Genomic DNA, 100,862 nt, shown 5'->3' with positions numbered 1-100,862 from the left:
CACAAGGACAACCGTCGGCGTCAATCGAAGTCAGAGTCAGACCGCCACCGCGAGCGACATCTGATCCTCTCTGTCGACGTCGCACAGATCGGCGGGGCGGTCGCAATTCGGGAATCGGCATGTGAGATCGCGACAGCGCACGAAATCGGCCAGGGCCTTGGACGGTCGGTAGTTCGGTTCGGGCGGGCTTTGCCCCGGATGGGTCAGCGGCCGCAATTCGACGGCGCCGCGGGCGGCGAGCTCGGCGAGTAGCGATGCGGGCACAATCGGACCGCCCAGCACGACACCGGGATTCGGCGCCAGGTCGGCGGGCGCATCGATTTGGTCGACAGGTCGCGGGCTGGTGGCCTCGCGGACGAGCTCGGCGAACCGTTCGGGATCGCATACGACCTCTGGTCCGCCATCTCCAGGCCGTTCGCCATTGAGGTCCCGGGTTTTCGCGGCTTCGAGCGCGGCTTCCTGCGCCACCACATGCACCACAACGGATGTTGGCGTGGCGGTTCTGGCTGCCGGGCAATCGGTTTCGCCGCAAGCGCACGCCAGCGTGGACTGTTCGGCGGCCAGGGCGCCCAAGGCGTCGGCGCGACGCTGATCGATGGTGCGCGGATCCTTGTCGCAGACTGTATGCGCTAACGCGGTGAGCCGGCGATCCAGAACTGTGGCGTCGGTGGAGTAGAGGTCGCCGGACAGCCAGGCGATGCCTCCGTGATGCTCGATGTCGACGTAGCGGGATCGCACCGCGGTCTCGGTGCGCCGGCGCGCTGCGGGATCGTGGCGCTCGACCAATGCGTCGATGGCCTGCTCGGTCTTTTTGTGCGAGAGCCCGCCCCACGCCGTGATTGCTTCGGCCAGCTCCGCATCGATGGCCGCTAGTACTGCGGGCTCGAGTGCCAGGTGGGTGCGGTTCACGATCGTGCGGACGGTCCAGTAGGAGATGGCGCCGGTGGCGAATACCGCGGCGACCTTGGGCAGCCGCTGGTGCAGGCAGATCGCGTGGTGCAGCGCCACGCTGGCCGCTGCGGCCGTAATTCCCTGCGCGGCAGCCACTTCAGCCGCGACGGATTCCCACGGGTCGATACGCCACAGCTCGCGACCGTGCCCGCCTTCGACCGGGATCTGACGGCGCTCATAGAGTTCGGCGATTGCAGCCAGCCGCCTCGCGCAGGCGATGTTCTCGGCACGGGCCGAGTCGCCAATGGTCGCCACGACAGCTGCGTCGGGAACTCCTTCGAACATGTGTTCGACACTACCGCCTCGGTCCGCCAAACGCTCGTCCGACAAGCGCCGCCTGTGGATGAATCCCGGACTGTGGATAACGCGCACGGTCTGGGGCGTGGCAGGAACCGGGAACCGGCAGCATCGGCAAGCGGGCGGCCAAGCTCTGCGGCACTGACAACGCGCCGATCGACGCCGCTCGGCTACTGCGTGCGAGCAGGCTCAGCGGGGCACACCAGCCCGTTCTGATCCACCTCGTACACATGGGCCGTCGAGATGTCGAAAAACATACCGACGACCTGTAAAGCACCGGAACCAACCGCCGGGGCCAAAATGTGATGACGTGTCAACCTGTCCACCTGCATGGCCACATTCACGATGCCCAACTGATCCACTTCGGTGAAGCCGTTGGACTCAGCGCTCGCGCGCGCCGGATGGCGATCCCGGTACGCGACGAGACTGTCGTGTGCATGTTCGAGCCACTGGCCCATGGGTGTTGTCGCCTGGTCGGTCGTGTCGTCCAGTAGCGCCGTCATGGCGCCGCAGGACGAATGTCCGCACACGACAGCCGAACTCACGCCCAGCCGATTGAGCGCGAAGTCGAGTGCGGCATCGACCGATCGGTCGGGGGGATCGATCGGTATCAGGTTGCCCACGTTGCGGATGGTGTACAGGTCACCGGGCCCGCTGGCGGTGATGACGTTGGGCAGTATCCGTGAGTCGGCACATGTGAGGAACACCGCATAGGGACACTGCGAATCGGTAAGCCCGGCGATATGCGGGTGCAGCATGGCCGCGCCATTGCGGTGGTATGCATCGATGCGGTCGAGGATCGAAGCGTTGCCATCGCCGCGGTGATTGCTGCGCGTCGACCGCCACGGGATCAGTCCGATCGGCTCGGGTGCGAAGTGGCGCTTCGGCGGACCGGCGTGCGCGTGGTGGAGCTTCGCAGGCGTCGACTCCACGATGGCCACCACTCCGCCTCTCGCCTCGTGGGCGCGTTGCCAATCGGAGATGGCCTCGGACACGGAGTCGTCGATGTAATCCGCGTTCAGGTTCAGTGTCACGTCCGACCCCTCCGGCACTGTCGACAGCACTGCGGTCAGGCGGGGCAAGAGTAAGAAGCTCAACGTGCCATCGATATCGACGCGCCATTGCTTCGACTCCTCGCCCCCAACCGGTTTGACCTCGACGGGCGCGCGTACCACCCTGACCAGGAGGAATGCGACCGCAACGGCAAGTCCGATGGCTACGCCTTCCAGCAAGTTGAGGAACACTACGCAGAGAATGGTGACGCTGTAGATCGCGAAATTGCCGGTGCGCCAGGCAAGTTGAATGTGGGCCAGCGTGACGAGACGAGCGCCGATCACGATGAGCAGGCCGGCTAGCGCGGCCTTGGGAATGAGTTCCACCAGCTCGGTGAACAGCGACGCAAACAGTAGGATCCACACGCCGTGTAACACCGCTGACATACGGGTGCGGGCACCGGCGGCCACGTTGGCCGAGCTGCGGACGATGACACCGGTGATTGGCAGCCCACCCAGTAATCCCGACACCACGTTTGCGCTACCTTGCCCGATTATCTCTCTGTTGAAGTTCGTGCGCGGGCCATGATGCAGCTTGTCGACACCGACCGCGCACAGCAACGATTCGACGCTGGCGATCATGGCGATCGTGAGGACGCCGACGGCTATGGCGCCGACCTCGTGAACCCACGGCTGACCTCCCGGAGACATTTCGGGCAGCTGGGGCAGGCTAAGGGACTCGAAGAAGCTGCCCGAGAGAGCGATTCGCTCGGTATTGAGGCCACCAACAATCGCCAGCGCGGTCGCCCCGACGACGGCCACGAGCGGGCCCGGAATGATGCGTACCTTCGGGGGCACCTTCGACCACAACAACAAAATGGCGATGACCGTCCCGCCGACGATCACTTCGTGCAACTCGTGATTGAGAATGCCGTCGGGCAACGCCACGATGTTCTGCCACGCCGAGCTACGCGACGAGCCACCCATCAGAACATGAACCTGCTGCAACACGATGGTGATACCGATGCCAGCCAGCATGGCGTGCACCACGACCGGGGCAATCGCCAACGCGGCGCGGGCCATCCTGCTCAAGCCGAATGCGATCTGCAGCACGCCGGCCCCAATGGTCATCAAGCACAACATCGGCCAACCGAGCTCATCGATCAACCCGGCGACCACCACGGTAAGACCCGCAGCCGGGCCGCTGACCTGAACCGACGACCCGCCGAGCATCCCGGCGACAATGCCACCCACCACCGCAGCGATCAAACCGGCGGCGAGCGGGGCCCCAGACGCAATCGCGATCCCCAGCGAAAGCGGCAGCGCGACAAGGAAAACGACGAGCGATGCGGGAAAATCCTGCCGCAAATTGTGCAGGATTGAATCAGATTTGCCCGCATTGTTGACGTTATTGACTGAGACGTTCAGAATTCCACTCCTCGAAGCCGATCAAGACGAAGTCGATGGTGCCTGACGCGGACGCTGCGGTGCCGATTCGCGTTGCGCCCGGCCATGATTTGTTGGTCATCCGCCTGCCGGCCACCGCGGAAGCATGTTGGGGCGTGGCAGGAACCGGGCACCGGCAGCATCGGCAAGACGGCCTGCGCCGTTGCCGGCCATGCCCGTGATCGGCATCACGGGCACACCTGCTGGCCCGGCTGGGCCACTTACCGGGACAGCATTCAAGCCGCCGGAAGCCGACAACGGTGCGGCGGTAGAACTCACGGCCGGGACCGTTGCGGCCCAGCTCTGCGGCACTGACAACGCACCGATCGACGCCGCCCGGCCCAGGCCCGCCGCGACCGTCGACCCACCCGAGCCGGCCGAGCCCGCTGCGCCTAGGCCCCCGCCGAGTGCCGAGCCGAGGCCTCCACCCAGCGCAGCGCCAGCTGCCTTTCCGGCGTCTTCGGCGGCCTTGGCCGCTGGCATCAGCGCTTTCCCGGTCGTAAGAATTGAGGTTATCGTCGAACCCCACCTCGCCCAGAGGTGCGGATCCGTAGTGATCGTCGTGAACATCTTCTGAAGCGCGTCTGGTACGGCCGGTGTCGATGGCGAAGGAGATGCCGCTTCTTGCAACGCGATTGGGACCGCTGATGTCAGTCGCGACAAGGTCGCCTGGGTCTCCGCCGACGTGCCGGCGGCTTGGGCGAGTGCGGTACCTTGACTGGCCAGTCCGGCCGGATTGCTGGTAGCCGGGGGCGGCGTAAACGGCGTCACCTTCGAGGCCGCCGCGGAGGTGGCCGCGTAGCCGTACATCGCGGCGGCGTCTTGAGCCCACATTTGGCCGTAGTGGAACTCGGTGGCCGCGATTGCTGGAGTGTTTTGACCCAGGATGTTGGTAGCGACCAGTGACATCAGCAGCATGCGGTTGGCGGCGATGACAGGCGGTGGCACCGTCATCGCACGTGCCGACTCGTAAGCAGCTGCGGCGGCTGTGGCCTGGATTGCGGTCTGTTCGGATTGGCTGGCGGTGGTGTGCAGCCACGCAACGTACCGTGCCGCCGCGGCCGCCATCGACGCCGACGCTGCGCCCAGCCACGACTCGGTGATCAGTTGCGAAGTCGTTGACTGATAGCCTGCCGCCGCCGTACGCAGCTCCGCGGCCAGCCCGCTCCAAGCTGTCGCGGCAGCCAACATCGGCCCCGAGCCGGGGCCGGAATACATTCGTGCGGAATTGATTTCCGGTGGTAGTGACCCAAAATCCATCGGTGAAGTCCTCCTTGAAAAGACATGCGTGTAGGAAAACCGACCCACCGGCGACGGGTATTGAGGCATGCCCCCCCGCAAGCCGATTCGGGCGGATTGGTGTGATTGGGGGCGCGAGCCGATCAGCGACGGGCGATACAGAACTGGGTCAAGAGTTCTTGACCCGCAAGGGAAGACGTAGGCACACCGGCTCCGGTTGTGCCGAATCTGACCGACAAAGTGGGTACGGAAACCTGTGACGACGACAGCCGCAACGAACGCATCCGCGGCGGTAAAGCGCGGTGTCGCTTTACGATGTTGAACGACTTGTGGACTGCGGGCGACGAATCGTGATCCGGATCCGCGTGCTCTATGTCATCGACGCCCAGGGACATCACTGGCGATGGAGGCGGGACAGACGTTGCGAGCTCGAATCGCACCAGCCCATATCCGATGACACAGACCACAACACAGACGGCGACGGCGATGGCGACGATCGACCGTAGCCATGGGGGCCTGCATCTGTCGGTGAACTTCACAGTGCCGCAAATGTAGCAGCGGTTCGGCAGCGTTTTGCTCGTCGCTGAGTTGGCGAGAAGGGATTCTTTGAATATTCATTGAAGATAGTCACCAGCCGGATACCGGCTGTTCACTGCGCGGCTTCCTGCAGGCTCGCTCGTTCGACGGTAAGCAGACTTTCGGTTCGATGCTCCTCTCGGTACGCCTTGGCGCCCCCGTTGAGCCCGAACAGCCGCTTGCTCCACAGCAGCCATATGACTGCAACAATGTTGATCAACAGTGCAATACACCGAAGGACCGTCAGCTTCTCGGTGAGCTCGTAGATTTCCAGCGGGAGGAACACGCTGGTCGCGATAACTGCGAAATACTCGCCCCACCGTCGCATCAACCACAACCCGATCGCCTCGACGAATTCGATCAACGCGTATGCGGCGAGGCCCACGGCGATCCACACCAATGTCGATGCCGACAGCGTGAATGCGTGCGCGATGTGGCGAACGATCTTGGAGTTGTCCGGATTCCACCCGAGCTGGTTCGCCAATGGCCTGAGCAGGGGAAGATCTTGCTCGAACGCACGATGCAACCGTTCGCGCGATCCCATGACCTTGAGCACGCCGGCCGCCAGCAGCAAGAGGATGACGCCTCGAACCGCGCGCTCGACGGCCAGTGCTCGCATCAACGTCCGATCGCGCAGCAACCGACCGCGGGGGATTTCCGGTGCGGTGTTCGCCGGGCCGCTGCGGCGCGGTGGGCCCACGACGAACGTCTCGCAACGCAAACAGCGCCAGGCTTCCCCGGCGGGAGTATCGACCCTTAAGCGGTCGCGGAGCTCCGGCTCGTCGGGGTCAAACGTCGCGTGCCCGCGCAACCCACACGAGCGCAGCGCAAAATCCACCATGAGGGCAGTCTTGCGTGTGACTGGGTGTCCTGTGTGCGGGCTTGCGCTATTGGCCTTAACATCGCCTGATGGCCAGCACCCAGCCGATCGGCACGTCGGCCGAATTACTTGACCATGCCTGCCCGTCCCTGACCAGGGACGGAAGCTGGCGGCGCAGTGCCAGGTGGGCGCGGCGGCTGGCCTGGGTCAGCATTACCGCGATGCTCGCAGAGGGTGTGGTGGGGCTGTGGCAGGGTCTTTCGGTCGGATCCATCGCGCTGACGGGTTGGGCGTTGGGCAGCCTGCCCGAGGCACTGGCCAGTGCGATGGTGGCGTGGCGGTTCTCCGGCTCGCGACTGCTGTCCGAGACGGCCGAACGGCGCGCCCAACGTGGTGTGGCCTTGTCGTTTTGGCTCACAGCCCCTTATATCGCTGCCGAATCCGTGCATCACCTGCTTGGCGAACACCACGCCGACACCTCGGTGATCGGTATCGTGCTGACGGCCTTCGCCTTGGCGCTGATGCCAACCCTCGGTCGGGCCAAGCACATCCTCGCCGAGCGTCTGGGTTCGGCGGCCACCGCGGGCGAAGGCACCCAGAACTACCTGTGCGGTGCGCAGGCCGCAGCCGTCCTGATCGGTCTTGCGGTCAACGCCGTCTGGTCCGGCGGATGGTGGCTCGATCCCATGATCGGGCTGGGCATCGCCGCCGCGGCCGTCTGGCAAGGCGTCAAGTCATGGCGCGGCCGGTACTGCGGTTGCTGACCCTATGAGCCCGCCGCCGCTATGTTCGGGTGATCCTCGTCGACGGCGAACCATTTGTTGAGCAGCACTTCAAGCTGGCCCTGTTGTTGAGCCTCGACCAACTCGGCTGCCACATGTCGAAGCTTGACGTTCTGCTGCTGGGACGCCCGTCGTAACAGATCGAATGCGGCGTCGCCGTCACACGAAAACTGCCGCATCAGCACGCCCTTGGCCGCGCCGATCAGGTCGCGCGTAACCAGCGCGGCGTGCAGGTGCTCGACCAGTTGTCGTGAATGGTCATACAGTGCGGCGTTGTCGAACGTGGTGCCCGCGTGCAACGCGAACAGCAGCACCAAGTCCATGACATGCTCGGTGAACTGATTGGGACGGCTCGAGAACAGCGTGCACCCCACGGCCGGTCGACGCGTCGCGGGTAGCGGCAGCGCCAGACAACTGCGAAAGCCGGCGCGGCGCATCCGCTCCCCGAATCCGGCCCACCGCTGCTCAGTTTGGGCGTCCTCGACTCGGCGCGGCTCGCGGTAGCGCACCGCCTCGAAAATCGGACCGTGCCACGGGCGGGGCTCATCGGGGTAATGGGCGACCTCGGCAATCTCAGCGCCGGCCACCGTCTCCAGCTTGTCTGGCGCCAGCTCCACGGTCACCGTGGCGTGTTCGCACGCCGGGATTGTGCGCACGGCACGTTTCACCAGCCGGTCGACCACACTGGTCACGTCATCGTCGTCAACGAGCCTGCCTACCTCGGCCAGCTCCCGCGACAACGACCGCAGCTGCTCATCCATTCGCCTCACGCTACGCCGGCAGCAGGTTTGGCATGCGGTGATACGGTTGGGGGCGCGGTTGGACCAGCAGCCATTGCGACGTCCGGTGGAGCGATCCCCGAGTTCATGCTTTGCGGCTGATTCAGCGTGTCTTGACCGCGGTGCCCCGGCGTCGGTCTCCCTTGTCACCGACGAACCGAGGAGTGCGCGACGACCCCATTCGCTGTACACCGAGAAGAACTCGACGACATGATCGTCCTGCATGTACGGGGCGAGCTGGACATATCCAACGTTGAGCTGCTGGAGCGGGCGCTGCAGCACGCCTGCGCCGGGGGCCAAGCCCGGGTAGTGGTCGACGCGACCGCCATCACGTTCCTCGCCGCTGCCGGTGTGATGGCGCTGGTCCGCGCGCAGGGGCGTTGCCTGGCCCGCGGTCTGGATTTCGCGGTGGTGGCCGCCGGGCGGGCTGTGCTTCGCCCGCTACAGGCGACCGGCATGGATCAGCTCGTCACGGTATTCCCCTCACTGGAAGCGGCGCGCCGGGCCGATCGCCACTAGTTCAAGCGGTAGCGGATCAGCCGGGAGCTGTTGGCCACCACTGCCACCGATGACGCGTTGTGCAGGATGGCCGCCAGCACCGGTGAGAGTGCGCCGCCCGCCCCGATCAAGAGCCCGGCGGCGTTGACCGCGATCGACATGCCGTAGTTCTCGCGGATGACGTCGACCGCCCGGGCGCCCAGGTCGCCCACGTCGAGCAGCCGCTGCAGGTCGTCGTTGGCCAACGCGACGTCGGCGGTCTCGACCGCGACGTCCGTGCCGGCCAGTCCCATGGCGATCCCGATGTCGGCGGCAGCCAGCGCCGGAGCGTCGTTGATGCCGTCGCCGACCATCCCGACGACGTGGCCCTCGTCCTGCAGCGCGCGCACCACCTCGAGCTTGTCCTCGGGCAGTACCTCGGCGCGCCATTCGTCGATGCCGAGCTCGGCGGCGACCACCTTCGCGATCTCCGGATGATCGCCGGTGAGCATGATGATCCGGCGGATTCCGTTGCCGCGCAGCTTCTTCAAGACGGCGGTAGCTTCTGGCCGTACTTCGTCGCGCAGGCTGATCAGGCCGACCAGTGTGCCGTCGACCGCGAGCAGCAGGGGGGTTTCCGCCTGGCGTCGCAGTTTGTCGACCCAGTCGGCGGCCTTCTTCGACACCTTGACGTTTTCGGAGCGCAGCAGCGACGGGCTGCCCAGCAGCAGGGTCCGCCCGTCGGCCCACGTGCGCATGCCAAGGCCGACCAGCACCTCGCATTCCTCGTGCGGCGGGATGATGATGCGACGTTCCTCGGTGGACCGGATCACCGCCTCGGCCAGCGGGTGGCGAGAGTGCAACTCCGAGCTGGCCGCATAGGCGAGCACCTGCTCGGGCTGCCAATCCTTATGTAGGGCAATTATATTCGTTACCACCGGACGACCCGCGGTGAGTGTGCCGGTCTTGTCGAAGACGATCGCGTCGACCCGGCCGGCCTGCTCCAAGTGCGAGCCGCCCTTGATCAGGATGCCCCGGCGCGCCCCGTTGCCGATCGCTGCGCTGATCGCGGTCGGCGTCGACAGTCCGACTGCGCAGGGGCAGGCGATCAGGAGCATGGTCATCGCCCGCCGCACATCGCCGGTGATCGCCAGGGTGATCGCGGAGACGACGAACGAGATTGGAACGAAGCGACGGGAGAAGTTCTCGCCGACGGTTTGAATCGGCGCCCGATCGTGTTGGGCCTCTTCGACGCGCGTGATGATGCGCCCGATCGCCGTGTCATTGCCGACGGCGCGTGCCCGCACCACCAGGCGTCCACGCAGCACCACCGACCCGGCGTGCACCACCGACCCGGTGACCATGCTGACCGGTAGGGTCTCGCCGGTTATCGCCGACTGGTCGACGATGGCATCGCCGTCAACGACCTCGCCGTCGACCGGGATGGCCACGTGGTCGTGGACCACCACGTCGTCGCCGATCTCCACGGTGTCGATCGGCACCTGTACCTCGTTACCGTCACCGAGACGAATCCACGCCGTGTCCGCCCTGCCGCGCAACAGATCCGAGATGGCCCGTCGGGTCCGCCGCAACGTCAGATCCTGAAGGTACTCACCGATATTGAGCAGCCACAGCACGGTCAGCGCGACCACGTTCTCCCGCAACACCAGACTGGCCACCGTCGCCGCGGTCACCAGCGCATCGGTGCCGGCACGTCCGGAGCGCAGCGATCGCAGTGCGCCGCGAAGGAACGGATAGCCCATGAACACCGTCGCGCCGGTCGCAACCAGCTGGCCGGTCGGGCCGAGCAGTGGCGGTCGGTTGAAGACATAGCGGCGCACGCCCAGCAGTGCCAGCGCCGCGCCGCCGATCACCATACGCAACACCTCGGCGTTGCGGACGTCGGACGAACGCGGTGTGCGCGCCGGGATCAGCTCTGCGGCAACATGTTCGGCCGAAGTGATCGCCGCCAATACCGCCGAGCGATCGCAACGCCTCGGCGAATACCACACGACCACAGAACCGGTATGCGGATAGGCGTGGACAGTGCGCACCCCGTTCTGCCGGTCCACCGCCTCCTCCACGGCGACCGCGCGTCGGGAGTTCGAGCGGACCCAGGGCACCTGCACCCGCATCCGTCCCGCCGCGTCGGAAACGACCACCAAGTCGGGGCAGATTGCAGCCGTCATCGCGGGCGAATCAGTGCTGGTGCTGATCGTGGTCGCCAATCGCCGGAGGCGCGGCCTCCTCGCCGATGCGCTCGCGGGCCTCCGCCACCACGTCGGCGAACTTGAGCCGGGCCGACTCCGCTGCTTCCTCGGCGCGCCGAGTACCGCGCAGGCCCCACTCCGTGGCGGTCACCGCGGCGTTGTGAGCCTGTGGTGTGCCCACGGCCTTTCGCAGCAATTCGTAGGCGCTCACCCCGACCAGGCCGGTGACCACCGTCCCCGCCGCCTTCCCCAATAGCCCGTGCACCAACATCGCTGCGCTCCTCCTATCAAGCTGATTCGCACCCGACGTTAACATCGAAATATTGCGATATCAATATGGATCGTCTTCGCCGTCCGCTTCGAGTGTGCGCTGGCGGCTTCGAGCGTGCGGTGGTGGCGGGATTCCGGCGGAATTCCCGCCCAGGACGCACAGTCAACGAGGCGGGCCGGGAACTTACTCGAGGACGCGGGTGACCTTCTCGGTCTCCATCCGCCGGGGCAGTGCGGCCGGATCGGCATTTGCGACCTGCACCAGCGAGGCGCCGACCGCGAGCACGGCCAACAGGCCCGCGATCAGCTCGTCGGGCTGATCCCAAGACGCCGTCGATAACACCCGATCGGTGGCCGTCAATCCTTTCTCCTGTGCCGAGTGTTGACAGGCGGCAAGCACCTCGTCGACCGATCGTCCGGCCAGCGCCGGGCCGGGATGGCGTTCGGCGACGATCTGGTCGCCGTGTACTCGCACCGCAGTCGCATAGTCGGTGACCCCGACCGGCACGTCGGGCGCTGGACGTCCGAACGGGTCCAGCGACAGCACCGCCACTTCACCTGTCCCGACCGCGGCGTCCGCCTCATCGAGCCGGTCGGCTGTACACAACGCGACATCGGCCGAAGTGCCGTCGAGGATCACCTCGGCGCCGATCCACCACACGCCGAACAACACCGCCGCCGTCTGCCAATGAGCCGGCAGCAACACCGCCACCCGGTTGGCCGGCCCGGCGCCCAGCTCGTCGCGTAATAGGTTGCCGGTCTTGGCCGCCCAGTTGGCCAGGGTGACGGCGGAAAGCTCGATGCGCTCGCCGGTGGCGTCGTCGTAGTAGGTGATCCGGGGTCCGACCGGATCGGCGCGCAGCATCGGGTCGAGAATCGCTTCGCTGAGCGTGGTCACCTCAGTTGACACACTCGGGGTGATCGGAGCCGGCGGTCAGGATCGGCGAGGGCGGGGGAGCGGTGCCGTCGTCCGAGCCTTGGCTCGACGAGCCCGCGGCCTTCGTGGTGGGGCTGTCGGCCAGCCCCGATCCGGGGCCGGTGTAGTCGTTGGCCAGCACCACCCGAACCGACCCCGGGGGCACCTTCGGGTTGGCGATGACGGGCAGCCCGCCGAGGTCCTTGGCGACGGCCTGCGCGCCCAAGTCGTCCGGTTTGGCGGCTTGCACCTGGCTGCCCGACACATGGCCGCCGTCATTGTTGCCGACGGTGCCGGCGGTAAACCCTTTGGCGGTCAACACTTCTGACACCGCGGCGGCCAGCCCGTTGATGTCGGTGTCGTTGAACACGTTGGCGGTGGTCTTGGCCGGCGTGTAGGCCAGCTCCTCGGTCTTGCCCTGGGCCTGATCGTGCAGCAGGCCTTCGACCCACTCTTGAACCTGGTGGGGATCCACCCGCACCACACTATGCATGCCGTCGTCGCTCCAGCCGGCCTCGTCGAGCACGGGGATGGTGGCGAAGGCGACGTGACCGGCGGCGAGCTTCTGCAGCTGCGTGACGAAATCCATGACGTCCCAGCCCGACGACAGCACCACCGAGCGCTGGATGGCCTGCTGCAGCCGGGTCATCGTCGCCGGGCTCGACAGCGTCTTGCCGGAGATCACCTGGTGAGCCAACGCGGCCATCACCGCCTGCTGGCGCACCACCCGGTCCAGGTCACCCCGCGGCAGGTCGTGGCGCTGGCGGACAAAGCTCAGTGCCTGCGGGCCGTTGAGCTTCTGCCAGCCGGCCGGAAAGTCGGCGCCCGAAAGGGGCTCGTACACAGGCTCTTTGAGGCATACGTCGACGCCACCGAGGGCATCGGTGATGAGTGCGAAGCCCAACAGTCCGATCTCGGCGTAATGGTCGACGGTGACACCAGTGAGGTCGGCGACCGTCTTGATCAGGGCCTCGCGGCCGGCCTCTGTGCCCTGCGCCTCGGCCTGCGCCGGGTCAACACCGGACTCGACCAGGCTGGCCCGCTTCTCTTCTTTGACCTGGCCGTAGACGCCGTTGATTTTCGTCTTGCCCAGCCCCGGCGCCGCCACGTAGGAGTCCCGTGGGATCGAGATCGCGGTCGCCGACTTCCCGTTGTTGGGGATACGCACCAGGATGATCGTGTCGGTGTTGGTGGCCACGTCGTCGCCTGCGCGCAGTGTTGCCAATTCCTTGGCGCTCAGCGGATTTCCGTGCGCGTCGGTGCGGCTGTCCATGCCGACCAGCAGGATGTCGATGGCCCCGTCGTCGCCGCCCTGGCCGAGCGACGGAGCGAACATGTGAAATATCCCGTCCTCGAATGAGCGGACGTTGTTCCAGGCCACCCCGGTGCCGAGAACGACCGCCACGGCCGCTACGGTGGCAATCACACGAACCACACGGTGCGCAGGCATCACTTCAGGCTACTTGTGTCACAGCGGTATCCCGAGTAGCCCCGTGCGTCGGCGTGCCAGACTCGGGGGATGTCCAGCAGAGTTGTTATCACCGGTGCCGGTGGCCAAGTCGGCAGCTTTTTGGCAGCCGAGGCCACCCGGCAGGGCCGCGATGTGTTCGCGCTGACCTCGTCGCAGTGGGACATCACCGACCCGAAGGCCGCCGAGAAGTTCGTCGAGCCCGGCGACGTGGTGGTCAACTGCGCGGCCTACACCAACGTCGACGGCGCCGAGGGTGACGAATCGACCGCTCATGCGGTCAACGCCGCCGGCCCGGAAAACATCGCGCAGGCATGCGCACGCGCCGGCGCGCGGCTGGTTCACATCTCCACCGACTACGTGTTCAGCGGCGACTTCGGTGGATCGGCGCCGCGTCCCTACGAGCTCGACGACGAGCCCGAGCCACTGAGTGTCTACGGGCGCACGAAACTGTCCGGCGAGCGGGCTGTCCTGGCGGCCTTGCCGGAGGCCGTCGTGGTGCGCACCGCGTGGGTGTACACCGGCGGGACCGGCAACGACTTCGTCGCGACCATGCGCAGGCTGGCCGCCGGTGACGGCATCGTCGAGGTGGTCGACGATCAGGTCGGCTCGCCGACGTATGTCGCCGATCTGGTCCCCGCGCTGCTGCAGGTGGTCGATGGGCAAGTGCACGCGCCAAAAGGAGTCGTACATGCCGCCAACGCCGGCGCGGTCTCCCGGTTCGGGCAAGCCCGCGCGGTGTTCGAGGACGTCGGCGCCGACCCGGCGCGGGTGCGGCCGGTGAGCACCGAGCAGCGGCCGCGGCCGGCGCCCCGGCCGCCGTATTCCGCGCTATCCAGTCGACAGTCCGAACAGGCCGGCCTTTCGCCGCTGCGGCCGTGGCGAGACGCGCTGAGCGCGGCGCTCAATGCACGACCGTTACCCTCTACGCGTGAGTGACGTCCTGCCGGTTGTGACGGTGACCTATTCCCCGGGCCCGCATCTGGACCGGTTCTTGGCGTCGCTGTCCCTTGCGACCGAGCGGCCGGTGAGCGTGCTGATGGCCGACAACGGCTCGACCGACGGGACGCCGCAGGAGGCGGTCGAGCGCTACCCGGGCGTGCGGTTGTTCTCGACCGGGGCCAACCTCGGCTACGGCAGCGCGGTGAACCGCGCGTTGGCCCTCCTCGATGAAGAAAGGGGGGCTGCCGAGGAGTGGGTCATCGTGGCCAACCCGGACGTGCAGTGGGGACCGGGCAGCATCGACGCTCTGCTCGACGCTGCCGCGCGCTGGCCGCGCGCGGCCACGCTGGGCCCGCTCATCCGCGATCCCGACGGGTCGGTATACCCGTCGGCGCGTCACCTGCCGAGCCTGATCCGCGGCGGCATGCACGCCGTCGTCGGACCGCTGTGGAAGAATAATCCGTGGTCGACGGCCTACCGCCAGGAGCGACTGGAACCCAGCGAACGGCCGGTGGGTTGGCTGTCGGGGTCCTGTCTTCTGGTGCGGCGCAAGGCCTTCGATCAGGTCGGTGGTTTCGACGAGCGCTATTTCATGTACATGGAAGACGTCGACCTGGGTGACCGGCTCGGCAAAGCCGGCTGGCTGAACGTCTATGTGCCGTCGGCGGAAGTGCTGCATCACAAGGGCCACGCCACCGGCCGTGACGAGGCGCAGCATTTGGTGGCTCATCACCGAAGCACCTACATATTCCTCGCCGACCGGCATGCTGGATGGTGGCGCGCCCCGCTGCGCACGGCGATGCGGGCCGGGCTGGCCTTGCGTGCGCGGCTGTTGGTGCGCAGATCGCGGCGCAACATGCTTGAAGGACGGCGGTGAGAATGGCACGTCCCCAGGTTGATGCCGTCGTCCTGGTCGGCGGCAAAGGCACCCGGTTACGGCCGTTGACGCTGTCGGCGCCCAAGCCGATGCTGCCCACCGCGGGGCTGCCGTTTGTGACCCATCTGCTGTCGCGGATCGCGGGGGCCGGCATCGAGCACGTGATCCTGGGCACCTCGTATCGGCCTGCGGTGTTCGAGGCCGAGTTCGGTGACGGCTCCAAGCTCGGGCTGCAGATCGAATACGTCACCGAGGAGCACCCGCTGGGCACCGGCGGCGGGATCGCCAATGTCGCGGGCCATTTGCGGCACGACACCGTGATGGTGTTCAACGGCGACGTGCTCTCCGGAGCCGATCTGGGGCAGCTGCTGGACTACCACCGCGAGCAGCGGGCCGACCTCACCCTGCATTTGGTGCGGGTCTCCGACCCGCGCGCATTCGGATGCGTGCCCACCGAAAATGGCCGAGTCACAGCGTTTTTGGAGAAGACGCAGGATCCGCCGACCGACCAGATCAATGCGGGCTGCTATGTGTTCTCCCGCGAGATCATCGACCGCATCCCACGCGGTCGCGAAGTGTCGGTCGAGCGCGAGGTGTTCCCTGCGCTGCTTTCCGACGGGGGCGTAAGTGTGTGCGGTTACGTCGACGCCAGCTATTGGCGCGACATGGGGACGCCGGAGGACTTCGTCCGCGGATCGGCGGACCTGGTGCGGGGCATCGCTCCGTCGCCGGCGTTACGCGGCCATCGCGGCGAACAGTTGGTGCACGACGGCGCAGCGGTCTCCCCCGGTGCGGTGCTCATCGGTGGCACAGTGGTCGGACGCGGCGCCGAGATCGGGCCCGGCGCCCGGTTGGACGGCGCGGTCATCTTCGACGGCGTCAAGGTTGAGGCCGGCAGTGTCATCGAGCGCTCGATCATCGGGTTCGGCGCTCGCATCGGCCCGCGGGCGCTGATCCGCGACGGAGTAATCGGCGACGGCGCCGACATCGGTGCGCGCTGCGAGTTGTTGCGCGGTGCGAGGGTGTGGCCCGGGGTTTCCATTCCGGACGGCGGGATCCGCTACTCCAGCGACGTGTGAGCCGCCTGGGCGACCAGGTACGCCAGCGCGTCGTCGGTGCCATCGGGCAACGCGTCGGCCGGCCACCAACGCAGGTCGACCGACTCGTCGCTGACGGCGATCTGCGCCCCGGCCGGCGCCCGGGCGACGAACTGCAGGTCGAGGTGGCGGGTGGGCACACCCAGTGAGCAGGTGACCGGGTGGACGTGCAGGGCGACCAGGTCGGGCGCGATACGCAGGCCCGCCACGCCGGATTCCTCGGTCGCCTCGCGCAGCGCCGCGGCGACGATGTCGTCGTCGCCGTCCTCGCAATGGCCGCCCAGCTGCACCCAGCGGCCCAGCCGCGGGTGCAGCGTCAGCAGCACGCGGCGACCGGAGTCGTCGAACACCAGGGTGGAGGCGGTGACGTGGCCGGGCACGCACCCCCGAAGGCAAGCGTCGTCGCGGGCATGCAAAAACGTCAACACGGCATGACGCAGCGAGTCTTGCGCCGGGTTCGGTGCTTGCCAACCGGACAGCAGGGCAATGGCCGACTGCCGAACTGTCACTTGCGAACCAGCATGTCGTTCACCGGCGCCGGTGGACGCGGCTCCGTGGTCGGTTCCTGCGGATAGCCAATGGCGATGGCGCCCAACGGTTCCCAATCGTTAGGCATCCCCAGCTCGTCGCGGACCAGATCGGCGGCGAAGATCGTCGAGCCGATCCAGCAGCTGCCCACTCCACGCACTGCCAGCGCCACCAGCAGGCCCTGGACCGCGGCGCCAACCGCGACGGTGAACATGGTGTGCTCGGCGTCGGTGCGCGCGGCGTCGGGATAACTATGCGCGCCGTCGGGCACCATTATCGGGATCACGACTTCGGGTGCGTCATAGAGGATCTGGCCGCGCGCTACCCGGCGCTCGATGGCATCGGCGGACTTACCGTCGCCGGCCAGATCGGAGCGCCACTTGTCCCGCATGCGATCCAACAGCCGGGCGCGCCGCGCCGGGGTCTGCAGCCAGACGAAGCGCACCGGGTGGGTGTGGTGCGGAGCGGGCGCGGTGAGCGCTTCTGCCACCGCGGCCTCGATCAGGTGCTGCGGCACAGGCTCATCAGCGAATTGGCGTACCGAGCGACGGACCAACTGCGCTTGGCGGCGGCCCAATTCCACGGCTTCGGCGGTTCCGAGCCAAAACAAGTCCTCGGTTCCCGCCCGTACCAACTGTCGGGCCGTCGAGCCATCGTCGGACACCGACAGGCCCCGGATAACGGCGACCGGGACTCCAGTCAGCTTGCCCTTGACCAGATCCGCGGCCGCGGCGATCTCGTCGGCGACGGCGACCTCGGTGACAACCAACTCGTTACCGTGAGCGTCGAGCGCGCCGGCATAGCCGTGCAGCACCGCCAGACCGGCCGCGCCGACGGCCGCGTCGGTCTGGCCGTTGCGCCAAGCGCGGCCCATGGTGTCGGTCACCAGCACGGCGACCGTCACCCCCAGCCGATCGTGCAACCCGGCGCGCAGGGCCGCGGCGCTGGCATCGGGATCGACAGGCAGCAAGGCCAATTCGGCCGCACCGACATTGGATCCGTCCACCCCGGACGCGGCCTGAACCACGCCCAGGCGGTTCTCGGTGATCAGGGTGCGGCCCTTGCGGGCCAGGACGCGAACAGCCTCGGCGTCGACCAGCTTGCGCCGCAGCGTATCTCGTGCTTCAGGGTCGTTGGGCGCGCTCACCAGCCGGCCCTCGCATTTGGACACCACCTTGCTCGTGACCACCACCACGTCGCCGTCGCGCAGCCACGGCGCGGCGGCGGCGATCGCGGCAGGGAGGTCGTCGCCGGGCCGAAACTCGGGAAGCCCGGTGACGGGCAGGATTTCGATTGTCGACGCGGTCCCGTGTTCGGTCACGCTGCCACGCCCGCAAGGTCCAGCCCGGCGCTCACCATGGCGGCCGTTGCTTCGGGATCGGTCATCACGAGTGGTATCGAGCACACGGCCACCCCGTCGATTTCGGCGTGGTCGCCCTCGTGGATCAGCCAGCAGTCCAGGATGCCGGTGCCGGTTCGCGCCCCGTAATGCCGACCCACCGCCTCCGCGGTGGAATCCACGCCTATCACGCGCAGGCAGGCATCTGCCATGCCGCGCAACGGTTTTCCACCGATGATCGGCGAGTAGCCGACCACGGGGGCCTTGGCCGACCGCAATCCGGCGCGGATGCCCGGGACGGCCAAGATGGCGCCGATACTCACCACCGGGTTCGACGGCGCCAGCAGAATGATGTCGGCGTCGGAGATGGCTTGTTCCACTTCAGCCGTGGCAGTGGCGTTCTCAGCTCCGATGAACGCGAAACTGTGTGTCGGCACCTGGGCGCGGTGGCGCACCCACCACTCTTGGAAGTGGATCGCACGTTGGCTGTCGTCGACGGGATCGGTGATGACGACATGGGTTTCGCACCGGTCGTCGCTGGCGGGCAGTAGCCTCGCCCCGGGCTTCCAGCGATCGCACAGTGCCGCGGTGACTTGCGAGAGTGGGTAACCGGCACGCAGCATCTGGCTGCGCACCAGATGGGTGGCCAGGTCCTTGTCGCCGAGCTGAAACCAGTCGGGCTGCACGCCGTACCGAACCAGTTCCTCCTTGGCGTGCCAGGTTTCGTCCCGATGCCCCCAGCCGCGCTCCGGGTCGACGCCGCCGCCCAGGGTGTACATGCAGGTGTCCAGGTCCGGGCAGACGCGCACGCCGTGCATCCATGCATCGTCGCCGATGTTGACGATCGCGGTCAGTTCGTGGTCGCCGACGGGTGTATGCGCGGGCGCAAATTGGCCCAGACCCAGCAGCTGCTGCACACCGAGGAGAAAGCGCGCGCCGCCGACACCGCCGACCAGAACCGTGACCTTCACATCGCACGACAGTACGCCCGGCGGAGGGCGCGATCGGGGGGCGGCGCGACACGCCGAGGTCTCAACGGCCGCAGTGCGGCCAAAAAACGGTCACGAGATGATATGGAATTCTTGCGAATCGCTTGACCGCGGCTCCTTACGAGTGTGTAATCACATCAGTGTCATTTCCCGGTTGGCCGGCCGGATTCGGTGTCGCAGACCGAGATTCGATCATTTGTTCGAATTGAGATGGCCGCACATCAAAACAGTGGCGTCATTCACGATCAATCGAAACCAGGTGAGGAGGCGGAGCATGTCCTATGAGTACCTTCGGGGCCTGATGGAAAGCGCACCGCACACCACTACCGGCTCGCCGATGACCGGGGCCACCACCCGGCCCCATTTGAGTGTGGTGCCCGACGTGCCTGAAGTGCCCGCAGTGTTCGAGCCCGCACCGGCCACCACCGACCAATGGCAGGACCGCGCCCTGTGCGCGCAAACCGACCCCGAGGCTTTCTTTCCCGAGAAGGGCGGCTCCACCCGCGAGGCCAAGAAGATCTGCTTGGGCTGCGAGGTGCGGACCGAGTGCCTGGAATACGCACTGGCACACGACGAGCGCTTCGGCATCTGGGGCGGGCTTTCCGAGCGGGAACGCCGCCGCCTCAAGCGCGGCATCATCTAACCGACACCTAATTAATCGTCGTCGATCGTGGGGTCGATGACCGAGGGTTCGACGTCCAGATAGGTGGCGACCTGGGCCACCAGAATCTCGTGCAGCAATTCGGCGAGTTCCACCGTGTCCTTGGCGCGCCGCTCGATGGGCTTGCGGAACAACACGACTCGCGCCCGAGTGGCGCTGCCGCGCACGTCGACGCCGGCGCCGATCAACCGGGCCAGCGCGATCGGGCCGTCGGCGACAACCTCGGGCGGCCACTGCACACTGTCGGGATCCTTGGCCGAAATCCGGGGGATCTCATCGACGGCCACGTCGAGTCCGGACAATCGCTCCTGCCAACGTCGCTCGATGGGCTCGTAGGCCTCCAGCACCGCCATGTCGAATCGCTCGGCGCGGCTGCGCCATCCCGGCACCGTCGGTGGCAGCAACGGCCCGCGCATGTCGCGGCCGCGGCGCGAGACCCGTCGACGCACCAACCGGTGGCCGCGCCGGGAGCTGCGCGAATCGCCCACCCGGCGATGGTAACGGTTGAACATCGGGCCTCCGGTGAATGCGCGTGTCCGGCGCTATGGGGACGTTTCCGCACGATAGCCTCTCGATCGTGAACGTTCCGCGTCGCTGTTGCCGGCCCGGGTGTCCGCACTACGCCGTGGCGACGCTGACGTTCGTGTACTCGGACTCCACCGCGGTAATCGGCCCGCTCGCCACGGCGCGGGAGCCGCATTCCTGGGACTTGTGTGTCAGCCACGCCAGCCGCATCACCGCGCCGCGCGGGTGGGAACTCGTCCGCCATTCCGGGCCGCTGCCCACCAATCCCGACGAGGACGATCTGGTCGCCCTGGCCGACGCGGTGCGCGAGGGCCGCGACGCCATCGCCGCGACCGCGAGCTACCCGCAGCCCGGGCCGCCGCCGGTCAACGGGTTCGTCGAGTCCAACGGCCACCACGCCGGTTCCAACGGCCAGCACACGGGTACACCGGTCGCCGGCAGCGGGCGGCGGCGCGGCCATCTGCGGGTGTTGCCCGACCCCACCGACTAGTACCGCCACCCGGCTAGGCTGACGGCCAAGAGTCCCCGTCGTCTAGGAGTCCCTTGATGTCACGGCCCGCAGCGGCTGTTCACCGTGTGATCAAGGCCTATGACGTTCGCGGTCTGGTCGGTGAGGAGATCGACGAATCGTTCGCCCGCGACGTCGGCGCCGCCTTCGCGAGGTTGATGCGCGACGACGGCGGCGCGCGGCGAGTAGTGATCGGCCACGACATGCGGGACAGTTCGCCGGGCCTGGCGGCCGCGTTCGGGAGCGGCGTCACCGCCCAGGGTCTGGACGTGGTTCGGATCGGTTTGTCGTCGACCGATCAGCTCTACTTCGCCTCCGGGCTGTTGGACTGTCCCGGCGCGATGTTCACCGCGAGCCACAACCCGGCCGCCTACAACGGCATCAAGCTGTGCCGGGCCGGAGCCAAACCGGTGGGCGCGGACACCGGCCTGACGACAATCCGCGACGAGCTCATCGCCGGGGTTCCGGACTACGACGGGCCCGCGGGGACGGTTTCCGATCGGGATGTGCTGGCCGACTATGGAAGACACCTGCGCTCGTTGGTGGACACCACCGGGCTGCGTCCGCTGCGGGTCGCCGTCGATGCGGGCAACGGGATGGCCGGCCACACTGCGCCCGCCGTTCTCGGCGCCATCGAATCGATCACCCTGTTGCCGTTGTACTTCGAACTCGACGGCTCGTTCCCCAACCACGAGGCCAACCCGCTGGACCCGGCGAATCTCACCGATCTGCAAAAATACGTCGGCGCCGTCGATGCCGATATCGGGCTGGCGTTCGACGGGGACGCCGACCGCTGTTTCGTGGTCGACGAGCGCGGCCTGCCCGTGTCGCCGTCGACGGTGACCGCTCTGGTCGCCGCCCGTGAACTCAACCGGGAAATCGGGGCGACCGTGATTCACAACCTGATCACGTCCCGGGCGGTGCCGGAGTTGGTGGTCGAGCGCGGCGGCACACCGGTGCGCTCCCGGGTCGGACACTCCTACATCAAGGCGCTGATGGCCGACACGGGTGCGATTTTCGGTGGTGAGCACTCGGCCCACTACTACTTTCGCGACTTCTGGGGCGCCGACTCGGGCATGCTTGCAGCGCTGTATGTGCTGGCCGCGCTCGGTGAGCAGGACCGGCCGTTGTCCGAGCTGACCGCCGACTACCAGCGTTACGAGTCCTCCGGGGAGATCAACTTCACCCTGAAAGGCTCCGTCGACGCCGACTCGGCCACCGAGGCGGTGCTGAAGTCCTTCGGAACCCGCATCCACTCCATCGACCACCTCGACGGGGTGACGGTCGACCTCGGCGACGGTTGCTGGTTCAACCTGCGCAGCTCCAACACCGAACCGCTGCTGCGACTCAACGTGGAGGCGCGCTGTGCCGAGGACGTCGACGCCGTCGTTCAACAAGTCAGCGAACACGTCGTGGGTCAGCCGGAGGCCGTGACGTGAGCCCGGCGCAGGCCACCATCGACCTCGACGACACCGAGAGACTGCTCGAAGCGGATCACGACGGGCTGTTGCGGGCGGCGTCGACGGCGGGCGCGCAGGTGCGCGCGACCGCTGCCGCGCTGGACGAAGGCGCGTTGGACTCGGTGCGCGGCGACGACCGTCCCCGCACGGTGATCTGGGTGGCCGGTCGCGGCACCGCCGAGACCGCAGGCGCCATGCTGTCCGCCACGCTGGGCGGCTCGGCCGCGGCGCCCATCGTGGTCGCCGCGGAAGCGCCGCCGTGGATCGGGGCGCTCGACGTGCTGATCGTGGCCGGCGACGACCCCGGCGATCCGGCGCTCGTCGAGGCGGCCGGCACGGGCGTGCGGCGGGGCGCGCGCGTCGTTGTCACGGCGCCGTACGAGGGTCCGCTGCGGGACAGCACGGCCGGTCGGGTGGCGGTTCTCGCGCCCCGGATGCGGGTGCCCGACGAGTTCGGGTTGTGCCGATACCTGGCCGCCGGGCTGGCGGCGGTGCAGAGCGTCGACCCCAAGCTCGGGATGGATCTCGCGGCGGTGGCCGACGAGCTCGACGCGGAGGCCCTGCGCAACAGCGCCAGCCGTGAGGTGTTCACCAACCCGGCCAAGACGCTGGTCGAACGCATGTCGCGGCGCCGCGTCGTGCTGGCCGGCGACTCTGCGGCGACGTTGGCACTGGCCCGGCACGGGTGTTCGGTGCTGCTGCGGATCGCCCACCAGGTGAGTGCAGCGACCGGGCTGGCCGACGCGTTGGTGTCGCTGCGCAGCGCGGCGGCATCGGGGCCGGGCGACGCCGCGGATGCCCTGTTCCACGACGAGCAGATCGACGGGCCGCTGGAAGAGCGGCTGCGGGTGCTGGCCCTGACGTTGGCTGCCGAGCGCACGGTCGTCGCGTCAAGGGTCGCCGGGCTCGACGACGTCGACGTCATCACCGCAGCCGAGGTTCCCGACGCGCCTGATGTGGAGCCTGGCGCGGCCGGGCTGGTCGGCGCACAACGGGGCGAGCAACAGCTGGCAATATTGGCTGTCCGGCTGGAGATGGCCGCGGTTTATTTGCGACTGGTGCGGGGATAAATAGACAAGTGGATCTGCTACGCGGAGCGATACGGACGTACGCATGGGGATCGCGGACCGCTATCGCCGAATTCACCGGACGCCCCGTCCCGGCCGCCCACCCCGAGGCGGAGCTGTGGTTCGGCGCGCATCCGGGTGATCCGGCCCGGCTGGAGAACGCCGACGGGGAGACCTCGTTGCTGGACGCGCTGGTCGCCGACCCGGAGGGACAACTCGGCCCCGCCGCCCGCGCCCGGTTCGGCGACGTGCTGCCGTTTCTGGTCAAAGTGCTCGCGGCCGACGAACCTCTGTCGCTGCAGGCCCACCCGAGCGCCGAGCAGGCCGCCGAGGGTTATCTGCGCGAGGAGCGCCTCGGTATTCCGATCACGTCGCCGGTCCGCAACTACCGCGACACCAGCCACAAGCCCGAGCTGCTGGTGGCGCTGCAACAGTTCGAGGCCCTGGCCGGATTTCGTCCGGTGGCCCAAACCATCGAACTGCTGCGCTCGTTGGCGGTGTCCGACCTGGACCCGTTCATCGACCTGCTGAACGACCAGTCCGACGCCGACGGCCTGCGCGCGTTGTTCACCACCTGGATCACCGCGCCACAGCCCGACATCGACGTCCTGATACCAGCCGTGCTGGACGGTGCCATCCACTATGTCAGCGGCGGCGCAACGCAATTCGCGGCAGAAGCCAAGACCGTGCTGGAACTCGGCGAACGCTATCCCGGCGACGCCGGGGTACTGGCCGCGTTGCTGCTCAACCGCATCACCCTCGGTCCGGGCGAGGCGATCTTCCTGCCGGCCGGCAACCTGCACACCTATCTGCGCGGCACCGCACTGGAAGTAATGGCCAACTCCGACAACGTGTTACGAGGCGGCCTGACCCCCAAACACGTCGACGTGCCGGAACTGCTCCGAGTGCTGGATTTCACCCCCACCACCGAGGCGCACCTGCGTCCGCCGACGCATCGGGACGGATTGAGCCTGGTCTACGACACTCCCGCAGACGAATTCGCGGCGTCGGTGCTCACACTCGGCGACGAGCAAGTCGGTCATGAAGTCGACGCGCCGTCGCGCCACGGTTCCGGTCAAGGCCCGCAGATCCTGTTGTGCACCGAGGGTTCCACGACCGTGCACGGAAAGTCGGGGAAGCTGACGCTCAGCCGGGGGTCGGCCGCCTGGGTGGCCGCGGACGACGGGCCGATCCGCCTCGTTGCGCACGAGCCGACAAAGCTGTTCCGGGCCACCGTCGGTCTGTGAGCGAATCAAGCAGTACTCGCGCGATCCTGGCCGCACTGGCCGCCAACGCGGGCATCGCCGTCGCCAAGTTCGTCGGCTATCTGCTCACCGGCAGCTCGTCGATGCTCGCCGAGTCTGTGCACTCGGTGGCCGACACCTCCAACCAGGTGCTGCTTTTGTTGGGTCAGCGCGTCGCACGCAAACCGGCCGACGCTCTGCACCCCTTCGGCTATGGCCGCAGCCGCTACTTCTGGTCATTCGTCGTGGCGCTGGTGCTGTTCACCCTCGGCTCGGTGTTCGCACTCTACGAGGGCTACCACAAGATCACCCACCGCGCCGAGCTCAGTTCGCCCGCCGTCGCGCTGGTGATCCTGTTGGTGGCAATCGCGTTGGAAACCTACAGTTTTCGCACTGCAGTGACCGAATCGCGGCCCCTGAAAGGGTCCGGCAGCTGGTGGCGGTTCATCCGCAGCTCCCGCAACCCCGAGCTGCCGGTCGTGCTGTTGGAAGATACCGGCGCCCTGGTCGGTTTGCTGCTGGCCGTGCTGGGCGTCGGCTTGACGGCCGCCACCGGTGACCCGATCTGGGATGGCATGGCCACCATCGGTATCGGCGTCCTGCTCGGTGTGATCGCAGGCATCCTGATGGTGGAGATGCACAGCCTGCTGATCGGGGAGAGTGCGACTCGCGCGGAAACCGACGCGATCCGGGCGGCGCTGGAAACAACCGAGCATGTCGACCGGCTGATCCACATCCGCACTCAGTACCTCGGCCCCGACGAGATGCTGGTGGCGGCCAAGATCGCGATGGCTCCGCGCATCGAGCTGGCGACCGTCGCGGCTGCCATCGACGCGGCCGAGGCCAACGTCCGCGCGGCGGTGCCCGCCGCCCGGGTCATCTACCTCGAGCCCGACCTGGAACGTGCGCTTTCCCGGTAACGCTCGCGCCAGAGCTGGCGGCGCTCGCCGAACCACAGCCGCAAGTTGTGCCGGATGGCGCGACCGACCAGCTGGGGAGACGGGATCATGTACAGACTGTCCAGCAGAGAAAACCTGCGCAAAAACCATTCGGCGAGAACGGGATCCGTCTCGGCCGCCCCGAGGAACTGGTCGAATAGATTGCCCACTGGCCGGTACCACCACGACGCCGATCCGCTCGCGTGGTGGAAGCTGAGATCGCCGATGGTGTTCATCATCCACACCGGGTAGATGACCTTGGCCGCGGCGCGGCTCAGCACGCGGGCCGGGTCGGCGCCCCCCGCTTCCAGCGCTCGGCGCAAATGACCGGCCTGCAGCGACGCCATCGTCATACCCTGCCCGTAGGTGGGGTCGAAGCTCGCGACTGCATCGCCAAGCGCCACGATGCCCGCCGGGAACCGGTCCAGCTTGTCGTAGCGGCGCCACCTGCTGGCGGGAAAACGGTGGAAGGCCACCTCGCCGATGGGCTGGGCCTGCTCGAGCGCTGCGGTGAACCGTGCGGGCAATAGCTTTTCGGCCAGCACGAGCATCTCGGAAAAGGTATGTGGCGGTTCAACTTTGGCGACACCGAAGGTAGTGAGCACCCAGCTGCCGTCCTCGTAGCCCAGCATCCCCAGTCCGAGCGGCTGTTTCCTGGACGCGCCCGCAACGATTACTCGTTCCCGGATCACGCCCTCGGGGAGCCGAAACTGGTGAGACGCATAGCCGATGCCCACGTCGACGACATCCTCGCGGGGCCGTTGGTAGCCCCACTGCTCGAGCCACACCGGCAACCTGGTGCCGCGCCCGGCGGTGTCGACGACGAGATCGGCGGCGATCGCCTCGGGTTCGGCATCATGACCGGAATCCAGCAGCACTCCGGTCACCCGCTGCGTGGAGGTGTCGAAGCTCGGTTGGGCCACCGATCGCTGCTGGATTTCGACATTGGGCAAGGCAGCGGTGCGACGCCGGATCTGCCATTCCAGATGCGGGCGACTCGGCACGTAGGCGGTGAACTCTTCGCGCAGCGTCTGGCCGATTCCGAGCAGGTGGCCGGCGGCGCCGAAGTAAATGCAGTCGGGCCGGTTTTCCAGCATCGGGACACCGGCGGCCACCATGTCATCGAGCAGACCGGGGAACAGCGCATCGAATTCCAATGCCCCGCGGGCCATCAGCAGATGAACATGCCGACCCTGCGGGATCGCCGCGCGGTGCGCTGGTTCGCCCGGAAGCTCGTCGCGTTCGAACAACGTCACCCGGTCATAGAAATCCGACAAGACGCGCGCCGCGCACAGGCCCGCGATGCTGGCCCCGATGACGACCGCATGTGCCTTGCTGTTTTGCGCTTCGGCGCGCATCCACCGCACAGTACTCGGTAGTGTGGCCGTGCATGGCCGGTCGATGGCGTACCAAGTCGGTCGAGCAGTCGATCGCCGACACCGACGAGCCGGGCACCCAGCTGCGCAAGGACCTGAGCTGGTGGCACCTGGTCGTGTTCGGGGTGTCGGTGGTCATCGGGGCCGGCATCTTCACTGTCACCGCCTCGACCGCGGGCAACATCACCGGCCCGGCCATTTGGATATCGTTCCTGATCGCGGCCGCCACTTGTGGATTGGCGGCGGTGTGCTACGCCGAATTCGCCTCGACGCTGCCGGTGGCCGGCAGCGCCTACACGTTCTCCTATGCCACCTTCGGGGAGTTTCTGGCCTGGGTCATCGGCTGGAACCTCGTCCTGGAACTGGCGATCGGTGCGGCCGTGGTGGCTACCGGGTGGTCGAGCTATCTGGGTATGGTCCTCGGATTCCAGGCGGGTAGCGAGGCCGTTTTAGGTTGGCTCACCATCGACTGGGGCGCGCTGCTCATCGTCGCGGTGGTGGCCACCTTGCTCGCATTGGGCACCAAGCTGTCGTCGCAGTTTTCCGCCGCAGTCACCGCAATCAAGGTCGCGGTGGTGGTGCTGGTGGTGGTCGTCGGCGCCTTCTACATCAAGCGCGACAACTACTCACCGTTCATCCCCCCACCCGAAGCCGAGCACGGCGGGACCGGCGTCGAGCAGTCGGTGTTGTCGCTGTTCACCGGGGCGCACACCAGTCACTACGGCTGGTACGGGGTGCTGGCGGGGGCGTCGATTGTGTTCTTCGCGTTCATCGGGTTCGACATCGTGGCCACCATGGCCGAGGAGACCAAGCACCCACAACGCGACGTGCCGCGCGGCATCCTGGCCACGTTGGCAATCGTCACTGTGTTGTATGTGGCGGTCTCGCTCGTGCTGTCGGGCATGGTCCCCTACACCGAGCTTCGGAACCGGCCGGACGGCCGGCATGCGAACCTGGCCACCGCGTTCGCCGCCAACGGGGTGCATTGGGCGTCCGGCATCATCTCGATCGGGGCGCTGGCCGGGCTGACCACGGTGGTGATGGTGTTGATGCTCGGGCAGTGCCGGGTGCTGTTCGCTATGGCGCGCGACGGGTTGTTGCCCCGCTCCCTGGCCAAGACGGGCCCGCGCGGCACGCCGGTGCGGATCACCGTGGTGGTGGCGCTGCTGGTGGCATTCGCGGCATCGGCCTTTCCGATGAGCAAGCTGGAGGAGATGGTCAACGTCGGAACGCTGTTCGCGTTCGTCTTGGTATCCGCCGGGGTGATCGTGCTGCGCCGGACCCGCCCGGATCTGCCGCGCGGCTTCCGAGTCCCGTGGGTGCCGCTACTGCCGATCGCATCGGTCGTGGCGTGCTTGTGGCTGATGCTGAACCTCACCGGACTGACCTGGATCCGGTTCGGCGTGTGGATGGCCGTGGGCATCGCCATCTACGTCGGCTACGGCCGTCGGCACTCGGTGCTGGCCAGCCGAGCCGCAAGCCCCGACGTCGACGCCGAGGTGAGCCCGGATCTCACCGCGCCCTAGCTGCAGGTTTTACAAAATAGCTCTTCGTGTCTAGACAGACGACACGAAGACGTATATTGTCAACCTCACCGTGCCGTGATTCACAAGGAGGTTGCCGATATGACCGCTGGCCTAAGCCCGGACACGATGGTGTGGCAGGACAAGAAGCGCTACCTGTGGCTGATGGGCCTGATCGTGCCGACGCTGCTGCTGGCCATCCTGCCGATCGTCTGGGCCATGAACCAGTTCGGCTGGACGAGCGCCTCGCAGGTGCTGTTCTGGATCGGGCCGATCCTGCTCTATGTCCTGCTGCCGGCGCTTGACCTGCGGTATGGCTCCGACGGGCAAAACCCGCCCGAGGAAGTGATGGAGTGGCTGGAGAACGACAAGTACTACCGCTACTGCACCTACCTGTTCATCCCGTTCCAGTACCTCAGCGTCGTGGTCGGCGCCTACCTGTTCACCGCGTCGGATCTCAGTTGGCTGGGCTATGACGGGTCACTGAGCTGGCCGGCCAGGATCGGCCTGGCGCTCTCGGTCGGCGCGCTCGGCGGCGTCGGAATCAACACCGCCCACGAGATGGGCCACAAGAAGGACTCGCTGGAGCGCTGGCTGTCCAAGATCACCCTTGCGCAAACCGGTTACGGGCACTTCTACATCGAGCACAACCGCGGCCACCACGTGCGGGTGGCCACGCCGGAGGACCCGGCGTCGTCGCGGTTCGGTGAGACGTTCTGGGAGTTCTTGCCGCGCAGCGTCTTCGGTAGCTTGCGCTCGGCCTGGCGACTGGAAGCACAGCGCCTGCGCCGACAGAACAAGAGCGTATGGCACCCGTCCAACGACGTGCTCAACGCCTGGCTGATGTCGGTGGTGTTGTGGGGTGTGCTGATCGCCGTGTTCGGCCCCGCGCTGATCCCGTTCGTGATCATCCAGGCGGTCTACGGTTTTTCCCTGCTGGAGTCGGTGAACTACCTCGAGCACTACGGACTGCTACGGCAGACGAACGCCAACGGCCGCTACGAGCGCTGCACCCCCGAACACAGTTGGAACTCCGACCATCTCGTCACCAACCTGTTCCTGTATCACCTGCAGCGGCACAGCGATCACCACGCCAACCCGACCCGGCGTTACCAAACGCTGCGCAGCATGGACGGCGCGCCCAATCTGCCCAGCGGGTACGCGTCCTTGATCGGGCTGACGTACTTCCCGCCGCTGTGGCGCAGGCTGATGGACCACCGGGTGCTCGAGCACTACGACGGCGACATCACCCGGGCCAACCTGCAACCGCGGCTGCGCGAGAAGATCCTGGTCCGCTACGGGGCGGTGGCGTGATGGCCGCGTACCGCTGCCCGGTCTGCGACTACGTCTACGACGAAGCCAAAGGCGCTGCGCGGGAAGGGTTTCCGGCTGGCACGCCGTGGCAGCAGATCCCCGACGACTGGGGCTGCCCCGACTGCGGGGTGCGCGAGAAGATCGATTTCGAACAGATGGAGGTCACCAAATGAACGACTACAAACTGTTTCGCTGCATCCAGTGCGGCTTCGAGTACGACGAGGCGCTGGGTTGGCCGGAAGACGGCATCGCGGCGGGCACCCGCTGGGATGACATTCCCGACGACTGGAGCTGCCCGGACTGCGGCGCCGCGAAGGCAGACTTCGAGATGGTGGAAGTCGCACGTTCGTGACGGCAAGTGTCGCTGTGAGCGCTAGTGTCGCGCATGTGAAGCGGGTCCCGTACGCCGAGGCGTCACGGGCCCTGCTGCGTGATTCAGTGCTCGACGCGATGCGGGACCTGCTGCAGGGCCGCGACTGGTCGGCCATCACGCTGGCCGACGTGGCACGCGCCGCGGGCATCAGCCGCCAAACCATCTACAACGAGTTCGGCTCGCGGCAAGGTCTAGCCCAGGGCTACGCGCTGCGGCTGGCCGATCAGTTGGTCGACGTCATACACGCCGCTATCGATAACAATGTCGGCGACATCTACGCCGCCTTCCTGGAGGGCTTCCGATTGTTTTTTGCCGAATCAGCGGCCGACCCACTGGTGATCTCGCTGCTGACCGGCGTCGCCAAGCCCGACCTGTTGCAGATCATCACCACCGACAGCGCGCCGATCATCACGCACTGTTCAAACCGGCTGACGTCGACGTTCATGCACAGCTGGGTCAAGGCCAGCGAGGACGACGCCGGCATTCTGGCGCGGGCCGTCGTCCGGCTGGCGATGAGCTATGTGTCGATGCCGCCGGAGGCCGACCACGACGTCGCCGCCGATCTGGCCCGACTGTTCACCCCGGCCGCCGAACGGTACGGCGTCATACAGTCAGACTGACCCGGTTAGCACCTTCGCCGCGCCCGGACTAATGTATATGCAAGCTAACTAGTTGACCGACCGACGAGGGAATGGGCCCGCACATGACGACCACCGAAGAATCGCTGACCACCGATGTTCGTAACGGCATCGAATACAAGGTCGCCGACTTGTCGCTGGCGGAATTCGGCCGCAAGGAGATCCGCCTGGCCGAGCATGAGATGCCGGGTCTGATGTCGCTGCGCCGCGAATACGCCGAGGTGCAACCGCTGAAGGGCGCGCGGGTGTCCGGCTCGCTGCACATGACCGTGCAGACCGCGGTGCTGATCGAAACGCTGCTGGCACTCGGCGCGGAAGTCCGATGGGCGTCGTGCAACATCTTCTCCACCCAGGACCACGCTGCGGCCGCGGTGGTCGTTGGCCCACACGGAACCGTCGAGGAGCCGAAGGGCACGTCGGTGTTCGCCTGGAAGGGCGAGACGCTCGAAGAGTACTGGTGGGCCGCCGAGCAGGCGCTGACCTGGCCCGGCGAACCGGCCAACATGATCCTCGACGACGGCGGCGACGCCACGATGATGGTGCTGCGCGGCATGCAATACGAGAAGGCCGGCGTGGTGCCGCCCGCCGAGGAAGACGACTCCACGGAGTGGAAGATCTTCTTGGATCGGCTGCGGACCCGCTTCGAAACCGACAAGGACAAGTGGACGAAGATCGCCGAGTCGGTCAAGGGCGTCACCGAGGAGACCACGACCGGCGTGTTGCGCCTCTACCAGTTCGCCGCGGCCGGGGATCTGGCGTTCCCGGCGATCAACGTCAACGACTCGGTGACCAAGTCGAAATTCGACAACAAGTACGGCTGTCGGCACTCGCTGATCGACGGCATCAACCGCGGCACCGACGTGTTGATCGGCGGCAAAAAGGCCTTGGTCTGCGGTTACGGCGACGTCGGCAAGGGCTGCGCAGAATCGCTGGCCGGCCAGGGCGCCCGGGTGACCGTCACCGAAATCGACCCGATCAACGCACTGCAGGCGCTGATGGAGGGCTACGACGTCAAGACCGTCGAGGAGGCTATCGGCGACGCCGACATCGTCGTCACCGCGACCGGTAACAAGGACATCATCACGCTGGATCACATGAAGGCGATGAAGGACCAGGCGATCCTCGGCAACATCGGCCACTTCGACAACGAGATCGACATGGCCGCGCTGGAGCGTTCCGGGGCCACCAAGTTGAACATCAAGCCGCAGGTCGACCAGTGGACCTTCGGTGACACCGGCAAGTCGATCATCGTGCTTTCCGAAGGCCGGCTGCTGAACCTGGGCAACGCCACAGGGCACCCGTCGTTCGTGATGAGCAACAGCTTCTCCAACCAGGTGATCGCCCAGATCGAGCTGTGGACCAAGAACGACGAGTACGACAACGAGGTCTACCGGCTCCCCAAGCATCTCGACGAGAAGGTGGCCCGCATCCACGTCACCGCGCTCGGTGGCGAGCTCACCAAGCTGACCAAGGAGCAGGCCGAGTACATCGGCGTCGACGTCGACGGTCCCTACAAGGCCGACCACTACCGCTACTGAGTTAGGTCATGCGCCGATAGGCTCGCGGCGTGCTGATCGCCATCGAAGGCGTCGACGGCGCCGGCAAGCGGACGTTGACGGACGGGCTGCGCGCCGCGTGGGAGGCAGCCGGGAAGTCGGTGGCCACGCTGGCCTTCCCGCGCTACGGGCAGTCGGTGGCCGCCGACGTGGCCGCCGAGGCGCTGCACGGCCAGCACGGTGACCTGGCCTCTTCGGTGTATGCGATGGCGATGCTGTTCGCGCTGGACCGCGCCGGAGCCGCCGAACAGATCCGCGGGCTGGCCGATGACCACGATGTGGTGATCCTGGATCGCTACGTGGCGTCCAACGCCGCCTACAGCGCAGCGCGCCTGCACCAGGGCGCCGACGGTGAGGTGGTCAGCTGGGTGCACGAGATCGAATACCACCGGTTGCGGCTTCCCGCACCCGATTGGCAAGTGCTGCTTGGGGTTTCGGCTGCCCTCGCCGAGCAGCGCGCTCGTGAACGGGCCCGCCGGGACGCCAGCCGCGCCCGTGATGTGTACGAACGCGACAACGAGTTGCAGCAGCGCACCGGCGAGGTGTACGCCGATTTGGCCGCCGCCGGCTGGGGCGGCAGATGGCTGGTGGTCGACGCGGACGTGGACGCAAAAGAGCTCGCTGGCCGGCTGTCCGCCCACTGAACTGGAAGAAACCGCGTGTGTCAGCCCAGTTTTGTCGCGATCTGGTGACACCATGGACACCATGAGGCAAAGGATTCTTGTCGTCGATGACGACGCTTCGCTGGCCGAGATGCTGACCATTGTGCTGCGCGGGGAAGGTTTCGACACCGCGGTCATCGGTGACGGCACCCAGGCGCTCACCGCGGTGCGTGAGCTGCGGCCCGACCTGGTGCTGCTGGACCTGATGCTGCCCGGCATGAACGGCATCGACGTGTGCCGGGTGCTGCGCGCGGATTCCGGCGTGCCGATCGTGATGCTGACGGCCAAGACCGACACCGTCGACGTGGTACTCGGTCTGGAGTCGGGCGCCGACGACTACGTCATGAAGCCGTTCAAACCCAAGGAGTTGGTCGCTCGGGTGCGGGCACGGCTGCGCCGCAACGAAGACGAGCCCGCGGAGATGCTGTCGATCGCGGACGTCGACATCGATGTGCCGGCGCACAAGGTCACTCGCAACGGCGAGCAGATCTCGCTGACACCGCTGGAGTTCGACCTGCTGGTCGCGCTGGCACGCAAACCCCGCCAGGTGTTTACTCGTGATGTGCTGCTCGAACAGGTGTGGGGATACCGTCACCCAGCGGATACCCGCTTGGTGAATGTGCATGTCCAGCGTCTGCGGGCCAAGGTCGAAAAAGACCCCGAGAACCCGACCGTTGTCCTGACCGTTCGAGGAGTGGGTTACAAGGCCGGACCGCCGTGATTTTCGGCTCTCGGCGACGCGTTCGGGGTCGTTGGGGCAGATCTGGCCCGTTGACGCGGGGTATCGGTGCGATGCGGCGGGCCGTAAGCGTTGCCTGGCGCCGCTCGCTCCAACTGCGGGTGGTGGCGCTGACGATCGGGATGTCACTCGCGCTGATCCTGGTGCTGGGCTTCGTGCTGACCAGTCAGGTCACCAACCGTGTGCTCGACGTCAAGGTGCGCGCGGCCACCGAGCAGATCGAGCGGGCGCGCACCACCGTGAGCGGGATCGTCAGCGGGGAGGAAGCGCGTTCGCTGGAAAGCAGCCTGCAGCTCGCCCGCAACACGTTGACGTCGAAAACCGATCCGACGTCCGGCGCCGGTCTTGCCGGTGCGTTCGATGCGGTGCTGGTGGTCCCCGGCTACGGCCCTCGGCCCGCGGCGGCGGCCGGACCCGTCGACCAGCTGCCCGCGGCGCTGCGCGACTTCGTCAAGGCCGGCCAGGTGGCCTACCAGTACGCCACCGTGCATACCGACGGCTTCTCGGGTCCGGCGCTGGTCATCGGCACCCCGACGTCGTCGCGGGTGACGAACCTGGAGCTCTACCTGATCTTCCCGCTGGGCAACGAGCAGAGCACGATCTCGCTGGTCCGCGGCACCATGGCCACCGGCGGTCTGGTGCTGCTGGTACTGCTGGCCGGTATCGCGCTGCTGGTCTCCCGGCAGGTGGTGGTCCCGGTGCGGGCCGCGGCACGCACCGCCGAACGCTTCGCCGAAGGCCACCTCTCCGAGCGGATGCCGGTGCGCGGCGAGGACGACATGGCCCGGCTTGCGGTGTCGTTCAACGACATGGCCGAAAGCCTGTCGCGGCAGATCGCTCAACTGGAGGAGTTCGGCAACCTGCAGCGGCGGTTCACCTCCGACGTCAGCCACGAATTGCGCACGCCGCTGACCACAGTTCGGATGGCCGCCGACCTGATCTACGACCACAGCGAAGACCTCGAACCGGCGCTGCGACGGTCCATCGAATTGATGGTCAGCGAGCTGGACCGGTTTGAATCACTGCTCAACGACCTGCTCGAAATCTCCCGGCACGACGCGGGCGTGGCCGAGCTGTCGGTTGAGGCCGTCGACCTCCGTTCGACGGTCAACAGCGCACTGGGCAACGTGGGCCACCTGGCCCAAGATGCCGGGGTCCAGCTGATTGTCGACCTGCCGCCTGACGAGGTGATCGCCGAAGTCGATGCTCGCCGCGTCGAGCGGATCCTGCGCAATCTGATCGCGAACGCCATCGATCACGCCGAGCGTAAGCCGGTGCGGATCCGAATGGCCGCCGACGAGGACACCGTCGCGGTCACCGTGCGCGACTATGGGGTCGGGCTGCGGCCGGGCGAGGAGAAGCTAGTGTTCAGCCGGTTCTGGCGGTCGGACCCGTCGCGAGTGCGGCGCTCCGGTGGGACCGGGCTGGGCCTGGCCATCAGCGTCGAGGACGCGCGTTTGCATCAGGGCCGGCTCGAGGCCTGGGGCGAGCCGGGCAACGGCGCCTGCTTCCGGCTGACCCTGCCGCTGGTGCGGGGGCACAAGGTCACCACCAGTCCATTGCCGATGAAACCGATTGCGCCAGAACGCAAAGAGCGTAAGTCTCGGCCGCGGGAGCACGCCGAGAGGGGCGTCTGATGCGTCGACTGGCCGGGCTGATGTTCGCTCTGGCCGTCGTGCTCGCGGGATGCGCCGATGTCCCGAGCGCGTCGGCGCCGCAGGCCATCGGCACCGTCGAGCGACCGGCGCCGTCCAATCTGCCCAAGCCGACGCCGGGCATGGATCCCGATCTGCTGTTGCGCGAATTCCTCAAAGCCACAGCCGATCCCGCCAACCGGCATCTGGCGGCCCGCCAGTTCCTCACGCCATCGGCGTCCAACGCGTGGGACGACGCCGGTAGCTCGCTGCTGATCGACCACGTGGTCTTCGTGGAAACCCGGGCCACCGACCGGGTTTCGGTCACCATGCGGGCAGACATCCTCGGCTCGCTTTCGGACATGGGAGTATTCGAGACCGCCGAAGGGGTGCTCCCCGATCCGGGTCCGATCGAACTGGTCAAGACACCGGGCGGCTGGCGGATCGATCGGCTGCCCAATGGCGTCTTTCTGGACTGGAAACAATTCCAGGCCACGTATAAGCGCAACACGTTGTACTTCTCTGACCCGACCGGAAAAACAATGGTTCCGGACCCGCGGTATGTCGCGGTGTCCGATCCCGATCAGTTGGCCACCGAGCTGGTGTCCAAGCTGATCGCCGGGCCGCGTCCGGAGATGGCCAAATCCGTGCACAACATGTTGGGTCCGCCGCTGCGGCTGCGCGGACCGGTGACGCGTGCCGACGGCGGCAAGAGCGGTGTCGGCCGTGGCTACGGCGGGGCCCGGATCGATCTGGAGATGCTGACGACCCCCGATCCGCACAGTAGGCAATTGCTTGCCGCGCAGATCATTTGGACATTGGCGCGAGCCGACATCAAGGGGCCATATGTGATCACCGTCGACGGCACCGCGCTGGACGACAGGTTTGCCGACGGGTGGAAGACCTCGGATGTGGCGGCCACCGATCCCGGTGTGGCAGAGGGCGCAGCGGCTGGTGTGCACGCGCTGATCGGCGGGCGACTGGTGTTGCTGGACGGCCAGCACGCCAGCCCGGTGCCGGGCGCATTCGGGCGTACGACGGATCAAACCAGCGCCGCGTTGTCGCGCAGCGGGCATCAGGTGGCGTCGGTGGTGACGCTGCGGCCCGGCGCTCCGGACATGGCGTCGTCGCTGTGGATCGGCGATCTCGGCGGCGAGGCGGGCCAAGCCGCGGACGGGCACAGCTTGTCGCGGCCGAGCTGGTCGCTCGACGACGCGGTGTGGGTGGTCGCCGACGGCAACAACGTGCTGCGCGCCATTCAGGAGACGGCCTCGGGCCAGCCCGCGCGTTTGCCGGTGGACTCGGCCGCGGTGTCCAGCCGCTTCCCGGGCGCGATCACCGAGCTGCAGTTGTCCCGGGACGGAACGCGGGCGGCAATGGTGATCGAGGGCCAGGTGATTCTGGCCAGCGTCGAGCAGACGCAGGCCGGCCAATTCGCGCTGACGTTTCCGCGCCGGCTCGGGTTTGGGCTGGGTTCCTCGGTGGTGTCGTTGTCGTGGCGCACCGACGACGACATCGCGGTGAGCCGCACCGATCCCGCGCATCCGGTGTCGTATGTGAACCTCGACGGGGTGAATTCCGATGCGCCGAGCGGGAATCTGCAGCTTCCGGTATCGACGATCGCGGCCAATCCGTCGACGGTGTACGTCGCCGATCCGCGCGGGGTCATGCAGCTGTCGGTCTCGGGCGCGGAAGGACCGCAGGGCTGGCTGGATGTTCAGCCCTTCATGGTGGCCGGCGCGGTTCCGGTGATGCCGGGATGAGTTGAGTCACGTGCTCACTCAAGTTTCCTTGGTCGGCGGGATGTTTGGATTGTTGCAGAAGATGTTGTCAGGGTCGTATTTGGCCTTGATCGTGGCCAGCCGCTCGTACTTTCCGCCTCGATAGGCGTCCCGCACCCGGTCGTCATCGTCGACGGCCATGAAATTCGAGTATAAGCCGCCGGTCTGCCAGGCACTCGTCCCAGCGAACGTTTCTCTTACCCAATCGATGTGGCGCTGCGAGTCGTCGTTGGGTTGCCATCGGCCCAGTACGTTGACGAGGTTGTCGGCGTGACGGTCGGCAAACGCGGCGTCGTCCTCGGGAAGCCGGTCCTGGGCGCCGTGTTGATACCCGAACTCAACGGCTGAGAGCTCATTGGGCAGTTTCGTCGCTGACTCGATGAGGCTCTCGATGCAGCCGTCGCTGATTTCGCCGACATAGCCGCCCTTCGTGTAGTTACATGAACCAGGCCCGAGCGCACTGTCATTCAATGACTGCAGCTCGAGATACGGCAAGTGTTGAACGATGCCGAACACCCGCGGTGCCCCGGCCCACAGGTCCTCATGGACCTGGCGACCGTCTGCGGGATCTCCGGTCCACACACTTACGAATACGCATACGGGCGCGCCGACCAGTTCATCGGGCACTCCAGGCTCCGCGACCGCGCGGCGCAGGTACACCATCACCTTGAGATCATCGCTAGCGCGACGCATCGTCTGCGATTGGTGGGTGATCGCACGTGCGGCGTCGGACAGGCGGTAGAGGGCAATACCGAGAGGAACCGTGGGACCCACGACCTGGGTCGCAAACTCGAATTCCGTTACCACCCCAAAGTTGGCGCCCGCACCGCGCAAGCCCCAATAGAGGTCGGGCTCCTCGTGAGCGCTAGTAGTCACCACGCTGCCGTCGGCCAGGACCACTCGCGCTGAGATCAGGTGGTCGCAGGTAAGACCGTGCTTGCGCGTCAGCCAACCCATGCCGCCACCGAGCGCCAAGCCCGCGACACCGGTTCGCGACATCACGCCCGCGGGCGTTGCAAGACCGAAAGGCTGTGTGGCACGGTCCATATCGGAGAGCAAGCAGCCGCCGCCGACCCGCGCAAGGCCCGCATCGGGAGAAACGCTGACCTTGCGCATCATACTGAGGTCGATGACGACGCCGTTGTCGATCATTGAGTGCCCTGCGACACTGTGCCCGCCTGCTTTGACCGTCAGCGGAACAGCGTGCTCACGGGCGAATGCGATCGTTGTGGCGACATCGGCATCTGTAGCGCACCGAACCACTACCGCCGGATGGCGGTCGATCATGTAGTTCCAGATTCGGCGTTCGCGTTGGTAGTCGGGGTGCCGCGGATGCACCACATCGCCGACCAGCCGACTACTTAACCTAGTGATCTGCAGGTCCGAAAATTGCTGTCCAGGAAGGGATTCTGCATGTCTCATAGAGGTGCAACGCTAAGGGGGATAATCGCAGACTGCCTATCCGATTAGCGCAGTGTTTCGGACAAAGCGCGAGACGGAGGTGGGTCTCACGGAGCCCGAAATGCAGTACGCAAGGTCACCGAAGGCGCCTCGCCGTAGCGCTTGGCATGCGCTCTGGCGAAGCGGCCGAGGTTGGTGAACCCCCAGCGGTAGGCAACCGACGCCACTGTGACCGTCGACGGGTTGGACTCCAGCAGTGTCTGGTGCGCTCGCCGTAGCCGGACCTCGCGCAGATATGCCGTTGGCGATGTCTCCAGATGGCGCTGGAAACCTTGCTGTAGTGAACGGACGCTGGCATGACTACGGGCGGCGATCGAAGACAGCGTCAAGGGCAGATGCGCTTCGTCTTCGATAATCTCAATTGCGGTACGAACTGTGCGTGACGCAATGAACTCTCCGCCTCCAGTGAGCGCGTCACGGTGGGGGTGGTTAGTGGCGAGTAAAAGGCCGCGAACCAGGCTGTCGACGAACGGTAATCCGACAAGTGGTTGGTTGAGCAGGTTGTCGGGCCGAAAAAGCTGCTTTGTGAACAGCACCAGCATGTTGACCCAGCTTTGGGTCACCGCAGAGGTGATTGGCATGACAGGTGCGAAGTCGATTTGAGACGTCACCTGGCGACCGACTGCATCGCGCAGAGCATCGTCGACAACACCACGGTCGAATCTGAGGGCTATCATTCGGGTGCCCGCCGCCCAGTGCGAAGCGGCATGACCCTCCGGCGCTAACACAGCGGCTGTGCCGGGGCCGGCCGTCACCGTTACATCTCGATGTACAGACACCGCGTGGCCCGACTGCGGCACAAGCACTCGATAGGAGTTGCACAGCTGGCCGCGTTCGATCGAAATCTCCGAACCGACGATGAGCTCGGCGATAGCAACCGGGCCCATGCGACCCACCCGCTGGGTAAGTGAAAACGAATCCGGATCACTCAACAGCTTGAGGTTCGGTTGACCGCAGCAGATCACGGCGAATTCGTCGAACGTTTTCGCTTTCGCCCATGCAATCCTATCCGCACCATCCGCGGGCGGTCGGACCGCAACTTCGTCAGTCATGGCAGATGATGACGTCGTACAGGCGACGCTCGTACTGCGAGCGAACGGCTTTCTTGTCGAACTTGCCGACGCTAGTCCGCGGCACCCCGTCGACGAACGTCCACCGCTCGGGTAGCTGCCAGCGAGGCACCCGCTGGCTGAGGAAGTCGCGCAGTTCGGCTGGGGTGACATCGACATCGTTGTCCAGCACGACAGCCGCGAGTGGCCGCTCCTGCCAGCGTGGGTCGGGCACAGCTACCACGCATGCCTCAACGACCGCTCGGTGAGCCATGATGTGGTTCTCCAACTCGACCGACGAGATCCACTCGCCACCTGACTTGATCACGTCTTTGGCCCGGTCGGTCAACGTAATGAAACCCCGCGAGTCGATGCTGCCCACGTCACCGGTACGTAGCCATCCGTCATCAGAGCATGGTGAGCGCTGGTCGCCGAAGTACGATGCAGTGACCCAGTTTCCGCGAACCTCGAGCTCGCCCACGGATTTGCCATCGTGAGGTAATGTACGACCATCGTCGCCAACAATTCGGGCTTCGACGCCACAGACCGGCCTGCCCGCGGTATTACGCAGTTGCCAGTGTTCGTTGTCGGCGATGTTGGCCGGCGGCCATGCCATGGCGGCCAGTGGCGACGTCTCGGTCATTCCCCATGCCTGCCGGATCGGCACCCCGTAGTCCTCTTGAAATTCTCTCATCAAGCTATGCGGCACGGCGGAGCCGCCACAGGGGATCAGGCGCAGCGATGACACGTCGTGGTCGGCGTGATCGTCCAGGTAGCACTTGACATCGTTGATGATGGTTGGCACGGCGGCGGCGATCGTCACTTTGTGCTGCTCGATCATGTCGACCAATCGATTTGGCTGCAGGTATCGGTCTGTCATGACGAGGCTGGCTCCAGCCATCATGGCTGCGTAGGGCAGGCCCCAGGCGTTGGCGTGGAACATCGGCACGATCGGCAAAATTTGGTCGCCGGCGTTGATTGCCATGGCGTTTGGAGTGCACACCGCCAACGTGTGCAAAAATGTCGAGCGATGACTGTATACGATTCCCTTCGGGTCACCGGTCGTTCCGCTGGTGTAACACATTGCAGCGGCAGATGTTTCGCTCAAGTCGGGCCAGTTGAAAGCGGTAGGCTGTCCGGCTAAGAGGTCGTCGTAGCGAACGATGTTCTTGCTGGACGGGGTCAGAGTGTCCACATCGCCGTCGCCGACCACCACCACCGTATGCACGGTGTCGAGCTTGGGCAGCACCTGGCCGAGCAGGGGGAGCAGCGACTGGTTGACGAGCACCACCTGGTCCTCGGCCTGGGTGGCAATGTACGAAATCTGCTCGCTGGCCAGCCGAATGTTGAGAGTGTGCAACACAGCTCCCATACACGGCACCGCGAAAAACGCTTCGAGGTGTTCCTGGTTGTTCCACATGAATGTCGCCACCCGTTGGTCGCCGCTGATGCCAAGGCTGCGCAATCCGTGCGCCAATTGGGCGGTGCGGCGGCCGATCTCGTCGAACCTGGCCATGCGATAACCGTCGGCGGTGGCCGTAGTCACCGTCTGGTCTGCGCAAACCGTGGTGCCGTGTCGAAGGATCTCCGTCACCAGTAGAGGAGATTCCCACATCGTGCTTTCCATGACGTACTGCTTCTTCCTTGGTGGCTACTCCGGGTGCATGCATCGATGAACACGCCGGTGGGATTTGTCGGCATGTGGATTGACTTTCGTCCGCTGCAGGATGCGCCAAGCTCGACTGACAATGCCTGGGCGATCCCGCACGCTAGCGTAAGTTAGATACGAACGTTAGGCAATAGAAAAAGTAAGTCACTTACCCATCTGGTGTAAGCTGCTACCGTGCAAGCTTCAGGGCACCGCCCCACGACGGGCAGTTTAGTTTCGACTGCAGTGCGCTTCGCTGGGCAGATGAAGGGATCCATGGGAGTCGACATGTCGCTGCGCGAGCGCAAGAAAGCGCTGACCCGCCGCGCGATCCTGGAAGCGGCCCACCTCCTGTTCGCCGAACGGGGGTTCGACGACGTGACCGTCGCCGAGATAGCCGATGCGGCCAACGTGTCGGTAAAGACGCTCTTCGTCTACTTTCGGTCCAAGGAAGAACTCGTCTTTTCCGACTATGACCTCCTCGACCGGTTGGTGGCGGCGTTGGCGTCCAGGTCTGCACAGACATCGCCGGCGATGGCGGTAGCCGACTGTTTAATCGAGCAGCTCCGCAAGCAACCCGAAGCCGTCGCGGGCATGTTCGGCTCGCAGCAATCCTATGGCGACTCGACCGGCCTGCAGGCCGCATTACTGAGGCGATGGTCGATCTTCGAGGATCGCATCACCGAAGAACTCGCGCGTGAAGCTGGACGGCCCGCGACGGCGAACATGCGATTTCAGGCCATACAACTCGTCGGCTTGGTCCGTTGCGCCACATCTGCAGAGCTGCGAGCTGAGCTCGACCTGAGCGACTCTCGAAGCTCCAACAAGTTCGCCCGATGGATGCGCAATGCTGCCCGCAATATCGGGGACTGAATCAAACGCGACGCCGTTGGGCAGGTGGGGGAACCGCATGCACGCAACATCGGCAACGGGTGGCGCTCAAGTCAGGTCTGCGCCACCAACACGTATTACAGAAATAGAACAGTCATATCTATACTGTAATCAAGAATTCATAGACCAGCGTAACGCTGGGACGTGATCGATGGTCCTACTTGCTGTCCAGGCTCTCGGCCATCAGTGCATATCGCGGAGCGGATCAGGCAACGTGCAGAGGTGGAGACCCGAAGGATGAGGCGTTCGGGGTTACAGAGCTTGCACAGCCGTAGATAAAGTGTAATATCGATACCATGCCAGATACTCATGCTGTCAGCAACCAGGTCCCTCCGTTGGAGGAGCACAACCCGGCCTCATCCCCGGTTCTTGTGGAGGCGCTGATCCGCGAGGGGGGGCAGTGGGGTGTGGACGAGGTGACTGCGATCGGTGCGATTTCGGGCTCCAAGCAGGCGCAGCGCTGGGGTGAGCTGGCCGACCGCAATCGGCCGATCCTGCATACGCATGACCATTGCGGGCATCGGATCGATGAGGTCGAATACGACCCGGCCTATCACGAGTTGATGCGCACGGCCATCGAGCACGGCCTGCACGCAGCGCCGTGGGCGGATGAGCGGCCGGGTGCGCATGTGGTGCGCGCGGCGAAGACCAGTGTGTGGACTGCCGAGGCCGCCCACATGTGCGCGGTTTCGATGAGCTATGCCGTGGTGCCGGCGTTGCGCTTCAACCCTGAGTTGGCAAGGGTTTACGTGCCGCTGTTGACCAGCCGCGTGTATGACCCTGAATTGAAGGTGCCCACGGCGAAGGTGGGTATTACTGCGGGCATGTCGATGACCGAAAAGCAGGGCGGCTCTGATGTGCGTGCGGGTAGCACTCAGGCGATCCCCAGCGGTGATGGCAGTTATCGGTTGACTGGTCATAAGTGGTTCACTTCGGCGCCGATGTGTGACATCTTCCTCGTGCTGGCGCAGGCGCCGGGCGGGTTGTCGTGTTTCTTTTTGCCTCGGGTGCTGCCTGATGGGACCCGTAATCGGATGTTGTTGCAGCGGCTCAAGGACAAGCTGGGCAATCATGCCAATGCTTCCAGTGAGGTGGAGTATGACGGCGCCATCGGGTGGCTGGTGGGTGAGGAGGGCCGCGGTGTTCGCACGATCATCGAGATGGTCAATCTGACTCGGCTGGACTGCACGCTGGGTAGCGCGACCAGTATGCGCACGGGGTTGACGTTCGCGGTGCATCATGCGCAGCACCGCAAGGTGTTCGGCGCGTATCTGATCGATCAGCCGTTGATGCGTAATGTATTGGCGGATTTGGCCGTTGAGGCCGAGGCGGCCACCATGGTGGCGATGCGGATGGCCGGCGCCACCGACAACTCGGTGCGTGGTGACGGGAGCGAGACGTTGTTGCGCCGCATCGGGCTGGCTGCGGCCAAGTACTGGGTGTGCAAGCGCTCCACCCCACACGCTGCCGAGGCGCTGGAATGCCTGGGCGGCAACGGTTATGTGGAGGACTCGGGGATGCCGCGGCTGTATCGCGAGGCGCCATTGATGGGCATCTGGGAGGGCTCGGGTAATGTCAGCGCACTGGATACCTTGCGCGCCATGGCAACTCGTCCGGAATGTGTCGAGGTGCTGTTTGACGAGCTAGCCAAGAGCACAGGCCAGGATCCGCGGCTGGACGCCCAGGTCGAGCGGCTGCGTCAGCAGCTAAGCGATGTCGAGACCCTCGAGTATCGGGCGCGCAAGGTGGCCGAAGACATCTGCCTGGCGCTGCAGGGCTCACTTCTGGTGCGGCACGGACATCCGGCGGTGGCCGAAGCGTTCCTGGCGACCAGACTTGGCGGGCAGTGGGGCGGCGCGTTCGGAACCATGCCGTCCGGGCTGGATCTCGCGCCCATCCTCGAACGAGCAATGATCAAGGGCTAAGCCGATACATGACCCACGCGATCGTGGCCCGCAACTGCCGTCACTCGTAATGAGAGGTATACGAGATGCCGAGTTCATTCGACAGGCTTACCGCTCGCTCTGTCATCCTGAGCCTGTTATTGGGACTTCATCCAGCATGCGCCACTTCTGCTGAATTGATATTCCTCACGTCAGACTATGGGATCACGGAGGCCGCGTTGCGTGTAGCGCTTACGCGGATGGTCGCCAGCGGGGATTTGGTTCGATCGCCTGACGGCTATCGTCTGTCGGATCGGTTGCTCGCTCGCCGACGGAAACAGGACGATGCCCTGCGGCCGCCTACTCGTGTGTGGCGTGGAGCCTGGGTAACGGTCGTGATAACTAGCATCGGAATTGATCCCCGGACGCGGGCTGATATGCGAACGGAGTTGTATGACAATCGGTTAGCTGAACTACGCGAGGGCGTGTGGATAAGGCCTGACAATCTCAAGCTGGAACTGCCCACAGAACTAGAAGAGCGCGTGAGGATCCTATACACCTACGACAATGCGCCTTCTGAGCTCGCCGGCATGTTGTGGGATCTTCCGGGTTGGGCACAGACCGGCCGCGGATTGCTTGACGAAATGGAGAACGCTGCCGAGGCGCTTGAGCAATTCGTTGCCGCTGCCGCGATTATGCGGCACCTAATGACAGACCCGGTGTTACCGGACAACCTACTACCGGCACGCTGGCCCGGCGACGAGCTGCGCACGGCATACGCTGAGTTCGCCGCCGGAGTCAACGACCGCCGCTACCAATCCGACGTTATGGCGACATAGCGAAACCCAATTGACTAGGCATTTTGCGAAACACTCTGGACAACTAATGACACTGACGATCCTCGGGGTATGCGCGGCTCGGCTAGGTGAATGCGTGCGACGGCTAGTTGCTGTGCGGTCGCCGTCCTAGTCTGATTTGCGTGACCAACGCTATGCGCGTGTCGTCGAGAGATGGGTGAACTCACCAACTCTCACCGCGATCTTCCCGATACCGGAGATTTGAAATGTCAAGTCAAGCCCAGTCATTGGATGCCACGGTACTCACACCGATCTTATTCCTGGCGATCTACGTGTATATCCGTGTGACTATCCGGTGGATTGTCAGCCTTTGTAGCCGCTACGCCAACCGAGCCGCCTGCCACGCAAAGGTCTGCCGTAACGGCGGCCCGGATCGAACGATCGTGGACGATGTGTCCACTCCCGCTTGACGCAGCCGGGGCAGAAACGCTCGGGCGATGACGATCGGCCCATGGAGCAGTCGGTCAGCGCACTCCGGGCAAGGGCAGCCGGTCGCATGTTCACGGCGCGGGGGGCGGCGCATCGGCCGCGCCTTTTCTGTCCCGGCGGATCTGGGTGCGTAGCGCGCCGATCATTTCCTTTGTCGCCGTGGCACTGTCGCCCCCGATTGGGAAGAACGTGGTGAATCCGTGGACTAGGGAACCAAATTCGCGATGGTCCACGATGACGCCCGCAGCCTGCATCGCTTCCACGTACTGATTACCCTCGTCGCGCAGCGGGTCGAACCCGGCGGTTAGCACCAGCGCTGGAGGCAATCCTGACAGGTCACGAGCCAGCAGCGGCGAAACCCGCGGGTCGGACAGCCCGACATCTGTGCCCTCGAGGTACGTGTGGCGGAACCAGGCTATATCTCGATTGGTGAGCAAGAACCCGTCGCCGAACAATGCCTTAGAGCGAGTCGTGTTGAGGTAGTCGGTTGCCGGGTAGATCAACAGTTGAAGAGCCGGCATTGGCACACCCTCGTCGCGTGCAGACTGCGATACCACGGCGGCCAGCGTTCCACCCGCGCTGTCGCCCCCTACCGAAACCTGTTTGGGGTCCGCGCCGAGCTCGGCAGCGTTTTCGATAGCCCACCGGTATGCCGCAAACGCGTCAACGACGGCGGCGGGAAACTTATTTTCTGGAGCCAGCCGATAGCCGATCGATAACACGGGCAGTCCGGCATCCCGACAGATCAGCCGGCATTGATCGTCGTGGGTGTCGATGCTACCGAGTGCGAAACCACCACCGTGGTAGAAGACCAGGAGCGCGCGCGCAGCGTCATGCCAGTCGCCGCGTTGACGATCGCGTCCATGCGACGCCTCTTACCGTTCATCTGTAGTAACCTCCGTGAGTTCAGAACAAGTTTCGGCTTCACCACACCGCGGCGGTATGGCGAAAACGGTGCGTGCGTCAGCCTGCTTCGCGCAACAGGCGGTGGCGCAGACTATCGGAGTTGATGAGCTCGGCTGCGCGTTCAGCGATCGCAAGTGTTGCCGCATTTGGCGGCGCCGCCACTAAGGAAGGCATGACCGACGCGTCGGCGACACACAGGTTGTCGATTCCTCGGACACGCAGTTGTGGGTCTACTACGGCGTGGTCGTCGGTGCCGATGCGACAAGTGCCAGCCAGATGGAGGTAGCTTGCCGTGGTACGCCGTAGGAATGCACCGCTATCGTCGTCGCTGCGTAGTTTCTCTCCTGGCAGGAGTTCAGTTCCCCGCCAAGGCTTCAGGGCTCTAGCGTGCGCGATTTCGCGCGCCATCTGCAGACCGATGGCCATGCGGCCGACGTCATCCGGCTCAGTGAGGTATGCCGGATCGATCAAAGGTGCGTCGAACGGCTCGGAGCTACGTAGCCGGAGCGAACCCCGGCTGCGGGGGCGTACCAATGCGAACAATATCGAGAACCCCGGGGCAGCGCCGCGCCAGCGCGGTTCGATGGCGGCTGGAGCGAACGTGAAGAATAAGTCGGGATCAGCATGTTGATCGCTCCGACTGATTAGGGATGGCAGGCGCGACGGGGTTGCATCCACAATCTGCCTCGTGTCGTATGAGACCCACGTAATCGGATGGTCGTGCAAGTTCTCGCCGACACCAGGAAGGTCGGCGAGAACCTCGATGTCGTGATCGCGCAGCCGTGCTGCGGGACCGATCCCAGACAACATGAGTATCTTGGGCGATCCAATTACCCCTGCGCACAGAATTATTCCGCGTTCGGCATGAACGACGCGCGTGTGGCCGTCTTTGTAGTATTGGGCGCCGCGACACTGCGAACCGTCGATCACGAGCCGGAGTACGCATGCGGCGGTTACCACGCTGAGGTTAGGCCGCGACATCACCGGACGCAGGTATGCATCAGCCGCGCTCTGCCGTTTGTTGTTGACGACGTTCTGTTCCAGCCATGACACTCCCTCCGCTACCGATCCATTGCCGTCCTCTATTTCTGGGTGTCCGGTTTCGACCGCGGCTTGATATAGCGCGTGTGCAAGGGGACTCGCTGCAGGTGGTTCTTCTATCACCATCGGGCCGGCTGTGCCCCGGACGTTGGGATCTCGACCGTCGGTGCGCTCGCTTCGCTTAAGATGCGGCAGCATCGTCTCGTAATTCCAGCCCCTGGCACCCTGCGCTTCCCAGGCGTCGTAGCTTGATGCGTGTCCCCTGACATGGAGCATGCCGTTGATGCTGCTGGATCCCCCTAAGACCTTTCCTCGCGGACAACCCAGAATCGCACCGTCGAGGGCAATCTGGGGAGTGGTGGTGAATCCCCAATCCACGGAGGAGCCCAACAGCTGTATCGCGTCGAGATTGTTTGCGCTAGACATGGCTGCCGGACCGCTGCCGGCGCCAGCTTCTATCAGGGCCACCCGCAAACCGGCGTGCTCAGACAGCCGCGATGCAACGACACATCCAGCGGATCCGGCTCCAATGATTACATAGTCGAAGCTGTCGTCCATGATTAAAATTCCGAAAGCAATTGGCTCATGCGTGATGAACGTAGGCGGACGGGCTGTAACACGAACAGCCATGTCGCGCATGATCTTGGACGCACTACGCAATAGGACGTCGCTGCTGCGGAGCTCCACCGTCCGCGTAAAGGAAGGAAACTGTCCTGCGTCGGCCGGCCACGACCGCGCGCGCCGCGGCTAGTCGTGTTGTGGTAGCTGGACCCTATCGTCGTGGTTGATGGGCGCTGCGTAGTTCTTCGTATTCACACCCACCCGTCACCAACACGCCAACAGACTGGTGAAGACCGACTGAGAGGGTGCTGGTGGTGCTTGACGCGGGTACTCGGACAAAACTTGCTGCTAACCAGCGCAACTGGGATGCGCGGGCGCCAATCCACGCACGCAGCAAGTTCTATGGGATCGGTAACCGTGACCCGCTGAGCTGGTTCGCGCCCTTCGAGTGGCGTGACCTCGGCCCGCTCGAAGGGCGCGAGGTTGTGCACCTTCAATGCCACTTGGGTACGGAGACAATGGCGATTGCGCTCAAGGGCGCGCACGCCATCGGCCTAGATTTCTCCGGTGTGTCCGTCCAGGAGGCGCGGCGGGCCGCGAGCCGAGCAGCCCTGGCAATCGAATACGTGCAGGCCGACGTATATGAAGCGGTCGAAGCGTTAGGGGCGGAACGTTTCGACATCGTCTACACCGGCAAGGGTGCGCTATGTTATCTGCCCGATTTGATGGCTTGGGCGCAAACGGTAGCGCGTCTACTCAAACCTGGCGGCTTTCTGTACCTCGTGGAATTTCATCCACTGTTCAACGCGCTCGGTCCCACTCAAACGCCCGGCTACGCTGACGACCTGGTGATCCGGCACGACTATCTCGAGGGCCGTGGTCCCATCGAACGCGACAGCAGCCATAGCTACACCGACGGACCGGCGCTCGCCGGCGATACCCTCCATTACGAGTGGGCACACGGCTTGGGCGACGTCATTACCGCCATAGCGCAAACCGGATTCATCATCGAAAGTTTGACCGAGACGTGCCTTCTTCCCTGGCCGCGTTGGCCGCGGATGGTTCAAACCGACGACGGGTGGTGGGCCATGCCGGAAAGCGAACCCCGATTCCCGGTCCTCTATGGACTTAAGGCCTATAAAACCTAGCGCAGCAGCGAGCCGCGGAGGCGTTGCGCAACCGGTGTGGCCAGTTTGCGCATACCTCTGGCCACAGCGCGCACACTTCCGCTCTCGACGTACCGCAGCAACGTCAGCGACGCTAGCGTCGCGTGCGCAGGTATGGAGAGGGGATCTGCGAACGGTGAGTGAAGGCGACCGAGTCACGGAAAGACCGAGAGCGGACGCTTCGGAGTCGTACATATGGACGCCGGCGAAGGAGTTCGACGACTTTGCCCGGGTTTGCTGCGGCCGGCCCCACCTCCGCCTGTTAGCTGATCCAGATTCGTTTTCGCTGACCCAGCGGGTGGGTCGGATGGGCCCGGTCGCGTTATCCGAAATCGCCGTGGGATCGGACATGCCCATGGACGGCAACCAGCCGTGCGACAGCTATCGCGTGGTCTTGGTGCAGGCCGGCCGCACGGAGGCTGAACACAGGGGCTGCTCTCTGGTCGGCGGGCCCGGCAGCGCGGCAGTGTACGCGCCCGAGGGTCTCGGTTCAGGGCAGTGGGACGCGGGAAGCAAAATGATCTGTTTGAAGATCGACCGAGTCGCCGTCGATAAGGCGCTCAGCGATGCGCTGGGTCGGCAGGTGATGTCGCAGGTTGACTTCACGCCGGTCCTTCCGACCCATGCGGCGCCGACGAGAAGCTGGATCAACATGCTGGTGTCGTTCAAGGAGCATTTATTCCGGCCCGACAGCGTGCTGGCTCAGCCCCTGGTCGGCATGCCCTTCGTCGACGGCTTGGTGCGCGGGTTTTTGTTCGCCGCCGAGCATCCTCATCTCGATGCCCTAACGGGAGGCCCGCGGCCCCTTGCGCCGCGCGCGATTCGCACCGCCGTCGAAATCATGGAAACAGAGGCACACTTGCCGTTGACGCTGTCCTCTATCGCCGCCCGCTGTTACATAAGTGTCCGAACGCTCCAGCAAGGTTTCCGGCGTCATCTGGACACGACGCCGATGGCGTACCTGCGCGAGGTCCGGCTGCGCCGAGCGCACGAGGACCTGCTAAAATTCGATCCATCGGTGGTTACCGTAGCGTCGATTGCCTACCAATGGGGCTTCAGCAACCTCGGCAGGTTCGCCGCCGCGCACGCGGAGCGGTATCGCGAGACACCCACAGAGACATTGCGCCGCAGGGCATTCCAGCGCAGCACAACCGAACTTGTGATCCACACGAGGACCGCATAGCCCTGCTGGAAGAGAGGATCTCCATGGCGGATCGGGTTGGAGACACCCAGGTGACCGCTGACCCCAGCGCATGGGTTTCAGTGCGGTCGCTGGACGACTTCGCCGAGCTGAAGCTGCGGCAGAGTCACCAGGAGTCATCGCCTTACTGGTGGCCAGACATTGGACCGCTTGGGGACACCAGCTCGTTTTCATTCACGCACCGTATGCGTCGCTCTGGCCCGATCACGGTGCTAGACATCGATTTCCATGATGACGTATGGGTGAACGGCGGTGAGATTCGTCCCCACTATCACGTCACCTTGCCGGTCGCGACTTCCTCGGCGGCGACGGGTGCTGATATCTCTGTCACTGCGCAGTCTGGCTCGGTCGGGGTGTATCGGCCCGAGGGCAAGGCGGGTATGTCTGGTTACGTCGGTCGCCTGCTGGCCGTGATGATCGATCGTCACGCCGTCGAAGATGCTCTCGCGGATACGCTCGGGCGCTCGATAACTTCCCAAATCGACTTCCAACCCATCATGTCGGCTACCACTCAAACCGTGCGTAGCTGGATCACCATGGTGTCGGTATTCACCGAGCAGCTGTTTCGGCCTCATAGTGTCTTGCAGCAGCCAATGGTCGGGACGCCGTTTGCTGAGAGCGTTGTCCGCGGGTTCTTGCTCGCCACGGACCATCCTTACCGCGCGACCTTGGAGGGTGAGCCGACCGAGCCTACGCCGCGCGCCATCCGCGCCGCAGTCGACGTCATCGAGGCCGAGGCGGACCAGCCTTTGACGGTCGCGGCGTTGGCCGCGCGCAGTTGCCTCAGCATCCGTTCGTTACAGCAAGGGTTCCGGCGTCACCTAGGCACATCGCCTACCGCATATCTGCGGGAGGTCAGGCTGCGCCGAGCACACCAAGACTTGCTCGACTCGGACCCATCGACTGTCACCGTGGCTGCGGTTGCCTACCGCTGGGGCTTCACCAACCTGGGCAGATTCGCTGCCGCACACACGGCCCGCTACCGAGAGCCGCCGATGAAGACGCTGCGCCGCACTGCATAGTCGATGAGCCCGCCTCACAAGTATCGGGTGATATCTCTCAAATTTGCGGCGACGGACGCTGAAGCGATGGCCCGCCCTTGTTCGTCCGCGAGCTCTGCCCGAAGCAGTGCCGAGGTGCGGGTTAGCGACAGCATGCGAGTGGTGGCAATAAACGAACTCCCGGTCCCTGCGCGCAGGTAGTTCACGGTCATCGTCAGGGTGGGGAGCCCCTTGCCCGTCACCAAGGTGCCGCAATGCGTCGCCGTTTGATCGAGCATCTCGGCGACCGATCCACCGCTGAGAGCCATGAAGGCCGTGAAGCGTTCAGGTCCGGGAGAAAAGGAAACCTTCAGGAACTTGTCTAACCGTGACCCTGTCTCGAAGCGCGCGTTGAGCGCCGAGAGTTGGGGCGGCAGCGCGGTGTTCATCGCAGCGATCCACTCTGCTTCGGAAAGCGCCGCTCCAGATACACCAAACAGACGCCGATAGGCGTCGTGCCTCGACGTGAGGTTATTTTGCAACGACAGTCCTTTGTTGATCATCCGATTCCCGAATGTGGTCGTGCTGCGCGGAGTCGGGTAGCTCATATTTTGCTTGGGTTGGGCTCCATCCCAGCTTCGGTCCCAGTTTTTCGGCCATATCGGTGATGATTTGGACGTGATCTTCTTCATCGAAGCCATGTGGCAATGCAAAGGCCACCTCGTCGACGCGCTGAAAGCCTTGGTGAGCGTGCAGGATATCGACGAGTTCCTCGCACGTGCCGACGTAGTCGGGAGAGGCGATCATGCTGCGCGGTCCCTGGGGTCGCAAGGTGCGGTCGATGCGGCTCTGGGCGTACGCCCGGTACCGGACGACCTGTTCGGACGATGCGGAGTCGGTAGGAATCACCACCAATCCCTGTGATACTCGCGCGGTTTGGGGTCTGGGATGGTGTGCTCGAAACGCGTCGATGTGCTCGGCTTGGATACTGGCGAAGTCAAGCGATTGGGCTCCTTCGCCGCTAACGAGATTGGCGGTGAGATAGTTGAGACAGTGGCTGCCCGCCCACACCGCGGACTGCAGGCCGCCGCCGTACCAAATCCGGTCGACCAGACCGGGTGAGTGCGGCTGGACTTGGCGGAAAAATCTGTCCTGGCCCAATCTCCCCTCGAAATCGCTGACCGCGTCGCCGCGCAGGCATGCCAGCAGTCGAGCGACCCGTGCCTTCGAGAAGTCCTCTACCTCGTGGGTTTCAGGATACAGCGCAGTCTTAAAGTGTTCGTACAGCAGCGGAATGCCGACCGACACACCCGGGTTGAGTCGGCCACCGGAAAGGACGTCTACCGTTGCCAGATCTTCGGCCAGCCGCAACGGATTCTCTAGACCGAGCGGGATCACTGCGGTGCCCAACTCGATTCGACGGGTGCGCTGGCTGGCGGCAGCCAGCAGGGCCACCGGTGAAGAGATGCCCGGTTGTAAATGCCGCTGGCGTACCCAAACACTATCGAAGCCGAGCGCCTCAGCGCGCTCGATCATTCTCAGTGTCTCTTCATGGCCTGGTCGCGGATTGTTTTGGTCGAATCGGCCTATGGTGAGGAAACCCATTCTGCGCAAGGGTATCCCGTGCTCAGGCATGGCTTCGACACTATTGCTTTGGCTGCAGACCGACTAGCCGAAGTGCGCACTGCTCCGGCCGTACTGCGCACGGTGCGGAAATTTTCCGATGGCTGCGGAAGCCTTGGAGGGAACGGACACTGACGTGGCTACGTGCCGCAAGGGCGGAGACCGTCACCGGCCTGCGCAATCTGGCCAGAGCGTTGCGTGCGGCGGCTAGGGATCGCTCCCTGGGCTCAATAGCGTTCGTGGCGAACTAACCGATGTAGCGAATTTGCGAGCCATGAGCATTGATCACACGTCCTTAGATGGCAGCGCGTATGTGCTGGGACATGTCGACGCCGAGATCGACCGTTTGCTGTTGCAGGGCCGTCTGCATAACGACTTCACCGAGCACGCACTGCGCCTGGCGGGTCTGCGCCCCGGAATGCGGGTGCTGGATGTGGGCTGCGGACCTGGTGACGTGTCGCTTATCGCCGCGCGCTTGGTGGGACCGGAGGGTGCAGTATTCGGCGTGGATGCGGCGCCCGACGTCATTGGGCTCGCTCGCAGACGCGCCGCGGAGCAAGGGCTGGGAAACGTGCGCTTCGAGGCAACCACGATCGCTGACGTCTGCTTGGACGAGCCTGTCGATGCCGTGATCGGACGGTTGATCCTCATGCACCTCCCCGATCCGGTTGCGGCGCTGGCTCATCTCGCAGCCATGGTGCGTCCGGGTGGCGTCATTGCATTTTGCGAGTCCGACATAAACGGGGTATACGGCGTCGCCGAAATGCCGCTGTTTCGAGTGATGAAAGAGACTGTTGCGAAAGCCTTTCAGGCCGCTGGCTTTGATCCAGCGTTCGGAGCCAAACTACCCAAAGTGTTTCGAAGCGCCGGCCTGGGAGTCCCGCGGCTGACGCTCGGCGCACCGCTGGGCGGGGCCGACGACACCGACATCATCGCCTATGTCGCCGAGACATGGCGCTCGCTGTTCCCTCTCGCTGAACGGCTGGGTCTAATTCCGGATGAGCTGGCCGATTTGGACACGCTTACGCAACGTTTGCAGGACGAAGCCGCCGCGGCGCAAGCCATCGTCGTAATGCCGCCGCTGATCTGCGCCTGGACCCAGGTGTAGATGAACGGAGAATCTCTCACGCAATGTGGCCAGCAGACTGCGCCCAGCGGCTAGTCGGCTTGCTGTGGCCTCCCATAGCGTTAACGACATGACGACTCAAGCGGTTTCGCGAACAAATGAAAAGCCGTTACGGCCCCAAGGCCTGGCGCACAGCGATGTGCAGGCGGCGCTCGTCGCATCCGGACTTTTCAGCAGGACTAGCACCGACGCCGTGGCGTCCCTGTCTCAGCAGCTGGAATCCGAGCAGTTCAGCGCCGGCTGCGTCGTGGGCGCTCCGGGAGACTTCGGTGGTCGTTTCTACATAATCATTTCAGGCAAAGTCAAGGTCTCCTACCGGCGCCCTGACGGTTGCGAAATCGTCCTGAAGATCCTCGGGCGCGGGGAGATATTCGGTGCAATAACCCTTTTCGACCCCGATTCACAAGAAACGAGCGTAACCACTCTCACCGAGGTTAGGGCCGTAGCGATTGAACGCGACCAACTTGTGCGCTGGATGGCAGAACGCCCAGAGGTCAGCGATCAGGTGCTGCGCCTGTTCGCGCGTTGGGCGAATGCGGCGACGAACAGGTTTATCGATTTCGCGTTCGCCGACGCTCAAGAGCGCATTGCGAGCCGACTGCTGTTTTTGAGGCGACGATTTGGTCGGAGGGAGGGTGACGTGGTGAGGGTGGTGCATGACCTGACATTGAACGACTTCTCTCTTCTTACCGGTGTTCCTCCGAAGACAATCGTTGCGACCTTACGCGATTTCCAGGATCGCGGCTGGATTCGCTTGGAGGACAACAGTGTCCTGATCGTGGATGGGCAAGCACTTGCGTTAGTAGGCCCGACCACTATCCCGGAGGTGTCTTGTGCTTGACCGAATTGGCATAGCGGATTTGAGTATTCGGGTTCTGGGCGCGCCGATGGCAGGGGGACCCTCGACGCCTGAGTTGGCTGCCGCAGTAACCAACGCGGGCGGTCTTGGCTTTCTCGCGGCCGGCCTATTGTCGGCCGACGACCTGGCCGATGCCATCGGCGCGGCGCGGAGGCTGACGCCGGGGCCGCTCGGGGTGAATCTGTTTGTGCCCCAGCAGCCAGTTGCCACACGCGAACAGCTCGCTACATACGCGGCAGCACTGGCCCCGGAGGCCGAACGTTACGGTGTTGCGCTGGATGAGCCGAGCGGAGTTGACGACGAGTGGGAGGCGAAACTCGGTGTGGTGTGCGATCTTCGTCCCGAGGTCGTGTCCTTCACGTTCGGTTCTCCCAGCGAAGAGGTATGCCGCCGGCTCCGAGCTGTCGGCATTTTGAACCTCGCCACGGTGACAACAGTTCGAGAAGCTGTTATCGCGTTAGGCGGCGGGGTGGATGCTCTGGTGGCCCAGGGCCCAGAGGCTGGAGGGCATCGGGCGACATATGACGCGCAGGCCGTGCCGCCCGATGATCCGGTCGACGATTTGGTCGGCGCCCTCGTGGCCTGCTTCGACTGCCCGGTCGTCGCGGCAGGGGGACTGGCCACTCCGGCTGACGTGAGCCGGATGCGCGACGTGGGGGCTGCTGCAGTGCAGCTCGGCACGGCGTTCTTGCTCACGGACGAAGCCGGGACAAATCCCGTGCATCGGTCGGCGTTATGTGACCCGCAGTTCACCCACACGGTGCTGACGCGTGCGTTCACCGGACGCTACGCACGAGCGTTGCGCAACCGATTCATCGACAGACGCGAGGCCGACGCAATATTCGGTTTTCCCCAGGTCGCCATGATGACAGGTCCCGTCCAGGCGGCCGCGGTCAAGTTGGGCGATCCGCACAGGGTCGCATTGTGGGCCGGCACCGCGTTCCATCACGCGAAGGCGGGTCCGGCGGCCGACGTGGTGCGCGAGCTTGCGGGCTAAACCAACTATAGAGAGGCATACAACAACGCAATGGAATTCGACGGTGAGAAAGTCGCCATCATAACCGGCGCATCGCGGGGGATCGGTGCCGGTTTGGTCGAGGCGTACCGCAAGCACGGCTATCGGGTAATCGCCAACTCGCGCACCATTACTGACTCGAGCCATCCAGAGGTAGTCACCGTCGCGGGCGATATCGCCGATCCCAGCACGTCCGAGCGCCTCGTTATTGAAGCGGTAGCGCGGTTTGGCCGCATCGACACATTGATCAACAACGCCGGCATCTTCGTCCCCAAGCCGTTCATCTTCTACACCACCGAAGACTATGCGCGGGTCACATCGGCAAACCTGCTCGGATTCTTTCATATCACACAGCGCGTCATCGCCGAGATGTTGGCGCAAGACGACGGCGGTCACGTCGTCAACATCACCACAACCCTGGTGGAACAAGCTCTTACTGCTGTCCCGTCGGCCTTGACCGCACTCACCAAGGGTGGCCTTGCCGCCGTCACCAAATCGCTAGCCATCGAATACGCCCGCCATGGGATCCGGGTCAACGCAATATCTCCCGGCGTCATCGATACACCCATGCACGATGGTGTCGACGCCGCCACCAGTTACGCGGGACTGCATCCCCAAAACCGGATAGGCGCCGTCGCCGACGTCGTACATGGCGCCCTCTACCTCGAAACGGCACCTTTCGTCACCGGTGAGGTCCTCCACATCGATGGCGGTCAGAGCGCCGGCCACTAGAAAGCGAATGGATAACTATGCCCTCTGATTTCGATACCACCGTCGACAACGAGCACGCCCGCCGAGTCCGCGTAAACCAGGAGCGCCTGGCTGCTGACCTGAAACAGCACTACGACTTCATCGTCTGCGGCGCCGGATCGTCAGGCTCGGTGATCGCCCGTCGGCTGGCCGAAAACCCAGCCGTCAGTGTGTTGTTGTTGGAAGCGGGTGGTAGCGACGACATACCCAGCGTCACCGAGGCAAGCCTGTGGCACACAAACCTCGGCGGCGTCACGGATTGGGCGTTCCAGGCGGAGCCCAACCAGCACCTCAATGGCCGGGCGCTACCGCTGTCCATGGGCAAGGTTCTTGGTGGCGGCTCGAGCATCAACTTGATGGCCTGGGTACGCGGCCATAAATCGGACTGGGAATTCTTCGCAGCCGAATCGGGAAGCAATGCTTGGAGCTACGAGTCCGTTCTCGAGACCTACCGCCGCGCCGAGGACTGGCATGGCGCTCCAGATAGCGAATACCGGGGCAGCGGTGGACCTACCTACGTGCAACCGAGATGCAACCCGCATCCCGTGGCTCAGGCCGTGCTGGAAGCCGCCGAATGCCTGGGTATCGATTCCTTTGACCACCCGAACGGAAAGATGATGGAAGGCAAGGGCGGCGCGGCGATCATCGACATTCGGGCGCGCGATGGAAAGCGCCAATCGGTCTTCCGTTCGTACACTTATCCGTACATGGACCGGCCAAATCTGACCGTGCTGTCACATGCGTTGGTGCGCCGCGTGATCATTGAGCACAATCGGGCGACCGCAGTCGAGGTCTCATATCGCGGCGAAATCCGGCGATTTGTCGCCGGCGCGGAGGTCGTGCTCTCGATGGGAGCAATCCATACTCCCAAAACTCTCATGCTTTCCGGAGTTGGCGACCAGGGCAGGTTGCAAGCTCTGGGAGTGCCGGTGGTCCAGCATCTGCTCGGTGTCGGTCGTAACCTCCAAGACCACCTTGGTTTCTCGTGCATCTGGGAACTCCCCGCTGGTCCGGCCGATCAGCTGGGTGATGCGGTCATGTTTTGGTCTAGTCACGACGGATCGGACGAGCCCGACTTGTTCGCCTGCCAAGGGCCACTCCTGCTTACTACCCCGGAGAACAGTGCGCGATTCGAGCTCCCTGACGTTGGCTGGACGATGTTGGGGGCGCTCACGCATCCCAAGAGCCGCGGCGTCGTCGAGCTAACCAGTCCCGATCCCGATCAACCCGTCAGGGTGGTGCACAACGGTCTGTCGCACCCAGACGACTTACGTCTCGCGGTGAAATGTGTTGAAGACATGCGTGAAGTCGGCAATTCCGCGCTGCTGCGTCCACTTTTCAAGCGCGAGGTGATGCCTGGTGATCTGAAGGGTGAGGACCTTTTGGCGTATCTGCGGAATGCTGCAATTACCTACTGGCACATGGTGGGTACGGCCAAAATGGGACGCGATCCGCTCGCCGTCGTCGACAGCAGCCTAAAGGTCTACGGCGTCGAAAACCTACGTGTCGCTGACGGATCCATCATGCCTAGAATCACCAGCGGTAACACAATGGCGCCGTGTGTGGTCATTGGCGAGCGTGCTGCCGAGGAAATCAAGACCCAGCATCGCCTGGCGGCCTCGGCGTGATGAAGTTCGAAAACGGTGACTTCGATGTAGTGGTAGTAGGATTCGGTGCTGCCGGCGCATGTGCGGCAATTGCAGCCGCTGAGCATGGCGCGCGAGTGCTCGTCGTGGACCGATCACTGGGAGGCGGTGCCTCGGCGCTCTCGGGTGGAGTGGTGTATGCCGGCGGAGGTACTTCCTATCAGCACGCGGCGGGCTACGAAGACACACCGGACAACATGTACAGCTACCTCCGCCAAGAGGTCGCCGGTGCGGTCGACGACCAGACGTTGCGTAGGTTCTGCGACGAAAGTGTCCAGCGGCTTTCGTGGTTGGAGCGCCATGGCGCCAGATTTGCCGCGTCGCTGTGCGATTACAAGACGTCTTATCCGACCGACAGGCACTATCTGTATTTCTCTGGGAATGAACGCGCTTATCCCTACTGCCTGCACGCCACGCCGGCTCCGCGCGGACACCGTCAGGTCGCCAAAGGCATGGGTTCGGGTCGTACGATGTGGCGGGCACTGCGCCGCTCGGCCGCCCAGCTCGGCGTGGTGTTCCTCCCGTTGACCCGCGCCGAGCAGCTCGTCACAGAGGGATGCGGGATGGCAGGAGTACGGTGTCGCAGTGTCACCGACGAATCGTTACTGCGGCAATACTATTGCCGCACAGCACCATTGCAGTCCAAGCTTCTCAACTGGGCTCCTGAAGTCGCCAGTAAGTTTCCCACTGGTGAGGCACGGCTATGGCGGCGTTCCAAGGAGCTCAACGTACGCGCACCGAATGTCATTTTGGCCGCCGGTGGATTTGCCTTCAACAGTGACATGGTGCGCCGCTATGCACCTTCCTATGCCGGCATATCACCGCTGGGTACCGCGGCCGACGATGGCAGCGGCATCATCCTTGGCGCCAACGTTGGCGGGGCAACCGGGTATCTGAATCGAATTGCTGGGTGGCGGTTCCTGAGCCCGCCCGCGGCGATGCTTGAGGGCATCACCGTGGGGGTGAGCGGCGAGCGCATCGCCAACGAGGATCTCTACGGCGCCACCCACACCGACGTCATGGTCCGCGAATTCGGTGGGCGGGGATTCCTCATTCTCGATGCGGCCATGTGGAAGCGGGCGCGGGCTCAGTTCCTCAGCCAGACCTCGTCTGTGCAGCGGCTCCAAGTGGCTGCGGTGTTCACGATTGAGCGCCGCAAGGCCACCACCCTGCGTGAGCTCGCCGTCAAGCTGGGGATCTCAGCATCGGGTCTAGAGACGACTGTGGCGGCATATAACAGCGCCCTGGATGGGGGTCTCGAAGATCCCGCGCACAAAGCACCGTCAATGTGTCGTCCATTGACACGTGCCCCGTTCTACGGCCTAGACATCTCGATCCGGCCCTCCCGAGCCTACTTCGTCCCCGGGATCACTCTGGGAGGCTTGAGAGTTGACGGAGCCAGTGGAGAGGTATTGACCGACAATGGGTCTCCCATTCGGGGCCTTTACGCAGTCGGGCGGACAGCGGTCGGCGTCTGTTCGAACTCCTACATTAGTGGCCTTTCACTAGCTGACTGCGTGTTCTCTGGCAAACGAGCCGGAGAACACGCCGCGGCAGTCCAGCGAAGTGCCGCCCCGTGACCCCATTGCCCACAGTCGACGGTGTCGTGCGCCGGTTCATCGAGCTGGGCGACGGTACGCGGTTATCGCATGGGGTCAACGATCCAACCTGTGCTACTTCGTCGAGGTCGGTTGCGCAGTGATGCGTCTAGAGATCTCGATACTCAGATATGTCGTGTGGCTGTCGGTTATGCGCCAGCCTCGTCAACCAAGCGAAAGCAGGGCTGTGTGCGCAGTCCTAATGTTCACGAGAAGAGGTGCATGAAACGATGCCGACCGACGCATTCGAAATGGCCTTGGTGCACAGTATTTTCCGCAAGGAGCTGCAATCGGCTCCCCATCTGGTCCGCAGCGTGCGGCCCGGTCAGCGTGGCCGCGCGAATCGAGTGGCAGGCCATACCAAAAACGTGCTGGCGGCGCTGCACCACCACCACATGGCCGAAGACGAGCTGTTGTGGCCGAAGCTGCACGACCGGATGCCCCAATGTGCTGAAGACATCCAGCGCATGGAGACCGAACACGAGTTCATCGCCAAGGCAGTGGTCGGTGTCGAGTTGCGGCTGACCGAGTGGATTGCGGCGACTAACTCCACGAGGCATTTCGCGATTCAGTCGCGGGCCTCACAGATGCTGGTTTCTGAGATCAGGGCGCTGGGGGAGTTGGTTAGCGATCACCTCGCCGCGGAAGAAGAGCGGATCGTTCCGCTCATCAACGAGAACATGAGCGATGCCGAGTGGCGCGCGGTAACCGAACGGGGTGGCTCCTTCCTTACCGGCCGCAACGTGTGGTTCGGCCTCGCATTTGTCGGCATGGCCCTGGAGGCATGCACCATCGACGAGCGGCGGCGCTTCCTTGCCGGCATGGCGCCACCGCAGAGGTTGCTGGTGAGGCTTCTTGCGCGACGGGCTGCGACCAGTTATCGCGCTCGGCTTGGGAGCGCATGGGGCTAGCGGCCCTCCTCCTTGTCGCCCCTGCCCGCCACACTTGGCGTCGTGCTCGATCTGATGTTGCCGCGGGAGTGCGGAGGCTGCGGCGCGGCGTCGACTCGATGGTGCGAGGCCTGCGCCACCGAGTTATCGGTACCGCCCGATGCGCCGCGGGTGGTAAGCCCGCGCATCGATCCGCAAGTGCCGGTGTTCGCGCTGGGCCGCTACGCGGGTGCGCGCCGCCAAGCGATCGTCGGGATGAAGGACCGCGGCCGGGCAGACCTCATCGCTCCGTTGGCCGGGGCCCTGGCATGCGGCGTGCACCGACTACTCACCTGGGGTCTGCTCGACGTTCCGCTGACGATCGTTCCGGCGCCCACCCGCCGCTGGGCGGCGCGTCGGCGCGGCGGTGATCCGGTCACCCGGATGGCGACCGCGGCGGTGGAAAAGCACCCGGGCATCGCCGTCGTCCCGGCGTTGCGGATGAAGGCCGTGGCCCGCGACTCAGCCGGGCTGGGTACCGCCGAGCGAGAGCGCAACATCAGGGGCCGGGTGGTGCTGCGCAGGCCGGTCCAAGGTGACGTGCTGCTCGTCGACGACATCGTCACCACCGGCGCGACCGCCTGCGAGTCGGTACGCGTCCTGCAGGCCGCGGGTATCCGCGTGTCGGCAGTCTTGGCCGTTGCAGCGGCGTAAACAACTCGCAACAGGAAAATACTGGCACTACCGCCTGTAAACGGTCTACCGTCGGGACCAAGCACCCGTGAACGCCTCACGGCGGCGCTTCTCCATAGATCGAGGCGCCACGGACCCAATGACGGTAGGAGGTGAGTTCTCGACACCTTTGCACCGGCGGGCGGCCACGGCACCATGCGAACCCCGTCGGCGCGTGTACCTGACAGCCGGGCACGCCTGGCGCGTGCGACGCGAGAGAAACGAGTTGTCCAGAATGTCAAGGCAAACCGTGGATTCCGGCCAGCTTCTGGCGGACAGCGACGAGCAGGACGAACCGACGCCGCGTGCCGAGGTCGTCGTCAAAGGACGCAACGTCGAGATCCCCGACCACTACCGCATCTACGTTTCGCAGAAACTCGCCCGCTTGGAACGGTTCGACCGAACGATCTACCTGTTCGATGTCGAACTCAAACACGCCCCCAACCGACGCCAGCGCAAGTCGTGTCAACGTGTCGAGATCAGCGCCCGCGGCCGCGGGCCGGTAGTCCGCGGCGAGGCCTGCGCCAACAGCTTCTATGCCGCATTCGAGGCCGCGGCCGCCAAGCTGGAGGCCCGATTGCGCCGGGTCAAGGATCGCCGCAAAGTCCACTACGGCGACAAGACACCCGTTTCACTGGCCACGGCCACCGCGACGGCGCCGTCGCCTGCACCGGTCACAAACGCAGAGCCCGCACCTGAAGCCGACGTCGACCACGAGCCGGGTCGAATCGTGCGCACCAAGGAACACCCAGCGACCCCGATGACCGTCGACGACGCGCTCTCACAGATGGAACTCGTCGGCCACGACTTCTTTCTTTTCCACGACAAGGAGACCGACAAGGCCAGCGTGGTCTATCGCCGGCACGGCTACGACTATGGCCTGATCCGGCTGGCCTGACGATGGGCGGCTCTCGCCGACCCGTCACCTAGGATGGGGAGCGCCAAAGACTCCTACCCATAAGGGACAAAGCCGTGCTTAGTAAGTTGCTGCGCCTTGGCGAAGGTCGCATGGTCAAGCGCCTCAAGGGGGTGGCCGACTATGTAGGCACCTTGTCCGACGACGTCGAAAAGCTGACCGACGCCGAGCTGCGGGCCAAGACCGACGAGTTCAAGAAGCGTCACGCCGACGGCGAAAGCCTTGACGACCTGCTGCCCGAAGCGTTCGCGGTGGCCCGTGAAGCGGCCTGGCGGGTGCTCGACCAGCGACCGTTCGACGTGCAGGTGATGGGCGCGGCGGCGCTGCACTTCGGCAACGTCGCCGAGATGAAGACCGGTGAAGGTAAGACGCTGACTTCGGTGCTGCCGGCCTACCTCAACGGCATCGGCGGCAAGGGCGTGCACATCGTCACCGTCAACGACTACCTGGCCAAACGCGACAGCGAGTGGATGGGCCGGGTGCACCGCTTCCTGGGCCTGGATGTCGGCGTGATCCTCGCGCAGATGCCGCCCGACGAGCGGCGCGTCGCCTATGCCGCCGACATCACCTATGGCACCAACAACGAGTTCGGCTTCGACTACCTGCGCGACAACATGGCCCATTCGCTGGAGGAGTGCGTCCAGCGCGGCCACAGCTATGCGATCGTCGACGAGGTCGACTCGATTCTGATCGACGAGGCCCGCACCCCGCTGATCATCTCCGGTCCGGCCGACGGCTCCTCGAACTGGTACACCGAGTTCGCCCGCTTGGCGCCGCTGATGGAAAAGGACGTCCACTACGAGGTCGACCTGCGCAAGCGCACCATCGGTGTGCACGAGCTCGGCGTGGAATTCGTCGAAGACCAGCTCGGCATCGACAACCTCTACGAGGCCGCCAACTCGCCGCTGGTCAGCTACCTCAACAACGCGATCAAGGCCAAGGAGCTGTTCCAGCGCGACAAGGACTACATCGTCCGCGACGGCGAGGTCCTCATCGTCGACGAGTTCACCGGTCGCGTGCTGTACGGCCGCCGCTACAACGAGGGCATGCACCAGGCCATCGAGGCCAAGGAGCACGTCGAGATCAAGGCCGAGAATCAGACGCTGGCGACCATCACCCTGCAGAACTATTTCCGGCTCTACGACAAGCTCGCCGGAATGACCGGGACCGCGCAGACCGAGGCCGCCGAGCTGCACGAGATCTACAAGCTCGGCGTGGTGAGCATCCCGACCAACAAGCCGATGATCCGCACCGACCAGTCCGACTTGATCTACAAGACCGAGGAGGCCAAGTACATCGCGGTCGTCGATGACGTCAGCGAGCGGTACGAAAAGGGTCAGCCTGTGCTCATCGGCACCACCAGCGTCGAGCGCTCGGAATATCTGTCGCGCCAGTTCCAGAAGCGTCGCATCCCGCACAACGTGCTCAACGCGAAGTACCACGAGCAGGAGGCCGGCATCATCGCGGTGGCCGGTCGGCGCGGTGCGATCACGGTTGCGACCAACATGGCCGGCCGCGGCACAGACATCGTGCTCGGCGGCAACGTCGACTTCCTGGCCGACACCCGGCTGCGCGAGCAGGGGCTGGACCCGGTCGAGACCCCGGAGGAATACGAGCAGGGCTGGCATGAGGTGTTGCCGCAGGTCAAATCCGAAGCCGCGGCCGAGGCCAAAGAGGTCATCGAGGCCGGCGGGCTCTACGTGCTGGGCACCGAGCGGCATGAGGCCCGGCGCATCGACAACCAGCTGCGCGGTCGCTCCGGGCGTCAGGGCGACCCCGGCGAGTCCCGGTTCTACCTGTCGCTGGGCGACGAGCTGATGCGGCGCTTCAACGGCGCCGCGCTGGAGTCGCTGCTCACCCGGCTCAATCTGCCCGACGATGTGCCGATCGAGGCCAAGATGGTGACCCGCGCGATCAAGAGCGCCCAGACCCAGGTCGAGCAGCAGAACTTCGAGGTCCGCAAGAACGTCCTCAAATACGACGAGGTGATGAACCAGCAGCGCAAGGTCATCTACGCCGAGCGCCGCCGCATCCTGGAGGGCGAGAACCTGCAGCAGCAGGCCCACGACATGCTCGTCGACGTGATCACCGCCTACGTCAACGGCGCCACCGCCGAGGGCTACGCCGAGGACTGGGATCTGGACAAGCTGTGGGATGCGCTGAAGACGCTGTATCCGGTCGGTATCGATCACAAGGATCTGTTCGACCCGAACGCCGTCGGCGAGCCCGGCGAGCTGACCCGCGAGGAGCTGCTCGACGCGTTGATCAAGGACGCCGAACGCGCCTACGCCGCACGCGAGGCCGAGCTCGAGGAGATCGCCGGTGCCGGCGCCATGCGCCAGCTGGAGCGCAACGTGCTGCTCAACGTCATCGACCGCAAGTGGCGTGAGCACCTCTACGAGATGGATTACCTCAAGGAGGGCATCGGCCTGCGCGCGATGGCCCAGCGCGACCCGCTGGTCGAGTACCAGCGCGAGGGCTACGACATGTTCATGGCCATGCTCGACGGGCTGAAAGAGGAGTCGGTCGGCTTCCTGTTCAACGTCGTGGTCGAGGCGGTGCCCCCACCCGAGGTCGCCCCAGTGGCCGAACCGGAGGATCTGGCGGAGTTCGCAACCGCCGCAGCGGCACGCGCACAAGAGCGGGCCGGCGTCGGCGCATCGCAACAGGCCGCGCCAAGCGCGTTGCGGACCAAGGGAATTGAGGACGACTCCCGCGCCCTGACCTACTCCGGCCCCGCCGAAGACGGGTCTGCGCAGGTGCAGGGCAACGGCGGTGGCGGGCAGAAGGGCTCGCCCGGGGTGCCGGCCGGCGCCAGCCGACGGGAACGACGAGAGGCCGCTCGCCGCCAGGGCCGTCAGGGGCCTAAGCCCCCCAAATCGGTGAAATCGACCAAACGGCGTTAGCACCGTGGACGTCAAAGAGGTGCTGCTGCCCAGCATCGGGGTCCGATACGAGTTCACCAGCCACGACGGCGAACGCATCGGCATCATCGCCCGGCGCAGCGGCGACTTCGAGGTCGTCCGATACGCACCCGACGATCCCGACCAGGCTTGTCCGGTCTTCCGGCTCACCGACGACGAGGCGGACGCCGTCGCCCAGATCCTGGGAGCGCCGCGGATCGCCGAACGGTTCACCGAGTTGACCAGGGAAGTACCTGGAATCGACGTAGGTCAAGCTCAGATCCGGCCGGGCAGCCCGTTCGTCGACCGGCCGCTCGGCGACACGGCCGCGCGCACCCGCACCGGCGCATCGATCGTCGCGATCGTTCGCAACGAGGAGGTGCTGGCCTCACCGGGGCCGGCCGAAGTGCTGCGCGCACAGGATGTGCTGGTGGTGATCGGCACCGAAGAGGGCATCGCCGGGGTCGAAGAGATCGTCGCTAAGGGCTGAGCCGGTGGAAGTCTCGGTGCCGCTGCTGTTGCAACTCGGCGCCGTCCTGACCGCGCTCGCCCTGCTGGGGGCCGTGACGCGCCGGTTCGCGCTCTCCCCGATACCGGTCTATCTGCTCGCCGGCCTCGGGCTGGGCACCGGCGGGGTGGCTCCGGTCTCCGCCGCGCGGGAGTTCATCGCCACCGGCGCGCCCATCGGGGTGGTGCTACTGCTGCTCACCCTGGGCCTGGAGTTCTCCGCCCCAGAATTCGCCAGCAGCCTGCGCTACCACCTGCCCTCGGCGGCGGTCGACATCGTCCTCAACGCCACACCCGGCGCCGTGGCCGGCTGGCTGCTGGGACTCAACGGCATCGGCATCCTCGCGCTGGCCGGAGTCACCTACGTGTCGTCGTCCGGTTTGATCGCGCGCCTCCTCGAGGACCTGCGCCGCCTTGGTAATCGGGAGACGCCGGCCGTGTTGGCCGTGCTTGTTCTGGAGGACTTCGCGATGGCGGCCTATCTGCCGTTTTTCGCGGTGCTGGCGTCGGGTGGCGGCTGGCTTCTCGCCCTGGGTGAGATGGTCGTGGCGGTTGTCGCGTTTTGGGTGGCGTTCGCCGCCTCGTATCGCTGGGGCCACCACGTCGGCCGGCTGGTTGGACACCCCGACTCCGAACAGCTGCTGCTGAGGGTGCTGGGCATCACGCTGATCGTGGCGGCGTTGGCCGAGCATGTGCACGCCTCGGCCGCCGTCGGGGCGTTTCTGGTCGGGCTCACCCTGACCGGGGAAACCGCCGACCGCTCCCGCAAGGTGCTGGGCCCGCTGCGTGACCTCTTCGCCGCGATCTTCTTTCTGGGCATCGGGGTGTCGGTCGATCCGCAACATCTGGTGCCGATGCTTCCGGTGGCCATCGCGCTGGCCGCCGTCACCGGCGCGACGAAGGTGGCGACCGGGGTGTTCGCCGCGCGGCGCGAGGGAGTGGCGCGGCGCGGGCAGCTGCGCGCCGGTACCACGCTGATCGCCAGGGCCGAATTCTCGCTGATCATCATCGGATTGGTGGGCTCGTCGATACCCGGCCTCGGTGCGCTGGCGATGGCCTATGTGTTTGTGGTGGCGATTGCCGGTCCGGTGCTGGCCCGGTTCACCGGCGGCCCCCTGCCGGCATCAGCCAATGTGTAGGGCCGCCACCTGCCACCGGTTGCCTGCGACTCGCTCGATGCGGCAGGCGATGGCGTGAACACGCCGGCCACGGCTGTAGGTTCCGAACACCTCGGCGACGGTCGGCCCGATCGCCTGCAGGCGCAACCGGCGCAGCACCGCTGCCTCCTCATGACCGGCCGCGAACCGGTTAGCGCACAGCACCGAGTCGACGAGGCCCGCGGCCAGCAACCCGCGCAGTTGCGCGATGGGGCGGCGGCGGTCGATGACCTCCAGGACTCGGCGCAGCGCCGCATCGGCGAAGATTGCCGCCTGCCGCATAGCAGCGGGCATGTTCGGAGAATCGGCAGCCGCGGTGTGTCGACCTGAATGTCGTTGCGGTACATGCGTGTTGGGGCGGCGCAATGCCTCCGGCGATGGGGGTTGACAGTGCCGGACGTCCCGCGGTGGCGGTTCGTAGTCCACGACGGGTCTGACGGATGACATTGCACTCTCCAGTGGTCTCGAAGGGACGAGCCTGCGGGAGAGTGGCAGACAACTGTGTTGCGGCGACCCGCTGCGCCCGGCTGCGCCGCGCTTGCGATCGCCGCGTGTGATCATCATCGCACAACTCCGGCATCCGCGTACCCGCACGTGCAGTCGGCCAGAGTCGCCGGTTACCGTGGGCGACAGATCGATTGGTCGGCGAATTGCCAAGGGCGGAAAAGGGAGAAGCGCCGTGACGCGGTTGTCCACGTCGGACGCGTCCTTCTACCAGCTGGAGAACACCGCCACTCCCATGTACGTGGGCTCGCTGTCGATCCTGCGCCAACCGCGCGCTGGGCTGAGCTACGAAACGTTGTTGGCCACCGTCGAACAGCGGCTCCCACGCGTCCCGCGGTACCGGCAGAAGGTCCGCGAAGTGACGATGGGCCTGGCCAGGCCGGTGTGGGTCGACGACCGTGACTTCGACATCACCTACCACGTCCGGCGCTCAGCGCTGCCGTCGCCGGGCAGCGACGAGCAACTGCACGAGCTGATCGCGCGGCTGGCCGCCCGGCCATTGGACAAGTCCCGGCCCCTGTGGGAGATGTACCTGGTCGAGGGTCTGGCCAAGAACCGCATCGCGCTCTACACCAAGTCGCACCAGGCGCTGATCAACGGGATGGGCGCGGTGGAAATCGGCCACGTCCTTGCCGACCGGTCACGGCGTCCGCCGCCGTTCATCGAAGACATCTGGTTGCCGGCCGGCGAACCCGGTACCGTGCGGCTGTTCTTGGGCGCGATCGCGGACTGGGCCACCCGCCCCGGCGCGCAGCTGAGGGCGGTCCAGTCCGGGCTGACCGAACTGGTAACCAACTCCGGACAAGTGGTCGAAGTGGGTCGACGGCTGTTCGATATCGCCCGAACGGTCGCGCGGGGCACTGCCCCCAGTAGCCCACTCAACACGAAGGTCTCCCGCAATCGGCGGTTCACGGTTGCGCGCGGACGTCTCGATGACTATCGGGCGGTGCGAGCGCGCTACAACTGCGACGTCAACGATGTGGTGCTGGCAGTGATAACCGGGGCGCTGCGCAACTGGCTGCTGTCTCGCGGTGAGCTGACGGCGCAGACCGATACGGTGCGGGCGATGGCGCCGCTGCCGGTGTATGTCGACGAGACGTTCGACTCGGCGAGCCGCGCGCAGGTGGTCAGCCAGGTGACACCGTTTCTGGTCGATCTGCCGGTGGGGGAGGGCAACGCTGTGGTGCGCCTATCCCAGATCGCGCACGCCACCGAGTCGAACCCGACCGCTGCCAGCCTCGTCGATGCGCGAACGATCGTGACGCTCTCGGGTTTCGTGCCGCCCACCCTGCACGCGATGGGTATCCGGGTCGCCACCAGCTTGTCGTCGCGGCTGTTCAACCTGCTGATCACCAACGCACCCGGCGCGCAGTCGCAGATGTATGTTGCGGGCGCAAAATTGCTGGAGACCTATGCGGTGCCGCCGCTGCTGAACAACCAGGTGCTGGCCATCGGCGTGACTTCCTACAACGGCACACTGTATTTCGGGATCAACGCCGACCGGGATGCGATGAGCGATGTTGACGTGCTGCCGGGGCTGCTCACCGAATCGCTGGACGAGCTGCTGGAAGCCGCACAGTAGCCGCCGCACGGCCTTACTATCCGATTCTGTGAGCAAAGAACCGACTGACAGGGGCACGTCGGCAAAGGCGCGTAAGATCCCGAACGACATCTATGAAGCCGAGTTGTTCCGGCTGCAAACGGAATTCGTCAAACTGCAAGAGTGGGTGCGATATTCCGGCGCCCGCATAGTGGTGATCTTCGAAGGCCGTGACGGAGCCGGCAAGGGTGGCACCATCAAGAGGATCACCGAATACCGCAATCCGCGGGTTGCCAGGATCGCGGCATTGCCCGCCCCGACCGATCGCGAACGCGGCCAGTGGTACTACCAGCGCTACATCGCGCATCTGCCCGCCGAGGGTGAGATCGTGCTGTTCGACCGGTCCTGGTACAACCGCGGCGGCGTCGAGAAAGTGATGGGATTTTGCACGCCGCAGGAACATGCGCTGTTCCTGCGCCAAACCCCGATCTTCGAGCAGATGCTCATCGAGGACGGGATTCTGCTACGCAAGTATTGGTTTTCGGTGTCCGACGACGAACAGTTGCGCCGATTCAGAGCGAGGCTCAACGACCCTGTCCGGCAATGGAAACTGAGCCCGATGGACCTGGAATCGCTGTATCGGTGGGAGGACTATTCCCGCGCCAAAGACGAGATGATGGTGCACACCGACGTTCCGAACAGCCCGTGGTATGTGGTGGAATCCGACATCAAAAAGCATGCGCGACTGAACATGATGGCGCACCTGTTGTCCACGATCGACTACCACGATGTGAAGAAGCCGAAGGTCAAACTGCCTCATCACCCGGTGGTGAGTGGCAACTATCAGCGACCGCCGCGTGAGCTCTCGACCTATGTCGACGACTATGTGGCAACGTTGATGGGCCCCAAAGAGTAACCGAATCATCGCCGCCCGATGCAGATTTATATTCCCGCGACCCTGGCCATGCTGCAGCAGCTCGTCGCCGATGGTTCGTTGGCGCCGGTCAACGGCATTGCGTTTGCGGTGACGCCCAGGCTGCGTGAGGCCTACGCCGAGGGTGACGACGATGAGCTCGGCGAGGTCGCGCTGCGCGAGGCCGCGTTGGCTTCGCTTCGGCTGCTGGCCGGCAGCGGCGACAATCTACCGCCACGGCGGGCGGTACTGGTCGCCGACGTCCCCGGCACAGGAGAAGTCCCGGGCAAGGTGACCTTGCGTCCGGATCTCGACGACGCGGTGGTGCGGATCGGCGCGCCGGTGCAGATCGACGACGTCGTCGCGGCGTTTGTCGACAATGCCGACGCGGAGGCGCATGTCAGGGCGGCGATTGCCGTCATCGACGCGGCCGACTTGGGCGACGAGGACGCCGAGCTGGCGGTCGGCGATGCGCAGGACCACGATCTGGCCTGGTATGCCACCCAAGAGCTGCAGTTCCTGCTCGACCTGCTTTGAGGCACTGGATACGGGACCGTAGGTTACGGTACCGTAGGTTGGTAATGACCAAGAGGATTTTCCGTCCGTCCGCGCAAGTCGTGGACACTCGGCGGTCGACCGTTCGCCGAACCTACCGGCATCCGGGCCGACACGCGCTGCGCAAGCTGGCCACGCGAATCACGACCCCGTTGCTGCCCGATGACTACCTGCATCTGGTCAATCCACTGTGGTCGGCGCGCGAACTTCGCGGCCGCATCGTCGAGGTCCGGCGCGAGACCGAGGACTCCGCGACGCTGGTGATCAAGCCGGGTTGGGGGTTCAGCTTCGACTATCAGCCCGGTCAGTACATCGGAATCGGGTTGCTGGTCGACGGGCGTTGGCGGTGGCGGTCGTATTCGCTGACGTCGAGCCCGGTGACGGGCGAGCGCACGGTGACAGTGACCGTCAAGGCGATGCCCGAGGGCTTCCTCTCCACCCACTTGGTGGCCGGCGTCGCGCCCGGGACGATCGTGCGACTGGCCGCGCCGCAGGGCAACTTCGTGCTGCCCGACCCGGCGCCGCCGACCGTGTTGTTCATCACGGCCGGCTCAGGCGTCACCCCGGTGATGTCGATGCTGCGAACATTGGTGCGCCGCAACCAAATCACAGACGTAATCCACCTGCACTCGTCGCCCACCGCGGCCGACGTGCTGTTCGGCGCCGAGCTCGACCGGCTGGCCCAGGATCACGCGGGCTACCAGCTGCGGCTGCGCACGACCCGCAGCCACGGTCGGCTCGATTTGAACCGGCTGGATGCCGAAGTGCCGGACTGGCGGGAGCGGCAGACCTGGGCGTGCGGGCCCGAAGGGATGCTGAACGCGGCGGAGCGGGTCTGGTCGGCCGCCGGTATCGGCGAGCGATTGCACCTCGAGCGGTTCGCGGTGTCGCGCGCGGCGCCGGCCGGTGTGGGGGGGACGGTCACGTTCGCGAAAAGCGGGAAAACCGCCGTCGCCGATGCGGCGACCTCATTGATGGATGCCGGCGAGCGGGCGGGGGTTCAGATGCCGTTCGGATGCCGGATGGGCATCTGCCAATCCTGTGTCGTCAGCCTGGTGGACGGCCACGTCCGCGACCTGCGGACCGGCGTGGAGCACGAACCCGGAACGCGCGTCCAGACCTGCATATCGGCGGCATCCGGCGATTGCGTGTTGGAAATTTAAAGGCTACTCATTGGTAACTTACGGTTTCGTAGCCTACGATAGCGTAGGTCAGCGAAAGTATGACTGAGGGAAGGCAGCAACGATGGCGATTACCGACGTCGACGTATTCGCACATCTCACCGAAGCCGACATCGAAAACCTGACCGTTGAGCTGGACGCCATCCGGCAAGACATCGAAGACTCTCGCGGTGAGCGGGACGCCCGCTACATCCGTCGCACCATCGGCGCGCAGCGCCTGCTGGAGGTTGCCGGCCGAGTACTGCTGGCAGCCAGTTCGCGGCGAACGGCCTGGTGGGCCGGCGCCGCCACCCTGGGCGTCGCCAAGATCGTCGAGAACATGGAGATCGGCCACAACGTGATGCACGGCCAGTGGGACTGGATGAACGATCCGGAGATCCACTCGTCGAGCTGGGAGTGGGACAACCTCGGTGCATCCAAGCACTGGCGGTACACCCATAACTTCGTGCACCACAAGTACGCCAACATCCTGGGCATGGACGACGACGTCGGCTATGGCATGCTGCGGGTCACCCGCGACCAGCGCTGGAAGCGCTACAACCTGCTCAACCCGGTGTTCAACGCGGTTCTTGCCCTGCTGTTCGAGTGGGGAGTGGGCCTCCAGCACGTCGAGATCGGCAAGATCATGAAGCGCCGTGCGGATCAGGAGGAAGCCCGTCGCCGGATCGACGAGTTCTTGGTCAAGGCCAGTCGGCAGCTGGTCAAGGACTATGTCGCATTCCCTGCGCTGACGGCGCTCTCGCCGGGCGCGACCTATCGGTCGACGCTGACCGCCAACTTGATGGCCAACGTGATCCGCAACGTGTGGTCCAACGCGGTGATCTTCTGCGGGCATTTCCCTGATGGCGCAGAGAAATTCACCAAGACCGACATGATCGGCGAAACCAAGGGCCAGTGGTATCTGCGTCAGATGCTCGGCAGCGCCAATTTCAACGCCGGGCCCGCGATGCGGTTCATGAGCGGCAACCTGTGCCACCAGATCGAACACCACCTGTATCCCGACCTGCCGAGCAATCGGCTCGCCGAGATCTCGGTGCGAGTGCGTGAGGTCTGCGACAAATACGACCTGCCCTACACGACGGGCCCGTTCCTGGTGCAATACGCGAAGACTTGGCGGACCATCGCCAAGCTGTCGTTGCCGGACAAGTACCTGCTCGACACCGCCGACAACGCTCCGGAGACCCGCAGCGAGCGGATGTTCGCCGAACTCGAGCCGGGATTCTTCGGTGCCGACCCGGCGACCGGACGCCGACGCGGCCTGAAGACCGCGATCGCGGCGGTGCGGGGTTGGCGGCGCAACAAGCGCACAGCCAAGCGCGCCGCCAGGCGCGACGACCTGGCGGCGTAGTCGCACTCTCTGCGCGAGCACGCTCGGCCTGTGGTTTAGCAGCGCAGCGCCGTGCGGGGTGCCACGATGAGTCGCGTGGCGCGTTCCGCCTGTGCTGCTTGTGGCGCCGAACTTCGCGATGGCGACAAGTTCTGCCACGAATGCGGTGCGGCAGTCAAGGCGGCCAGCCCGGCGGAGTACAAGCAGGTGACGGTCCTGTTCGCCGATGTCGTGCATTCGATGGACATCGCCGCAGCGGTCGGAGCGGAGCGGCTGCGCGAGATCATGACCGAGCTGCTGGATCGCGCGACGGCAGTCGTGAAGCGCTACGGCGGCACGGTGGACAAGTTCACCGGCGATGGCGTCATGGCAGTATTCGGTGCACCAATTGCCTTAGAAGACCATGCCTTTCGAGCATGTTTGGCAGCCGTTGAAATTCAAGCGGAAATGGCCGAGCTGGACTTGCAATTGCGCATCGGGCTGAACTCGGGCCGGGTGATCGCCGGTGAAATCGGCTCTAAGACTGTGAGTTACACGGCGATCGGCGAGCACGTCGGCATGGCGCAGCGAATGGAATCTGTCGCGCCACCCGGCGGTGTGATGCTCAGCGAGTCGACGGCTCGACTGGTCGAGAATACTGTGCTGCTCGATCAGCCTGAGCTCGTCCGCATCAAGGGTGCCGCCGAGCCGGTAAAGGCGAGGCGCCTAGTGGCGATCGGAGAACATCAGCCCGGCCGCCGCACCGAATCCACGTTGGTTGGTCGCACTTGGGAACTCAACACGGTCGTAGCAATCCTCGACGAGATCAGCGGCGGCGCAGGGTGTGTGGTCAACATCGTGGGGCCGCCGGGCATCGGCAAGAGCCGACTAGTCCGCGAAACAGCCGCAATCGCGACCGCCCGCGGTGTTCCCGTATTCACCAGCTACTGCGAGTCCCATACCAGCAGTCTCCCGTTCCGTCTGGTGGCCCAGTTATTGCGCGCGGGACTGGAAATCAACGATCTCAATCACGATGCGGCGCGATCCCGGGTGCGCGACCGCTTCCCCGACGCGGACCCGGAAGACCTGCTGCTCTTCGACGACTTGCTTGGCATCGGCAACCCCGCGGCGGCGCTGCCCGATATCGCTGCTGACGCGCGGCGACGGCGATTGACCGCTCTGGTCAATGCCGGCTCCCTGGCCCGGACCGAGCCGGCTGTATATGTGATCGAGGATGCACACTGGATCGACGAGGCCAGCGAATCGATGCTGGCCGATTTCTTGCCGGTGATCCCGCAGACCCCTTCCCTCATGCTGATCACCTACCGTCCCGAATACCGCGGTGCGCTGACGCGTGTTTCTGGCGTTCAAAGCATCGCGCTGCGGCCACTGAACGGCGCGCACACCGCGGTGTTGGCCGCCGAACTGCTCGGTGCCGACCCCTCGCTCGGTGAGGTGCCGGCACAGGTTGCCGCTCGTGCGGCCGGGAACCCGTTCTTCGTCGAGGAGATGGTGCGGGATCTTGCCGAACGCGGCGTATTGCATGGGCAGCCCGGCACATATCGATTGCGTGGGAGCGCCGCCGATGTCGACGTACCGGCCAGCCTGCAGACGACGATCACTGCCCGCATCGACCGGTTGGACCCGAAGGCCAAACAGACCGTGTACGCCGCGGCGGTCATTGGATCACGATTCGACACCGATCTGCTCGCCAAGCTCATCGACGACGCGGACGTGGCTCCGTTGCTCGACGCCGAACTTGTCGACCAGGTGAGGTTTATCCCGCGCGCCGAGTATGTGTTTCGTCATCCGCTGATTCGGACGGTGGCCTACGAAGCACAGCTGAAATCCGATCGTGCGCGAGTGCATCGGCGCTTGGCTGACGCGGTCGAACAGACGGATGAGAACGCGGCGATGATCGCCGAGCATCTTGAGGCTGCCGGCGACCTGCACGCGGCGTTCGACTGGCACATGCGGGCGGGGACGTGGTTCACCAACCGTGACATCGCCGCCGCGCACAACAGTTGGAGCCGGGCGCGGGAGGTCGCTGACCGACTGCCCGACGACGATCCGGAGCGCTCGACGATGCGGATTGCACCGCGCACCCTGTTGTCGGGAAGCGCATGGCGCGTTGGCGGCAGCGGCGCCGATACCGGCTTCGATGAACTACGTGACCTTTGCAACGCCTTCGGGGATCAGCGATCGCTGGCGATCGGCATGGCGGGGTTGCTGATTGTGCAAAACATGGGCGGGTATCGACGCCAGGCATCGCGTACCGCAACCCAACTCGCCGGACTGCTCGATTCCATCGGCGACCCGAATTTGACGGTCGCGTTGCTCAGCCTGGCATGCATCGGTAAATACGAAACCGGCGAAGTACGCGAAGGTCTGGCCTTCGCCCAACGGGTGATCGACCTTGCCCACGGCGACGCCACGAAAGGTGACTTGATCATCGGAAGCCCGCTGCCGTCAGCGATCGCAATGCGGGGCGTCACACGCTTTTGCCTGGGAATCGCGGGCTGGAAGGACGATTTCGGTCAGGCCATCGTGATGATCCGTGGGTCCGACGCATTCTCGGTCGCCGGGGCGGCTTGGTTGGCGTATGTCCCTGCGACCATGTGTGGTGTTCTCCTGGCCGATGAGACCGCACTGCATGACACCGCCGAATCGCTGGCGGTCGCAGAGCAATCCGGTGACAATCTGGCGCTGAACCTAGCCCGGACCAGCCGGGGCGTGGTCCTTGTGCATCGAGACGGTCCGCAGCGTCAAGCCGGGTTCGAATTGCTCGAGAAGATGCGCGAGACTGCGCTTAACCAGCAGTTTGCGGTGACAAACGTGCCGATCGCCGACATTTGTGTCGCACGGGAGCAGGCCCGGCTCGGCGACCTGGACGGAGCGATTGCGTTGGCCAGAGACGTCCTCGACGAATTGTTCATGTCTGACGGGCACATCTACACCGCTCCGGCGACGACGGTCTTTGTCGAGGCGTTATTGCAACGTGGCGGCGACGGCGATTTGGCCGATGCACAGGCCGCGATCGACCGGCTGGCGGCCGCGCCGACCGACCCGGGGTTCACGCTGCACGAGATTGCGCTGCTGCGGCTGCGTGCCCTGCTGGCGCAAGCCCATGGCGATGAAGCAGGCTACCGAGGCTATCGGGATCGCTATCGCAAGACGGCGAGGTCACTCGGGTTTGAAGGACACATCGCCATGGCCGAGGCCATGGCGTAACCGCAGGTCCCAGTCGCGGGCGGCCAGCCGGTCGCGAATGAGTACTGGACTCTGAGAACATCGCGTAGTCGTCTACGCATGTGGCGCGCGGCCGCCGGACCAAGACTTTGGGGTGAAGGGATTCACCACGATCTTCCGGAGGCGGCCATGACCATCGCGATCGATCGATCGAGCCCGACCGTATTTGATGCCGGACTGCCGGAGATCGACTATGAGCACTGCCAGAGCCCCGACGAGGCGCACGAAATAATCCACGCCGCCCGACGCCAGGCCCCGCTGGCGATCGGACCGCACGGACCGGAGGTGCTGACCTACGAACTGGTGCGAACCGTGCTGCGCGACCAACGATTCCGCGTGCCTCAAGGTATGTTCCTTGCGTCGCAAGGCATTACGAGCGGCCCCTTATGGGAGCGGGTTGCAACCAGCCTGATCAGTCTTGATGGCGCCGAGCACCACCGGCTGCGCCGACTGGTGTCCAAAGCGTTCACACCGCGCGCCACCGACCGGCTCCGCACGACGATCGACGACGTCATCAGCGAATTGGTTGACCGCTACAGCCCCGCGGGGCGCTGCGATGTCGTCACCGACATAGCACGCCAATATCCGATTCCAATCATTTGCGCGCTCCTCGGCGCACCCGCCGAGGATTGGGAGCTGTTCTCGGACTGGACAGACGACATCTTCAAGGTCTTCAGCTGGGACGTCGCCACCCACGAGCGGACCATCTTGGCTGCGTGGGAAGAACTCGACGCCTACATCGACGACATGGTCGCCCGCCGGCGCCAAACCCTGACCGACGACCTCATTTCGGAGCTGATCCGCGCCGAGGACAACGGCGATCACCTCAGCGCTGACGAGCTACGGATGATGGTGGCAGGCCTGCTGCTCGCCGGCACCGATACCACACGAAATCAACTCGCCGGCTCGGTACACGTACTCTGCGATCACCCTGACCAGTGGGCACTCTTGGCCCGGCGGCCAGAACTTGCGACCAATGCGGTCGAAGAGACCATGCGGCATTCTCCGATCGCATTTGTTGCGCTCCGCACGGCCATCGACGACGTCGAACTCGCGGGCGTCATGATTCCCGCCGGCACACTGGTCATCGCCAACACGGCTGCCGCCAACCGAGATCCCGAGGTCTACGACGACCCCGACCGTCTCGACATCACGCGGGAGGGCGCACCGGCGATGCAGACCTTCGGTGCCGGGATGCACTACTGCCTCGGCGCAAACCTCGCCAGGCTCGAACTAGCCGAAGCCTTGGCGATCATGGCACGGCGCATGCCCAACGCCCGGCGCACCGGCCCAGCCCCGTGGAAGCCGCTGACCGCGCTGAGCGGACCGGCCACCCTGCCCATCGAATTCGAACCTGCCAGAAGCTAAGCGGTCGAGTCGACGATGCCGACGAGCCGCTCGAGCGTCGCCAGCTGTTGTTCATAGTCGCCGTCCAGTTTCGCGAGCAACGTGGTTATCCCGACCTCGCGGTACCTGCTCACCCGCTCGGCGATCGACTCCTGTGTCCCGAGGAGATTCGTGAGGCGTCCGAGGTCGAGTGGCACAGCGCGTCGGGCGTCGTCGTGTCTTCCGGCCTGCCACAACTCGGCGACCGTGCTGACTTCGGCGCCGTAACCCAGCCGGGTGAAGGCGTCGTTGTAGAAGTTCCGGCCGGCCGAATTTGCAGAGCCCTCGCCCATGGCGCCGATGGTGAACGCGTATCCGTCGGCATGGCGGCGTGCGGCGTCGTCGGCAGACGCTTGGTCGTCATGGAACTCGACCGCGACCGGGGCCACCAGGTCGAGCTGGTCAAGTGTGCGGCCTGCACGCTGCGCCCCCTCTCGCAACGGGCCGAGAAACACTTCGGCGGCCTCCGGGATGAAGGCGTTACCCAACCACCCGTCGGCCAGCTCGCCGGTCAGGCGCAAGTTCTGCGGTCCCATGGCCGCCACGTACACCGGGACGTGATCGGGCCTGACCAGGGGTCGCAGCGCGGCGCCGCTGCTGTCTGGTAGCGGTAGCGGGTAGATCTCGCCGGCATGTTCCAGCCGCTCGCCGCGGCCGATGGTTCGGATGATCTCGATGGTTTCCCGCGTGGTCTGCACCGGCTTGCGGAATCGGACCCCGTGCCAACCTTCCATGACCCGCGGCCCCGACGTGCCCACTCCTAATATGAAGCGCCCGCCCGAAAGCTCCTGCAGACTCAGTGCCGATGTCGCCAGCAGTGCCGGACTGCGAGAACCCAACTGCACGACGAACGTTCCGAGCTTGACCGAGGAGGTCGTGGCCGCCAGGTAGGCCAGCCCGGTGAGCGCGTCGTAACCCCAGACCTCGGCAACCCACAACGACGCGACGCCGATCCGCTCGGCGTCAACCGCAAACTCCGCCGCGCCCGGTGAGCGAGGTTCTATCATGGCCCCGACCTTCATTGCGAGAAGAGTAGACGATGCGCTATCGCGATCAGCCCACAATCGAAGTGACACAGCGTGTTCGGTGCGACGTTCGCACGGCTTGGGAACTGGTCACCGACATCAACCTGCCGGCGCGCTGTTCGTCGGAACTGCAGTCGGTCGAGTGGGTTGGCGATGCGAAACGGGTTGAGGTCGGTGCGCGTTTCCGCGGTCGCAATCGTCATGAGGCCTTTGGAGATTGGGCGACGGTGTGTGAAGTCGTCGAGGTCGAAGACGAGCGTCGCTGGGTGTACAACGTCGCCGGACCGCAGGGTGTCAGCGCGACGTGGGCGTTCGAAGTCGAACCGGCCAGCGACGGCGTGCTGATCCGGCAGTGGGCGCGGATGGGGCCCGGCCCGTCGGGACTGAGCCCAGCGATCGCGGCGCAACCGGAGAAGGAGGCCAGGATCGTCTCCCGCCGCCTGGCCGAATGGCAGCAGAACATGCGAGCCAACCTGGAGTGGGTTCGGGCGCAGGCCGAGAGCTGAGGTTCAGGCCTCCCGCAGTACCGCCAGCAACCGCCGGGCGGCGGCCACCCGGCGGGCCGCGGCTCCTGTCAGGGCGTCCAGCGCGCATTCCGGGTCGGCGGGCGGACCGAGATGCCCGCAGCCGCGCGGGCAATCCTCGATCGCTTGGGCCAGATCCGAAAACGCCATCACCACGTCGTCAGGCTCGATGTGGGCCAGCCCGAACGAGCGGATGCCCGGCGTATCGATCACCCAGCCCGACCCGTTTAGCGGCAGCGCCACCGATTGCGACGAGGTGTGCCGACCCCTGCCGATCTCGGTGACCTCGCCGACGGCTCGATCCGCTTCCGGCACAAGGCGATTCACCAAAGTGGACTTGCCGACGCCCGAGTGACCCAACAGCACGGTGATCTTGCCGACCAGCAGCGGAGCAACGGCGTCCAGCGGGTCGTCGCGGCCCGCTGTGATAACGGTGAGGTCGAGGTCGGCGAACTGCTCGGCGAAGGGCTCGGCCGGTGCGAGATCGGTTTTGGTGAGGCACAGGATCGGTGTGAGTCCGCCGGCGTAGGCCGCGATCAGCGCGCGGTCTACCAGGCCGGTGCGCGGCGGCGGGTCGGCCAGCGCCACCACGATCAGCAGCTGATCGGCGTTGGCGACCACCACCCGTTCGGTGGGATCGGTGTCATCGGCGGTGCGCCGCAACACCGTTCGCCGCGGCCCGCGCCGGACGATGCGCGCCAGGGTATCCGGCCGGCCGGACAGATCGCCGACCACGTCGACCTCGTCGCCGACGACGATCGGTGTGCGGCCCAGTTCCCGTGCCCGCATCGCGGTGACGCGACGATCGGGGTCACCGTCGAGCACGCATCCCCAGCGGCCGCGGTCGACGCTGACCACCATCGCCGCCTCGGCGTCGGCGTGTTCGGGGCGGATCTTGGTCCGCGGCCGTGAGCCACGCCCCGAGCGGACCTTGACGTCGGACTCGTCGTAGTCGCCCGGCCTCAACCGCTGGACCTCTGAACCATGTCCGCCCACAGCCGCGGAAACTGCGGCAGCGTCTTGGCGGTGGTCGCGATGTCGTCCACCTGCACACCGGCGACTCGCAGGCCGACGATCGCACCGGCCATCGCCATCCGGTGATCGGCATACGAGAGCCAGATCCCCGGCCGCAGTGGTGTCGCGGTGATCTCCAGGCCGTCCGGGGTCTCGCGACAGCTGCCGCCCAGCCGGTTGATCTCGGAACTCAACGCGGCGAGGCGATCGGTTTCGTGGCCCCGCAGATGAGCGATACCAGTCAGCCGGGACACCGAACCAGGAGCGGCCAGCGCCGCGAGCACCGCAACCGCCGGAGTGAGTTCGCCGACGTCGCGCAGGTTGACGTCGAATCCTCCGTACGATTGCGGGCCCTTCACTTCCAGATACGAGTCTGTTTGAGTGACAACCGAATTCAGCTCCCGCAGGATCCCCAGAATGGCCTCGGCGGGTTGAATGCTGGTTGCCGGCCAACCGCTGATGCGCACCGTGCCGCCGCTGACCACTGCCGCCGCGATGAACGGGACGGCGTTGGACAGGTCCGGCTCGATGTGCCAGTCCCGGGCCGCCACCACGCCGGGTCTCACCTGCCAGCGGTTGGTCGTCGCGTCGTCGACGTGGACGCCGGCTTCCCGCAGCATCGCCACCGTCATGGCGATGTGCGGCGCCGACGGCAGCGCCGGACCTGTGTGCTGCACGGTGAGACCCTCGCCGAACGATGCGCCCGACAGCAGCAGACCGGACACGAACTGGGACGACGCCGATGCGTCGACCTCCACGGCGCCGCCGGCGACCGATCCCGCGCCGCGCACCCGGAACGGCAACCCGTCGCCGTCGACGTCGACACCAAGACTGCGCAGCGCATTAAGCAACGGTGCGATCGGCCGGGCCCGCGCTTGCTCGTCGCCGTCGAACTCGACGACCGTCGCGCCGAGCGCGGCGAGCGGCGGGACGAAACGCAACACCGTGCCGGCCAGGCCGCAATCGATGCGGGTGCCGGGCGTCGGGGAGATCCGCCCGCTGATGGTCAGCTCCGTAGCCGACCCCTCGACCCGCAGGCCCAGCGCGCTCAGCGCGCCGATCATCAGATCGGTATCCCGGCTGCGCAGTGCACCGCTGATCGCCGAGGCGCCACCGGTCGAGGCGGCCAGCGCGGAGAGCACCAAGGCCCGGTTGGTCTGGGACTTCGAGCCGGGCACGGTCAGCGTCGCGCACACCGGCGTCGACGCGTGCGGTGCAGCCCAGGTGTTCACGTGCTCCATCATCGCCTACCCGGCACTATGGGAGGTATGTGCGGACGATTCGCGGTAACCACAGATCCGGCCGCGCTGGCCGAGAAGATCCAGGCGATCAACGAGGCCCGGTCGGCAGAGTCCGCGGGCGGCCCCAACTACAACGTGGCGCCCACCACGACCATCACCACCGTGGTGCGTCGCCACGACGAACCCGACGACGAACCCACCCGGCGGGTACGGCTGATGCGGTGGGGGTTGGTACCGCCGTGGGCCAAGGCCGGACCCGAGGGTGCACCGGAATCCAAGGGTCCGCAGCTGATCAATGCCCGCGCCGACAAGGTCACCACTTCGCCGGCCTTCCGCTCGAGCGCCAAGTCCAAGCGCTGCCTGGTCCCGATGGACGGCTACTACGAATGGCGCGCCAACCCCGACGGGGCATCCGGGAAGAAGGCCCGCAAGACGCCGTTCTACATGTACCGCGAGGACGGCGAGCCGCTGTTCATGGCGGGCCTGTGGTCGGTGTGGAAGCCAGCCAAAGACGCGTCGCCGCTGCTGAGTTGCACGATCATCACCACGGATGCGGTCGGAGAGCTCGCCGAGATTCACGACCGGATGCCATTGGTTGTGGCCGAACGTGATTGGGACCGCTGGCTGGATCCCGACGCGCCGCCGGATCGCGAATTGCTGGACGGTCCGCCCGACGTGCGCGGCATCACCATGCGCGAGATATCGACATTGGTCAACAACGTGCGCAACAACGGGCCCGAGCTGATCGAACCGGCCGAGCCGCACCCCGAACAAGCGCGGCTACTCTAGAGGAAGCATGCATACATTGCTGCCGCGTCTCGATTGCATTTGTATTCCGGCGGCCACATCGACCTGGTGCACAACGCGGCCGAATTAGCACCGGTCATCGATATCTTTCTGCACCTCTCGGCGAACGGTCCTGAACCTGGGACATCGAGCTATCCTTACTTCGATTTTCTCGCTTTGGCCGGCGCGGTCCGGGTGCCCGCGGCGAAGCGCAATGCCGCGTGGGATGACGTGATCCGCCGCACCAGATTAAATCGTGCAGCGGCTCGACGGTGAGCTCGTTCGTTGACACGAACGTTTTGGTGCGCCACCTGACCGGTGACCCGCCGAAGATGGCGGCTCGCGCGACTTCATACCTCGCAACCGAACGAGAGTTGCTGCTGACTGACCTCGTGGTGGCCGAGACAGTTTACGTGCTGGAGTCGTTCTACGAGGCGCCACGCGCCCAAATCGCCCAGGCGATACGATCACTCGTCGTTTTCGACTCGATTGTCTGCGTCGATCCACCACTACTGCTCCGTGCGGTCGAGGTGTATGAGACCGACCGGATCGATTTCGCAGAAGCGTACTTGGTTGCGTGTGCCGAGAGCACAGGCGTTGGTCGAGCGGTGTCCTTCGACCGCTCAATCGATCGCGTCGGCACCGTCCAGCGCACGAGCCACCGCCGGTCTGAGTAACCGAGATTTTGTCGGTACTGCTAGAGTCTTTCTCGTGCCCAGGTCCGACGCGCGTGGGCAGCTGCTCGAGGTGGCCCGTCGCCGGTTCGCTGCCGACGGCGCACTGGCGGCGACCCTCGACGAGGTTCGGCGCGAAGCCGGGGTGAGCGTCGGCGCGCTTTACCACCATTTCCCAGACAAATCTGCTCTGGCGGCGGCCGTCTACGCCCAGGTGATGAGCGAATACCAGGCAGGATTCATCGCCATGCTGCGCCAACGCGCGGACGCAGAGGGCGGCATCCGCGGCGGCGTCGCGCACCACCTGCGATGGGTGGCCGCCAACCGCGCCGAGGCCGCATTGCTGCTCGGCGATCGACTGGACAGCGTCGAGCTGCGGGATTCCAATCGCGAGTTCTTCGCCGCCGTGCGGGATTGGTGGCGCCCGCACCACAACTACGGCGTCCTGCGGCCGATGATGCAACCGGCGATCACGGCCGCGTTGTGGTTCGGCCCGGCACAGGAATTCAGCCGACATTGGATCGCTGGCGACGAACCGACAATGCCGCGCGGTGTGATCAAGACCTTCGCCGATGCCGCCTGGATGACATTGCGCGCCAACGCTATTGAGGAGGAAGACCGATGAGCGCACTTTACGGCAACATGGTCGCCGACGGCGACGACCGCGAGGCGCCGTGCCGAGTACGCGTCGAGCACCGCGGCGACCGCGCTGTGGTGACGCTCGACGAGCCAGAGCGGCTCAACGTGCTCTCCGCGCCGCTCACCAGGCAACTGCGCCGCGCGCTCGAGGCTCTTGCCGCCGACAATGACATTCGCAGCGTGGTGATTACCGGCGCGGATCCCGGGTTCAGCGCCGGCGGCGACCTGAAGATGATGCGCACCGCGATCGACAAGCTAAGCCAACCCGAAGGGGTGGCCGACGTGTGGCGCTGGATCCGCCGCGAGTTCGGAGGCATCGCCCGGCTGATCGCCGGGTCGGACACCATCTTCGTCGCCGCGCTCAACGGCGCCGCCGCCGGAGTCGGCCTGGCTTGGGCGTTGACCTGCGACCTGACCATCGCCAGTGAGCGGGCGGTGATCGTGCCGGCGTTCGGGCGCCTCGGCCTGATCCCCGAGGTCGGCACCAGCTGGGCGTTGACCAGACGACTCGGCTATCAGGGCGCACTTGCCTACTACCTGCGCGGGGAGCACATCGACGCCCGCACCGCACAACGGTTGGGGCTGGTGCAGCAGGTCGTCGCTCACGACCAATTGCTCGCCACCGCCGACGAATGGTGCGCACGAGTCGCCGCGATGCCCGCGCACACCGTCGCGATGACCAAGCCACTGCTGCGCGCCGTGGCCGACGCCGCCTGGAACGACGCGCTCACGCTGGAAGAATTCGCCGAACCTACGTGCTTCACCACCGCGGCGTTCGCCGACAGCGTGCACACCATGCTGGGAACGGGCTGACCCGATGAGCGCTCGCGCGAACCTCACATCCGCTTGATGCCGTCGGCGACCGCATGCAGCTTGTCGGGGTTGGCGACATTGTGAATCTCGACAATGCGCCCTGCCTCGTCCAACTCGACCGTGAGCGTCGCAATGATGCGCCCGGCACCGCTGAACACGATGCCCGGCCCTCCGTTGATGTCGACGAGTTGCACTGTCATGTCGTGGATTTCGACGCCCTCGTAGGGCCGGCTCATCACCCCCATGATCCACGGGGCGACCTTGGCGCTGCCCTCGATCGGGCGCAGCGCTTGACGCACCTTGCCGCCGCCGTCGGTCCACAGCGTGACGTCGGGTGCGAGCAACTGCATCAACTCGTTAATGTCGCCGCCGGTGGCGGCGGCCAAAAACCGCTCGACGGCTTGGCGTTTCTCGTCGGGATCGGATTCGAACCGGGGCCGCCGCGCCTGGACGTGGTTGCGGGCCCGATGACCGGCTTGGCGGACGGCCGCCTCCGATCGGTCGACTGCTTGCGCGATCTCGCCGTAGCTGAAGTCGAAGACCTCCTTGAGCACGAACACCGCGCGTTCCAGCGGGCTCAGCGTCTCCAGCACCACCAGCATCGCCATCGACACCGACTCGGCGGTCAGCACGTCCTCAGCAGTGTCGGCGCTGGTCAGGATTGGCTCCGGAAGCCACGGTCCGACATAGGTTTCGCGTTTGCGCCGCGTTGAGCGCAGCCGCTCCATCGATAGGTTCGACACAATCCGCACTAGGTAGGCCTTCGCATCGGCGACCTGTGTGCGGTCGGCTGCCGACCACTTGAGCCAGGCGTCCTGTACCACGTCCTCCGCGTCGGCGGCGCTGCCGAGGATTCGGTAGGCGACCGAGAACATCAGGCTCCGGTGGTCGGCGAAGACCCGTTCATCGAGGCTCATCGGGTGGACCGTCCGCCGCGCCGCCAGAGCACTGCGCCCACCGCGGGCAACAGCTTGAGCAGTCGGTAGGTCTTCCACGGGCTGGCGCTCACCGTTTCTTTGTAGGCAACAGCCCACCGCCCGGCCAGATAGAAGCGCCCCGGGGTGTCGTCAGGACGGGTGAACTGGATGACCGCATCGTGGCGGCCCAGGCTTACCGGCTGGTGGACATAGCCGAACCGGAATGGCTTGGGCTGCTTGCCCTTCAGCTGCCGCGCGATCGAGGCCGCGGCATGCACGCCGGTCGGGATGCCGCTTTGGCAGGTGCCGTGCAGTACGCCGTAGCGCTGCTGGACCGCCGCCGCGTCCCCCACGGCGTAGACGTTGGGATGCGACACGGATCGCAGTGCGGCATCGGTGACGATCCGGCCGCGTTCGTCGACCCGCAACCCGGTGGCGCGCGCCAATGGTGAGACCCGCACGCCCGCAGTCCACAGCACCGCCTGCGCGGCGAGAATCTCGCCGTCGGCCAGCGCCACAGCGTCCGGGAGGACCTTCACCACGTCGACGCTGGCGCGCACCTGCACACCCAGTCGGGCCAACCCGGCAAGTAGACGTGCCCGGGCCTTGGGCCCCATCATTGCTCCCGGCTGCTCACTGCTCAGCAGGACAACGTCCAGGTCGGGACGCTGCTCGGCGATTTCGGCTGCGGATTCGATGCCGGTCAGTCCGCCGCCGGCCACCACCACCGTGCCGGTGGCCAGCCGATCGAGCTGCTCGGCCAGCAGCTCGGCGTCGTGAGCGCTATTGAGGGTGTACGCATGTTCATCGACGCCGGGGACGGCCTCGGCGTCGGCGACAGCGCCCAGCGCATAGACCAAGGTGTCGTAGCGCAGCGTGTATTCGTCGTCGATACGTACGGTCTGGGCGTCGGCGTCCACCGCCGTCACCCAGCCCTGCACGAACTCAACACCGGTGCCCGCCAACAGCTCTGGAATCTCCAGATCCGCGAGATTCTGGCCCGATGCGACCTGGTGCAACCGCAGCCGCTCGGTGAATCTCGCCTGCGGGTTGACCAAGGTGACATGGACGTCGTCGCGCCCCTTGACCCGCGCTGCCACGCTCATCGTCGCCGCCATACCCGTGTACCCGGCCCCGATGATCACGATCTCGTTCATGATGCCGCCCTTTCGTGCGTCAACTACTGACACACCCCAGACGCATCCACTCGCCCGATTTGTGACATCAGGCCGATATCACCCGAATAGCTATGGCGCGCGGTATCCCGGCGGGTTCGGGCCGTCGACCCAGAAGTCCACACCCAGCTCCGCGCCCGGCACGCAGTCATACACCGAGAGGTCCTTGACCCCCGACTCCAGCAGCACGTCCTCGCACAGCAGGGTGTTGCCGGTGTATTCGCGGGCGGGCTTGTTGACGATGACGTAGGCCGCATCGGCGTAGACCTCGGGCTTGCGGGCCCGGCCCATCGCTTCCTCGCCGCCCAGCAGGTTCTGCACCGCGGCGGTGGCCACCAGGGTGCGCGGCCACAGCGTGTTCGACGCGATGCCCGCGTCACGCAGCTCTTCGGCCATCCCGAGCGCGCACAGCGTCATTCCGAACTTGGCCATCATGTAGGCGGTCGGCTTGAGCCACTTGGGTTCCAGCAGCACCGGCGGCGATAGCGTCAGGATGTGCGGGTTCTCCCGGCCCTTCAGGTGCGGGATACACGCCTGCGACACCGCATAGGTGCCGCGCACCTGGATGCCGTTCATCAGATCGAAGCGCTTCATCGGCACCTCGGTGATGGACCCGAGGTTGATCGCCGAGGCGTTGTTGACGCAGATGTCGATCCCGCCGAACTGTTCGACGGTCTTGGAGACCGCGGACTCGACCGAATCCGGGTCGCGGACGTCCCCGACGATCGGCAGGGCCTGGCCGCCGACTTCCTCGAGCTCCTTGGCGGCGGTGTACACCGTTCCGGGCAGTTTGGGGTGCGGCTCGGCGGTCTTGGCGATCAGGGCGATGTTGGCGCCGTCGCGCGCGGCCCGTTTGGCGATGGCCAGGCCGATTCCTCGGCTGGCACCGGAGATGAACATGGTCTTGCCGTTCAAAGACATGAGCGTCACAGTAATGCCGTGCCCATCCGGCCCGGATCGCCGGTCCGGATTGCATCGCGTCGGCGAAGGATGCACCGGGAAATACCCTGGTGATTAATGCTGTTGATTGATGCAATCCTCAGACGGGCCAGCGTTTGGCGCGCGGAGGACAGCGACAGTGTCGGTTGCAGCCTTTAGATTGGGGTGTCAGGTGTTGGCTCAGTGCCTGCAACGTCCGGTGTTGCCGGGCCTGTTCGGTGACACCGCGACAGAAGGGACTGTGTTAACCAAGATGCCCGACACCCCCGACATCGACGCCGCACCCGATCCCGAGGTGCCCGCAGCCGACCGCTCCGAGGAGAGCGACGAGCAGCTGACGGCGCGCTTCGAGCGCGACGCGATTCCGTTGCTCGACCAGCTGTACGGCGGCGCACTGCGCATGACGCGCAATCCGGCCGATGCCGAGGACTTACTCCAGGAAACGATGGTCAAGGCCTACGCGGGGTTTCGGTCGTTCAAGGAGGGCACGAATCTCAAGGCGTGGCTGTACCGCATCCTGACCAACACCTACATCAACAGCTACCGCAAGAAGCAACGGCAGCCGGCGCAGTACCCGACCGATGAGATCACCGACTGGCAACTGGCCGCCAACGCCGAGCACTCCTCGACCGGGTTGCGCTCCGCCGAGGTCGAAGCCCTCGAAGCGTTGCCGGACACCGAAATCAAAGAAGCGCTGCAGGCGTTACCGGAAGAGTTTCGGATGGCGGTGTACTACGCCGACGTGGAAGGTTTCCCGTACAAGGAGATCGCCGAGATCATGGACACACCGATCGGCACGGTGATGTCGCGGCTGCACCGCGGCAGACGCCAGCTGCGTGCCTTGTTGACCGACGTGGCCAAGGAGCGGGGGTTCATCCGGGGCGGCCAGGCGCCCGAGGAGGTGTCGTCGTGACCGAGTTCCCGTCCGGTTCTGGTCCCGCCGACCGCCCCGCGGGCGGGCAAGCCGATATGAAGGCCGAGTGCGCGGAAGTGATCGCCGAGGTATGGACGCTGCTCGACGGTGAGTGCACTCCGGAGACTCGAGAGAAGCTACGAAAGCATCTCGAGGAATGCCCGCCATGCCTGCGGCTCTACGGCCTCGAGGAACGAATCAAGGAATTGATCGCGGCCAAGTGCCGTGGCGAGAAAGCTCCGGAGCGTCTCCGCGAGCGGTTACGGCTCGAGATCAGCCGGACCACGATCATCCGCGGGTAACGCGGCCGGCTACGAGTTGGGGCGCTTGCCGTGGTTGGCTTTGCTGAACTTACGGTCGCGCTTCTTGCGGCCACGCTTGGCCATGACTGGTCCTCCTCGCAGGTCTAACGGCAGGACAGTCTGCCATGCGCTCGGCGTTGTGCGGCTACCGGGCTAGACGATCGGCACGTTATCGGCCGATGAGACCGCGCTCGGCTGCGCGGGCAGGGTCGGTGCCTGTCCGGGAACCGTGGTGGCGCCCGGCAGCGTCGGTGCCTGTCCGGGAACCGTGGTGGCGCCCGGCAGGGTCGGTGCCTGTCCCGGTACGACGGAGCTGGGATAGCCCGGCGGTACGGTTCCGGGATAACTCGGCACCCCGGGCGTCTGTGCCGGCGAAAGCAGGCTCGGGTTGGCTGAGCCCGGCGAAAGCACGCTGGGATTGGTCGAGCCCGGCAACAGCGAATTTGTGCCGCTGTCGGCCGGCATGAAAACCGAACCGCTGCCGGGTATCACGGCATTCAGAATCGAACCCAGCTCGCCGAAGATCGCGTTGGCGATGTTGACGCCCGAGGCGGGATTAGCTCCCGCGGGGGCAGGAGCGGGCACTGGATCGTCGACCAGCAGTGGTTGCTGCGGTGAGGCCCCCGCCACTCCGGTGCCAAGCCCGATTGCGCCGATTGCGGCCAGCGTGAGCCCGATGCCAAGGGTCGCCCGGGTTAGCGGCCCGTGAGCGGTTGGATTCGCAAACATGTTCTGGGACAACGGAATACTCCTTGATCTCCAGTGAGGCACCGAGTGTGCTTCAGACACTCAAATCACTCTGGAAACAATGCTGCTCAATTGTCACAGGAGAAACACGACACGATAACGGAACGAACTCTATAGGTTTGCTTACTAATCTTGGAGTTTGCTTACCGGCCAGGCCTTGTGCTGGCGGCGGTGCGGGTGTACAGACTTCTGGCGCGTATTCACAGCGTCTCGCCCACACCGACACGGCCCGGGCCCGCGCGCCGCGCCCTCGCAACGGGGACAACGGGATTGTGGTTCGATGGAGCGACAGAATTGCGCAAAGACCGGCTGGGTGACGAACGGGGTGATGATGGCCGAGGACGTCCGCGCGGAGATCGTGGCCAGCGTGCTCGAAGTCGTGGTCAGCGAGGGCGACCAGATCGGTGAGGGCGACACCCTGGTGCTGTTGGAGTCAATGAAGATGGAGATACCGGTCCTAGCCGAAGTGGCCGGCACGGTCAGCAAAGTGAGCGTGTCGGTGGGAGACGTCATTCAAGCCGGCGACCTCATCGCCGTGATCAGTTAGCCGCCGATGTCCACTCTCGGTGACTTACTCGCCGAGCACACCGTTCTGCCGGGCAACGCCGTCGACCATCTTCACGCGGTCGTGGGGGAGTGGCAGCTGCTGGCTGACCTGTCGTTCGCGGATTACCTGATGTGGGTCCGCCGCGATGACGGTGCGCTGGTATGCGTGGCGCAATGCCGGCCGAACACCGCCCCCACGGTCTTGCTCAGAGATGCCGTCGGCACGGTCCTTGCCGCCGACAAGGTGCCGCTGATTGCCGCGGCCTTCGAGTCCGGCACGATCGGGCGCGAAAGTGATGCGGGCCAACAGTATTCGTGGCAACAGACCGGCTTGAAGGTCGAAGCCGTGCCGGTACGGTACGGCGAACGGGTGGTAGCGGTGTTGACCCACCAAACCGCGGTCGCGGACAGTCACAAATTCAGCCCGCTGGAGACCGCCTACCTCGACTGCGCCGCCGACCTGGTTCACATGCTCTCCGAAGGCACATTCCCCAACGTGGGCGATGTGGCGATGTCGCGCTCCAGCCCCCGCGCCGGTGACGGTTTCATCCGCCTCGACGTCGACGGCGTCGTCTCCTATGCCAGCCCCAATGCGTTATCGGCCTACCACCGGATGGGACTGACCTCCGAACTGGAGGGGCACAACCTGATCGAGGTCACCAGCCCGCTCATCTCCGATCCGTTCGAGGCTCAAGAACTCGCCGAGCACATTCGTGACTCACTGGCCGGCGGGGCCAGCATGCGAATCGAGGTCGACGCCGGTGGTGCGGCGGTGCTGCTGCGGACGCTGCCGCTGGTGGTGCACGGCAAGGCAGCCGGTGCAGCGGTGCTGGTGCGTGACGTGACCGAAGTCAAACGTCGAGACCGTGCGCTGATCTCCAAGGACGCGACGATTCGAGAAATCCATCACCGGGTGAAGAACAACCTCCAGACCGTGGCGGCGCTGCTGCGGCTGCAGGCCCGCCGGACCACCAACGTCGAGGGCCGCGAAGCGCTGATCGAGTCGGTGCGCCGGGTGTCGTCGATCGCGCTGGTGCACGACGCCTTGTCGATGTCGGTGAACGAGGAGGTCAACCTCGATGAGGTGATCGACCGGATCCTGCCGATCATGAACGATGTGGCAACGGTGGACACACCGATTCGGATCAATCGGGAGGGCAACCTCGGAGTGCTGGACTCCGACCGTGCGACCGCGCTGATCATGGTGATCACCGAACTGGTGCAGAACGCCATCGAGCATGCGTTTGAAAAGAACGGCGCTGGGAGCCCCGCTCGCGGGGGCGGCTCGGTGACAATTCGCGCCGAGCGGTCGGCGCGATGGCTCGACGTGGTGGTGCACGACAATGGCCGCGGCCTGCCCGACGGGTTCAGCGTCGAGAAGTCCGACCGGCTGGGCCTGCAGATCGTGCGAACGCTGGTGTCGGCGGAGCTGGACGGCTCGCTGCGCATGCACGACGGCGCCGAAGGCGGCACCGACGTGGTGTTACGCGTCCCGATCGGGCGTCGCGTCAGGACCGCGCACTAGCCCATACGCAACATCGCGGCCCCGACGGTTGTCGGGGCCGCATGTCGGATGCGATGCTGACTCGGCTCAGACTCCGCTGCGGGCCCTCGTCCGCGCGTTGCGACGCTTCAGCGCCCGCCGCTCGTCTTCGCTCATTCCGCCCCACACGCCGGAGTCCTGGCCGGTGTTAAGCGCCCAGGACAAGCATTCGGTGGTCACCGGGCACCGGTTACAGACCAGTTTCGCGTCAGCGATCTGCGCGAGCGCCGGCCCGCTGTTCCCCACCGGGAAGAACAGCTCCGGGTCCTCGTCGCGACAGACCGCCTTGTGGCGCCAATCCATACGTCGTTACTCCTCACTATGTGCGCAGCAGGGCGCACCGGCATTTTTCTTCGGCTGTTAACGCGGGCACAAGAAATCTACGTAGCCGTTGCACGCGGTCATTCGATCGTTTCACAGGCTCAACAGATGTCAATAGTGCTCGTTGGTCCGTGGGCAATCTCACTTTGGCGATCTGTCGCCAAAACCGTTGACAGTTTGTACTACACTCCCGCGCAATCCGCCCGTTGAATTCGCCTCTTACCGAACTATTTTCCCAGCTCAGGACGGCTTTTTGATGGTGGGGCGACGACCGGCAGCGCGTCCGCAACCGCTCGGAAGGTCATCTCCGCGCGCTCACCCAGGTAGTCGCCGTCGAACTGGCTGGCCATCGGCGGGCCGGCGCAGGTGACCCGCACGCAGGCCGCGTTGTCGTCGCGGACGAGCTGCGGTGCCTCCAGCTTCGGTCGCTTGGCGAACATCTGGCGAAGCAGCCTCAAGCTGGGGATCACCTTCAGGGCGGTGAGGCCGAACACGCCCAGGCCAGACTCGAAGGTGCAGTCCGGATTGGTCCACATCGGCCGGTCGTTGGCGTAGGTCCACGGGCTGGAGTTGGACACGAAGACAAAGTGCACCCCCGAGATCGGCTCGCGCCCGGGCAAATGCACGGTCAGCCGCGGTTCCCGGCGGGAGTAGGCCAATGTCGCGCGCACGGCCGCGCGGATATAGCGCGACGGCGTGACTTTGACGCCTTTCTCACGTTTCGCCTCAACCGCAGCCACCGCTTCGGCGTCGACCCCCATGCCGGCGTTGAACACGGCCCACCGCTCGCCGCAGTCGATCAGCCCGATCCGGCGCCAGTTCCGTTGCTCGCCGTAGGTGTCGAGCAGGTCGATGAGCTGGTTGGTGGCATCGATCGGGCCCGGGAAGATTCCCAGCGATCGCGCCATGACGTTCGCCGACCCACCCGGAACTATCGCCACCGCGGGGACGTGCCCGGTGGGCAACTCACCCGGGCGGCCTAGCAGACCGTTGACCACATTGCTTACCGTGCCGTCACCCCCGTGCACGACGACGAGATCGACCCCGTCCTCCGCGGCGGCCTGCGCGATTTCACCGCCGTGGCCGCGGTGAGTGGTGTGCTCGACGGTCACCTCGAGGCGACTCTGAAGCGCATGCGTCAGCAGGTCACGCGCCGCTGGGGTGGTGGAGGTCGCAGTGGGGTTGACGATCAGCACGGCACGCATGATGCATGAGCCTACTTGGCGGTCATGGCTACGCTGGCGCTGTGAGTGTTCAGGCCCCTGCCAGCGTGCGCGGCGCTGGACTGATCGTTGCTTTGCAGGGCGCGGCGGCGCTGGTGGTGGCCGCGGTTTTGTTGATCCGGGGGCTCGGCGGAGCAGATCAGCGGGTAGTCAACGGCTTTGGCACCGCGGTGTGGTTCGTCTTGGTCGGAGGCGGTGTGCTCGCGGCGGGCTGTGCGTTGCTGGTCGGCAGGCGTTGGGGGCGGGGTCTGGCGGTGTTCGCCGAGTTGCTGCTGCTGCCTGTGGCGTGGTATCTGACCGTCGGTTCGCATCGTCCATTGGCCGGGATCCCGGTGGGGATCATGGCGCTGACCGTATTGATCCTGTTGTTCAGTCCAGGCGCCGTGCGTTGGGTCGCCGGCGCGGATCAGCGTGGGCCGGCCAGCTCGGCCAACTCCGGGCCGGATAACCGATAGGTCGTCCATTCGCGTTGCGGCTTACCACCGATGCCGTCGTAGAGCGCGATCGCGTCGGTGTTCCAGTCCAGCACTGCCCAGGACAACCGTGAATAGCCGTGGTCCAGGCATTCTCGTGCAAGCGCCGACACCAGCGCGCGGCCCAGCCCAAGACGGCGGAACCTTGGACGAACGTACAAGTCCTCCAGATAGATGCCTGCAACGCCATCCCACGTAGAGAAGTTGACGAACCACAATGCCATCGCGGCGATTTCGCCGTCCACTTCGGCGACGTGCCCCCGCAGAATCGCGGGCTTATCGAAAAGTGCTGTGCTGATTTGTTTCTCGACGACAGTGCATTCGGCGGCCGTGTGCTCGAACTCGGCCAGCTCGTGGATCATGGCGGTGATGCCCGCCGCATCGCCGGGTGCGGCTTGGCGAATCTGCGCGGTCACGGCTGGGGGATCACATCGGTGCAACCGGGTGCGGATAGCCGAGCGCACTCAGCTGGCGGACCTGGTGCTCAAAGCCGCAGACCGCGATTGACCCGGCGATCATCCCGAAGCGGCTCCCCTCACTCAGTGGCAGCTCGAGCCAGCGTGTGATCACCGCGCGGGAAAAGTGGCCATGACCCACGAACAGCACATCGCGCGTCGCCATGTGCTCGAGCGCCAGCGCGACCGCACGGTCGGCGCGGTCACTGACCTGCGCGACACTTTCGCCGTCCGGGCAGCCGTGTGTCCAGATCAGCCACCCGGGCCGTGATTGGTGAATTTGTGCGGTAGTCAGGCCCTCATAGGAGCCGTAGTCCCATTCGGCGATTAACGGCGACTTCTCGTCGACGGTCAGGCCGGCCAGCTCGGCGGTCGACACCGCCCGTCGGCGCGGACTCGTGATCACCATCGGATTGACGAGTTGCAGTTCGTTCAGCGCTTGGCCCGCGGCGGCGGCCTGCGTGCGGCCGTTGTCGGTGAGCTCGAGTTCGGTGCGCCCGGTGTGTTGACCCGACTTCGACCACTCGGTCTCCCCATGGCGCAGCAGCACCAGCCGATGGTTCTCCCGGTCATTCTCCAGGCCCATGTTGACCGATTCTGCCTGACCCGCACCGCCGTTGACCCGCGGGCAGGACAGGGGAGATGCCAGGATGGCAGTTGTGACCGCGCCGGCGACGATGCAGAGGAGATTGCGATGAGGTGGGGGTACCACCCGCTTGCGGGGGAGAGCGGCGCCAAATGACAGAGACGAGAGTGCTGGCGGTGGCCAACCAGAAGGGCGGGGTTGCCAAAACGACGACGGTGGCCTCGCTGGGCGCAGCGATGCTGGATGAAGGACGACGAGTGCTGCTGGTCGATCTCGACGCGCAGGGCTGCCTCACCTTTTCTCTGGGCCATGATCCCGACAAACTGCCGGTGTCGGTGCATGAGGTGCTGCTCGGTGAGGTGGAGCCGAACGCCGCGCTGGTGAGCACCGCAGAGGGAATGACGCTGCTGCCGGCCAACATCGACCTCGCCGGCGCCGAGGCGATGCTGCTCATGCGGGCGGGCCGCGAGTATGCGCTCAAACGCGCGCTGGACAAACTCGGTGACGACTTCGACGTGGTGATCGTCGACTGCCCGCCGTCGCTGGGAGTGCTCACGCTCAACGGGCTGACCGCCGCCGACGAGGTGATTGTGCCGTTGCAGTGTGAGACGCTGGCGCACCGCGGCGTCGGCCAGTTTCTGCGCACGGTCGCCGACGTCCAGCAGATCACCAATCCGCGCCTGCGAATGCTGGGCGCGCTACCGACGCTCTATGACCCCCGCACCACTCACACCCGCGATGTGCTGCTCGACGTCGCCGATCGCTACGACTTGCCGGTGCTGGCGCCGCCGATCCCGCGCACGGTGCGCTTCGCCGAAGCCAGCGCCTCAGGGTCGTCGGTGATGGCTGCCCGAAAGAACAAGGGCTCGACCGCATACCGCGAGCTGGCGCAGGCGCTGCTCAAGCATTGGAAGACCGGTAAACCGCTACCGACCTTCACCCTGGAGGTTTAGCCGCGCGCAGCGCCCAGCACGGCCACGGTGTCGCCGCGTTGCTCGATGATCTGCGAACCCGAAACAGACGGGATCACCGGTGAGCTCGCGGCCGGCCGGCTCACCGGCAGGTAGCGCTCCGTGGCACCAGTGGCGGGGTCGCAGACGGCGATCCCGCCGGTGACAGGGACCAGCAATTTGCCGGCCATCATCGTCGCGGGACCCAGCGGGACCGACGGGCCTCCGGCGGCGATGGTGTAGCGGTAGGTGAGGTTTGCCGCATCGAACACCATCACGGCATCGCCCGTCCACCAGGTGACCAGGTTGCCGGGCCGTGATACCACGCCGGCCGGTGAGGGCGGCTTGGGCAGCAGCGCGCTCGCCACCTTGACTCCGCTCTCGTCGATGACGTCGACCCGGGGGTCTGGCGTCGGCAGATACACGGCGGTCCTGGTGTCCGATACGGTCAGCACCCGCGCACCGGAATTCACGCCGGCGCCCGGCTCGGGCACATCCCGTTGGTCGGGTTCGTCTTCTTCTTTGCTCGGGCGCAGCAGGGTCAGCCGCAGATCGGCCTGCGCGCCGCACGCCTCAAAGACCGAGGCCGCCGCGGCCCCGGCCGCCGCCGACGTCAGGCGGCATCCGGTGTGCAATCCCTTCGAGGACGGCTTCACCCGAGCGTCGATCTCGCCGTAGGACAGCATGCGGACCATGTCCGAGCGCCACAGCTCCAGCCGCGTGCTGCCGGCCGACAACACCGTCGTGCCGTCCGAGGACAGCTCGACATGCTTGTCGGCATAGCTGCTTCGGGCGGGCCCCCGCTGACCGGTGGAGCCGTCGATCGTGCTGACCTGGCCGCAGCCTCGGTCATCCCGGTAGACCGCTACCGCGTAGCGGTAGACCCACGTGACTCCGCACAGCTGCGTGTCGCGGGCGTAACTCCAGCGCACTTCACCAGTGAGCGGGTCATGCCCATCGATTTCATGTCCCTCGCCGGTGACGATGCTGCCGGCGACCGCGACAGGCTGGGCGGTGGCGGTGCTGGTGGCGGTCCAGAGCTGCTTCAACGATGCGGGCACCGCGCGAGCCGGGGTCGGGTTGGGCGCGGGCACCGACGCCGTCCGGCTGATCGTGGCCCGCGCATCACTGGTCCACCAGATCAGTGCCGCGGCCACGCCGACAGCCACGGCGATCGCGGCGGCCGCCACCAGATCGGCCCTGGTGCGACGTTCCGGTTTGACCATTGGGCGGCAGGCGACGCCGGTCTACTTGGCGTTCGCGGCCGCGCCCGCCGCCTTCTGGGGGCGCCGACGGCGACGACGGCGGCCGCTGTGGCCCCCGTCGTCGGCCGGGGCGTCGCCATTGGTGGCAACCGGGTGCCCGGTCACCGGCTTGCCGCCCCGGGTACGTTGCCGTGATCGTGTGCTTTTGCGCGCCGGCTGTTCGCCGGCGGACGCCCGCTTGACCGGCGCTTTGCGCGGAGCTCCGATGCTGCCCGTGGCGTCGGTCGGGATGTCCAGTTCGGCGTAGAGGTGCGGGGAGCTGGAGTAGGTCTCGGCGGGATCCGGGCAGCCCAGCCCGAGTGCCTTGTCGATCATCGTCCAGCGGGCCAGCTCGTCCCAGTCGACCAGGGTGACCGCCACTCCGGTGCGGCCGGCACGCCCGGTACGCCCGATGCGATGGACGTACATCTTGTCGTCCTCGGGGCACTGGTAGTTGACGACGTGCGTGACGTCGTCGATGTCGATCCCGCGGGCAGCCACGTCGGTAGCGACCAGCACGTCGATGCCGCCGGTTCGAAACGACTTGAGCGCCTTCTCCCGGGCCACCTGTCCGAGATCACCGTGCACTGCACCCACCGCGAAACCCCGTTCAGCCAGCTCGTCGGCCACCTTCTGGGCGGTGCGCTTTGTGCGGGTGAAGATCATCGTGGCGCCGCGGCCACGGGCTTGCAGGATCCGGCTGACCAGTTCGATTTTGTCCAGGGCGTGGGCGCGGTAGACGAACTGGGTGGTCTGGTCGTGCACCGCCGAGGAGTGTGGCGCCTCCGCCCGAATATGGGTGGGCTGGTTCATAAAGGTGCGGGCCAGCGTGATGATCGGGTCCGGCATGGTTGCCGAGAACAGCATGGACTGCCGGACGTCGGGGATCTGGCGGAGGATGCGCTCGATGTCGGGCAGGAAACCCAGGTCGAGCATCTCGTCGGCTTCGTCGAGGACCAGCGCCGACAGGCCGCCCAGTTGTAGGTGGCCTTGCTGAGCGAGGTCGAGCAGCCTGCCGGGGGTGCCCACCACCACGTCCGCCCCGGCGCGCAGCGCCTCGATCTGTGGCTCGTAGGGCCGGCCGCCGTAAATGGACACCACGGAGAGTGGACGGCCGTCCTCGGCGGTCAGGTGTTTGGCGGCGGTGGCCAGGTCACCGGACACCTGCAGGCACAGCTCGCGGGTCGGCACGACGACCAGTGCCCGCGGAATGCCGGTGAGGGGCCGGTCGGCGCCTGCGGCGGTGATCCGCTGCAGCAGCGGCACCCCGAACGCGAACGTTTTGCCCATACCGGTACGGGCCTGGCCGATGAGGTCGTCACCGGCAAGGGCGAGCGGCAGGGTCAGCTCTTGGATGGCAAAGGGGTGTTTGATGCCCTCTTCGGCCAATGCCCGCACTATTTCGTCGCAGACGCCGAGTTTGGCAAAGGTGGATTCGGATATGGCTCGGGTTGGTGTGATGAGCGGGGTCATGCGTGAACGCGTACGCCTTCCGGGGTCGTTTCGGGTCAGTCTCTCGTTGCGGTCCAAGCGCGCACGGTGTGACTGTCGAATACGTTGCCGATTCGCCGGGCCCAGCGCTTGAGTAAGGCGGGCCCAGTGCGTGCACGCACATTTCGCGGGTGGCGGCGGTATGGATTTACCGCCAGCACCTTTACACATCATAGCTGCCCGCCCCTCGCGACCGCGGATTGCGGGGCGTAGCCGGGCGCAGCGGGTCGCCACCATCACGCCTACAGTGTTGCCATGACTTCGCTTTCGTCGGCCGACGAGCGGGCCGATCCGCCACCGCCACGGCTTCCGGCGGATCATCCCGGCGTGAACGAATTGTTCGCGTTACTGGCCTACGGCGAGGTCGCCGCGTTCTACCGGCTCACCGACGAGGCGCGGATGGCCCCGGATCTGCGGGGACGGATTTCGATGGCCAGCATGGCCGCCGCCGAGATGGGGCACTACGAGGTGCTGCGCGACGCGCTGGAAAGCCGCGGCGTCGACGTCGTGCCGGCGATGTCGAAATACGCCTCCGCGCTTGATGCCTACCACCGCCTGACCACACCGAGCACCTGGCTTGAGGCTCTGGTCAAGACGTACGTCGGGGATGCGCTGGCCGCCGATCTATATCTCGAGATCGCCGACGGGCTGCCCGACGACGTTGCCGACGTGGTGCGCGCAACGCTGTCGGAGACCAAACACTCGCAGTTCGTCGTCGCCGAGGTGCGCGCCGCGGTGACCAACAGCGCCAAACAGCGCAGCCGGCTGGCGTTGTGGTCCCGTCGCCTGCTCGGCGAAGCGATCACCCAGGCCCAGTACGTACTGGCCGAACACGACGAGCTGGTCGATCTGGTGGTGTCAGGGACCGAAGGCCTCCCACAGCTGGCGGATTTCTTCGATCGATTGCAGAAGACCCACGACGAGCGGATGCGTGAACTCGGCCTGGCCTAGCGGATCTAGCGGGTGCAGGTCGCGATCATCGAGTTGGTGGTCGACACGGCGACGGGCTGGCCCGCGCCGTCGCTGATCGAGCAGTTGAGGTGACTGGTCAGACTGGTCGCGACGACAGACCTGATCTGCACACCCGGGTTCATCACCACGGTTCTGGACCAGGGCAGCGACACGTTGACGTCGGTCTGGGGCACGCCCTCTGCGTCGGTATAGATGACGCTCACCAGGTCGAGCAGCTGCTTGGAACCGGTCACCCGGTAAACGAAGGTGCGGGCAGCCACATCCGGCGGTACGGAGGGGGGGACCGTCGACGGCACAGTGGTCGGGGCGACGGTCGGCGTTTGGCTGGGTTGCCGCGGCGGGGGTGTCACCGTGGTGACCGTCTCCCGCGGTAGCGACGACGGCGGCGCGGGCGGGGCGGTCGGTGGGGGTGTGGCGATCACCGTCCGCTTCGGCGGCGTCACCACGGTGGCCGAGGTCGAGGCGCTGTCGCCGCCGTTGACGATGACCACCGTGGCGATCACCGCGAGCGCGAACACGATGCCCGCGATTACCGCGACGGGGCGCCAACGGTGGTCGGTCGGCCCATAGAAGTGCTCGCCGTCGGCGTAGTAGTCGTCGACCGCGTCGTCTGGGTAGTCCTGGATATCGGTATCCAAGTGATTCATGGTGCTGATGGTGCAGATGTTATCGACGCGCCCCGTCGCCCTGTGGTGGTGCGCGGGTGTGTCAGGTCACGATTTGCCAACGGTGGCGCAGAGCCTTCCGACCAGCTTTCATGACCGGTTAGCCGCGTCCACTAGCCTGAGAGCGATTACCGAGCAAGAGACGGGAAGGGGCCGGCGTGGAGGTCAAGATCGGTGTCACGGACAGCCCGCGCGAGCTGGTCTTCACCAGCGCGCAGTCGCCCAGTGAGGTCGAAGAACTGGTCAGCGCCGCGCTGCGCAAGGACTCCGATGTGCTGAGCTTGACCGACGAGAAGGGCCGTCGCTTCTTGATCCAGACCGCCAAGATCGCTTACGTCGAGATCGGCGTCGCCGACGCCCGTCGCGTCGGTTTCGGAATCGGCTCCAGCTCGGCTAGGAGCGGGTAAGCGGCACGTGCGATAGCCCGCCCCAGGCGAACTGCACGGTGCCCTCTACGGCGTCTTCCTTGGAAATCGGACGGTCAGTGTCCAGCCAGTATCGGGCGCAGTCGACACTGATGCCGACCAGGCCCACCGCGATCATCCGGGCCCGGTGGGGGTCCAATCCGGAATCGGCGCTGATGAGATCGAACACGGCGTCGATGCATGCCTCGGTGGCCACCCGTACCTGCGCGGCGACCTGAGGCTCGCTGACATAGTCGTTTTCGAAGATCAGCCGATACCCCTGGCCGTCGTGCTCGATGAAGTCGAAGAACGCCTGCACCGCCGCGCGCAGCCGTTGCCGGTTGTCGGTGGTGGTGCGCAGTGCTTGGCGCACGCCGGACACCAGATTGTCGACGTGGCGATGCAGGACCGCCAGATAAAGCTCCAACTTGCTGGAAAAGTGTTGGTAGAGAACGGGTTTACTAACTCCTGCCCGTTCGGCGATCTCGTCCATGCCTGCCGCGTGGTAACCGCGGTCGACGAAAATCTCGCTGGCAGCAATGAGCAATTGGCCGCGCCGCTCGTCGCGAGGCAGCCGGTTGCCGCGCCGATTGGGGGTGCCCGCGGCGTCTGCCGGCCGACGGTTCTCGCCCAGTTGGACCCCCCTCCTTTCGGCCGTGTTGGCGAAATCGCTCATCAAATCCTCAATCTGGTTGTCATATCGCCGCTGTGGCGGTGGCGCGGCTTGTCGGGATGACATTACTACCCGCTGCGCCAGCGATTGCCGACTCGGCACGCTTCGGCGGGCTGGGGGCACGCCAACGGTTCCAGCTACCAGGGTCCTCAACAGGGAATGTGCCATCCTGGGACGGTGACGTACGAGCCGGAGCGACGCGGGG

At 65.4% G+C, this 100,862-nt stretch carries 97 protein-coding genes and 2 pseudogenes (1 of these 99 only partly in view); 60 read left to right on the top strand and 39 right to left on the bottom strand.

From position 1 onward, the window contains the following. Nucleotides 1–36 precede the first annotated feature (36 nt). The 5 genes from AWC06_RS07775 to AWC06_RS07760 all read right to left on the bottom strand — a co-directional run bounded on the left by AWC06_RS07775 (nt 37) and on the right by AWC06_RS07760 (nt 6,342). Complete coding sequence (locus tag AWC06_RS07775) at nt 37–1,236, bottom strand: DUF222 domain-containing protein (protein ID WP_085196025.1); 1,200 nt, start codon at nt 1,234–1,236, stop codon at nt 37–39. A gap of 182 nt (nt 1,237–1,418) precedes the next feature. After that, nucleotides 1,419–3,668 (bottom strand): SulP family inorganic anion transporter, encoded by a 2,250-nt coding sequence (locus AWC06_RS07770; protein WP_085196023.1) that lies wholly within the window; start codon nt 3,666–3,668, stop codon nt 1,419–1,421. Nucleotides 3,669–3,764: 96 nt separating this feature from the next. Continuing rightward, complete coding sequence (locus AWC06_RS07765) at nt 3,765–4,946, bottom strand: PPE family protein (protein WP_085196021.1); 1,182 nt, start codon at nt 4,944–4,946, stop codon at nt 3,765–3,767. Between the two features lie 122 nt (nt 4,947–5,068). After that, the gene (locus tag AWC06_RS24045) at nt 5,069–5,464 is read right to left on the bottom strand and encodes a hypothetical protein (RefSeq protein ID WP_483406799.1); all 396 of its coding nucleotides are present in this window, start codon (nt 5,462–5,464) and stop codon (nt 5,069–5,071) included. Between the two features lie 110 nt (nt 5,465–5,574). Further along, on the bottom strand, nt 5,575–6,342 hold the full coding sequence (locus AWC06_RS07760; protein ID WP_085196019.1) for a DUF2127 domain-containing protein: 768 nt from the start codon (nt 6,340–6,342) through the stop codon (nt 5,575–5,577). A gap of 68 nt (nt 6,343–6,410) precedes the next feature. On the opposite strand from AWC06_RS07760, the gene AWC06_RS07755 reads away from it, so the two are divergent. Next, nucleotides 6,411–7,085, top strand: coding sequence for a cation diffusion facilitator family transporter (locus AWC06_RS07755; protein ID WP_139819950.1), 675 nt, complete (start codon nt 6,411–6,413; stop codon nt 7,083–7,085). A 2-nt stretch (nt 7,086–7,087) separates the two neighbouring features. On the opposite strand, the gene AWC06_RS07750 is transcribed toward AWC06_RS07755, so the two are convergent. Next, nucleotides 7,088–7,864: a GAF and ANTAR domain-containing protein gene (locus AWC06_RS07750; RefSeq protein ID WP_085196017.1), complete on the bottom strand. Its 777-nt coding sequence runs from the start codon at nt 7,862–7,864 to the stop codon at nt 7,088–7,090. Nucleotides 7,865–8,077: 213 nt separating this feature from the next. Between AWC06_RS07750 and AWC06_RS07745 the strand changes: the two are divergent. Beyond that, a pseudogene (locus tag AWC06_RS07745) lies at nt 8,078–8,401 on the top strand (STAS domain-containing protein); the annotation flags it as partial. Here the strand turns inward: AWC06_RS07745 and ctpC are convergent. From ctpC to AWC06_RS07725, 4 genes are all read right to left on the bottom strand, one after another. Beyond that, entirely contained in the window at nt 8,398–10,548 is a 2,151-nt protein-coding gene (gene ctpC, locus AWC06_RS07740) for a manganese-exporting P-type ATPase CtpC (RefSeq protein WP_085196013.1), read from the bottom strand. The pseudogene AWC06_RS07745 and the gene ctpC overlap by 4 nt on opposite strands. Before the next feature lie 10 nt (nt 10,549–10,558). Continuing rightward, nucleotides 10,559–10,840: a DUF1490 family protein gene (locus AWC06_RS07735; protein WP_085196012.1), complete on the bottom strand. Its 282-nt coding sequence runs from the start codon at nt 10,838–10,840 to the stop codon at nt 10,559–10,561. A gap of 183 nt (nt 10,841–11,023) precedes the next feature. After that, entirely contained in the window at nt 11,024–11,704 is a 681-nt protein-coding gene (locus AWC06_RS07730) for a TIGR03089 family protein (protein ID WP_085196081.1), read from the bottom strand. Between the two features lie 34 nt (nt 11,705–11,738). Then, nucleotides 11,739–13,205: an LCP family protein gene (locus AWC06_RS07725; RefSeq protein ID WP_085196010.1), complete on the bottom strand. Its 1,467-nt coding sequence runs from the start codon at nt 13,203–13,205 to the stop codon at nt 11,739–11,741. A gap of 69 nt (nt 13,206–13,274) precedes the next feature. On the opposite strand from AWC06_RS07725, the gene rfbD reads away from it, so the two are divergent. Genes rfbD through manB form a run of 3 tightly spaced genes read left to right on the top strand, consistent with a single transcriptional unit; the run spans nt 13,275 to nt 16,121 of the window. Then, nucleotides 13,275–14,162 carry a dTDP-4-dehydrorhamnose reductase gene (gene rfbD, locus AWC06_RS07720; RefSeq protein WP_085196008.1) on the top strand — a complete coding sequence of 296 codons (888 nt, stop codon included), beginning with the start codon at nt 13,275–13,277 and terminating at the stop codon, nt 14,160–14,162. After that, nucleotides 14,131–15,042, top strand: a complete 912-nt coding sequence (locus AWC06_RS07715) for a glycosyltransferase family 2 protein (RefSeq protein WP_139819949.1) — start codon at nt 14,131–14,133, stop codon at nt 15,040–15,042. The genes rfbD and AWC06_RS07715 overlap by 32 nt, the downstream gene beginning before the upstream one ends. A gap of 2 nt (nt 15,043–15,044) precedes the next feature. Beyond that, a complete protein-coding gene (manB, locus tag AWC06_RS07710) occupies nt 15,045–16,121 on the top strand; it encodes a mannose-1-phosphate guanylyltransferase (RefSeq protein ID WP_085196004.1) in 1,077 nt (358 codons plus the stop codon). Here manB and AWC06_RS07705 read toward each other — a convergent pair. Genes AWC06_RS07705 through cofD form a run of 3 tightly spaced genes read right to left on the bottom strand, consistent with a single transcriptional unit; the run spans nt 16,103 to nt 18,977 of the window. After that, nucleotides 16,103–16,648, bottom strand: a complete 546-nt coding sequence (locus AWC06_RS07705) for an NUDIX hydrolase (protein WP_085196002.1) — start codon at nt 16,646–16,648, stop codon at nt 16,103–16,105. The two genes, manB and AWC06_RS07705, sit on opposite strands and share 19 nt — an antisense overlap. After that, nucleotides 16,645–17,988: a coenzyme F420-0:L-glutamate ligase gene (locus AWC06_RS07700; protein ID WP_085196000.1), complete on the bottom strand. Its 1,344-nt coding sequence runs from the start codon at nt 17,986–17,988 to the stop codon at nt 16,645–16,647. Before AWC06_RS07700 ends, AWC06_RS07705 begins: the two co-directional genes overlap by 4 nt. Beyond that, a complete protein-coding gene (cofD, locus tag AWC06_RS07695) occupies nt 17,985–18,977 on the bottom strand; it encodes a 2-phospho-L-lactate transferase (RefSeq protein ID WP_085195998.1) in 993 nt (330 codons plus the stop codon). The genes AWC06_RS07700 and cofD overlap by 4 nt, the downstream gene beginning before the upstream one ends. A gap of 292 nt (nt 18,978–19,269) precedes the next feature. Between cofD and AWC06_RS07690 the strand changes: the two genes are divergently transcribed. After that, the gene (locus AWC06_RS07690; protein ID WP_139819948.1) at nt 19,270–19,638 is read left to right on the top strand and encodes a WhiB family transcriptional regulator; all 369 of its coding nucleotides are present in this window, start codon (nt 19,270–19,272) and stop codon (nt 19,636–19,638) included. 11 nt (nt 19,639–19,649) lie between these two features. Here the strand turns inward: AWC06_RS07690 and AWC06_RS07685 are convergent, their stop codons facing one another. After that, nucleotides 19,650–20,072, bottom strand: a complete 423-nt coding sequence (locus AWC06_RS07685; protein ID WP_085196077.1) for a metallopeptidase family protein — start codon at nt 20,070–20,072, stop codon at nt 19,650–19,652. A gap of 161 nt (nt 20,073–20,233) precedes the next feature. Here AWC06_RS07685 and AWC06_RS07680 point away from each other — a divergent pair, with 161 nt between their 5' ends. Genes AWC06_RS07680 through AWC06_RS07660 form a run of 5 tightly spaced genes read left to right on the top strand, consistent with a single transcriptional unit; the run spans nt 20,234 to nt 25,380 of the window. Further along, the gene (locus tag AWC06_RS07680) at nt 20,234–20,671 is read left to right on the top strand and encodes a DUF3499 domain-containing protein (RefSeq protein ID WP_211281924.1); all 438 of its coding nucleotides are present in this window, start codon (nt 20,234–20,236) and stop codon (nt 20,669–20,671) included. Between the two features lie 56 nt (nt 20,672–20,727). Continuing rightward, nucleotides 20,728–22,128: a phosphomannomutase/phosphoglucomutase gene (locus AWC06_RS07675; protein WP_085195994.1), complete on the top strand. Its 1,401-nt coding sequence runs from the start codon at nt 20,728–20,730 to the stop codon at nt 22,126–22,128. Continuing rightward, nucleotides 22,125–23,219: a TobH protein gene (locus AWC06_RS07670; protein ID WP_085195992.1), complete on the top strand. Its 1,095-nt coding sequence runs from the start codon at nt 22,125–22,127 to the stop codon at nt 23,217–23,219. The genes AWC06_RS07675 and AWC06_RS07670 overlap by 4 nt, the downstream gene beginning before the upstream one ends. An 8-nt stretch (nt 23,220–23,227) precedes the next feature. Next, complete coding sequence (manA, locus tag AWC06_RS07665) at nt 23,228–24,463, top strand: mannose-6-phosphate isomerase, class I (protein WP_085195990.1); 1,236 nt, start codon at nt 23,228–23,230, stop codon at nt 24,461–24,463. Continuing rightward, the gene (locus AWC06_RS07660) at nt 24,460–25,380 is read left to right on the top strand and encodes a cation diffusion facilitator family transporter (protein ID WP_085195988.1); all 921 of its coding nucleotides are present in this window, start codon (nt 24,460–24,462) and stop codon (nt 25,378–25,380) included. The genes manA and AWC06_RS07660 overlap by 4 nt, the downstream gene beginning before the upstream one ends. Here AWC06_RS07660 and AWC06_RS07655 read toward each other — a convergent pair. Further along, nucleotides 25,341–26,756 (bottom strand): FAD-dependent oxidoreductase, encoded by a 1,416-nt coding sequence (locus AWC06_RS07655; RefSeq protein WP_085196075.1) that lies wholly within the window; start codon nt 26,754–26,756, stop codon nt 25,341–25,343. The genes AWC06_RS07660 and AWC06_RS07655 overlap by 40 nt on opposite strands. Before the next feature lie 32 nt (nt 26,757–26,788). Here AWC06_RS07655 and AWC06_RS07650 point away from each other — a divergent pair, with 32 nt between their 5' ends. From AWC06_RS07650 to lpqB, 10 genes are all read left to right on the top strand, one after another. Beyond that, complete coding sequence (locus AWC06_RS07650) at nt 26,789–28,300, top strand: amino acid permease (RefSeq protein ID WP_085196073.1); 1,512 nt, start codon at nt 26,789–26,791, stop codon at nt 28,298–28,300. 99 nt (nt 28,301–28,399) lie between these two features. Next, nucleotides 28,400–29,611, top strand: coding sequence for an alkane 1-monooxygenase (locus AWC06_RS07645; protein WP_085196071.1), 1,212 nt, complete (start codon nt 28,400–28,402; stop codon nt 29,609–29,611). Next, on the top strand, nt 29,611–29,784 hold the full coding sequence (locus AWC06_RS07640) for a rubredoxin (protein WP_085195986.1): 174 nt from the start codon (nt 29,611–29,613) through the stop codon (nt 29,782–29,784). Before AWC06_RS07645 ends, AWC06_RS07640 begins: the two co-directional genes overlap by 1 nt. Then, the gene (rubB, locus tag AWC06_RS07635; protein WP_085195984.1) at nt 29,781–29,963 is read left to right on the top strand and encodes a rubredoxin RubB; all 183 of its coding nucleotides are present in this window, start codon (nt 29,781–29,783) and stop codon (nt 29,961–29,963) included. The genes AWC06_RS07640 and rubB overlap by 4 nt, the downstream gene beginning before the upstream one ends. A gap of 14 nt (nt 29,964–29,977) precedes the next feature. After that, nucleotides 29,978–30,604 carry a TetR family transcriptional regulator AlkX gene (alkX, locus tag AWC06_RS07630; RefSeq protein ID WP_211281923.1) on the top strand — a complete coding sequence of 209 codons (627 nt, stop codon included), beginning with the start codon at nt 29,978–29,980 and terminating at the stop codon, nt 30,602–30,604. Between the two features lie 83 nt (nt 30,605–30,687). Further along, nucleotides 30,688–32,160 carry an adenosylhomocysteinase gene (ahcY, locus tag AWC06_RS07625; RefSeq protein ID WP_085195981.1) on the top strand — a complete coding sequence of 491 codons (1,473 nt, stop codon included), beginning with the start codon at nt 30,688–30,690 and terminating at the stop codon, nt 32,158–32,160. Nucleotides 32,161–32,189: 29 nt separating this feature from the next. Then, complete coding sequence (locus AWC06_RS07620) at nt 32,190–32,822, top strand: dTMP kinase (protein WP_085195979.1); 633 nt, start codon at nt 32,190–32,192, stop codon at nt 32,820–32,822. Between the two features lie 52 nt (nt 32,823–32,874). Further along, nucleotides 32,875–33,561 (top strand): two-component system response regulator MtrA, encoded by a 687-nt coding sequence (gene mtrA, locus AWC06_RS07615; RefSeq protein ID WP_085195977.1) that lies wholly within the window; start codon nt 32,875–32,877, stop codon nt 33,559–33,561. Next, nucleotides 33,558–35,216 (top strand): MtrAB system histidine kinase MtrB, encoded by a 1,659-nt coding sequence (mtrB, locus tag AWC06_RS07610; RefSeq protein WP_085195975.1) that lies wholly within the window; start codon nt 33,558–33,560, stop codon nt 35,214–35,216. Before mtrA ends, mtrB begins: the two co-directional genes overlap by 4 nt. Further along, on the top strand, nt 35,216–36,976 hold the full coding sequence (lpqB, locus tag AWC06_RS07605) for an MtrAB system accessory lipoprotein LpqB (protein ID WP_085195973.1): 1,761 nt from the start codon (nt 35,216–35,218) through the stop codon (nt 36,974–36,976). The genes mtrB and lpqB overlap by 1 nt, the downstream gene beginning before the upstream one ends. Before the next feature lie 18 nt (nt 36,977–36,994). On the opposite strand, the gene AWC06_RS07600 is transcribed toward lpqB, so the two are convergent. From AWC06_RS07600 to AWC06_RS07590, 3 genes are all read right to left on the bottom strand, one after another. Continuing rightward, on the bottom strand, nt 36,995–38,332 hold the full coding sequence (locus AWC06_RS07600) for an FAD-binding oxidoreductase (RefSeq protein ID WP_169715318.1): 1,338 nt from the start codon (nt 38,330–38,332) through the stop codon (nt 36,995–36,997). Nucleotides 38,333–38,502: 170 nt separating this feature from the next. Continuing rightward, nucleotides 38,503–39,507, bottom strand: coding sequence for a helix-turn-helix transcriptional regulator (locus AWC06_RS07595; RefSeq protein ID WP_085195969.1), 1,005 nt, complete (start codon nt 39,505–39,507; stop codon nt 38,503–38,505). Continuing rightward, complete coding sequence (locus AWC06_RS07590) at nt 39,500–41,131, bottom strand: long-chain fatty acid--CoA ligase (protein WP_085195967.1); 1,632 nt, start codon at nt 41,129–41,131, stop codon at nt 39,500–39,502. Before AWC06_RS07590 ends, AWC06_RS07595 begins: the two co-directional genes overlap by 8 nt. Before the next feature lie 285 nt (nt 41,132–41,416). On the opposite strand from AWC06_RS07590, the gene AWC06_RS07585 reads away from it, so the two are divergent. The 3 genes from AWC06_RS07585 to AWC06_RS07575 all read left to right on the top strand — a co-directional run bounded on the left by AWC06_RS07585 (nt 41,417) and on the right by AWC06_RS07575 (nt 44,765). Continuing rightward, a complete protein-coding gene (locus tag AWC06_RS07585; protein WP_227371158.1) occupies nt 41,417–42,025 on the top strand; it encodes a TetR/AcrR family transcriptional regulator in 609 nt (202 codons plus the stop codon). A gap of 314 nt (nt 42,026–42,339) precedes the next feature. Next, nucleotides 42,340–43,968 carry an acyl-CoA dehydrogenase family protein gene (locus AWC06_RS07580; RefSeq protein ID WP_085195963.1) on the top strand — a complete coding sequence of 543 codons (1,629 nt, stop codon included), beginning with the start codon at nt 42,340–42,342 and terminating at the stop codon, nt 43,966–43,968. 65 nt (nt 43,969–44,033) lie between these two features. Next, a complete protein-coding gene (locus AWC06_RS07575; protein WP_085195961.1) occupies nt 44,034–44,765 on the top strand; it encodes a PaaX family transcriptional regulator C-terminal domain-containing protein in 732 nt (243 codons plus the stop codon). Nucleotides 44,766–45,283: 518 nt separating this feature from the next. Here the strand turns inward: AWC06_RS07575 and AWC06_RS07570 are convergent. Both AWC06_RS07570 and AWC06_RS07565 read right to left on the bottom strand, forming a co-directional pair. Then, nucleotides 45,284–46,039, bottom strand: a pseudogene (locus AWC06_RS07570) (alpha/beta hydrolase); the annotation flags it as partial. A 136-nt stretch (nt 46,040–46,175) separates the two neighbouring features. Then, nucleotides 46,176–47,717, bottom strand: coding sequence for a GMC family oxidoreductase (locus tag AWC06_RS07565; RefSeq protein ID WP_169715317.1), 1,542 nt, complete (start codon nt 47,715–47,717; stop codon nt 46,176–46,178). A gap of 317 nt (nt 47,718–48,034) precedes the next feature. On the opposite strand from AWC06_RS07565, the gene AWC06_RS07560 reads away from it, so the two are divergent. From AWC06_RS07560 to AWC06_RS07550, 3 genes are read left to right on the top strand one after another with little or no spacing between them, the layout of a single operon-like run. Next, on the top strand, nt 48,035–48,868 hold the full coding sequence (locus AWC06_RS07560; protein ID WP_139819958.1) for a class I SAM-dependent methyltransferase: 834 nt from the start codon (nt 48,035–48,037) through the stop codon (nt 48,866–48,868). Continuing rightward, entirely contained in the window at nt 48,843–50,069 is a 1,227-nt protein-coding gene (locus tag AWC06_RS07555) for an AraC family transcriptional regulator (protein WP_085195950.1), read from the top strand. The genes AWC06_RS07560 and AWC06_RS07555 overlap by 26 nt, the downstream gene beginning before the upstream one ends. 23 nt (nt 50,070–50,092) lie before the next feature. After that, nucleotides 50,093–51,109: an AraC family transcriptional regulator gene (locus tag AWC06_RS07550; RefSeq protein WP_169715315.1), complete on the top strand. Its 1,017-nt coding sequence runs from the start codon at nt 50,093–50,095 to the stop codon at nt 51,107–51,109. Nucleotides 51,110–51,123: 14 nt separating this feature from the next. Here AWC06_RS07550 and AWC06_RS07545 read toward each other — a convergent pair whose 3' ends face one another. Together AWC06_RS07545 and AWC06_RS07540 are read right to left on the bottom strand one after the other, a co-directional pair. After that, complete coding sequence (locus AWC06_RS07545; RefSeq protein WP_169715314.1) at nt 51,124–51,630, bottom strand: PaaI family thioesterase; 507 nt, start codon at nt 51,628–51,630, stop codon at nt 51,124–51,126. Next, nucleotides 51,599–52,702: an LLM class flavin-dependent oxidoreductase gene (locus AWC06_RS07540; protein ID WP_085195946.1), complete on the bottom strand. Its 1,104-nt coding sequence runs from the start codon at nt 52,700–52,702 to the stop codon at nt 51,599–51,601. The genes AWC06_RS07545 and AWC06_RS07540 overlap by 32 nt, the downstream gene beginning before the upstream one ends. Nucleotides 52,703–52,964: 262 nt before the next feature. Between AWC06_RS07540 and AWC06_RS07535 the strand changes: the two genes are divergently transcribed. The 12 genes from AWC06_RS07535 to AWC06_RS07480 all read left to right on the top strand — a co-directional run bounded on the left by AWC06_RS07535 (nt 52,965) and on the right by AWC06_RS07480 (nt 66,750). Further along, a complete protein-coding gene (locus tag AWC06_RS07535) occupies nt 52,965–53,798 on the top strand; it encodes a methyltransferase domain-containing protein (protein ID WP_085195944.1) in 834 nt (277 codons plus the stop codon). An 88-nt stretch (nt 53,799–53,886) separates the two neighbouring features. Next, on the top strand, nt 53,887–54,657 hold the full coding sequence (locus AWC06_RS07530) for a Crp/Fnr family transcriptional regulator (RefSeq protein ID WP_085195942.1): 771 nt from the start codon (nt 53,887–53,889) through the stop codon (nt 54,655–54,657). A gap of 10 nt (nt 54,658–54,667) precedes the next feature. Further along, on the top strand, nt 54,668–55,672 hold the full coding sequence (locus AWC06_RS07525; protein WP_264033146.1) for an NAD(P)H-dependent flavin oxidoreductase: 1,005 nt from the start codon (nt 54,668–54,670) through the stop codon (nt 55,670–55,672). Between the two features lie 30 nt (nt 55,673–55,702). Continuing rightward, entirely contained in the window at nt 55,703–56,422 is a 720-nt protein-coding gene (locus tag AWC06_RS07520; protein ID WP_085195938.1) for an SDR family NAD(P)-dependent oxidoreductase, read from the top strand. Nucleotides 56,423–56,508: 86 nt separating this feature from the next. After that, a complete protein-coding gene (locus AWC06_RS07515; protein WP_425320174.1) occupies nt 56,509–58,068 on the top strand; it encodes a GMC family oxidoreductase in 1,560 nt (519 codons plus the stop codon). Next, nucleotides 58,068–59,666, top strand: coding sequence for an FAD-binding protein (locus AWC06_RS07510; protein WP_085195934.1), 1,599 nt, complete (start codon nt 58,068–58,070; stop codon nt 59,664–59,666). The genes AWC06_RS07515 and AWC06_RS07510 overlap by 1 nt, the downstream gene beginning before the upstream one ends. A gap of 248 nt (nt 59,667–59,914) precedes the next feature. After that, nucleotides 59,915–60,595 (top strand): hemerythrin domain-containing protein, encoded by a 681-nt coding sequence (locus AWC06_RS07505; RefSeq protein WP_085195932.1) that lies wholly within the window; start codon nt 59,915–59,917, stop codon nt 60,593–60,595. Nucleotides 60,596–60,637: 42 nt separating this feature from the next. Beyond that, the gene (locus AWC06_RS07500) at nt 60,638–61,267 is read left to right on the top strand and encodes a ComF family protein (protein ID WP_085195930.1); all 630 of its coding nucleotides are present in this window, start codon (nt 60,638–60,640) and stop codon (nt 61,265–61,267) included. Between the two features lie 268 nt (nt 61,268–61,535). After that, nucleotides 61,536–62,183, top strand: coding sequence for a ribosome hibernation-promoting factor, HPF/YfiA family (gene hpf / locus AWC06_RS07495; RefSeq protein WP_085195928.1), 648 nt, complete (start codon nt 61,536–61,538; stop codon nt 62,181–62,183). A 74-nt stretch (nt 62,184–62,257) separates the two neighbouring features. Beyond that, nucleotides 62,258–65,107, top strand: coding sequence for a preprotein translocase subunit SecA (gene secA / locus AWC06_RS07490; RefSeq protein WP_085195926.1), 2,850 nt, complete (start codon nt 62,258–62,260; stop codon nt 65,105–65,107). 4 nt (nt 65,108–65,111) lie between these two features. Further along, nucleotides 65,112–65,594, top strand: a complete 483-nt coding sequence (locus tag AWC06_RS07485) for a cation:proton antiporter regulatory subunit (protein WP_085195924.1) — start codon at nt 65,112–65,114, stop codon at nt 65,592–65,594. A 4-nt stretch (nt 65,595–65,598) separates the two neighbouring features. Further along, a complete protein-coding gene (locus AWC06_RS07480) occupies nt 65,599–66,750 on the top strand; it encodes a cation:proton antiporter (protein ID WP_085195922.1) in 1,152 nt (383 codons plus the stop codon). Here the strand turns inward: AWC06_RS07480 and AWC06_RS07475 are convergent. Next, on the bottom strand, nt 66,736–67,215 hold the full coding sequence (locus AWC06_RS07475) for an Rv3235 family protein (protein WP_085195920.1): 480 nt from the start codon (nt 67,213–67,215) through the stop codon (nt 66,736–66,738). The genes AWC06_RS07480 and AWC06_RS07475 overlap by 15 nt on opposite strands. 232 nt (nt 67,216–67,447) lie before the next feature. On the opposite strand from AWC06_RS07475, the gene AWC06_RS23390 reads away from it, so the two are divergent. The 7 genes from AWC06_RS23390 (at nt 67,448) to AWC06_RS07440 (ending at nt 77,384) form a co-directional block, all read left to right on the top strand. Next, nucleotides 67,448–68,854, top strand: a complete 1,407-nt coding sequence (locus AWC06_RS23390; RefSeq protein WP_085195919.1) for a WS/DGAT/MGAT family O-acyltransferase — start codon at nt 67,448–67,450, stop codon at nt 68,852–68,854. A gap of 28 nt (nt 68,855–68,882) precedes the next feature. Next, entirely contained in the window at nt 68,883–69,728 is an 846-nt protein-coding gene (gene ppk2 / locus AWC06_RS07465) for a polyphosphate kinase 2 (RefSeq protein WP_211281922.1), read from the top strand. 18 nt (nt 69,729–69,746) lie between these two features. After that, a complete protein-coding gene (locus AWC06_RS07460; RefSeq protein ID WP_085195915.1) occupies nt 69,747–70,262 on the top strand; it encodes a DUF6912 family protein in 516 nt (171 codons plus the stop codon). A 44-nt stretch (nt 70,263–70,306) separates the two neighbouring features. Further along, on the top strand, nt 70,307–71,443 hold the full coding sequence (locus AWC06_RS07455) for a ferredoxin reductase (RefSeq protein WP_085195913.1): 1,137 nt from the start codon (nt 70,307–70,309) through the stop codon (nt 71,441–71,443). An 82-nt stretch (nt 71,444–71,525) separates the two neighbouring features. Continuing rightward, on the top strand, nt 71,526–72,809 hold the full coding sequence (locus AWC06_RS07450) for a fatty acid desaturase family protein (protein WP_085195911.1): 1,284 nt from the start codon (nt 71,526–71,528) through the stop codon (nt 72,807–72,809). Nucleotides 72,810–72,875: 66 nt separating this feature from the next. Further along, nucleotides 72,876–75,998, top strand: coding sequence for an AAA family ATPase (locus AWC06_RS07445; RefSeq protein ID WP_085195909.1), 3,123 nt, complete (start codon nt 72,876–72,878; stop codon nt 75,996–75,998). 147 nt (nt 75,999–76,145) lie between these two features. Next, nucleotides 76,146–77,384 carry a cytochrome P450 gene (locus tag AWC06_RS07440; RefSeq protein WP_085195907.1) on the top strand — a complete coding sequence of 413 codons (1,239 nt, stop codon included), beginning with the start codon at nt 76,146–76,148 and terminating at the stop codon, nt 77,382–77,384. Here AWC06_RS07440 and AWC06_RS07435 read toward each other — a convergent pair. After that, complete coding sequence (locus tag AWC06_RS07435) at nt 77,381–78,409, bottom strand: LLM class flavin-dependent oxidoreductase (protein ID WP_085196067.1); 1,029 nt, start codon at nt 78,407–78,409, stop codon at nt 77,381–77,383. The two genes, AWC06_RS07440 and AWC06_RS07435, sit on opposite strands and share 4 nt — an antisense overlap. Before the next feature lie 62 nt (nt 78,410–78,471). On the opposite strand from AWC06_RS07435, the gene AWC06_RS07430 reads away from it, so the two are divergent. Next, nucleotides 78,472–78,933: an SRPBCC family protein gene (locus tag AWC06_RS07430; RefSeq protein WP_342351813.1), complete on the top strand. Its 462-nt coding sequence runs from the start codon at nt 78,472–78,474 to the stop codon at nt 78,931–78,933. A gap of 3 nt (nt 78,934–78,936) precedes the next feature. Here AWC06_RS07430 and rsgA read toward each other — a convergent pair whose 3' ends face one another. Together rsgA and aroA are read right to left on the bottom strand one after the other, a co-directional pair. Further along, nucleotides 78,937–79,917, bottom strand: a complete 981-nt coding sequence (gene rsgA / locus AWC06_RS07425; protein WP_085196063.1) for a ribosome small subunit-dependent GTPase A — start codon at nt 79,915–79,917, stop codon at nt 78,937–78,939. Beyond that, on the bottom strand, nt 79,914–81,197 hold the full coding sequence (gene aroA / locus AWC06_RS07420) for a 3-phosphoshikimate 1-carboxyvinyltransferase (protein WP_085196065.1): 1,284 nt from the start codon (nt 81,195–81,197) through the stop codon (nt 79,914–79,916). Before aroA ends, rsgA begins: the two co-directional genes overlap by 4 nt. 36 nt (nt 81,198–81,233) lie before the next feature. On the opposite strand from aroA, the gene AWC06_RS07415 reads away from it, so the two are divergent. The 4 genes from AWC06_RS07415 to AWC06_RS07395 all read left to right on the top strand — a co-directional run bounded on the left by AWC06_RS07415 (nt 81,234) and on the right by AWC06_RS07395 (nt 84,118). Then, on the top strand, nt 81,234–81,995 hold the full coding sequence (locus AWC06_RS07415) for an SOS response-associated peptidase (protein WP_085195903.1): 762 nt from the start codon (nt 81,234–81,236) through the stop codon (nt 81,993–81,995). A gap of 269 nt (nt 81,996–82,264) precedes the next feature. Further along, nucleotides 82,265–82,669: a type II toxin-antitoxin system VapC family toxin gene (locus AWC06_RS07405; protein WP_085195899.1), complete on the top strand. Its 405-nt coding sequence runs from the start codon at nt 82,265–82,267 to the stop codon at nt 82,667–82,669. A gap of 34 nt (nt 82,670–82,703) precedes the next feature. After that, nucleotides 82,704–83,291 carry a TetR/AcrR family transcriptional regulator gene (locus AWC06_RS07400; RefSeq protein ID WP_085195897.1) on the top strand — a complete coding sequence of 196 codons (588 nt, stop codon included), beginning with the start codon at nt 82,704–82,706 and terminating at the stop codon, nt 83,289–83,291. Then, nucleotides 83,288–84,118 (top strand): enoyl-CoA hydratase/isomerase family protein, encoded by an 831-nt coding sequence (locus tag AWC06_RS07395; protein ID WP_085195895.1) that lies wholly within the window; start codon nt 83,288–83,290, stop codon nt 84,116–84,118. Before AWC06_RS07400 ends, AWC06_RS07395 begins: the two co-directional genes overlap by 4 nt. Before the next feature lie 23 nt (nt 84,119–84,141). On the opposite strand, the gene AWC06_RS07390 is transcribed toward AWC06_RS07395, so the two are convergent. From AWC06_RS07390 to AWC06_RS07380, 3 genes are all read right to left on the bottom strand, one after another. Beyond that, a complete protein-coding gene (locus AWC06_RS07390) occupies nt 84,142–85,035 on the bottom strand; it encodes an RNA polymerase sigma-70 factor (RefSeq protein WP_085195893.1) in 894 nt (297 codons plus the stop codon). Continuing rightward, nucleotides 85,032–86,192, bottom strand: a complete 1,161-nt coding sequence (locus AWC06_RS07385; RefSeq protein ID WP_085195891.1) for an NAD(P)/FAD-dependent oxidoreductase — start codon at nt 86,190–86,192, stop codon at nt 85,032–85,034. Before AWC06_RS07385 ends, AWC06_RS07390 begins: the two co-directional genes overlap by 4 nt. A gap of 90 nt (nt 86,193–86,282) precedes the next feature. Further along, nucleotides 86,283–87,131, bottom strand: coding sequence for an SDR family oxidoreductase (locus AWC06_RS07380; protein WP_085195889.1), 849 nt, complete (start codon nt 87,129–87,131; stop codon nt 86,283–86,285). A 271-nt stretch (nt 87,132–87,402) separates the two neighbouring features. Here AWC06_RS07380 and AWC06_RS07375 point away from each other — a divergent pair, with 271 nt between their 5' ends. Both AWC06_RS07375 and rsrA read left to right on the top strand, forming a co-directional pair. Next, the gene (locus AWC06_RS07375; RefSeq protein WP_169715320.1) at nt 87,403–88,062 is read left to right on the top strand and encodes a sigma-70 family RNA polymerase sigma factor; all 660 of its coding nucleotides are present in this window, start codon (nt 87,403–87,405) and stop codon (nt 88,060–88,062) included. A gap of 56 nt (nt 88,063–88,118) precedes the next feature. Further along, nucleotides 88,119–88,364, top strand: coding sequence for a mycothiol system anti-sigma-R factor (rsrA, locus tag AWC06_RS07370; RefSeq protein ID WP_085196061.1), 246 nt, complete (start codon nt 88,119–88,121; stop codon nt 88,362–88,364). Between the two features lie 9 nt (nt 88,365–88,373). On the opposite strand, the gene AWC06_RS23940 is transcribed toward rsrA, so the two are convergent. Continuing rightward, complete coding sequence (locus tag AWC06_RS23940) at nt 88,374–88,448, bottom strand: 50S ribosomal protein bL37 (RefSeq protein ID WP_139796895.1); 75 nt, start codon at nt 88,446–88,448, stop codon at nt 88,374–88,376. Nucleotides 88,449–88,517: 69 nt separating this feature from the next. Next, nucleotides 88,518–89,105: a hypothetical protein gene (locus tag AWC06_RS07365; RefSeq protein WP_139819946.1), complete on the bottom strand. Its 588-nt coding sequence runs from the start codon at nt 89,103–89,105 to the stop codon at nt 88,518–88,520. Between the two features lie 337 nt (nt 89,106–89,442). Here AWC06_RS07365 and AWC06_RS07360 point away from each other — a divergent pair, with 337 nt between their 5' ends. Further along, the gene (locus tag AWC06_RS07360) at nt 89,443–89,658 is read left to right on the top strand and encodes a biotin/lipoyl-binding carrier protein (protein WP_043414713.1); all 216 of its coding nucleotides are present in this window, start codon (nt 89,443–89,445) and stop codon (nt 89,656–89,658) included. A gap of 6 nt (nt 89,659–89,664) precedes the next feature. Continuing rightward, nucleotides 89,665–91,182, top strand: coding sequence for a sensor histidine kinase (locus tag AWC06_RS07355; protein ID WP_085195883.1), 1,518 nt, complete (start codon nt 89,665–89,667; stop codon nt 91,180–91,182). A 66-nt stretch (nt 91,183–91,248) separates the two neighbouring features. Here the strand turns inward: AWC06_RS07355 and whiB1 are convergent, their stop codons facing one another. Both whiB1 and AWC06_RS07345 read right to left on the bottom strand, forming a co-directional pair. Further along, entirely contained in the window at nt 91,249–91,503 is a 255-nt protein-coding gene (gene whiB1, locus AWC06_RS07350) for a transcriptional regulator WhiB1 (RefSeq protein WP_085195881.1), read from the bottom strand. A gap of 245 nt (nt 91,504–91,748) precedes the next feature. Next, complete coding sequence (locus AWC06_RS07345; RefSeq protein WP_085195879.1) at nt 91,749–92,726, bottom strand: diacylglycerol/lipid kinase family protein; 978 nt, start codon at nt 92,724–92,726, stop codon at nt 91,749–91,751. A 41-nt stretch (nt 92,727–92,767) separates the two neighbouring features. Here AWC06_RS07345 and AWC06_RS07340 point away from each other — a divergent pair, with 41 nt between their 5' ends. Then, entirely contained in the window at nt 92,768–93,199 is a 432-nt protein-coding gene (locus AWC06_RS07340) for a hypothetical protein (RefSeq protein ID WP_085196059.1), read from the top strand. Here the strand turns inward: AWC06_RS07340 and AWC06_RS07335 are convergent. Together AWC06_RS07335 and AWC06_RS07330 are read right to left on the bottom strand one after the other, a co-directional pair. Then, nucleotides 93,151–93,633 carry a GNAT family N-acetyltransferase gene (locus tag AWC06_RS07335; RefSeq protein ID WP_085195877.1) on the bottom strand — a complete coding sequence of 161 codons (483 nt, stop codon included), beginning with the start codon at nt 93,631–93,633 and terminating at the stop codon, nt 93,151–93,153. The genes AWC06_RS07340 and AWC06_RS07335 overlap by 49 nt on opposite strands. A 10-nt stretch (nt 93,634–93,643) precedes the next feature. Then, the gene (locus tag AWC06_RS07330) at nt 93,644–94,258 is read right to left on the bottom strand and encodes an acid phosphatase (protein ID WP_085195875.1); all 615 of its coding nucleotides are present in this window, start codon (nt 94,256–94,258) and stop codon (nt 93,644–93,646) included. A 152-nt stretch (nt 94,259–94,410) separates the two neighbouring features. On the opposite strand from AWC06_RS07330, the gene AWC06_RS07325 reads away from it, so the two are divergent. Then, the gene (locus tag AWC06_RS07325; RefSeq protein ID WP_085195873.1) at nt 94,411–95,211 is read left to right on the top strand and encodes a ParA family protein; all 801 of its coding nucleotides are present in this window, start codon (nt 94,411–94,413) and stop codon (nt 95,209–95,211) included. Here the strand turns inward: AWC06_RS07325 and AWC06_RS07320 are convergent. Beyond that, entirely contained in the window at nt 95,208–96,434 is a 1,227-nt protein-coding gene (locus tag AWC06_RS07320) for an Rv3212 family protein (protein WP_085195871.1), read from the bottom strand. The two genes, AWC06_RS07325 and AWC06_RS07320, sit on opposite strands and share 4 nt — an antisense overlap. 21 nt (nt 96,435–96,455) lie before the next feature. Next, nucleotides 96,456–97,925 carry a DEAD/DEAH box helicase gene (locus AWC06_RS07315; protein ID WP_085195870.1) on the bottom strand — a complete coding sequence of 490 codons (1,470 nt, stop codon included), beginning with the start codon at nt 97,923–97,925 and terminating at the stop codon, nt 96,456–96,458. 273 nt (nt 97,926–98,198) lie between these two features. On the opposite strand from AWC06_RS07315, the gene AWC06_RS07310 reads away from it, so the two are divergent. Next, nucleotides 98,199–98,894, top strand: coding sequence for a ferritin-like fold-containing protein (locus AWC06_RS07310; protein WP_085195868.1), 696 nt, complete (start codon nt 98,199–98,201; stop codon nt 98,892–98,894). 5 nt (nt 98,895–98,899) lie between these two features. On the opposite strand, the gene AWC06_RS07305 is transcribed toward AWC06_RS07310, so the two are convergent. Then, a complete protein-coding gene (locus tag AWC06_RS07305) occupies nt 98,900–99,562 on the bottom strand; it encodes an MmpS family transport accessory protein (RefSeq protein WP_085195866.1) in 663 nt (220 codons plus the stop codon). Nucleotides 99,563–99,738: 176 nt separating this feature from the next. On the opposite strand from AWC06_RS07305, the gene AWC06_RS07300 reads away from it, so the two are divergent. Further along, nucleotides 99,739–99,987 carry a DUF3107 domain-containing protein gene (locus AWC06_RS07300; protein ID WP_085195864.1) on the top strand — a complete coding sequence of 83 codons (249 nt, stop codon included), beginning with the start codon at nt 99,739–99,741 and terminating at the stop codon, nt 99,985–99,987. On the opposite strand, the gene fasR is transcribed toward AWC06_RS07300, so the two are convergent. Further along, a complete protein-coding gene (gene fasR / locus AWC06_RS07295) occupies nt 99,974–100,660 on the bottom strand; it encodes an HTH-type transcriptional activator FasR (protein ID WP_085196057.1) in 687 nt (228 codons plus the stop codon). The two genes, AWC06_RS07300 and fasR, sit on opposite strands and share 14 nt — an antisense overlap. Nucleotides 100,661–100,816: 156 nt before the next feature. On the opposite strand from fasR, the gene AWC06_RS07290 reads away from it, so the two are divergent. Next, nucleotides 100,817–100,862, top strand: partial view of a DUF3152 domain-containing protein gene (locus AWC06_RS07290; protein ID WP_085195862.1) — the 5' end (the start) only. It continues 1,004 nt past the right edge of the window; the window shows 46 of its 1,050 coding nt (coding positions 1–46); it begins with the start codon at nt 100,817–100,819; its stop codon lies off the right edge, out of view.

It is taken from the genome of Mycobacterium fragae (genome assembly GCF_002102185.1).
Lineage (GTDB): Bacteria > Actinomycetota > Actinomycetes > Mycobacteriales > Mycobacteriaceae > Mycobacterium > Mycobacterium fragae.
This window is presented reverse-complemented; position numbering and strand designations above follow the sequence as displayed.

Bases quoted from the DNA above. Each gene is read 5' to 3' on its own strand.
- rfbD (WP_085196008.1), top strand. From the start codon at position 13,275: ATGTCCAGCAGAGTTGTTATCACCGGTGCCGGTGGCCAAGTCGGCAGC.
- AWC06_RS07640 (WP_085195986.1), top strand. From the start codon at position 29,611: ATGGCCGCGTACCGCTGCCCGGTCTGCGACTACGTCTACGACGAAGCC.
- AWC06_RS07725 (WP_085196010.1), bottom strand. From the start codon at position 13,205: ATGCCTGCGCACCGTGTGGTTCGTGTGATTGCCACCGTAGCGGCCGTG.
- AWC06_RS07575 (WP_085195961.1), top strand. From the start codon at position 44,034: ATGCCGAGTTCATTCGACAGGCTTACCGCTCGCTCTGTCATCCTGAGC.
- whiB1 (WP_085195881.1), bottom strand. From the start codon at position 91,503: ATGGATTGGCGCCACAAGGCGGTCTGTCGCGACGAGGACCCGGAGCTG.
- AWC06_RS07555 (WP_085195950.1), top strand. From the start codon at position 48,843: ATGGACTTAAGGCCTATAAAACCTAGCGCAGCAGCGAGCCGCGGAGGC.
- AWC06_RS07690 (WP_139819948.1), top strand. From the start codon at position 19,270: ATGTCCTATGAGTACCTTCGGGGCCTGATGGAAAGCGCACCGCACACC.
- lpqB (WP_085195973.1), top strand. From the start codon at position 35,216: ATGCGTCGACTGGCCGGGCTGATGTTCGCTCTGGCCGTCGTGCTCGCG.
- AWC06_RS07380 (WP_085195889.1), bottom strand. From the start codon at position 87,131: ATGTCTTTGAACGGCAAGACCATGTTCATCTCCGGTGCCAGCCGAGGA.
- AWC06_RS07685 (WP_085196077.1), bottom strand. From the start codon at position 20,072: ATGCGCGGGCCGTTGCTGCCACCGACGGTGCCGGGATGGCGCAGCCGC.
- AWC06_RS07360 (WP_043414713.1), top strand. From the start codon at position 89,443: ATGGCCGAGGACGTCCGCGCGGAGATCGTGGCCAGCGTGCTCGAAGTC.
- AWC06_RS07585 (WP_227371158.1), top strand. From the start codon at position 41,417: ATGAAGGGATCCATGGGAGTCGACATGTCGCTGCGCGAGCGCAAGAAA.
- AWC06_RS07385 (WP_085195891.1), bottom strand. From the start codon at position 86,192: ATGAACGAGATCGTGATCATCGGGGCCGGGTACACGGGTATGGCGGCG.
- AWC06_RS07375 (WP_169715320.1), top strand. From the start codon at position 87,403: ATGCCCGACACCCCCGACATCGACGCCGCACCCGATCCCGAGGTGCCC.
- AWC06_RS07540 (WP_085195946.1), bottom strand. From the start codon at position 52,702: ATGCCTGAGCACGGGATACCCTTGCGCAGAATGGGTTTCCTCACCATA.
- AWC06_RS07315 (WP_085195870.1), bottom strand. From the start codon at position 97,925: ATGACCCCGCTCATCACACCAACCCGAGCCATATCCGAATCCACCTTT.
- AWC06_RS07475 (WP_085195920.1), bottom strand. From the start codon at position 67,215: ATGTCATCCGTCAGACCCGTCGTGGACTACGAACCGCCACCGCGGGAC.
- AWC06_RS07435 (WP_085196067.1), bottom strand. From the start codon at position 78,409: ATGATAGAACCTCGCTCACCGGGCGCGGCGGAGTTTGCGGTTGACGCC.
- AWC06_RS07580 (WP_085195963.1), top strand. From the start codon at position 42,340: ATGCCAGATACTCATGCTGTCAGCAACCAGGTCCCTCCGTTGGAGGAG.
- AWC06_RS07755 (WP_139819950.1), top strand. From the start codon at position 6,411: ATGGCCAGCACCCAGCCGATCGGCACGTCGGCCGAATTACTTGACCAT.
- AWC06_RS07655 (WP_085196075.1), bottom strand. From the start codon at position 26,756: ATGCGCGCCGAAGCGCAAAACAGCAAGGCACATGCGGTCGTCATCGGG.
- AWC06_RS07650 (WP_085196073.1), top strand. From the start codon at position 26,789: ATGGCCGGTCGATGGCGTACCAAGTCGGTCGAGCAGTCGATCGCCGAC.
- AWC06_RS07330 (WP_085195875.1), bottom strand. From the start codon at position 94,258: ATGGGCCTGGAGAATGACCGGGAGAACCATCGGCTGGTGCTGCTGCGC.
- AWC06_RS07535 (WP_085195944.1), top strand. From the start codon at position 52,965: ATGAGCATTGATCACACGTCCTTAGATGGCAGCGCGTATGTGCTGGGA.
- AWC06_RS07310 (WP_085195868.1), top strand. From the start codon at position 98,199: ATGACTTCGCTTTCGTCGGCCGACGAGCGGGCCGATCCGCCACCGCCA.
- fasR (WP_085196057.1), bottom strand. From the start codon at position 100,660: ATGAGCGATTTCGCCAACACGGCCGAAAGGAGGGGGGTCCAACTGGGC.
- AWC06_RS07530 (WP_085195942.1), top strand. From the start codon at position 53,887: ATGACGACTCAAGCGGTTTCGCGAACAAATGAAAAGCCGTTACGGCCC.
- AWC06_RS07750 (WP_085196017.1), bottom strand. From the start codon at position 7,864: ATGGATGAGCAGCTGCGGTCGTTGTCGCGGGAGCTGGCCGAGGTAGGC.
- AWC06_RS07675 (WP_085195994.1), top strand. From the start codon at position 20,728: ATGTCACGGCCCGCAGCGGCTGTTCACCGTGTGATCAAGGCCTATGAC.
- rsrA (WP_085196061.1), top strand. From the start codon at position 88,119: ATGAAGGCCGAGTGCGCGGAAGTGATCGCCGAGGTATGGACGCTGCTC.
- AWC06_RS07590 (WP_085195967.1), bottom strand. From the start codon at position 41,131: ATGGAAAGCACGATGTGGGAATCTCCTCTACTGGTGACGGAGATCCTT.
- AWC06_RS07520 (WP_085195938.1), top strand. From the start codon at position 55,703: ATGGAATTCGACGGTGAGAAAGTCGCCATCATAACCGGCGCATCGCGG.
- AWC06_RS07395 (WP_085195895.1), top strand. From the start codon at position 83,288: ATGAGCGCACTTTACGGCAACATGGTCGCCGACGGCGACGACCGCGAG.
- AWC06_RS07735 (WP_085196012.1), bottom strand. From the start codon at position 10,840: ATGTTGGTGCACGGGCTATTGGGGAAGGCGGCGGGGACGGTGGTCACC.
- AWC06_RS07760 (WP_085196019.1), bottom strand. From the start codon at position 6,342: ATGGTGGATTTTGCGCTGCGCTCGTGTGGGTTGCGCGGGCACGCGACG.
- AWC06_RS07460 (WP_085195915.1), top strand. From the start codon at position 69,747: ATGCAGATTTATATTCCCGCGACCCTGGCCATGCTGCAGCAGCTCGTC.
- ctpC (WP_085196013.1), bottom strand. From the start codon at position 10,548: ATGACGGCTGCAATCTGCCCCGACTTGGTGGTCGTTTCCGACGCGGCG.
- mtrA (WP_085195977.1), top strand. From the start codon at position 32,875: ATGGACACCATGAGGCAAAGGATTCTTGTCGTCGATGACGACGCTTCG.
- AWC06_RS07595 (WP_085195969.1), bottom strand. From the start codon at position 39,507: ATGACTGACGAAGTTGCGGTCCGACCGCCCGCGGATGGTGCGGATAGG.
- AWC06_RS07325 (WP_085195873.1), top strand. From the start codon at position 94,411: ATGACAGAGACGAGAGTGCTGGCGGTGGCCAACCAGAAGGGCGGGGTT.
- AWC06_RS07355 (WP_085195883.1), top strand. From the start codon at position 89,665: ATGTCCACTCTCGGTGACTTACTCGCCGAGCACACCGTTCTGCCGGGC.
- AWC06_RS07730 (WP_085196081.1), bottom strand. From the start codon at position 11,704: ATGCTGCGCGCCGATCCGGTCGGACCCCGGATCACCTACTACGACGAC.
- rubB (WP_085195984.1), top strand. From the start codon at position 29,781: ATGAACGACTACAAACTGTTTCGCTGCATCCAGTGCGGCTTCGAGTAC.
- AWC06_RS07445 (WP_085195909.1), top strand. From the start codon at position 72,876: ATGAGTCGCGTGGCGCGTTCCGCCTGTGCTGCTTGTGGCGCCGAACTT.
- AWC06_RS07565 (WP_169715317.1), bottom strand. From the start codon at position 47,717: ATGGACGACAGCTTCGACTATGTAATCATTGGAGCCGGATCCGCTGGA.
- AWC06_RS07765 (WP_085196021.1), bottom strand. From the start codon at position 4,946: ATGGATTTTGGGTCACTACCACCGGAAATCAATTCCGCACGAATGTAT.
- ahcY (WP_085195981.1), top strand. From the start codon at position 30,688: ATGACGACCACCGAAGAATCGCTGACCACCGATGTTCGTAACGGCATC.
- AWC06_RS07390 (WP_085195893.1), bottom strand. From the start codon at position 85,035: ATGAGCCTCGATGAACGGGTCTTCGCCGACCACCGGAGCCTGATGTTC.
- AWC06_RS07440 (WP_085195907.1), top strand. From the start codon at position 76,146: ATGACCATCGCGATCGATCGATCGAGCCCGACCGTATTTGATGCCGGA.
- AWC06_RS07450 (WP_085195911.1), top strand. From the start codon at position 71,526: ATGGCGATTACCGACGTCGACGTATTCGCACATCTCACCGAAGCCGAC.
- AWC06_RS07645 (WP_085196071.1), top strand. From the start codon at position 28,400: ATGACCGCTGGCCTAAGCCCGGACACGATGGTGTGGCAGGACAAGAAG.
- AWC06_RS07455 (WP_085195913.1), top strand. From the start codon at position 70,307: ATGACCAAGAGGATTTTCCGTCCGTCCGCGCAAGTCGTGGACACTCGG.
- AWC06_RS07550 (WP_169715315.1), top strand. From the start codon at position 50,093: ATGGCGGATCGGGTTGGAGACACCCAGGTGACCGCTGACCCCAGCGCA.
- AWC06_RS07305 (WP_085195866.1), bottom strand. From the start codon at position 99,562: ATGAATCACTTGGATACCGATATCCAGGACTACCCAGACGACGCGGTC.
- AWC06_RS07775 (WP_085196025.1), bottom strand. From the start codon at position 1,236: ATGTTCGAAGGAGTTCCCGACGCAGCTGTCGTGGCGACCATTGGCGAC.
- AWC06_RS07415 (WP_085195903.1), top strand. From the start codon at position 81,234: ATGTGCGGACGATTCGCGGTAACCACAGATCCGGCCGCGCTGGCCGAG.
- AWC06_RS07510 (WP_085195934.1), top strand. From the start codon at position 58,068: ATGAAGTTCGAAAACGGTGACTTCGATGTAGTGGTAGTAGGATTCGGT.
- manB (WP_085196004.1), top strand. From the start codon at position 15,045: ATGGCACGTCCCCAGGTTGATGCCGTCGTCCTGGTCGGCGGCAAAGGC.
- AWC06_RS07715 (WP_139819949.1), top strand. From the start codon at position 14,131: ATGCACGACCGTTACCCTCTACGCGTGAGTGACGTCCTGCCGGTTGTG.
- AWC06_RS07545 (WP_169715314.1), bottom strand. From the start codon at position 51,630: ATGATCAACAAAGGACTGTCGTTGCAAAATAACCTCACGTCGAGGCAC.
- AWC06_RS07320 (WP_085195871.1), bottom strand. From the start codon at position 96,434: ATGGTCAAACCGGAACGTCGCACCAGGGCCGATCTGGTGGCGGCCGCC.
- AWC06_RS07345 (WP_085195879.1), bottom strand. From the start codon at position 92,726: ATGCGTGCCGTGCTGATCGTCAACCCCACTGCGACCTCCACCACCCCA.
- AWC06_RS07505 (WP_085195932.1), top strand. From the start codon at position 59,915: ATGCCGACCGACGCATTCGAAATGGCCTTGGTGCACAGTATTTTCCGC.